General features: G+C 64.2%; 101 protein-coding genes and 3 tRNA genes (1 of these 104 only partly in view). 71 read left to right on the top strand and 33 right to left on the bottom strand.

Going from position 1 to position 114,315, the window contains the following annotated elements:
- The first annotated feature begins 368 nt into the window (after positions 1–368).
- The 5 genes from RAD10_RS29305 to RAD10_RS29325 all read left to right on the top strand — a co-directional run bounded on the left by RAD10_RS29305 (position 369) and on the right by RAD10_RS29325 (position 4,190).
- Positions 369–605: a hypothetical protein gene (locus RAD10_RS29305; RefSeq protein ID WP_461620233.1), complete on the top strand. Its 237-nt coding sequence runs from the start codon at positions 369–371 to the stop codon at positions 603–605.
- A 347-nt stretch (positions 606–952) separates the two neighbouring features.
- Positions 953–1,492 (top strand): TRAP transporter small permease subunit, encoded by a 540-nt coding sequence (locus tag RAD10_RS29310; RefSeq protein WP_461620234.1) that lies wholly within the window; start codon positions 953–955, stop codon positions 1,490–1,492.
- The gene (locus RAD10_RS29315) at positions 1,489–3,096 is read left to right on the top strand and encodes a TRAP transporter large permease (RefSeq protein WP_461620235.1); all 1,608 of its coding nucleotides are present in this window, start codon (positions 1,489–1,491) and stop codon (positions 3,094–3,096) included. Before RAD10_RS29310 ends, RAD10_RS29315 begins: the two co-directional genes overlap by 4 nt.
- A gap of 236 nt (positions 3,097–3,332) precedes the next feature.
- Positions 3,333–3,494: a hypothetical protein gene (locus RAD10_RS29320; protein WP_461620236.1), complete on the top strand. Its 162-nt coding sequence runs from the start codon at positions 3,333–3,335 to the stop codon at positions 3,492–3,494.
- Positions 3,495–3,656: 162 nt separating this feature from the next.
- Positions 3,657–4,190, top strand: a complete 534-nt coding sequence (locus RAD10_RS29325; RefSeq protein WP_461620237.1) for an REP-associated tyrosine transposase — start codon at positions 3,657–3,659, stop codon at positions 4,188–4,190.
- A gap of 203 nt (positions 4,191–4,393) precedes the next feature.
- Here the strand turns inward: RAD10_RS29325 and RAD10_RS29330 are convergent, their stop codons facing one another.
- Entirely contained in the window at positions 4,394–5,371 is a 978-nt protein-coding gene (locus tag RAD10_RS29330) for a GlxA family transcriptional regulator (protein WP_091965266.1), read from the bottom strand.
- 153 nt (positions 5,372–5,524) lie between these two features.
- On the opposite strand from RAD10_RS29330, the gene RAD10_RS29335 reads away from it, so the two are divergent.
- The 4 genes from RAD10_RS29335 (at position 5,525) to RAD10_RS29350 (ending at position 9,348) form a co-directional block, all read left to right on the top strand.
- Positions 5,525–5,782 (top strand): tautomerase family protein, encoded by a 258-nt coding sequence (locus RAD10_RS29335; protein WP_461620238.1) that lies wholly within the window; start codon positions 5,525–5,527, stop codon positions 5,780–5,782.
- 181 nt (positions 5,783–5,963) lie between these two features.
- Entirely contained in the window at positions 5,964–7,373 is a 1,410-nt protein-coding gene (locus tag RAD10_RS29340) for an NfeD family protein (protein WP_461620239.1), read from the top strand.
- Positions 7,370–8,131 carry a slipin family protein gene (locus RAD10_RS29345; RefSeq protein ID WP_018320108.1) on the top strand — a complete coding sequence of 254 codons (762 nt, stop codon included), beginning with the start codon at positions 7,370–7,372 and terminating at the stop codon, positions 8,129–8,131. Before RAD10_RS29340 ends, RAD10_RS29345 begins: the two co-directional genes overlap by 4 nt.
- A gap of 80 nt (positions 8,132–8,211) precedes the next feature.
- Positions 8,212–9,348, top strand: a complete 1,137-nt coding sequence (locus RAD10_RS29350) for an asparaginase (RefSeq protein WP_461620240.1) — start codon at positions 8,212–8,214, stop codon at positions 9,346–9,348.
- A 153-nt stretch (positions 9,349–9,501) separates the two neighbouring features.
- Here RAD10_RS29350 and glnA read toward each other — a convergent pair whose 3' ends face one another.
- Complete coding sequence (gene glnA / locus RAD10_RS29355; RefSeq protein WP_018320110.1) at positions 9,502–10,911, bottom strand: type I glutamate--ammonia ligase; 1,410 nt, start codon at positions 10,909–10,911, stop codon at positions 9,502–9,504.
- A 151-nt stretch (positions 10,912–11,062) separates the two neighbouring features.
- Positions 11,063–11,401, bottom strand: a complete 339-nt coding sequence (locus RAD10_RS29360) for a P-II family nitrogen regulator (RefSeq protein ID WP_007603495.1) — start codon at positions 11,399–11,401, stop codon at positions 11,063–11,065.
- A gap of 382 nt (positions 11,402–11,783) precedes the next feature.
- On the opposite strand from RAD10_RS29360, the gene RAD10_RS29365 reads away from it, so the two are divergent.
- Complete coding sequence (locus RAD10_RS29365; protein ID WP_461620241.1) at positions 11,784–13,283, top strand: NAD(P)H-hydrate dehydratase; 1,500 nt, start codon at positions 11,784–11,786, stop codon at positions 13,281–13,283.
- 27 nt (positions 13,284–13,310) lie between these two features.
- On the opposite strand, the gene RAD10_RS29370 is transcribed toward RAD10_RS29365, so the two are convergent.
- Positions 13,311–14,639, bottom strand: coding sequence for a multicopper oxidase family protein (locus RAD10_RS29370; RefSeq protein ID WP_461620242.1), 1,329 nt, complete (start codon positions 14,637–14,639; stop codon positions 13,311–13,313).
- Positions 14,640–14,793: 154 nt separating this feature from the next.
- Here RAD10_RS29370 and RAD10_RS29375 point away from each other — a divergent pair.
- The 3 genes from RAD10_RS29375 (at position 14,794) to RAD10_RS29385 (ending at position 17,355) form a co-directional block, all read left to right on the top strand.
- Positions 14,794–14,878 (top strand) — tRNA-Leu (locus RAD10_RS29375).
- A gap of 173 nt (positions 14,879–15,051) precedes the next feature.
- Entirely contained in the window at positions 15,052–16,413 is a 1,362-nt protein-coding gene (gene tig, locus RAD10_RS29380) for a trigger factor (RefSeq protein WP_461620243.1), read from the top strand.
- Between the two features lie 306 nt (positions 16,414–16,719).
- Complete coding sequence (locus tag RAD10_RS29385) at positions 16,720–17,355, top strand: ATP-dependent Clp protease proteolytic subunit (RefSeq protein ID WP_091965273.1); 636 nt, start codon at positions 16,720–16,722, stop codon at positions 17,353–17,355.
- An 86-nt stretch (positions 17,356–17,441) separates the two neighbouring features.
- On the opposite strand, the gene RAD10_RS29390 is transcribed toward RAD10_RS29385, so the two are convergent.
- Positions 17,442–17,648: a hypothetical protein gene (locus RAD10_RS29390; protein WP_129590989.1), complete on the bottom strand. Its 207-nt coding sequence runs from the start codon at positions 17,646–17,648 to the stop codon at positions 17,442–17,444.
- 178 nt (positions 17,649–17,826) lie between these two features.
- Between RAD10_RS29390 and clpX the strand changes: the two genes are divergently transcribed.
- From clpX to RAD10_RS29405, 3 genes are all read left to right on the top strand, one after another.
- Positions 17,827–19,098 carry an ATP-dependent Clp protease ATP-binding subunit ClpX gene (clpX, locus tag RAD10_RS29395; protein ID WP_018320118.1) on the top strand — a complete coding sequence of 424 codons (1,272 nt, stop codon included), beginning with the start codon at positions 17,827–17,829 and terminating at the stop codon, positions 19,096–19,098.
- 325 nt (positions 19,099–19,423) lie between these two features.
- Positions 19,424–21,847, top strand: coding sequence for an endopeptidase La (gene lon, locus RAD10_RS29400; protein WP_091965275.1), 2,424 nt, complete (start codon positions 19,424–19,426; stop codon positions 21,845–21,847).
- 72 nt (positions 21,848–21,919) lie between these two features.
- Positions 21,920–22,324, top strand: a complete 405-nt coding sequence (locus RAD10_RS29405) for a GFA family protein (RefSeq protein ID WP_461620244.1) — start codon at positions 21,920–21,922, stop codon at positions 22,322–22,324.
- A gap of 153 nt (positions 22,325–22,477) precedes the next feature.
- Here the strand turns inward: RAD10_RS29405 and RAD10_RS29410 are convergent.
- The 3 genes from RAD10_RS29410 to RAD10_RS29420 all read right to left on the bottom strand — a co-directional run bounded on the left by RAD10_RS29410 (position 22,478) and on the right by RAD10_RS29420 (position 25,459).
- A tRNA-Val gene (locus tag RAD10_RS29410) sits at positions 22,478–22,554 on the bottom strand.
- 118 nt (positions 22,555–22,672) lie between these two features.
- Positions 22,673–23,035, bottom strand: coding sequence for a hypothetical protein (locus tag RAD10_RS29415; protein WP_092257364.1), 363 nt, complete (start codon positions 23,033–23,035; stop codon positions 22,673–22,675).
- Between the two features lie 582 nt (positions 23,036–23,617).
- The gene (locus RAD10_RS29420; RefSeq protein WP_461620245.1) at positions 23,618–25,459 is read right to left on the bottom strand and encodes a caspase family protein; all 1,842 of its coding nucleotides are present in this window, start codon (positions 25,457–25,459) and stop codon (positions 23,618–23,620) included.
- A 373-nt stretch (positions 25,460–25,832) separates the two neighbouring features.
- Here RAD10_RS29420 and RAD10_RS29425 point away from each other — a divergent pair, with 373 nt between their 5' ends.
- The gene (locus tag RAD10_RS29425; protein WP_461620352.1) at positions 25,833–26,693 is read left to right on the top strand and encodes a class I SAM-dependent methyltransferase; all 861 of its coding nucleotides are present in this window, start codon (positions 25,833–25,835) and stop codon (positions 26,691–26,693) included.
- 141 nt (positions 26,694–26,834) lie between these two features.
- Positions 26,835–28,382 carry a hypothetical protein gene (locus RAD10_RS29430; protein ID WP_461620246.1) on the top strand — a complete coding sequence of 516 codons (1,548 nt, stop codon included), beginning with the start codon at positions 26,835–26,837 and terminating at the stop codon, positions 28,380–28,382.
- Positions 28,383–28,388: 6 nt separating this feature from the next.
- Here RAD10_RS29430 and RAD10_RS29435 read toward each other — a convergent pair whose 3' ends face one another.
- From RAD10_RS29435 to RAD10_RS29460, 6 genes are all read right to left on the bottom strand, one after another.
- Positions 28,389–29,351: a cation diffusion facilitator family transporter gene (locus RAD10_RS29435; RefSeq protein ID WP_461620247.1), complete on the bottom strand. Its 963-nt coding sequence runs from the start codon at positions 29,349–29,351 to the stop codon at positions 28,389–28,391.
- Between the two features lie 2 nt (positions 29,352–29,353).
- Positions 29,354–32,572, bottom strand: a complete 3,219-nt coding sequence (locus RAD10_RS29440) for an efflux RND transporter permease subunit (RefSeq protein ID WP_461620248.1) — start codon at positions 32,570–32,572, stop codon at positions 29,354–29,356.
- Positions 32,565–33,539 (bottom strand): divalent metal ion exporter adaptor subunit IhpB, encoded by a 975-nt coding sequence (gene ihpB, locus RAD10_RS29445; RefSeq protein ID WP_091965280.1) that lies wholly within the window; start codon positions 33,537–33,539, stop codon positions 32,565–32,567. Before ihpB ends, RAD10_RS29440 begins: the two co-directional genes overlap by 8 nt.
- Positions 33,536–34,810, bottom strand: a complete 1,275-nt coding sequence (gene ihpA, locus RAD10_RS29450) for a divalent metal ion exporter subunit IhpA (protein WP_461620249.1) — start codon at positions 34,808–34,810, stop codon at positions 33,536–33,538. The genes ihpB and ihpA overlap by 4 nt, the downstream gene beginning before the upstream one ends.
- A gap of 54 nt (positions 34,811–34,864) precedes the next feature.
- Complete coding sequence (locus RAD10_RS29455; RefSeq protein WP_461620250.1) at positions 34,865–35,227, bottom strand: hypothetical protein; 363 nt, start codon at positions 35,225–35,227, stop codon at positions 34,865–34,867.
- 121 nt (positions 35,228–35,348) lie between these two features.
- Positions 35,349–35,582 carry a hypothetical protein gene (locus tag RAD10_RS29460; RefSeq protein WP_461620251.1) on the bottom strand — a complete coding sequence of 78 codons (234 nt, stop codon included), beginning with the start codon at positions 35,580–35,582 and terminating at the stop codon, positions 35,349–35,351.
- 348 nt (positions 35,583–35,930) lie between these two features.
- Here RAD10_RS29460 and RAD10_RS29465 point away from each other — a divergent pair, with 348 nt between their 5' ends.
- Positions 35,931–36,818, top strand: a complete 888-nt coding sequence (locus RAD10_RS29465; RefSeq protein WP_461620252.1) for a hypothetical protein — start codon at positions 35,931–35,933, stop codon at positions 36,816–36,818.
- 50 nt (positions 36,819–36,868) lie between these two features.
- On the opposite strand, the gene pepT is transcribed toward RAD10_RS29465, so the two are convergent.
- The 6 genes from pepT to RAD10_RS29495 form a co-directional block, all read right to left on the bottom strand.
- A complete protein-coding gene (gene pepT, locus RAD10_RS29470; RefSeq protein ID WP_461620253.1) occupies positions 36,869–38,119 on the bottom strand; it encodes a peptidase T in 1,251 nt (416 codons plus the stop codon).
- 102 nt (positions 38,120–38,221) lie between these two features.
- Positions 38,222–38,551, bottom strand: coding sequence for an HU family DNA-binding protein (locus RAD10_RS29475; RefSeq protein WP_091965285.1), 330 nt, complete (start codon positions 38,549–38,551; stop codon positions 38,222–38,224).
- A 203-nt stretch (positions 38,552–38,754) separates the two neighbouring features.
- Positions 38,755–38,831, bottom strand: a tRNA-Asp gene (locus tag RAD10_RS29480).
- A gap of 160 nt (positions 38,832–38,991) precedes the next feature.
- A complete protein-coding gene (locus RAD10_RS29485; protein ID WP_018320134.1) occupies positions 38,992–39,195 on the bottom strand; it encodes a hypothetical protein in 204 nt (67 codons plus the stop codon).
- A gap of 142 nt (positions 39,196–39,337) precedes the next feature.
- Positions 39,338–40,633 carry a spinster family MFS transporter gene (locus tag RAD10_RS29490; RefSeq protein ID WP_461620254.1) on the bottom strand — a complete coding sequence of 432 codons (1,296 nt, stop codon included), beginning with the start codon at positions 40,631–40,633 and terminating at the stop codon, positions 39,338–39,340.
- 62 nt (positions 40,634–40,695) lie between these two features.
- On the bottom strand, positions 40,696–41,886 hold the full coding sequence (locus RAD10_RS29495) for a Rieske 2Fe-2S domain-containing protein (RefSeq protein ID WP_461620255.1): 1,191 nt from the start codon (positions 41,884–41,886) through the stop codon (positions 40,696–40,698).
- A gap of 242 nt (positions 41,887–42,128) precedes the next feature.
- Between RAD10_RS29495 and RAD10_RS29500 the strand changes: the two genes are divergently transcribed.
- The 23 genes from RAD10_RS29500 to RAD10_RS29610 all read left to right on the top strand — a co-directional run bounded on the left by RAD10_RS29500 (position 42,129) and on the right by RAD10_RS29610 (position 64,948).
- Complete coding sequence (locus RAD10_RS29500; RefSeq protein WP_461620256.1) at positions 42,129–42,641, top strand: MarR family winged helix-turn-helix transcriptional regulator; 513 nt, start codon at positions 42,129–42,131, stop codon at positions 42,639–42,641.
- 176 nt (positions 42,642–42,817) lie between these two features.
- Positions 42,818–45,073 (top strand): TonB-dependent siderophore receptor, encoded by a 2,256-nt coding sequence (locus RAD10_RS29505; RefSeq protein WP_461620353.1) that lies wholly within the window; start codon positions 42,818–42,820, stop codon positions 45,071–45,073.
- A gap of 688 nt (positions 45,074–45,761) precedes the next feature.
- The gene (locus RAD10_RS29510) at positions 45,762–46,127 is read left to right on the top strand and encodes an NADH-quinone oxidoreductase subunit A (protein ID WP_018320139.1); all 366 of its coding nucleotides are present in this window, start codon (positions 45,762–45,764) and stop codon (positions 46,125–46,127) included.
- Complete coding sequence (locus RAD10_RS29515; protein ID WP_026202310.1) at positions 46,118–46,705, top strand: NuoB/complex I 20 kDa subunit family protein; 588 nt, start codon at positions 46,118–46,120, stop codon at positions 46,703–46,705. Before RAD10_RS29510 ends, RAD10_RS29515 begins: the two co-directional genes overlap by 10 nt.
- 11 nt (positions 46,706–46,716) lie before the next feature.
- Complete coding sequence (locus tag RAD10_RS29520; protein ID WP_018320141.1) at positions 46,717–47,331, top strand: NADH-quinone oxidoreductase subunit C; 615 nt, start codon at positions 46,717–46,719, stop codon at positions 47,329–47,331.
- Positions 47,332–47,333: 2 nt separating this feature from the next.
- Entirely contained in the window at positions 47,334–48,530 is a 1,197-nt protein-coding gene (locus RAD10_RS29525) for an NADH-quinone oxidoreductase subunit D (RefSeq protein ID WP_461620257.1), read from the top strand.
- Entirely contained in the window at positions 48,530–49,510 is a 981-nt protein-coding gene (locus RAD10_RS29530; RefSeq protein ID WP_461620354.1) for an FkbM family methyltransferase, read from the top strand. The genes RAD10_RS29525 and RAD10_RS29530 overlap by 1 nt, the downstream gene beginning before the upstream one ends.
- Before the next feature lie 12 nt (positions 49,511–49,522).
- Positions 49,523–50,134, top strand: a complete 612-nt coding sequence (gene nuoE / locus RAD10_RS29535; RefSeq protein ID WP_018320144.1) for an NADH-quinone oxidoreductase subunit NuoE — start codon at positions 49,523–49,525, stop codon at positions 50,132–50,134.
- The gene (locus RAD10_RS29540) at positions 50,134–50,340 is read left to right on the top strand and encodes a hypothetical protein (RefSeq protein WP_461620258.1); all 207 of its coding nucleotides are present in this window, start codon (positions 50,134–50,136) and stop codon (positions 50,338–50,340) included. Before nuoE ends, RAD10_RS29540 begins: the two co-directional genes overlap by 1 nt.
- 15 nt (positions 50,341–50,355) lie before the next feature.
- Positions 50,356–51,681, top strand: coding sequence for an NADH-quinone oxidoreductase subunit NuoF (gene nuoF / locus RAD10_RS29545; protein WP_028141460.1), 1,326 nt, complete (start codon positions 50,356–50,358; stop codon positions 51,679–51,681).
- A gap of 5 nt (positions 51,682–51,686) precedes the next feature.
- Positions 51,687–53,762, top strand: coding sequence for an NADH-quinone oxidoreductase subunit NuoG (gene nuoG / locus RAD10_RS29550; RefSeq protein ID WP_461620259.1), 2,076 nt, complete (start codon positions 51,687–51,689; stop codon positions 53,760–53,762).
- A gap of 10 nt (positions 53,763–53,772) precedes the next feature.
- Entirely contained in the window at positions 53,773–54,840 is a 1,068-nt protein-coding gene (gene nuoH / locus RAD10_RS29555; RefSeq protein WP_038948735.1) for an NADH-quinone oxidoreductase subunit NuoH, read from the top strand.
- A 14-nt stretch (positions 54,841–54,854) separates the two neighbouring features.
- Positions 54,855–55,343 carry an NADH-quinone oxidoreductase subunit NuoI gene (nuoI, locus tag RAD10_RS29560; protein WP_026232873.1) on the top strand — a complete coding sequence of 163 codons (489 nt, stop codon included), beginning with the start codon at positions 54,855–54,857 and terminating at the stop codon, positions 55,341–55,343.
- A 9-nt stretch (positions 55,344–55,352) separates the two neighbouring features.
- Complete coding sequence (locus tag RAD10_RS29565; protein ID WP_461620260.1) at positions 55,353–55,991, top strand: NADH-quinone oxidoreductase subunit J; 639 nt, start codon at positions 55,353–55,355, stop codon at positions 55,989–55,991.
- Positions 55,988–56,296 carry an NADH-quinone oxidoreductase subunit NuoK gene (gene nuoK / locus RAD10_RS29570; RefSeq protein WP_008547737.1) on the top strand — a complete coding sequence of 103 codons (309 nt, stop codon included), beginning with the start codon at positions 55,988–55,990 and terminating at the stop codon, positions 56,294–56,296. Before RAD10_RS29565 ends, nuoK begins: the two co-directional genes overlap by 4 nt.
- 8 nt (positions 56,297–56,304) lie before the next feature.
- The gene (gene nuoL, locus RAD10_RS29575) at positions 56,305–58,404 is read left to right on the top strand and encodes an NADH-quinone oxidoreductase subunit L (protein ID WP_461620261.1); all 2,100 of its coding nucleotides are present in this window, start codon (positions 56,305–56,307) and stop codon (positions 58,402–58,404) included.
- Positions 58,405–59,913 (top strand): NADH-quinone oxidoreductase subunit M, encoded by a 1,509-nt coding sequence (locus tag RAD10_RS29580; RefSeq protein WP_461620262.1) that lies wholly within the window; start codon positions 58,405–58,407, stop codon positions 59,911–59,913.
- A 22-nt stretch (positions 59,914–59,935) separates the two neighbouring features.
- Positions 59,936–61,372: an NADH-quinone oxidoreductase subunit NuoN gene (gene nuoN / locus RAD10_RS29585; RefSeq protein WP_028141465.1), complete on the top strand. Its 1,437-nt coding sequence runs from the start codon at positions 59,936–59,938 to the stop codon at positions 61,370–61,372.
- Position 61,373: 1 nt separating this feature from the next.
- Positions 61,374–62,180: a biotin--[acetyl-CoA-carboxylase] ligase gene (locus tag RAD10_RS29590; RefSeq protein ID WP_461620263.1), complete on the top strand. Its 807-nt coding sequence runs from the start codon at positions 61,374–61,376 to the stop codon at positions 62,178–62,180.
- Complete coding sequence (locus RAD10_RS29595; protein ID WP_461620264.1) at positions 62,180–63,850, top strand: ribonuclease J; 1,671 nt, start codon at positions 62,180–62,182, stop codon at positions 63,848–63,850. The genes RAD10_RS29590 and RAD10_RS29595 overlap by 1 nt, the downstream gene beginning before the upstream one ends.
- Positions 63,851–63,863: 13 nt before the next feature.
- Positions 63,864–64,268 (top strand): methylmalonyl-CoA epimerase, encoded by a 405-nt coding sequence (mce, locus tag RAD10_RS29600; RefSeq protein WP_461620265.1) that lies wholly within the window; start codon positions 63,864–63,866, stop codon positions 64,266–64,268.
- 9 nt (positions 64,269–64,277) lie between these two features.
- Positions 64,278–64,553 carry a DUF1467 family protein gene (locus RAD10_RS29605; protein ID WP_018320157.1) on the top strand — a complete coding sequence of 92 codons (276 nt, stop codon included), beginning with the start codon at positions 64,278–64,280 and terminating at the stop codon, positions 64,551–64,553.
- Positions 64,554–64,600: 47 nt separating this feature from the next.
- On the top strand, positions 64,601–64,948 hold the full coding sequence (locus RAD10_RS29610; protein ID WP_461620266.1) for a hypothetical protein: 348 nt from the start codon (positions 64,601–64,603) through the stop codon (positions 64,946–64,948).
- A 90-nt stretch (positions 64,949–65,038) separates the two neighbouring features.
- On the opposite strand, the gene RAD10_RS29615 is transcribed toward RAD10_RS29610, so the two are convergent.
- Both RAD10_RS29615 and RAD10_RS29620 read right to left on the bottom strand, forming a co-directional pair.
- Positions 65,039–65,302: a GlsB/YeaQ/YmgE family stress response membrane protein gene (locus tag RAD10_RS29615; RefSeq protein WP_018320158.1), complete on the bottom strand. Its 264-nt coding sequence runs from the start codon at positions 65,300–65,302 to the stop codon at positions 65,039–65,041.
- A 32-nt stretch (positions 65,303–65,334) separates the two neighbouring features.
- Positions 65,335–65,784, bottom strand: a complete 450-nt coding sequence (locus tag RAD10_RS29620; protein ID WP_461620267.1) for a YidB family protein — start codon at positions 65,782–65,784, stop codon at positions 65,335–65,337.
- 273 nt (positions 65,785–66,057) lie between these two features.
- On the opposite strand from RAD10_RS29620, the gene mtnK reads away from it, so the two are divergent.
- On the top strand, positions 66,058–67,347 hold the full coding sequence (mtnK, locus tag RAD10_RS29625) for an S-methyl-5-thioribose kinase (RefSeq protein WP_461620268.1): 1,290 nt from the start codon (positions 66,058–66,060) through the stop codon (positions 67,345–67,347).
- A gap of 140 nt (positions 67,348–67,487) precedes the next feature.
- Here mtnK and RAD10_RS29630 read toward each other — a convergent pair whose 3' ends face one another.
- Positions 67,488–68,372: a hypothetical protein gene (locus RAD10_RS29630; protein WP_461620269.1), complete on the bottom strand. Its 885-nt coding sequence runs from the start codon at positions 68,370–68,372 to the stop codon at positions 67,488–67,490.
- 271 nt (positions 68,373–68,643) lie between these two features.
- Between RAD10_RS29630 and RAD10_RS29635 the strand changes: the two genes are divergently transcribed.
- The 5 genes from RAD10_RS29635 to RAD10_RS29655 are packed head-to-tail and all read left to right on the top strand — an operon-like array spanning position 68,644 to position 74,048.
- Positions 68,644–70,233 (top strand): ABC transporter substrate-binding protein, encoded by a 1,590-nt coding sequence (locus tag RAD10_RS29635; RefSeq protein WP_461620270.1) that lies wholly within the window; start codon positions 68,644–68,646, stop codon positions 70,231–70,233.
- A 60-nt stretch (positions 70,234–70,293) separates the two neighbouring features.
- The gene (locus tag RAD10_RS29640; RefSeq protein ID WP_461620355.1) at positions 70,294–71,217 is read left to right on the top strand and encodes an ABC transporter permease; all 924 of its coding nucleotides are present in this window, start codon (positions 70,294–70,296) and stop codon (positions 71,215–71,217) included.
- Entirely contained in the window at positions 71,214–72,035 is an 822-nt protein-coding gene (locus RAD10_RS29645; RefSeq protein WP_018320167.1) for an ABC transporter permease, read from the top strand. Before RAD10_RS29640 ends, RAD10_RS29645 begins: the two co-directional genes overlap by 4 nt.
- Complete coding sequence (locus tag RAD10_RS29650; RefSeq protein ID WP_461620271.1) at positions 72,032–73,012, top strand: ABC transporter ATP-binding protein; 981 nt, start codon at positions 72,032–72,034, stop codon at positions 73,010–73,012. The genes RAD10_RS29645 and RAD10_RS29650 overlap by 4 nt, the downstream gene beginning before the upstream one ends.
- Positions 73,005–74,048 (top strand): ABC transporter ATP-binding protein, encoded by a 1,044-nt coding sequence (locus RAD10_RS29655; RefSeq protein ID WP_461620272.1) that lies wholly within the window; start codon positions 73,005–73,007, stop codon positions 74,046–74,048. The genes RAD10_RS29650 and RAD10_RS29655 overlap by 8 nt, the downstream gene beginning before the upstream one ends.
- 272 nt (positions 74,049–74,320) lie before the next feature.
- Here the strand turns inward: RAD10_RS29655 and RAD10_RS29660 are convergent, their stop codons facing one another.
- From RAD10_RS29660 to RAD10_RS29675, 4 genes are all read right to left on the bottom strand, one after another.
- Positions 74,321–75,349: an ABC transporter permease gene (locus RAD10_RS29660; RefSeq protein ID WP_461620273.1), complete on the bottom strand. Its 1,029-nt coding sequence runs from the start codon at positions 75,347–75,349 to the stop codon at positions 74,321–74,323.
- A 12-nt stretch (positions 75,350–75,361) separates the two neighbouring features.
- On the bottom strand, positions 75,362–76,864 hold the full coding sequence (locus RAD10_RS29665; protein WP_461620274.1) for a sugar ABC transporter ATP-binding protein: 1,503 nt from the start codon (positions 76,862–76,864) through the stop codon (positions 75,362–75,364).
- A gap of 6 nt (positions 76,865–76,870) precedes the next feature.
- Positions 76,871–77,893: a sugar ABC transporter substrate-binding protein gene (locus RAD10_RS29670; protein WP_018320172.1), complete on the bottom strand. Its 1,023-nt coding sequence runs from the start codon at positions 77,891–77,893 to the stop codon at positions 76,871–76,873.
- Positions 77,894–78,029: 136 nt separating this feature from the next.
- The gene (locus RAD10_RS29675; protein ID WP_461620275.1) at positions 78,030–78,434 is read right to left on the bottom strand and encodes a globin; all 405 of its coding nucleotides are present in this window, start codon (positions 78,432–78,434) and stop codon (positions 78,030–78,032) included.
- A 469-nt stretch (positions 78,435–78,903) separates the two neighbouring features.
- Here RAD10_RS29675 and RAD10_RS29680 point away from each other — a divergent pair, with 469 nt between their 5' ends.
- The 11 genes from RAD10_RS29680 to RAD10_RS29730 all read left to right on the top strand — a co-directional run bounded on the left by RAD10_RS29680 (position 78,904) and on the right by RAD10_RS29730 (position 90,516).
- Positions 78,904–79,290 (top strand): DUF2946 domain-containing protein, encoded by a 387-nt coding sequence (locus RAD10_RS29680; protein ID WP_461620276.1) that lies wholly within the window; start codon positions 78,904–78,906, stop codon positions 79,288–79,290.
- A 94-nt stretch (positions 79,291–79,384) separates the two neighbouring features.
- Positions 79,385–81,811 (top strand): TonB-dependent receptor family protein, encoded by a 2,427-nt coding sequence (locus RAD10_RS29685; protein WP_461620277.1) that lies wholly within the window; start codon positions 79,385–79,387, stop codon positions 81,809–81,811.
- A 26-nt stretch (positions 81,812–81,837) separates the two neighbouring features.
- A complete protein-coding gene (locus RAD10_RS29690; RefSeq protein WP_461620278.1) occupies positions 81,838–83,049 on the top strand; it encodes a sialidase family protein in 1,212 nt (403 codons plus the stop codon).
- Positions 83,046–83,543: a TlpA family protein disulfide reductase gene (locus tag RAD10_RS29695; RefSeq protein ID WP_461620279.1), complete on the top strand. Its 498-nt coding sequence runs from the start codon at positions 83,046–83,048 to the stop codon at positions 83,541–83,543. Before RAD10_RS29690 ends, RAD10_RS29695 begins: the two co-directional genes overlap by 4 nt.
- Before the next feature lie 29 nt (positions 83,544–83,572).
- A complete protein-coding gene (locus RAD10_RS29700; protein WP_461620280.1) occupies positions 83,573–84,109 on the top strand; it encodes a copper chaperone PCu(A)C in 537 nt (178 codons plus the stop codon).
- A 29-nt stretch (positions 84,110–84,138) separates the two neighbouring features.
- A complete protein-coding gene (locus tag RAD10_RS29705) occupies positions 84,139–84,669 on the top strand; it encodes a YcnI family copper-binding membrane protein (protein ID WP_461620281.1) in 531 nt (176 codons plus the stop codon).
- Positions 84,669–86,231 carry a copper resistance CopC/CopD family protein gene (locus RAD10_RS29710; RefSeq protein WP_461620282.1) on the top strand — a complete coding sequence of 521 codons (1,563 nt, stop codon included), beginning with the start codon at positions 84,669–84,671 and terminating at the stop codon, positions 86,229–86,231. The genes RAD10_RS29705 and RAD10_RS29710 overlap by 1 nt, the downstream gene beginning before the upstream one ends.
- Before the next feature lie 144 nt (positions 86,232–86,375).
- Positions 86,376–87,695, top strand: coding sequence for a proline--tRNA ligase (gene proS, locus RAD10_RS29715; protein WP_104461511.1), 1,320 nt, complete (start codon positions 86,376–86,378; stop codon positions 87,693–87,695).
- A gap of 90 nt (positions 87,696–87,785) precedes the next feature.
- Positions 87,786–89,066, top strand: coding sequence for a lipoprotein-releasing ABC transporter permease subunit (locus RAD10_RS29720; protein WP_018320183.1), 1,281 nt, complete (start codon positions 87,786–87,788; stop codon positions 89,064–89,066).
- A 7-nt stretch (positions 89,067–89,073) separates the two neighbouring features.
- On the top strand, positions 89,074–89,778 hold the full coding sequence (locus RAD10_RS29725) for an ABC transporter ATP-binding protein (protein ID WP_018320184.1): 705 nt from the start codon (positions 89,074–89,076) through the stop codon (positions 89,776–89,778).
- A 96-nt stretch (positions 89,779–89,874) separates the two neighbouring features.
- The gene (locus RAD10_RS29730; protein WP_461620283.1) at positions 89,875–90,516 is read left to right on the top strand and encodes a glutathione S-transferase family protein; all 642 of its coding nucleotides are present in this window, start codon (positions 89,875–89,877) and stop codon (positions 90,514–90,516) included.
- A gap of 226 nt (positions 90,517–90,742) precedes the next feature.
- On the opposite strand, the gene RAD10_RS29735 is transcribed toward RAD10_RS29730, so the two are convergent.
- Positions 90,743–91,822, bottom strand: a complete 1,080-nt coding sequence (locus RAD10_RS29735; protein ID WP_461620284.1) for a zinc-binding dehydrogenase — start codon at positions 91,820–91,822, stop codon at positions 90,743–90,745.
- Between the two features lie 111 nt (positions 91,823–91,933).
- Between RAD10_RS29735 and RAD10_RS29740 the strand changes: the two genes are divergently transcribed.
- Positions 91,934–92,713 (top strand): helix-turn-helix transcriptional regulator, encoded by a 780-nt coding sequence (locus RAD10_RS29740; RefSeq protein ID WP_461620285.1) that lies wholly within the window; start codon positions 91,934–91,936, stop codon positions 92,711–92,713.
- A 49-nt stretch (positions 92,714–92,762) separates the two neighbouring features.
- Here the strand turns inward: RAD10_RS29740 and RAD10_RS29745 are convergent, their stop codons facing one another.
- Positions 92,763–94,070 (bottom strand): COG3904 family protein, encoded by a 1,308-nt coding sequence (locus tag RAD10_RS29745; protein ID WP_461620286.1) that lies wholly within the window; start codon positions 94,068–94,070, stop codon positions 92,763–92,765.
- A gap of 299 nt (positions 94,071–94,369) precedes the next feature.
- On the opposite strand from RAD10_RS29745, the gene RAD10_RS29750 reads away from it, so the two are divergent.
- On the top strand, positions 94,370–97,522 hold the full coding sequence (locus RAD10_RS29750; RefSeq protein ID WP_461620287.1) for a GAF domain-containing hybrid sensor histidine kinase/response regulator: 3,153 nt from the start codon (positions 94,370–94,372) through the stop codon (positions 97,520–97,522).
- Positions 97,523–97,653: 131 nt separating this feature from the next.
- Here the strand turns inward: RAD10_RS29750 and RAD10_RS29755 are convergent, their stop codons facing one another.
- Positions 97,654–98,562 carry a LysR substrate-binding domain-containing protein gene (locus RAD10_RS29755; RefSeq protein ID WP_461620288.1) on the bottom strand — a complete coding sequence of 303 codons (909 nt, stop codon included), beginning with the start codon at positions 98,560–98,562 and terminating at the stop codon, positions 97,654–97,656.
- A 109-nt stretch (positions 98,563–98,671) separates the two neighbouring features.
- Here RAD10_RS29755 and RAD10_RS29760 point away from each other — a divergent pair, with 109 nt between their 5' ends.
- The 3 genes from RAD10_RS29760 to map all read left to right on the top strand — a co-directional run bounded on the left by RAD10_RS29760 (position 98,672) and on the right by map (position 101,892).
- A complete protein-coding gene (locus tag RAD10_RS29760) occupies positions 98,672–100,048 on the top strand; it encodes an FAD-binding oxidoreductase (RefSeq protein WP_461620289.1) in 1,377 nt (458 codons plus the stop codon).
- A gap of 62 nt (positions 100,049–100,110) precedes the next feature.
- Positions 100,111–101,010, top strand: a complete 900-nt coding sequence (locus RAD10_RS29765) for a GNAT family N-acetyltransferase (protein ID WP_461620290.1) — start codon at positions 100,111–100,113, stop codon at positions 101,008–101,010.
- A gap of 132 nt (positions 101,011–101,142) precedes the next feature.
- Positions 101,143–101,892, top strand: a complete 750-nt coding sequence (gene map / locus RAD10_RS29770; protein WP_461620291.1) for a type I methionyl aminopeptidase — start codon at positions 101,143–101,145, stop codon at positions 101,890–101,892.
- Positions 101,893–101,915: 23 nt separating this feature from the next.
- On the opposite strand, the gene pdxR is transcribed toward map, so the two are convergent.
- Positions 101,916–103,325: a MocR-like pyridoxine biosynthesis transcription factor PdxR gene (gene pdxR / locus RAD10_RS29775; RefSeq protein WP_461620292.1), complete on the bottom strand. Its 1,410-nt coding sequence runs from the start codon at positions 103,323–103,325 to the stop codon at positions 101,916–101,918.
- Between the two features lie 108 nt (positions 103,326–103,433).
- Here pdxR and RAD10_RS29780 point away from each other — a divergent pair, with 108 nt between their 5' ends.
- Positions 103,434–103,895: a carboxymuconolactone decarboxylase family protein gene (locus RAD10_RS29780; RefSeq protein WP_461620293.1), complete on the top strand. Its 462-nt coding sequence runs from the start codon at positions 103,434–103,436 to the stop codon at positions 103,893–103,895.
- Between the two features lie 44 nt (positions 103,896–103,939).
- Positions 103,940–104,578, top strand: coding sequence for an HD domain-containing protein (locus RAD10_RS29785; RefSeq protein ID WP_461620294.1), 639 nt, complete (start codon positions 103,940–103,942; stop codon positions 104,576–104,578).
- 59 nt (positions 104,579–104,637) lie between these two features.
- On the opposite strand, the gene RAD10_RS29790 is transcribed toward RAD10_RS29785, so the two are convergent.
- Together RAD10_RS29790 and RAD10_RS29795 are read right to left on the bottom strand one after the other, a co-directional pair.
- Positions 104,638–104,904, bottom strand: coding sequence for a DUF3551 domain-containing protein (locus tag RAD10_RS29790; protein ID WP_461620295.1), 267 nt, complete (start codon positions 104,902–104,904; stop codon positions 104,638–104,640).
- Between the two features lies 1 nt (position 104,905).
- Positions 104,906–105,223 (bottom strand): DUF3551 domain-containing protein, encoded by a 318-nt coding sequence (locus RAD10_RS29795; protein ID WP_461620296.1) that lies wholly within the window; start codon positions 105,221–105,223, stop codon positions 104,906–104,908.
- 253 nt (positions 105,224–105,476) lie between these two features.
- Between RAD10_RS29795 and RAD10_RS29800 the strand changes: the two genes are divergently transcribed.
- The 5 genes from RAD10_RS29800 to RAD10_RS29820 form a co-directional block, all read left to right on the top strand.
- Positions 105,477–106,199, top strand: coding sequence for an outer membrane protein (locus RAD10_RS29800; RefSeq protein WP_461620297.1), 723 nt, complete (start codon positions 105,477–105,479; stop codon positions 106,197–106,199).
- Positions 106,200–106,685: 486 nt separating this feature from the next.
- A complete protein-coding gene (dnaE, locus tag RAD10_RS29805; protein WP_461620298.1) occupies positions 106,686–110,189 on the top strand; it encodes a DNA polymerase III subunit alpha in 3,504 nt (1,167 codons plus the stop codon).
- Between the two features lie 130 nt (positions 110,190–110,319).
- Positions 110,320–111,063 (top strand): carbonic anhydrase, encoded by a 744-nt coding sequence (locus RAD10_RS29810; RefSeq protein WP_461620299.1) that lies wholly within the window; start codon positions 110,320–110,322, stop codon positions 111,061–111,063.
- 376 nt (positions 111,064–111,439) lie between these two features.
- Entirely contained in the window at positions 111,440–113,983 is a 2,544-nt protein-coding gene (locus tag RAD10_RS29815; RefSeq protein WP_461620300.1) for a caspase family protein, read from the top strand.
- 233 nt (positions 113,984–114,216) lie between these two features.
- A protein-coding gene (locus tag RAD10_RS29820) for a 30S ribosomal protein S2 (protein WP_018320203.1) crosses the window boundary here: on the top strand, positions 114,217–114,315 show its 5' portion. Its footprint extends 897 nt past the window's final position; only the first 99 of its 996 coding nucleotides appear in the window; its start codon is at positions 114,217–114,219; its stop codon lies beyond the right edge, outside the window.

Genomic DNA, 114,315 nt, shown 5'->3' on the forward strand with positions numbered 1-114,315 from the left:
GAAACCGCTGTGACCGCGCCGTGTCGTATCGCGTCGCCTGAGGACTCACGGTTGCCCGCCCTGTCATCATGCTGAGCCGCGCCGGCGCTACCGCGTCCACCGCCACCCGGCCCGCATCTCGTGACGATCGCGAAGCGCCCCTTTGGTAAGGCCGGGATGAGGCGTCTATGTCACAAATCCGAAATTCGGGAAAGTGGAATATTTTTGCCGGAGGGGCTTGACCGGGTGTTTTGCCCGACGCCTCGCGGGCGTGACCCTGGGACGCATTGCGTTATCCCAATGCCGGGAGCCGTTTTATCGGGAAGACTTGTTTGATGAGTTTGGCCGATACAACTAAAGTTCTGTCCCACGATCGGAGGATGACCTGCATGAGCAGACCTGTGAAGACTGAAAGCGAACTGATCGCCATGGCCAAGGCCGAGTTGAAGGTTCATGCCGACTGTCCCGATGGAATGACAATTTCGATCCTCCGCGACGGTCAATCCTGGGAGTTTCGAGCCAGCGCAGACCGGGCCACCTCGGATCGGCCCGGCTACCCTGAATGCGTCGCCATGCTTGTCCAGATCGGCGATCACCTCTGCAAGCAGTACGACGTGGAGGGTTAGGCGCACCTCGGCCACACACGCGTGGCGATAGCCGAGGACAATCCGTCCGAAAGCCGGATTGCCAGCTGCCCGTGCAGGTCAACCAGATGAGGCACAGTGACCCATTTTTGAGATCGCTGCGGCAAACTGTCCATTTTCCTATTGACCACGAAATTGCTGACGGTAAAGGTGCCGTGCTTCACGCGCGGCCGAGATCCGAACATGTCTCGGCGAAAACCGACAACAAGAACGGGCGGAAGCATCAGGAGGGTGAACTAGCTCCCGCGCAGACGTGGACGGTCGCTGACACAGCGCCATGGTCCTGCTCGTTCGGGGGGTAGCACTCAGCGAGCGGGGAAAAGGCATCGATGCGCCCATTGTTGGCGGTGAGTACAGCTATCGACTGGCTGAACGAAAAGGTCGGCAACGTCTGCAATATTCTGGTGCTCGCGGCCTGCGTGGTCAGCGCTGCAAATGCGATGATCCGGTATGCCTTCAGCTACAGCTCCAACAGCTGGCTCGAGACGCAGTGGTATATGTTCGCCGTCGTCGTGATGTTCGGCTCGTCCTATACCTTCAAGCGCAACGAGCATGTGCGCGTCGAAATCCTCTACCTCATGCTGTCCGAACGCGGCCAGCTGTGGCTCGATCTGATCGGGACATTGGTTTTCCTCGTCCCGGCGTGCCTGCTCCTCAGCTACCTCTCATGGGCGATGTTCTACAACTCGTTCATCATCGGCGAAATGTCCAACAATGCCGGCGGCCTTCTCCGGTGGCCGATCAAGTTCGTCCTGCCGGCGGGATTCTTCATGCTGGCTTTGCAAGGCGTCTCGGAGGCCATCAAACGCATTGCGGCCTTGCGTGGTGAAGTCACGATCGATGCGAAATACGAGCGGCCGACCCAATGATCACGATTGAAATGATGCCGCCGCTGATGTTCGGCGGGCTGGTCCTGGCCATGCTGATCGGATTTCCGGTCGCCTTCACGCTGGCCGCACTCGGGCTTTCGTTCGGATTTCTCGCGATCCACGAAGGATTTTTCGGGTTCAGTTTCCTCCAGGCGATCCCGGAGCGCATCTACGGCAGCGTTCTCGCCAACGAGCTGTTGCTGGCCATTCCGTTCTTCACGTTCATGGGCTCGATCCTCGAACGATGCGGCCTCGCAGAGGATATGCTGGATTCAATGGGGCAGTTGTTCGGCCCCGTTCGCGGCGGTCTCGGCTATTCCGTGATCATCGTCGGCTTCATCCTCGGTGCCATCACGGGCACCGTGGCGGCGCAGGTCATCGCGATGGCGCTGATCTCGATGCCGGTGATGATCCGCTACGGCTACAACATGCGCTACATCACCGGCGTGCTCGCGGCTTCCGGCACCATTACCCAGCTGGTGCCTCCCTCGCTGGTTCTGATCGTGCTCGCGGACCAGCTCGGGAAGTCGGTCGGCGATATGTATCTGGGCGCCTGGGGCCCATCGATCCTCCAGATCGCACTCTTCGCCGGCTACACGTTTGCGCTGAGCGTGATCAAGCCGGGCCACGTTCCGGCCGTGCCCAAGGAAGCAAGGACGCTCACGGGCTGGGCGCTCTGGCGCAAATGCCTTTTGGGCATCATCCCGTCCGCCGTTCTGATCTTCGTGGTGCTCGGCACGATGATGCTTGGCCTTGCCACCCCGACCGAGGCAGGCGCGATGGGCGCCGTCGGCGCGATCGTCCTCGCCGTCATCCATCACAAGGGTTTCAGCTCGGCCGGGCACAAGATATTGCTCGTCGGCGTTGCGGCCGCCGGTGTCGGTACCATCATCGGGATCTATTTCACGCCGAATCTGGTGTTCAAGATCGCCTTCGCGATTGCCTATCTGGCCGTCGCCTGGGTCTGCATCGAGGCGATCAGGATTCCGGACCTGCGCTTGCTGGTCAAGCAGGGCTACGAGACCACGATGCGCATCACCTGCATGGTGACGTTCATCCTGATCGGATCGACCTGCTTCTCGATCGTCTTTCTCGGTTGCAACGGTGGTGTCTGGCTGGAGCACATGCTGACATCGCTGCCGGGCGGGGTCTGGGGATTCCTGATCTTCATGAACCTGTTCATCTTCTTCATCGCCTTCTTCCTCGACTTCTTCGAGATCGCCTTCATCATCATCCCGATGATCGCGCCGATCGCGCAGAAGCTGCTCACCCCTGTGGTGGGGGCGGATGCCGCCTTGATCTGGTTCGGTGTCATGCTCTGCGTCAACATGCAGACCTCCTTCCTGCATCCTCCCTTCGGCTTTGCCTTGTTCTACCTGCGAGGCGTGGCGCCGAAGGAGGTCAAGAGTTCGGACATCTATTGGGGCGCGATGCCCTGGATTGGCCTGCAGGCGATCATGGTTGCGGTCGTCATCGCATTTCCGATCACGGTCACCGGGCTGCTGGACGCGCCCATCAAGGTGGATCTGGACAAGATCAAGATCGAAATTCCCGACATCGAGCTACCGCCGCCGGTGCTTGATTTCGGCCAGCCGAAGAATTGAGGAAAGATCTCTGCCCGGAGATTGATCCGAAAATATTGGAGGGCGCAGGTCATCGGCGAACGCTGCCCTTGCACAGGGAAGCCGCGGATCTCGATTGCGGCGTCGCAACTGATCAGCAGGCTGGCGGAGTAGACGGTCGCCTCGCGCTGTGGCTAAGTCCAGGCCCAGAGTAGCGAAAGGGGAGCCCGATGCCGTATTTCCCATCTGGACAAGACCGAGACTTCCGCATCTGCAAGGTGCTTGCCGACCTGTTTTGCGCAATCTTGCTCGGGACCTTTTCCATCGTCTTCTTCGGCTGGGTCGGCGGCATTGTCGCGTTCGTTATCCTCGAAGCGTGCCTGATCGGGCTCGATTGGCTGATCCCGAGCGCGGACGACGCGGCTGGCGTTGTTCGCTAAGGGCAGCTCAATGGCCGAATCTCTCCCGCGACGGAATGGCCTCGCGATGAAGCGTAGCGCCACCGTCACGGTCCTTCTCCTGCTCGCATTCGCTCAGAGCGGGCCGTAGGGCGGATTAGCCGAAGGCGTAATCCGCCATCTTGTCTTGATGGGGCAGCTTCAATGCCAAACTATCGCCGTGCATTTGTTCCGGGTGGTTGCTGGTTCTTCACGGTCAATCTTCTCGACCGCAAGCAGAGGCTGCTCGTCGAGCACATCGCAGCGCTGCGCGCGGCTGTTGCAGCGACGCGTCGGGACTGTGCTTTCGCGATCGATGCGTTTGTCGTTCTTCCGGACCACCTTCATGCAGTCTGGACGCTTCCGGACGGCGATGCCGATTTTTCCATGCGGTGGAGATTGATCAAGACGCGCTTCGCGAAGACCTTGCCGAAGACGGAGCCTTTGACCGCGGTACAGATCGCAGGACGGGAGCGTGGCATATGGCAGAACCGATTCTGGGAGCACCTCATCCGCGACGAAACCGACTACGCACGCCATGTCGAGTATTGTTACATCAATCCCGTGAAGCATGGTTATGTGACCCGCGTGTTGGACTGGCCGCATTCGTCGTTCCACCGAGATGTCGAGGCGGGCCTGTTTCCTGAGGATTGGGCAGGAGATAGCAGCACGGACGGTGACTTTGGCGAACGTGCGTGAGCGTCACCAGCAGTCGGCGGATTACGCCTTCGGCTAATCCGCCCTACGAGGACTGGCGCCATGCACTCAAGTTGCATTCCAAATTTCGGGCGGAGTAACCAATCAGTAGGAATTGCTCCGCCCTGATTTTTGCGGCTCTGATTTGTTCTTTGAGAACAAAGTGGAGTCGGATGCGGAACGAAAGCGGATGGCTCGAAGGCGCCTCACATCGTCCGCTCCATCCGTCGCGCGCGATAGGCCTGCGGTGACATCAAGGTGAGCTTGCGGAACGCCTTGCGAAAGCTGCTCTCGTCCTCATAGCCGGTCGTGCGCGCTATCGCCTTGATCGGCTGCGTCGTCGTCTCCAGCAGCGTGCGCGCGTGCTCGACGCGGCGGCGCATGATGAAGGCCTGCGGCGGCTCGTGCGTGAGCTCCCGAAATTTCCGGTTCAGCGTGCGCTCGCTCAGACCGAGTGCGCCGGCAAGGCGCTTGACCGTCATCGCGCTCTTGCCCGTGCGGCGAACCAGGAGATCGGCCCGGGTCAGCAGCGGGTCCTGCGAGAGCAGATAGCCGACCGGCATGAAGATCGATTGAGTGCGCTGCGCGGTATCGATGACGGCGTAGTCCGCGCATAATCTTGCGGTCTCCTTGCCCTCGACCATCTCGATCAGCCTGAGCAGGAGGTCGACCCATGACATCGGGCCGGCTGCGCAGACGATGCGGTCCGCGACGGTGACGACGGCATCCGGGGCAAGGTCGATGCAGGGATGACGCTGCCGCAGCTCGCCCTGCAGCCACCAGGTGATGGTGGCGCGGCGGTTGTCGAGCAGACCGGCGCCTGCCAGCAGGAACACGCCGCTGCAGAACGCGCCAATCAGGCGGCCGTTCGCGTGCTGCTGCCGGAGCCAGGCGCCGGCGCGGTCATATTGCGGCTGCAGGCGCTCGGCGGTGACATGATCGACGAGATTGCCGGGGACGAGGATCGCGTCGAAGCGAGTGCGTTGCCCGATCCCGCCATCGACCGCGACCATCCGGCCGCCGCCGGCGCACACGGGCTTGCCGTCGAGCGAAAGCGTCTGCCAGCTGAAGTCGGATTTTGCGCCGCTCTGCTGCATGACGTGATTGGCGAGCGACAGGATGTCGGCGACGCCGGCGATCGCCGAATGCATGCAGCCTTCCAGTGCCAGAATTGCGAGCTTCATGGGACCCCCCGGCGTTGATGCCGCGATCCTATCCGATCGGGTCCGCGGGCGCGTGGCGGAAATTGCCTGATCTCTGTCTTATCCGCCACTGCCTTGCGGAGCGTGTCCGGTCCAATCTGCCGCCGTCGTTACCCGACATGATTGGAGAGAGACATGCCTTACGTCACCATTTCCACCGTCCGCGGCATTCTGGATGCCGCGCAGAAGAAGACGCTGCTCGAACGCGTCACCGACCTCCTGGTCGAGGTCGAAGGGCAGGGCAGCCCGGATTTCCGCCGCAACGTCTGGGTCAGGATCGAGGAGCAGGAGCCCTCGCACTGGTCGCTCGGCGGCATGCAGCCGACAGCTGAGATCATCGCGAGCACGTTCGGCGCGATCGGCACGGACGGGGTGCGGATCGCGCGGCGCTAGCAGCACGGAATGCGTGGGCGGATCAGCTCAAGGCATGGTCCGCCCGCCACCGCCCCTTGCTCAACCGATCTACGGGGCGGTTTCCATTGCATCGCACAATCAGGACAGGGGCCTGCACCAGCACACGGCTGCATTGAGGTTCGAGAGGCGAACACCATATGCTCTGCAAGGGAGCCCTGCCGTGCAGACCATGAAGGCGGCCCTCGTTGCGGCGATTGGCGTCGTTGCTTTGATCTGCTGCCTCCTTCCCAGCTCAGCGGAGGAGAACAGCCGCCTTGCACTGATTGTGTCGATCGAAGGGGCCATTGGCCCTGCGTCGGCCAGTTATGTGAAGGAGGCCTTGGCCAAGGCAAGCGAACGGCGCGCCGAGGTCGTGCTTCTGAGAATCAACACGCCCGGCGGTCTCAATTCCAGCATGCGCGAGATCATTGCGGATGTGCTGGCCTCGCCCGTGCCTGTCGTCGGCTACGTCGCTCCCTCCGGCGCCCACGCGGCGAGCGCGGGGACCTATATCCTTTATGCGACCCACATCGCGGCGATGGCGCCGGGCACCAATATCGGTGCGGCAACGCCGGTGCAGATTGGCGGACCGCTGCCGGGGCTGCCGAGCGGTACACCGGACAAGGGCGGCAAGGACAAGAAGGACGGGGACCAGCAGAGCGAGCCCAAGGATCAGTTCAAGGATGCGATGACGGCAAAGGTGACCAATGACGCGGTTGCCTTCATCCGCAGCCTTGCGGAGCTGCGTGGCCGCAATGCGGACTGGGCGGAGAAGGCGGTCCGTGAGGCCGCCACTCTCTCTGCCAACGGCGCGCTGCAGTCCCATGCCATCGAACTCGTCGCGCGCGATCAGGCTGAGTTGCTGAGGCAGCTCGATGGCCGCGAGGTCGAGGTTGCAGGCGGCAAGATGCAACGTCTCGCGACCAAGGATGCGGTCGTCGAGGCCATCGACCCCGGATGGATATCCCGCTTCCTGGCGGTCATCACCGATCCAAATGTGGCGTTCATTCTCCTGATGGTCGGCATCTACGGCCTGATCTTCGAATTCATGTCTCCCGGAGCCGTCGCTCCCGGCGTGGTCGGCGCGATCTGCCTGCTGATCGGTCTCTATGCGCTCAATTTGCTGCCGATCAACTATGCCGGCCTTGCCCTGATGCTGGTCGGCATCGTGCTTCTCACCGTCGAAGCCTTCAATCCGACCGTGGTGATCGGTCTCGGGGGGATCATCGCTTTTGTGCTGGGAGCGCTGATGCTCTTCAGGGGCGAGGCGCCCGGCTACCACCTGTCGTGGTGGGTGATCGGCATCACGGCGGCCGTGTTCGCCGGCTTTGCTCTGGTCGTGCTTGGTTCGCTTCGGCGTGCCGCCCGGGCTCCGGAACGGGTCGGCGCGCAGGCGATGCGAGGCTTGCCCGCCGAGGTTCTCGACTGGAGTGGGAGCGAAGGTCACGTCTTCGCCCATGGCGAACGCTGGCAGGCGCGTGGCGCCGAAACGTTCAAGCCCGGAGAGACGGTCGAAGTTGCGAACGTCGTCGACCTGACGCTGCTGATACGGCGCGCACCGGCCAGGACCGGTGAGGGAGGTACATCATGATGCTGGAATATCTGACTTATGCGGCGCTTCTGCTGCTTGTCATCATGTTTCTATCCCAGGCTATTCGAATCCTGCGCGAATACGAGCGTGGCGTCATCTTCACGCTCGGCCGTTTTACCGGCGTGAAGGGCCCGGGCCTCATCATCCTCATTCCGGTCGTGCAGCAACTCGTGAAGGTCGACCTCCGGGTGATGGTGCAGGTCGTGCCGCCGCAGGACGTGATTTCGCGGGACAACGTGTCCGTCAAGGTCAACGCCGTTCTGTACTTCCGCATCGTCGACCCCGAACGTGCCATCATCAAGGTCGGCGATTACATGGCCGCCACCAGCCAGCTCGCGCAGACCACGTTGCGCTCGGTGCTCGGCAAGCACGAGCTCGACGAGATGCTGGCCGAGCGCGACAGGTTGAACGCCGATATCCAGGAGATCCTCGACAAGCAGACCGACGTCTGGGGCATCAAGGTGACCGGCATCGAGATCAAGGACGTCGATATCAACGAAACCATGGTGCGCGCGATTGCCAAACAGGCCGAGGCGGAACGGTTGCGGCGCGCCAAGGTGATCAATGCAATGGGCGAGCAGCAGGCTGCCGAAAAGCTCGTCGAGGCCGGCCGGATTCTCGCGCAGGAGCCTCAGGCGATGCAGCTGCGTTACTTCGCGGCCCTGCACGATATCGCGGGCGAACGGTCATCGACCGTGGTCTTTCCGCTGCCGACGGGCTTGCTCGACCATTTTATGCCGCGGCGGGACAATCCTTAGCCATAAGCATTGGGAGGACCATCTTCGGCCTCAATGGGCGCGTCGAATATCGATCCCAACTTGAACGGGAGGAGAATTCGATGACGAAGCATGTCGCCAGATCCGCAATCCACCACCGAAATCGGCCGTCGATCCTTGCCGTTCCGCTGATCGCCCTCGCACTTTGGTCGTGGGGGATCGTCGCGGCGCAGGCCGCGGAATCGGGCAAGGACGCGATGGCTGCCGGCCTGCCGCGCATTCTCGTGCTTGCGACCGGCGGCACCATCGCAGGCCAGGCCGACGCGCGTGCGACCGGCGCCTACAAATCCGGCCAGATCACGGGCGAGCAGCTGATGCAATCGGTGCCGGGCCTGGACAAGCTCGCGAAGCTGAACGCCGAGCAGATCTCGTCGATCGGATCCCAGGACATGAACGACAAGGTCTGGTTTGCGCTGGCCCGTCGTATCCAGGAGGCCTTCGACAAGAACGAGGCCGATGCGGTCGTCATCACCCATGGCACCGATACGCTGGAGGAGACCGCGTTCTTTCTCGACAACGTGGTGCGCGGCGACAAGCCGGTGGTGATCGTCGGCTCGATGCGACCCGCGACGGCCGTCAGCGCCGACGGCCCCGGCAATCTCTACGAGGCGGTGCAGGTGGCGGCAGACCCGCGCTCGCGTGGGCGCGGCGTGATGGCGGTGCTGAACGACAAGATTCAGGGCGCGCGCTCGGTCACCAAGACCAACACCACCAGCATCGAGACGTTCAGCTCGGCCAATGACGGGCCGGTCGGCTATGTCGACACCGCCGGCGGCATTCGCTTCATGGCGCAGGCTCAAAGTCTCAAGCGCGCGACCTATCAGCTTCCGGCCGGCGAGCAATTGCCGCGCGTTGCGATCGTGTACTCGCACGCCAACATGGACGCCGTTCCGATCGAGGATGCCATTGCGCACGGCGCCAAGGGCATCGTGCTGGCCGGCGTCGGCGACGGCAACACCTCGAAGGCGGCGCTCGATGCGCTCGAAGCGGCGGCGAAGAAGGGCGTCATCGTGGTTCGCTCGACGCGGGTTCGATCGGGCTTCGTGACGCGGAACGTCGAGGTCGACGACGACAAGAACGGGTTCGTCGTGTCCGAGGACCTCAATCCGCAGAAGGCGCGGGTGCTCACGCAATTGCTGATCGCGGGTGGCGTGACGGGGGCGGCCGAGTTGCAGAAGGCTTTTACGGCGACCTGGTAGCGGGCCGAGCAGGATGGGTAGAGCGCAGCGAAACCCATCGATTTTCCACGCGGCGAGATGATGGGTTTCGCAAGGGCTCTACCCATCCTACGCCTCAAAAACAAAAAGGCGCCCCGGAGGGCGCCTTTCGCGTTTCGTGTCTTTCCGGGCCGTTTAGCCCGAATAGTACATCTCGAACTCGACCGGGTGCGGGGTCATTTCGAAGCGGGCGACTTCGGTCATCTTCAGCTCGATATAGGCGTCGATGAAGTCGTCGTCGAACACGCCGCCGGCCTTGAGGAAGCCGCGGTCCTTGTCGAGGTTTTCCAGCGCCTCGCGGAGCGAGCCGCACACCGTCGGGATCTGCTTCAGCTCTTCCTTCGGCAGGTCGTAGAGGTCCTTGTCCATCGCCGGACCCGGATCGATCTTGTTCTTGATGCCGTCGAGGCCGGCCATCAGCATCGCGGCGAAGCCGAGATACGGGTTGGCCATCGGATCGGGGAAGCGCACCTCGACGCGCTTGGCCTTCGGCGAAGCGGTGTAGGGGATACGGCACGAGGCCGAGCGGTTGCGCGCGGAGTAGGCGAGCAGCACGGGGGCCTCATAGCCCGGGACCAGACGCTTGTAGGAGTTGGTCGACGGATTGGTGAAGGCGTTGATCGCCTTGGCGTGCTTGATGATGCCGCCGATGTAATGCAGGCAGGTCTCCGAGAGGTCGGCGTATTTGTTGCCGGCGAACACCGGCTTGCCGTCCTTCCAGATCGACTGGTGCACGTGCATGCCCGAGCCGTTGTCGCCGAAGATCGGCTTCGGCATGAAGGTGGCGGTCTTGCCGTAGATGTGCGCGACCTGGTGGATGCAGTACTTGTAGATCTGCATGTGGTCGGCCATCAGCGTCAGCGTGTCGAACTTCATGCCGAGCTCGTGCTGGGCGGAAGCGACCTCGTGGTGATGCTTCTCGACCTTGACGCCCATCTTGGCCATGGCGCCCAGCATCTCCGAGCGCATGTCCTGCACCGAGTCCTGCGGCGGGACCGGGAAGTAGCCGCCCTTGGTGCGGATGCGGTGGCCGAGATTGCCGCCTTCATATTCGGTGTCGGAATTGGTCGGCAGCTCGGAGGAGTCGAGCCGGAAACCGGTCTTGTAGGGCTCGGCCGAATAGCGCACGTCGTCGAACACGAAGAACTCGGCCTCGGGGCCGACGAACACGCTGTCGCCCACGCCCATCGACTTCACCATGGCTTCCGCTTTCTTGGCGATGCCGCGGGGGTCGCGGTTGTAGGGCTCGCCGGTGGTCGGCTCGAGCACGTCGCAGGTGATGACCATGGTGGTCTCGGCGAAGAACGGGTCGATCGTCGCGGTGACCGGATCGGGCATCAGGCACATGTCGGACTCGTTGATCGCCTTCCAGCCGGCGATCGAGGAGCCGTCGAACATCGTTCCTTCGGCGAAGATGTCATCGTCGATCATGCTGACGTCGAACGTCACATGCTGCCACTTGCCGCGCGGATCGGTGAAGCGCAGGTCGACGTACTTGACGTCGTTGTCCTTGATCGATTTCAGGACGTCTTTGGCGGTCTTCATGCATACCCCTTTTGGCTCTGCGGGTCGGTTTCCAGATGAGCAAAATTATTCTCGCTCGGGCGAGTTTTGCGCGACCGCACAAACGAAATCAGGCCGCCGAAGCAGCCTTCTTTCTAGTCGGAGTGTCGCAAAATTCGGGATAGCACCCGGCTCAGATAGCGTCCAGCCCGGATTCGCCGGTTCGGATGCGGATCGCCTCTTCGATGTTGGAGACGAAGATCTTACCATCGCCAATGCGACCGGTTTGCGCGGCGCGGCGGATCGCGTCGATGGCGCGCTCGACCAGATCGTCGCCGATCACGATCTCGATCTTCACCTTGGGCAGGAAGTCGACGATGTATTCTGCGCCGCGGTAGAGCTCGGCGTGCCCCTTCTGCCGGCCAAAGCCCTTGGCTTCGGTGACGGTGATGCCCTGAAGGCCGACTTCCTGAAGCGCTTCCTTCACCTCGTCGAGCTTGAATGGCTTGATGATGGCTTCGATTTTCTTCACTGCGCGACTCCCGGCCTTTCGATCAAATAGCAACGTCTTCGTCAGGATGCGCTTTTCTTAACGCACGATCTTGTCTTCGCTATGCCGGGATCCCTGACCAGTCCGGCAACAACGGCCGGCCACACTCTGATAAATGCCAGTGAGCACGACGAACCGAAGCGGCTTCCTCGAAAGCAGGGTCTATGCCAAGTTGCAAATGCCCTGATTATTGGAGCGTTATCAGCCTTTTAACGAGCATCCCTGAGTAGTGGTGCCGACCTGCACAAAATACCGAAGACTACGAAATAGGCAAACGGTTCAATATGTGTGCAGATCGACGTTCCCCAGGGTGGGGCGGCACGGAACGTGCCTGTTGAAAAGGCGTTTGGACCAGGGAAGTGGCATGGAAGTTCTGACCACCGCTGAAATGCAGCGCGCCGACCAGCTCACCATCGCGGCCGGCACGCCCGGTTTCAAGTTGATGCTGAGCGCGGGCCAGGCGGTCACCGAGGCCGCCCAGGCGCTGGTGGAGGAGGGGCCAATCCTGATCGTGGCCGGCCCCGGCAACAATGGCGGTGACGGTTTTGTCGCAGCCGCCGAGCTCGCCGCGCAGGGGCGGGAGGTCTCGGTCATCCTGATGTGCGAGCGCGACCAGCTCCAGGGCGACGCGGCCTCCGCCGCGCGGGGCTGGAAGCACCCGGTGCTCCCGTTCAATCCACAGGCGATCGGACGGCCGGCGCTGATCATCGATGCGCTGTTCGGCGCAGGCCTCAGCCGTCCCGTCGATGGCGAGGCGCGCGCGATGATCGAGGCGATCAACGCCAACGGCGCCGCGGTGCTCGCGGTCGACCTGCCGAGCGGCATCAACGGCACCAGCGCGGCGGTGATGGGCGCGGCGGTGAACGCCACCGAGACCGTCACCTTCTTCCGCAAGAAGCCGGCGCATCTCTTGCTGCCCGGCCGGATGCATTGCGGCCGCGTGCGTGTCGCCGACATCGGCATCGACGCGCAGGTGCTCGACGAGATCGCGCCGCAGACGTTCGAGGACGATCCGGATGTCTGGGGCGCCGCTTTTCCGGTGCCGCGTATCGACGGCCACAAATACGCGCGGGGGCATGTGCTGGCGGTCTCCGGCGATGCGGCGGCGACCGGCGCTGCGCGGCTCGCCGCGCGCGGGGCGCTGCGCGCCGGGGCGGGCCTTGTGACGCTGGCGAGCCCGCGCGATGCGCTCGCGGTCAATGCGGCCGCGCTCACGGCGGTCATGGTTCGCCCCGTCGACACCGTCGTCGAGTTCGGCGAGCTGCTCGGCGACAAGCGCTACAACACCTGCATGATCGGCCCCGGCGCGGGCATCGGAGAGCACACCTGCGATCTCGTTCACACCGCGCTCAGTGCGCAGCGTCATCTGGTGCTCGATGCCGATGCGCTGACGAGCTTTGCCGCAACCCCCGAGCGCCTGTTCGAATCGATCAAGTCATCAAAGGACAATGCGGTGGTGCTGACCCCGCACGAGGGCGAGTTTCCGCGTCTGTTCTCCGATCTCAGCAACAAATTTCCGGGCCGCTCCAAGCTGGAGCGCGTGCGCGATGCCGCCGAGCGCTCCGGCGCCGTCGTGCTCCTGAAGGGCCCGGACACCACCATCGCCGCCCCCGACGGCCGCGCCATCATCGCCGCCAACGCGCCGCCCTGGCTCGCCACCGCCGGCGCCGGCGACGTGCTCGCCGGCATCATCGCAGGGCTGCTGGCCCAAGGCGTGCCGGCGTTCGAGGCCGCCAGCATCGGCGTGTGGATGCATGGCGAGGCGGGACGCGAAGCCGGGCCGGGCCTGATCGCGGAGGATCTCACCGAGACGCTGCCGGCCGTGCACCGGCGGATCTATGATGCGCTGGGGGTGGAGTACTGAGCTGCGCTCTACCCATCCTACAAAAACTCACTCCACCCCATACCAGCGCACCAGCCGCGGGGCGGCCCAGTCGGTCGCGACGGATTCGATCAGCCATTGTCCGGATGCGGTCGCCGCGAAGGCGATGCGCTGGGTCTGGCCGGGCTCGATCGCGAGCGTGTCGAGCCAGTACGGCTTCCAGCCGTCGTCGAGCTTGTCGAGCAGGCGGAAGTGGTGGCCGTGGAGGTGGAAGACGGTCGCGACCGTGCCGGGGTTCTTGAGGGCCAGCACGACGGTGCGGCCGGGCTTGGCGCGGAAGGCCGGGGCGGAGGATCTGGAGAAGTCGGCACACCGTGCCCATCCAGCGTCGGCTGCGCCGAGCGCGACATCGAACCGCAGGGCGCCTCGGAGATCGAGCTTGTCGGGCAGGTCGTTGGAAGGGAGCGGCTGCGGCGGCAACAGCGGCGCGCGGCGCTCCAGCCTGCCGGAGACCGCAAGCGAGCCGATCTGGTACGCCTCCTTGCCGTCATGGAGCAGAATTGGGGCCGAGCTGGCCGCATCCACAATGGCATCGGCACGCCCGCCCGGGGCCAGGACCAGAGCGCCGTTGCGCGCCGGGAACGGTTCGGCTGGTTGTCCGTCCAGGGCCATCACCCGGACGCCAGGGTTTTCCAATTTGATCGCCAGAACAGTGCGTTGGGAGCCGTTGATAAAGCGCAGCCGCAAACGCTCACCAGCTGCAGCTGAGAGTTCAAATGAAGTCTGTCCGTTAAGCGTATAGAGCGGCGTCGCGTCCTTTGCGGCACGTCCCGGGGGGAGTGCGGTGCCGTCCGGCCGCAGCCGCCACTCCTCGATCAGCAGGACCTCGTCGCGATCGACCGCGCCAGCGTTTGCCTCCTGCGCGATGACCGGAAGCGGGCGCGCGGGCTGCGTGAGGACGTCCTCGAAGAGGCGGAAGTCGGCCAGCAGGGTTCCCGCGCTTGGTACTGAAATAATTGAGGTTTCGGTCGCGCCCGGCGGAGCGGGCGCGCGCCCGCGCAGCGGGTCGGCCGCGGCCGGGCCATTGAGGCCGTACCAGGCTGGGGCAAGTGGGACAGGCAGGTCGTTGCGAAACACCACCTCGCAGCGGTCGCCTCGCTTGAGACGGACGTTTCCGATGTGGCTTACGGCGGCCAGCTCCCAGATTGGTGTAGCTGGCTGACCCGGCCTGAGAGCCAGGGTTTGCGGCCTTGCCTGAAGGGAAAGCTGGGCGGTCAGGGCCGGCGCGGCACCGCTGGCGACCAGCCCGGCCGCCGAGGCTCCAAGCCCGGTGCCAAGCCCGGCGGCGAGGCCGGCCAAAAGCTCGCGTCGGGTCGGGTCGAAGAACCGCGTTTTCATGGGCCGATCCGGACCACGCCACGCTGGATAAGTCCAGCCATCGTGCCTACGTAGAGCCTGCCTCCATCGGGCCATTTTTTTGCTGCGAACAGTCAGGCACATGTTATAAGCCCGGCCGCCCGCGGCATCGCGGCCGGTCTAGATGCAAATTTAAGCGGGCGTGGCGGAACTGGTAGACGCGCTGGATTTAGGTTCCAGTGACGAAAGTTGTGGGGGTTCGAGTCCCTCCGCCCGCACCAAGCGCTTATCGCGTTTGCACGGATTACGAGACCTGCTTTCGCGCGGATGTTGGTCCGCCGGGAGCCGGTTTGATGAAGCACCGGCGTTGAGGCGTTTGCCTCGCGCCGGATCGATTGATGACAGCGTCCCGACGCATGCGCGCCGGGACCGAACGGGAAGAAGATTGGACGCCATGCAGGTCACAGAAACCCTCTCGGAAGGTTTGAAGCACGAGTTCAAGATCAGCGTTCCCGCGTCTGATCTCGACGCCAAGGCCGGCGCCAAGCTCGTCGACCTCAAGGACAAGGTCCGCATCAACGGCTTCCGTCCCGGCAAGGTGCCGGTCACTCACCTGAAGAAGGTCTACGGCCGCTCGGTGATGGCCGAGACCATCGACCAGACCATCCGCGACACCAACACGCAGCTGTTCTCCGAGCGCGGCTTCCGCCTTGCGACCGAGCCGAAGATCACCATGCCGAGCGAGCAGGCCGAGGTCGAAGAGCTCCTGAGCGGCAAGACCGATCTGACCTACACGGTCGCGATCGAGGTGGTGCCGGCGATCGCGCTCGCCGACTTCAAAACCTTCCAGGTCGAGAAGCCCGTGGCCGACGTCACCGATTCCGACGTCGACGAGGCGATCAAGCGCATCGCCGATACCAACCGCGGCTATGCCGCGAAGGCGGAGGGCGCCAAGGCCGAGTCCGGCGACCGCGTCACCATCAACTTCAAGGGCTCCATCAACGGCGAAGTCTTCGAGGGCGGCACCGGCGAAGGCATCCAGGTCGTGATCGGCTCCAACACCTTCATCCCCGGCTTCGAGGAGCAGCTGATCGGTATCGGCGCCGGCGAGACCCGCACGCTGAAAGTGTCGTTCCCGAAGAACTACATGAACGACAAGCTCGCCGGCCAGCCGGCCGAGTTCGAGACCACCGCGACCTCGATCGAGGCGCCGCAGGACATCGCGATCGACGACGAGTTCGCCAAGACGCTTGGCCTCGAATCGCTGGACAAGCTCAAGGAAGCCGCGCGCGAGCGTCTGAACGTCGAATTCGCCGGCGCGACGCGCCAGCGCGTCAAGCGCGCGCTGCTCGACCGCCTCGACGAAGCCCATCGCTTCGAGGCGCCGCCCTCGCTGGTCGACGAGGAGTTCAGTCTGATGTGGAACTCGGTCAAGGCCGAGATGGACTCCGCCGGCAAGACCTTTGCCGACGAGGACACCACTGAGGACGCCGCCAAGGAAGAGTACCGCAAGATCGCCGACCGCCGCGTGCGGCTCGGTCTCGTGCTCTCCGAGATCGGCGAGAAGAACAAGATCACCGTGACCGACGACGAGGTCGGCCGCGCCGTGATCGAGCGCGCCCGCTCGATGCCCGGCCGCGAGAAGGAAGTCTGGGACTATTACCGCAGCAACGCCCAGGCGTTGGCCCAGCTCCGTGCACCGATCTATGAGGACAAGGTCGTCGACTTCATCCTCGAGCTCGCCAACGTGACCGAGAAGAAGGTCTCGCGCGAGGACCTCTACAAGGACGACGAAGCCGAAAAGACCGCTGCCTGAGGCCCGTTCCGATGCCATCGGAATGGGGCTCTGAGGCAGCCATCCATTAAGGATGATCAGCGAAGAGGCCCAGCTAGCCAGATGGCCGGCTGGGCCTCTTTGTGCGAATCAGCTTCAACTGCCCGACGGATTAAGCCTTAATGCGCTCCGCACTTGTCAGAAGCGAATTGGGCTATATCTGTCGGTACGCCTTTCTATCTCTACCAAGTTCCTGCATCACAGGACGTCCGTCGGCCTTCAGCAGATCCAGCCCAAACTGGCAGTCAAGACTGGCGATGTCCGCCTCTTAAAAACCCTAGGTGACTCATGCGCGATCCGGTTGAAACCTACATGAACCTCGTGCCCATGGTGGTCGAGCAGACGAACCGTGGCGAGCGCGCCTACGACATCTTCTCGCGCCTCTTGAAGGAGCGCATCATCTTCCTGACCGGCCCGGTCGAGGACGGCATGTCGACGCTGGTCGTCGCACAGTTGTTGTTCCTCGAGGCGGAAAATCCGAAGAAGGAAATCTCGATGTACATCAACTCGCCGGGCGGCGTGGTGACGTCGGGCCTTGCGATCTACGACACCATGCAGTTCATCCGCCCGCCGGTCTCGACGCTGTGCACGGGGCAGGCGGCCTCGATGGGCTCGCTGCTGCTCGCCGCCGGCGAGAAGGACATGCGCTTCTCGCTGCCGAACGCGCGCATCATGGTGCATCAACCCTCCGGCGGCTTCCAGGGCCAGGCCACCGACATCATGCTGCACGCGCAGGAAATCCTGAACCTGAAGAAGCGGCTCAACGAGATCTACGTCAAGCACACCGGCCAGACTTACAAGTCGATCGAGGACGCGCTGGAGCGCGACAAGTTCCTGACCGCGAACGACGCCAAGGAGTTTGGCCTGGTCGACAGGGTCATCGACAAGCGCGCCGAGGAACCGGCGGCGGCGAAGACCCCGTAGCACTACTGGGGCTGCGGCGATCCCTTGTTAGGCCCTTGGGTAGCTCCTTGGGATCGCCTGCTACCATCAATCAGGTGGCGTTCACGCTATGGACGCGTGCGCGCGTCGCAAAACGGTGTTTTGCGCCCTGCGACAAGCAGAAGGTTCCGCTTTCGTGCTTGTTTTTCGTGGCAATCCAGCAACGCCGGGGTGATTTCGATCACTTCGCCCGTGCCAAGACCGGAAATCACGGTATTGTCACGGGTAGCCGGCGAGCCCCGATTAGCGAATTCTTGATAGTCGGGTGACAGCATGGTTGGCTACGAATGATCGGCTATGATCGCGGAGAATCGAGTGACCGTGATTCGCACGGGATGTAACGCGTAGGGTCTTTTTTGGTACGGAATTTGCTCTACTTAAGCTTCATGCCGACCATCGTGTCGGAATGGAGCGATCGAGCGGAACGGGATCGAACCGCGGACGGAGACATGAATGAGTAAGGTCGGCACGAGCGACTCCAAGAACACGCTATATTGCTCGTTCTGCGGCAAGAGCCAGCACGAAGTCCGCAAACTGATCGCGGGTCCCACGGTCTTCATCTGCGACGAGTGCGTCGAGCTCTGCATGGACATCATCCGCGAGGAAAACAAATCCTCGCTGGTCAAGTCGCGCGACGGCATTCCGACGCCGAAGGAAATCTGCAAGGTCCTGGACGACTACGTGATCGGCCAGAGCCATGCGAAGAAGGTCCTGTCGGTCGCGGTGCACAATCACTACAAGCGCCTCAACCACCAGACCAAGCACAACGACGTCGAGCTCGCGAAGTCGAACATCCTGCTGATCGGTCCCACCGGCTCGGGCAAGACGCTGCTCGCGCAGACGCTCGCCCGCATCCTGGACGTGCCGTTCACCATGGCCGATGCGACGACGCTGACCGAGGCCGGCTATGTCGGCGAGGACGTCGAGAACATCATCCTGAAGCTGCTCCAGGCCGCCGACTACAACGTCGAGCGCGCCCAGCGCGGCATCGTCTACATCGACGAAATCGACAAGATCAGCCGCAAGTCCGACAACCCCTCGATCACGCGCGACGTGTCGGGTGAGGGCGTGCAGCAGGCGCTGCTCAAGATCATGGAAGGCACGGTGGCTTCGGTCCCGCCGCAGGGCGGCCGCAAGCATCCGCAGCAGGAGTTCCTGCAGGTGGACACCACCAACATCCTGTTCATCTGCGGCGGCGCCTTCGCCGGCCTCGAGAAGATCATCTCGGCGCGCGGACGGTCGACCTCGATCGGCTTCGCGGCCCAGGTGATGGCGCCGGAAGACCGCCGGACCGGCGAGATCTTCCGTCACGTCGAGCCTGAGGACCTCCTGAAGTACGGCCTCATCCCCGAGTTCGTCGGCCGTCTGCCGGTCGTGGCGACGCTCGAGGACCTCGATGAGACCTCGCTGAAGAAGATCCTCACCGAGCCGAAGAACGCGCTGGTGAAACAGTACCAGCGGCTGTTCGAGATGGAGAACATCGAACTGACCTTCGCCGACGAGGCGCTTGGCGCGGTCGCCCGCAAGGCGATCGAGCGCAAGACCGGCGCGCGCGGGCTGCGTTCGATCCTCGAGGCGATCCTGCTCGAGACCATGTTCGATCTGCCGGGCCTGGAAGGTGTGGAAGAGGTCGTGATTTCGCGCGAAGTCGTGGAAGGAACGGCGCGTCCGCTCTACATCTACGCCGATCGGTCCGATCGCGCCGTCGAGAACGCCAGCGCCTGATCTTTCGGCGCTGGAACGCTCCAATTGTATCCTCAAAGTGGGCTGCGGAAGTGTATCTCCGCAGCCGATGTTGCGTCGCTTACCGCGTTGCGTAAGCGCCTGATGGCGCGCGTTTTTCAATGACTTGACACCCCCCGGGTCGATAGCCACCTAATGTCGGCGGCGAGCGAAAATTCTCTTCCAGATTCGCCTCAGTTCCGATCCGGCGAGCCGGTCCAACGCGAAAACGGACCGATCGGTTTTGCGGATCACCTCGGCACCTTGTGGCGGTTGCGCATGAGCATGGCGGGCTGCGTGCAAGGGGGCAAAGCAAAAGGAAAAGGCCATGACTAATCCAAAACCCCGGCCAACCATCGTTCATGGCGAAACGCACGCCTATCCCGTGCTGCCGCTGCGCGACATCGTCGTCTTCCCGCACATGATCGTTCCGCTCTTCGTCGGTCGCGAGAAGTCGATCCGCGCGCTCGAAGAGGTGATGAAGAACGACGCGCTGATCATGCTCGCGACGCAGAAGAACGCGTCCGACGATGATCCGGCGCCCGACTCCATTTACGAGACCGGTACGCTTGCCAGCGTGCTGCAGCTCTTGAAGCTTCCCGACGGCACCGTGAAGGTGCTGGTCGAAGGGCTCGAGCGTGCGCGCGTGCAGAAATACACCGATCGCGCCGACTATTACGAAGCGACCGCCATTGCGCTGGCCGACACCGATGCGAAGTCGGTCGAGGCGGAAGCGCTGTCGCGCTCGGTCGTGTCCGACTTCGAGAGCTATGTGAAGCTCAACAAGAAGATCTCGGCCGAGGTCGTCGGCGTCGTGCAGGCGATCACGGATTTCGCCAAGCTCGCCGATACCGTTGCCTCGCATCTCGCCGTCAAGATCGCGGATCGCCAGGGTATCCTGGAGACGCTGTCCGTCACCACGCGCCTGGAGAAGGTGCTGGGCCTGATGGAGAGCGAGATCTCGGTGCTGCAGGTCGAGAAGCGGATTCGTTCTCGTGTCAAACGACAAATGGAGAAGACCCAGCGCGAGTACTATCTCAACGAGCAGATGAAGGCGATCCAGAAGGAGCTCGGCGACGACGACGGTCGCGACGAGCTCGCCGATCTCGAAGAGAAGATCGCCAAGACCAAGCTCTCCAAGGAAGCGCGAGAGAAGGCGCAGCATGAATTGAAGAAGCTGCGCCAGATGTCGCCGATGTCCGCGGAAGCGACCGTCGTGCGCAACTATCTGGATTGGCTGTTGTCGATCCCGTGGAACAAGAAGTCCAAGGTGAAGAAGGATCTGGAAGCGGCGCAAGCCATCCTGGACTCCGATCACTACGGGCTGGAGAAGGTCAAGGAACGTATCGTCGAGTATCTCGCGGTGCAGTCACGCGCCAACAAGCTCACGGGCCCGATCCTGTGCCTGGTCGGTCCTCCCGGCGTCGGCAAGACCTCGCTCGGCAAGTCGATCGCGAAGGCGACGGGGCGTGAATTCGTGCGCGTCTCGCTCGGCGGCGTGCGCGACGAGGCCGAGATCCGCGGTCACCGCCGCACCTATATCGGCTCGATGCCCGGCAAGATCATCCAGTCGATGCGGAAGGCGAAGTCGTCCAATCCGCTGTTCCTGCTGGACGAGATCGACAAGATGGGCGCCGATTTCCGCGGCGATCCGTCCTCGGCTCTGCTCGAGGTCCTCGACCCCGAGCAGAACGGGACCTTCAACGACCACTATCTCGAGGTCGACTACGATCTGTCCAACGTGATGTTCATCACGACCGCGAATACGCTCAATATTCCCGGGCCGCTGATGGACCGCATGGAGATCATCCGGATTGCGGGCTACACCGAGAACGAGAAGGTCGAGATCGCGCGCAAGCATCTGATCCCGAACGCGGTGTCCAAGCACGGCCTGGACTCCAAGGAGTTCTCGATCGACGACGACGCGCTGCTGCTTTTGATCCGCCGCTACACCCGCGAAGCGGGCGTGCGCAATCTGGAGCGTGAGCTCTCCACACTCGCCCGCAAGGCGGTGAAGGAGCTGATGATCTCCAAGAAGAAGTCGGTCAAGGTCACCGAGAAGACTCTGGAAGAGTTGCTCGGCGTGCCGAAGTACCGCTTCGGCGAGATCGAGAGCGAGCCGCAGGTCGGTATCGTCACCGGCCTTGCCTGGACCGATGTCGGCGGTGAACTGCTCACCATCGAAGGCGTCATGATGCCCGGCAAGGGCAAGATGACGGTCACGGGCAATCTGCGCGACGTGATGAAGGAGTCGATCTCGGCGGCGGCGTCCTACGTCCGCTCGCGGGCGATCAACTACGGCATCGAGCCGCCGATGTTCGACCGCCGCGACATCCACGTGCACGTGCCTGAGGGCGCGACGCCGAAGGACGGCCCGTCCGCGGGCGTCGCCATGGCCACCGCGATCATCTCGGTCATGACCGGCATCCCGGTCCGCCACGATGTCGCGATGACCGGCGAGATCACGCTGCGCGGCCGCGTGCTGCCGATCGGCGGCCTGAAGGAGAAGCTGCTGGCTGCGGCCCGCGGCGGCATCAAGACGGTGCTGATCCCCGAGGACAACGCCAAGGATCTCACGGAGATTTCCGATGCGATCAAGGGCGGCATGGAGATCATCCCGGTCTCGCGCCTCGACGACGTCGTCGCCAAGGCGCTGGTGAAGAAGCCTGTGCCGATCGTCTGGGAAGAGGACACCAAGGTGACGGTGAAGCCGGACGGCGATGAAGCCGCCGGCGGCCTGACCGCTCACTGAGGCTCAGTGAAAAGATGATAGAACGGCGCCTTCGGGCGCCGTTTTTGTTTTGCGGGCAGGGGGAGGAGGCCGATGCAGATCGACGGGCAATGCCATTGCGGGACAATCACCTTCGAGGCCGAGGTCGATCCGGAGGAGGTCTCGGTCTGTCACTGCACCGATTGCCAGACGCTGACCGGCTCGCCGTTCCGGGTGACGGCCGTCTGTGCCGGCGCTGATGTCCGCCTGACCGGCGGTACGCCCAAAGTCTACGGCAAGCGCGGTGACAACGGCCGGATGCGCTTCCAGCACTTCTGCGCCGATTGCGGTTCCCCGCTGTTCACCAGCGGCGAGGGCGACCAGGCCGACGATTGGGGCATCCGCTGGGGCTCTATCCGCCAGCGCGACAAATTGCGCCCCGCCAGGCAGATCTGGTGCCAGTCGGCGGCGGTGTGGATCGACGCGGTGCCGCTGCTGCCGGGGAGGCCGCAGGATTGAGGTTGGTTTGCGACAGGCCCGCCTTCGCCCGTTGGGCTTCGGCGCGGCAGCCTGCGCTCGCTTCGCGCCACGAGCACTAACGCTGGCTTGCCGAGTTGCTGGTTTGCCGAGTTGCCGGCTTGCCGAGCCGTAGCTCGCGAAGCGAGCGAAGGCTGGTGGGCGGTCACGGATTCGAACCGCGGACCCTCTCGGTGTAAACGAGATGCTCTAACCAGCTGAGCTAACCGCCCCACGGCGCCTCTTTAGCGCCTCGGCGGGTGTCGGAGCAAGGGCCGAGCGCGCCCGAGGAGGCGGCGATCGTGCTCGCCGCCGCTGCGCAACGCCTCGGCCTGGAACCCCGCCTGATTGTCAGGCTGTCTTGGTGAACATCGTCAGGACACCGTCGGCGATATTGATCGCGACGACTTGTGACGAGCTCAAGCCCTTGGCCTTGAGCACGGAGGCCGCCTGCGGTGTGGCGTCGATGGACTGCCGGAGCGACTGGATGTCCTTGTCGCTTGTGTGCGCCACGAGTTCATCGACCTTCGCGCGCACGGCCGGCTGCAATTCCTTGACGTCGACGACCTGGATGCTGCGGATCTCCGTGCTGGACTGAGTGGACGGCTGTTCCGCGCCGGGTTGCGACGATGCGCCCTGTGCCTGCACGAGAGCCGGTGTTCCGAGGGAGAGAGCCGCAACGATGACGGACGCGGTGAATCTGCGCATGGGCATGCCTTTTCCAGTTTGAGGAACGGCGAAAGCTATCGACGAAATCTGGTTGGCATCTGATTCCGATGTGGCCGTTCGGTGAAACCAATGCGGCCGCAATGCGCACGGATGAGACCGGCTGCGTCGGGTCCGGTGATGTCTACGGCAAGGGGGTAGCTTAATTGGTTAGGACATCTCGTTTACACCGAGAGGGTCCGCGGTTCGAATCCGTGACCGCCCACCAACCTTTGCTCGAAAGCGAGGCAACACTTCAACGTCGACGCCAAAAGGTCGAACAGCAATCAAACCACTCGACGAGGACAGGTGTTCCAGTTTGCAAGACTCGCCTTCGCCGCGCTGCGCCCGCGGCGTTCACTTCGACAGGCACGATGCGACCGGGAGCGACGTGCACCGCAGGCATATCCACCTGCGCAACAGGCGGTGGCCCAATGAAATGCACGCGGGGGGGCGGCCTTGAGCGAGATCGGCAACGATTAGAGAGGGAGCGGAATGCTGGCACCAGGAAAGTGAAGAACAGCCAACTCTGGGGCCGAACGGGCCGGCACCAAAATTCGACCCGGCTAAACTCCTGAAGCTGCCGAAGAGTTAGGGACACATTTCCCTGTATCCGACCGATCCCGCACCCGACGAGCTCCCACTCTCGACCCGGCATCCCGATTTGACCGGACGACAGCCTGCGTTGCCGCATATAAGCTGCCCGCTTGCCTGAGGCTTGGATGGTTTGGCTTCCGTTTGCTTGCGCTCAGTATCCCGCTTCTTGGCGTCCTCGCGCGTCGCAACCGGTTTCTTGTCCTGCACCTTCTCGCATTCATTGTCGTCATTGACGCGGTAGCCGGCGCGGCAGGCGATCTTGGTGCATGTGTCGCCGTCTGCCTTGAAGCCGCGATCGCAGATCAGCGGGCAGACGCGGCCGGGCTTGGCCTTGATCGCGTCCAGCGCATCGAAGCTCGCGAGCTTGGCATCGAATTTGGTGCCGGCATATTTGTTGAACAGCGCCAGCGAACGTTGTGACGAGGCATTCCAATCGCCGTCTGCGGAAGCTGTCAGACAGCCGACACGGCGGAGCTCCGACTGCACCAGCTTTGTCGTTTCCTGCGGCGACATCGCCGGAAGAGTCGAAGAGGGCGCAACCGCTGCCACTTTCTGCTCCGTGTTGGCGGAGGCCTGTTTCTCGGCGGCCTGCTTGGCGGCGAGCTCAGCTGCGGCCTTGTCGCTCGCGAGTTTCTCGGCCAGCGCCTTCTCGGCAGCCTGCTTCTCGGCCATTGCCTTCGCGACTGCCGCCTCGGCTTCTTTCCGGCGTTGCTCGGCTGCGGCCGCCTTGGCTTCCTCGACCTGCTTGGCCTTCTCGGCGGCGAGACGCTTGTCCTCGGCCGCCTTGGCCGCGGCCGCCGCCTTCTCCTGCTCGGCCTTGGTGGCGCGCTCGGCTGCGAGCCGGGCCTTCTCCTCTTCCGCCTGCCGGGCCTTGTCTGCCGTGGTCGCACGGGTTTCCTCGGCGGCGATCTTGTTCAACTGGCCTTTGGCGAGATCGGTATAGAAGCCGCTCGGAAAGCGGTTGAGGAAGGCGGTCCATCCGTCGCGTGTCCCAAGCTGAAGCGCCAATTCGTAGTCGCGCCGGATCTCACTGTCGGGGTTGGCCTGGGGGCCGGCGACGACCGGTTTCGTCGCAACCAGCGGCACGTCGTCGCCGCCCAGCGAGCCATAGACATAAGGCTCCTGCTTGTAACCGGTGTTCTTGAGGACGTCGTCACGGACGAAGCCGAACGCCTTGCGCAGGTCGAGCCCCGGCGTCGGCAGGCGTTCGACCAGCGCTGCGGCAAACGGGCTGTTCTTGGAGTTGCCGTCCGAGGCCGTCGAGCCCGCCTTCGCCGCGAAGGCGACCATGGTGTTCGGGCTGGTCGGCTCGACCTTAGCGAGACCGCGGCCGATGGCGCGCGCGGCGATCGTGCGTTTCATGGTCTTGGCAAAGGGATTGTCGCGGCAGGCATCGAGGATGACGAGGCGAAGCTGCTTGGCCGGCTCGACCGCGAACAGCGCGCGGTCCAGCGGCAGCGTCTCGTCGAGGACGTCGCTGTCGGTCTCGAGCGTGGCATCGGTGGGGATCAGATAGTTGGTGCCGTCAAGCTCGATGCCGTGGCCGGCATAATAGACGACGGCGACGTCGGCCTCACGCGCTTTGCCACCGAAGTCGCGCAGCGCCCGCCGCATCTCGGCGGCATTGAGATCGAGCTTGATGTCGACGAGGTCGAACCCCGCCTTCTTCAACATGCCGCCGACCGCCGAGGCGTCGTTCACCGGGTTGGTCAGCCGAGGCGCGCTCTTGTAGGCGGAGTTGCCCATCACCAGGGCGACGCGCTTTTCCGCGTGCGCCGGGCCGCAGCCGAGGCACAAGACCGTCAATAAAAATAGAAAAAACCGAAACACGCCCATTGCAGCCCCAAATCGCAATGCGACCAGAATAGTCCAGAGCATGCCATCAAGGCAAAGCCCCCTATGTGACCAACGTCACAGGCGTCCGGGCCAGCCCGCGCCATGATCGACTTGCAAGTCACAACGGAGGGTTGGTCCAATGTGTGCGCTGCTTGATTTCATTTATCGCTATTGCTGCCGGGCGTGCCTGCGCGAAGCGCGACGCATCAGCCAGGGCCGTTCGACCATCGCAATCTCGTAATTCCGGGCCCGGCGCGCGACCCGCCTTGACTCCTTGAAGGGGTGCGCCCGCCATCCCGACGTGGTATCGCCCCTGTGCGGTTGCAAAACCGCGACGGGATGGGCATCGCGAATGGGAATGACCGGGGACACCATGCAGCAGCCAAGCGGCCACGAGCAAAACGCCGACCAGATCGCCTATTGGAACGGCCCGAGCGGCCAGCGCTGGGCCGATCGCCACGCGGCGCAGGAGAGCCTGCTCGGACCGATTGCCGACGCCCTGATCGACCGCGCCAAGCCGAGGCCCGGGGAGCGCGTTCTCGATGTCGGCTGCGGCTCCGGTGCGACGACGTTCGCGTTCGCCAAGGCGGTGGCGCCCGATGGGTTCGCGCTCGGCCTCGATGTGTCCGAACCGATGCTGTCTCAGGCGCGCGCGTTCGCGCCAAAAGGCCTGCCGCTCGATTTCGTGCTGGCGGATGCGACGGTGCATCCGTTCGAGCCGGCGAGCTTCGATCTGCTGGCCTCGCGCTTCGGCGTGATGTTCTTCGCCGATCCCATTGCCTCCTTCACCAACCTGCGGCGCGCGCTGAAGCCGACCGGGCGGCTTGCCTTTGCCTGCTGGCGCGAGCCGAAGGAAAATCCGTGGATGATGGCGCCGCTGATGGCGGTCTACAAGCATGTGCCGAAGATGCCGCCGGTCGGGCCGGAGGAGCCGGGCCCGTTCGCGTTCGCCTCGGAGGAGCGTGTGATGCGCATCCTGAAGGGGGCGGGCTTCGTCGACATGGCGATGGAGCCGCATAATCTGGCGATGGATGTCGCGATCGGCGGCGGCCTCGATGCCGCGGTTGACGGCGCCTTGCAGATCGGGCCCGCCAGCCGCGCGCTGCAGGGACACCCGCCGGAGACGTACGCGGCCGCAAAGGCCTCGATCCGCGAGATGCTGGCGCCGTTCCAGAAGGGGCAGAGCGTCGCGTTGCAGGGCGCGATCTGGATCGTGACCGCGAAGGCGACATAGTCGCCCCCGAACTCCCGGTTGCGAGCATTGAAGATGAATCCAGCACTGAACCAGCGCACTGGTCTTTGGTCCGCCTTGCCCCGGTGGGCAGTCTCTATGGCGTGGTTCTGGGTCTGGGTTTGCGCAATCGGCCTGGTCTTGATGGTTCATCTTGCTTTCCTGATGAACTGGCCGGATCACTTCATCCATGAGGACAGCGCGGCCTATATCATACAGGCCGAATCCATCCTGAGAGGACAATATCTCGAGGATATGATGAAGCGGCCGTACGGCGTGGCCGCCTTCCTTGTGCTGCTGTCAAAACTGTTCGGCCCGCACATCCTCGTCTTCGTCATCGCGCAGCACCTGATGAGCGTCGGCACTGCGCTTTTCGTTGCAGGGATCGTGCGTTTTGCCGGCGCGCCGCGTTTCTTCGCGCTCGTGGCCTTTTGTCTGGCGGCGTTGCACGGCCGCATCGTCCACTACGACAACACGATTGGTGCGGAGACGATCTCCAACTTCCTGGTCAGTCTTGCGGCCTTCATCGCCGCGGGCGCCGCCTTGAGGAAATGGCCGGCGTTGCCGGCCGCAGCGGCCGTGGGCTTGACGCTCGGCGCCGTGATGACATGCCGGTCGGCGGCGATAGGACAGGCCGCGGTCATTCTGTTGTGGCTGGTGGTGGTGCTGGACGCAGGGCTCCTGCGCCGGCTTGGTGTGCTTGCACTGGCAGGCTTTTTCACCTCGGCCGTCTACCTGACGCCGGCGGCGATCAACTTGGCGATCGGCAAACGCCCCGCCGGCAACGAGATCGTGGCCGCGATGGCCTTCGTGGTCGGCTATTCCGGCGATTTCGAGCACGGCGTTCATCTCGACCGGAAGGCGCAGGCGCGGGGATACGTCGAGCAGATGCGGGCTGCGGACACTCCTCAGGGATGGCCCGACACCGGTGTCTATCAGTGGCCGTTCGGCGCGATACACCGGCTGGCGAAGCCCGGCGACAGCGAAGTGGATCTCGAGCGGGTCGTGCGTGACATCTTCATCGAAACGCTGACGACGCCGTCGACGCTCTATCGACACCTCACGAAGCACTTTCTCCGGGAAATGTACTTCCTGCTGTTCGACGCAAATTCGGTTGCGCGGCGGACGCCCAATCCGCAGGGCTACGAATATTTCATGGACCGCGACAGGTTCCCGTTCTTTGACAGCCCGACCGGGCTCAAACCCGGACAGTTGGTTCACGACTACTACAAACCCTGGTGGCCACTGTCGCGGCTGCTCTCCGCGGATCGGCTTCAGCTCACCCTGAACCGCCTTTTTGCGCGTGGCTACGCGCCAAACTCGGAACTGGTCGCGCTGTGCTGCGGGGTGCAGGTTTCGACTGAATACGACGATTTCCCGGGTCCGATCTGGTGGCTGTCCTCGGCGACACTCGGCCTCGCTCTCGTGCTTCTGATTGGCGTCCCTGCGAGCCATGCGGGTTTGGTGCGGTGGCCGACCGGCCGCCTCGTCGCCGGCGGCAGCTTGATGATCCTGCTGGCGTTGGCCAGCGCCGCATTTCCGACCTTCCTCGTTTATGGGCTCAATCGCTACGCGTACTACGTCATTCCCTTCCTCGCCGGCTCGAGCGCGATCCTGGGGAGTGTGCTGTTCGATTGGCTCGGGGCCAGAGCCAGGGCCAGGGCCGACCGGGCCGAGCGCGGCGAGGCATAGACGCGGTCACACCACATCATCCGGCGCCAGCGCGCAGCCATTGTCCGGATGGGTCTCGACCTGAAGCGTGGTGTGGCCGATGCGATGGGTCGTCTTCAGGAGCTGCGCCGTTTCCATCAGGAAGGCATCGCCGGCCCCAGTGGGCATGACGAGGTGGCAGGTCAGCGCCGTCTCGGTGGTCGAAATCGGCCAGACATGGAGATCGTGGATCGCCGTGACGCCGGGACGCGCGAGCAAGAACGACCTGATCGCGGCGAGGTCGGTGCCCTTGGGCGCTGCCGCCATCGACATGTCGACAGAGCCGCGCAACAGGCTGGTCGTGCTCCACAGGATAGTGGCGCAGATGACGAGGCTGGTGAGGGGGTCGAGCCAGAGCCAGCCGGTCCATATGATCAGGGCCGCCGAGACCACGACGCCGAGCGAGACCGCAGCGTCGGCGGCCATGTGCAGATAGGCGCCTTCGATATTGATGTCGTCCTTGCGCCCGCTCGCAAACAGCATGGCGGTAAAACCGTTGATGAGGATGCCGATGCCGGCGACCACCATCACGGTGACGCCCGCGACCGGCTCCGGCTCGCGCAGCCGCAGGATCGCCTCCCAGCCGATTGCGCCGGTCGCGACCAGCAGGAACACCGCATTGGCCAGCGCCGCCAGAATGGTGGAGGCGCGAAAACCGTAGGTGAAGCGGCCGCTAGGCGCCCGCCGCGCCGCGATCGAGGCGCCCCAGGCCACGACCAGACCGAGCACGTCGGACAGATTATGACCGGCGTCCGCGAGCAGGGCGGTGGAGTTGCCGAGATAGCCGTAGACCGTCTCGGCCACCACCAGCGCGGTGTTGAGCGAAATGCCGATCGCGAACGCCTTGCCGAAATTCGCGGGGGCATGGACATGGCCGTGACCGTGGTCGTGACCATGTCCATGGTCGCCATGATCATGGTGGTGATGACCGTGATGGTCGTGGCTGCCCAATCCTAGCGCTCCCCGGAAGCCGCCAAATCAGGCGCCATTGTAGGCGTTTCGTTTGCGACGTCACGGCGGAACAGCACGTAGAGCGCCGGCAGCACCAGCAATGTCAGCACCGTCGAGGAAATGATGCCGCCGATCACCACGGTCGCCAGGGGACGCTGCACCTCGGCGCCGGCACCAGTCGCGAGCGCCATCGGCACGAAGCCGAGCGAGGCGACCAGCGCCGTCATCAGCACCGGGCGCAGCCGCGTCAGCGCGCCCTCGCGCACGGCGTCCGCGATGGGCCGCCCCTCGCTGCGCAGCCGTTCGATGAAGGCGATGATGACGAGGCCGTTGAGGACGGCGACGCCCGACAGCGCGATGAAGCCGACACCGGCGCTGATGGACAGGGGAATGCCGCGCAGCAGCAGCGCGGCGACGCCGCCGGTCAACGCCAGCGGCACGCCGGAAAATACCAGCGCCGCGTCAGCCGCCGATCCCATGCCCATGAACAGCAGCAGGAACACCAGCAGAAGCGCCACCGGCACCACGATCATCAGCCGTTTTGTCGCGGAGACCAACTGCTCGAACTGTCCGCCCCAGCCGATCCAGTAGCCGGGTGGCAGCTTGACCTTCTCGGCGACCGCCGTCTCGGCTTCGGCCACGAAGGAGCCGAGGTCGCGCGCGCGGACATTGGCGGTGACGACGATGCGTCGCTTGCCGTTTTCGCGGCTGATCTGGTTCGGGCCGGGCGTGGCATCTACGGTTGCGACCGACGACAGCGGCACATAGCGCATCTGGGTGAGCGGGGAGGCGGACAGCGCGGTGCGAACGGCCGTGCCGGTTGCTGCGTCCTCGCCGGGCGGCAGCGGGATCGGGATCGCACGGATCGCCTCGAGATTGCCGCGTAGATGCTCCGGCAGGCGAACCACGATATCGAAACGGCGATCGCCCTCGAACAGCTTGCCGGCCGACTTGCCGCCGACGGCGATCTCGACGATGCCCTGCACCTCACCGACGCTGAGGCCGTAGCGGGCGAGCGCCTGGCGATCGAGGCGGACGGTGAGGATCGGAAGCCCTGCGACCTGCTCGATCTTGACGTCGCTGGCGCCGCGGATGCCGCGGATCGCGGCCTCGACCTGCTTGGCGGCGCCTTGCAGGATGTCGAGGTCATCGCCGAAGATCTTGACGCCGACGTCGCTGCGCACCCCCGAGATCAGCTCGTTGACGCGGAACTGGATCGGCTGGGAGATCTCGTAGGCGCTGCCGGGAATGTCGTCGGCGGCCTTGTCGATCGCTTCGATCACCTCCGATTTCGATTTGCCCGGGTCGGGCCATTCCGCGCGCGGCTTCAGCATGATGTAGCCGTCGGTCTGCGCCGGCGACATTGGGTCGGTGGCGATCTCGGCGGTGCCGATGCGGGTGAAGAACTCCTTCACCTCCGGAATCTGCGTGATGCGCTTTTCCAGTGCCTTCTGCAGGTCGAGGGATTGCGTCAGACTGGTGCCGGGAATCCGGATCGAGGCCAGCGCGACGTCGCCTTCGTCCAGGCTCGGAATGAACTCGCCGCCCATCCGCGAAGCGGCGATGCCGCTTGCGACCACGATGAATGCGGCCATGACGGCGACCGCGAGCCGGTTGTCGATGGCAAAGCGGAGCAGGGGGAGGTAGGCGCGCTTGGCCATGCGCATGAACAGGTTTTCGTGCTCGGACACCTTGCCGGTGACGAAGATGGCGACGGCCGCCGGCACGAAGGTGATGGAGAACAGCACCGCGGCGCCCAGCGCCATCAGCACGGTCAGCGCCATCGGCGTGAACATCTTGCCCTCGACGCCCGTCAGCGTCAGCACGGGCAGATAGACCACGGCGATGATCAGCGTTCCGAACAGGCTCGGCTTGATCACCTCGCTCGACCCGCGCAGGATCGCGCGCAGCCGCTCAGAGGTCGTGAGCAGGCCGCCTTTCTCGCGCTGGGCCGCGGCCAGCATGCGCAGGCAATTCTCGACGATGATCACGGCACCGTCGACGATGATGCCAAAGTCGATCGCGCCGAGGCTCATCAGGTTAGCGCTGACCTTCGTCTCGACCATGCCGGTGATCGTCATCGCCATGGACAGCGGAATGACGCAGGCCACCACGAGGGCGGCGCGGATGTTGCCGAGGATCAGGAACAGCACGGCCACCACCAGGGCCGCGCCTTCGAGGAGGTTGTTCCTGACCGTGCGGATGGTGGCTTCGACCAGATCGGTGCGGTCGTAGACGGTTCGCGTCACGACGCCGTCGGGCAGCGATTTGGCGATGTCCTCGAGCCGGGCTGCGACGCGGCGGGCCACCGTGCGGCTGTTCTCGCCGATCAGCAGCATGGCGGTGCCGAGCACGGTCTCCTCGCCATCGCGCGTCGCGGCGCCCGTGCGCAGATCGCGGCCTTCCGTGACGGTCGCGACGTCCCTGATCCGGACAGGATTGCCGCCGCGCGAGCCGATGACGATGTCCTGGATCTCGCTGATATTGCCGACCTGGCCCGGCGAGCGAACCAGATATTGCTCGCCGTTGCGCTCGATATAGCCGGCGCCGACATTGGCGTTGTTGGCGGCGAGCGCCGTCATGACGTCGCGAAAGCCGAGCCGGTAGGCCATCAGCTTGCCGGGGTCCGGCAGCACGTGGAATTGCCGCTCGAAGCCGCCGATGGTGTTGACCTCGATCACCCCAGGCACGTTGCGAAGCTGCGGCTTGATGATCCAGTCCTGCATGGTGCGCAAATCGGTCAGCGAATAGTCGTGACCGCCTTGCGTCTTCGCGCCCGTCCTGGCTTCGACGGTGTACATGAAGATCTCGCCGAGCCCGGTCGAGACCGGGCCCATCGCGACCTCGACGCCAGCCGGAAGCTGGTCCTTCACCTGCTGGATGCGTTCGCCGACGAGCTGGCGGGCGAAAAAGATGTCGGTGCCGTCCTTGAAGACGACCGTCACCTGGCTGAGGCCGTAGCGCGACAGCGAGCGGGTATAGTCGAGCTTGGGCAGTCCGCCCATCGCGGTCTCGACGGGGAAGGTGATGCGCTGCTCGGTTTCGAGTGGCGAATAGCCGGGCGCGCGGGTGTTGATCTGGACCTGGATGTTGGTGATGTCTGGCACCGCGTCGATCGGAAGGCGCTGGAAATTCCAGGCCCCGAAAGCGATGGCGCCGAGCGCAAGCAGGAGGACCAGCCAGCGCTGATGCAGCGAGACGGCGATCAGGCGCTCAATCATGTTCGGCCTCGCCCTTGCCCATCTCCGCCTTCACGACGAAGCTGTTCTCGGCGACGTAGTGCTCGCCGGCCGACAGGCCGGCCTTGATCTCGACATGGCGCGGATCGGAATCGCCAAGTTCGACCGGGCGTGCCTCGATCTTGTCGCCGTCCTCGCGGACGAACACGATGGTCCGGTTCTCCAGCGTCTGGATCGCGCTGCGGCGCACGGCGACCGCGACGTTGCGTGCGGCGAGGATCAGCCGTGCCGTGACGAACAGGCCCGGACGCAGGCGGCCGTCCGGATTTTGCAGCACCACGCGTGCAAGCGCTGTCTGGGTCTCGCTCGAGCCGATCGGCGCCATGTAGGAGATCGTGCCCTTGATCTCGCCCCGGCCATCGTCGGGATCGATCAGCACCTCGTCGTTGAGGTGGACACGCCGGAGGTCCTGCCGGTAGATCGACAGGTCGACCCAGATGGTCGAGAGGTCGGCGACGACGAAGGCCGGCTTCTGTTCGGAGGCGTATTCGCCGAGCGAGATCTGCCGCTCGATGATGGTTCCGGCTATGGGCGCTTTCAGCTCGTAGACGGTGAGGCTCTGGTTGCTCTCGATCGCGGCGAGCAGATCGTCCTTGCCGACCTTGTCGCCGATGCGCTTCTGGATCGATTTGGCGAGGCCCGGAAAGCGCGGCGTCACCTGCACCACGGCTTCCTGGTTGGCACGCAGAATGCCGTTGAAGGCGAGCGTGTCGGTCAGGGTCGCGCTCGCGGCCTCGGCGAGCGTGACGCCCGCGGCCGCCAGCTTGACGTCGGAGATGCGGATACGGTCGGCGCCGTGCTCATCCTGCTCGACATGGTCGTTTGGCTTCTTTTCGGAATGCTCAGTGTGCTCGGTATGCGCGGGCGTGGCCGGCGCGAGCAGGGAGTAGCCGTAAGCCCCGAGCGCGGCGGCAACGATGGCGACGAGAATGGTGGAGGAGGTCTTCATCGTGCGCTCTCCCGCGCCAGCGTGAAGGGATTGCCGACGAGGCCTTCGATGGTCGCAACGCCTGCGTGGAAATTCTGAAGCGCCTCCTGCTCGCGCAGGCGCGCCTGGGTGACGCTCGCCTGGGCGTCGAGCACCTCGAGCAGGGTGAAGCGGCCCTGGCCGTAGCCTTGCGAGATCGCCTCGGACGCCTCGACGGCCTTGGGAATGGCGGTCTCGCGCAGCACGGCGAGCTCGCGCAGCGAGCCTTGCAGCGAGTCATAGGCGCGGCCGGCAATCACGATCAAGGCGTTGCGGTTGGCCTCGCGCTCGGCCTTGGTCTTGGCGAGGCTCTCCTGCGCCGAGAGGATGTTGCCCTGGTTCTGGTCGAACACGGGGATCGGCACCGAGAGGGAGAGCCGCACCGCATCGTCATTAGTCTCGTTGAAGTGGCGCCAGCCGGCCGCGATCCGCACGTCCGGATAGGGCTTGAGCCGGGCTAGCAGCAGCTCGGCATTGCGCTGGGCGAAGACGGCGGTCCAGCGCACCAGCTGCGGATTGGCATCGATGGCGGCGACCACCGACTGGAAGGTCGGCGGCTTGCCCATGGTGTCGAGCCGGCCGGAGACCTCGCCGAATTTCGCTGCGGGATCGCCCATCAGCACCGCAAGCTCGCGCCGGGCGCTGGCCAGCGTTGCCTTGAAGCGCTCGCGATCGGCCTTCACCAGGGCGGAGGCGACTTCGGCGCGGCCGGTCTCGGCCGGCGAGGAGGCGCCGGCCTCGACGCGGCGGCGCAAGAGCGGCGTCAAGCGGTCGATCGCCGCAATCTGTTCGTCGAGGATCTGGATGCGCCGCTGCGCGCCGAGCACGCTGAGGAAGGCGATCGCGGTCTCCGACAGCACCTCCAGCCTGATCGCCTTGCGCTGGATCGCGGCGACCTCGATGCCGGCCGCGCCGGCGGCGATCCGGGCGTCGCGCTTGCCGAACAGCTCGAAGGCCTGGCTGATCTGGAGCGTGGTCTCGGCCGATCGGGTCCCGCGGTATTTGCCGGAGCCGAATGAATCGTCCTGCTCGTACGACAGTTCCGGATTGAGCAGGGCGCCCGCCTGGATGCGCTGGCCCGTGGCGATGCCGACGTCGCGCTCCGCCGCCGTCAGCCGCGGGCTCGCGGCCAGCGCGCGCGACAGCGCGCTCCGCATCGTCAAAGTCTGGGCGTGCGACGGCGCAATCGCCGATCCTGCAATCAGACACGCCACCGCGCACGCCAGGCGCGCGGCCATTCTCCTGCGAAACATAAAACCGACCTGTGAAGGATGAACCTAATGGGCGCGGACGCCCGACCAATCCGTTCAGGCAATATGTTTGGGAGGCGGGGAATCGGTATCGGGGGTAATTCCGGCGAGCCGGGGCGCATGCTGCGGGCTCGATGCGGCTGCAGGCGCGACCGATGTGGCCGCAGGCGCCGGCTGTGTCACCGTCAGCGAGAAGCAGCCATGGCAATGATGTCCGCCGACGGCCTTGTGGTCACTATGGCCCGTGGGGCCATCAAGGACCGCGGCGATCTCCGAGCCACCGCCGGGCGTGGTGACGTCGATGTCGTGCGAGCCATGCAGCGCGCTCGCGAGCAGGTAGACGACCGCGATCAGCACAGACAGCAGCCCGCGCCAGTTGCGCTGGCGGCAAGTTCCTGAGGGCTGGCGGTTCGTGGGCACGACGTCACTCTGGTTGCGGTCTATGCCCGGCCTAGCATGGGGGCGGGAACAGTGTCGACCCGCAACATTGTTACGTCCCTTGAAGAATTGCCGCAGTGCTGGCCGCAAATGCCAACGCGTCTCATTGACGCGTGATCAGGCCGAGTTGAGCGTCGGCTGCCACTTCGCATGCCACCTCTGGAACATCGCCGGTGTCGCCGGCTTCGGCCGAGACGATTGCGCAACGGCCGGCTTCCATCGCCCGCTCCAGCCATTTGATGGCTTCATCGATCCATCTGTCGTGCTGCTCGGGATCGGCGATCGCCTTTTCCCGAAATGCATCTGCCTGATGAAGGCACGCCGTTCTGCGGTCCACGCGGCTCTCCCCGATCCGGAGGTTCCGCCCCGGTGGCATCCTTCATGATCGGAGAGCCGGCGTCGTTAACATAGGACAGGAAGCGCAAAAGGAAGGCCCCAGCCCGGGGCTGACCGGCTGAGGCCTTCGTGCTCACATCTTCATCCTTGGGACTTGAACAGACAATGCACATCGGGCCGGTTCGTTCCGCACCTCGATGCCGAATTAGGAACGTTCCTCATTCCTCCCGATTAGCGATCAGGAATGTTGAGGAGGATGGGACTATGGACGGACTGATTTATCTGATCGGCCTGATCGTCGTGATCATGGCGATCCTGTCGTTCTTCGGCCTGCGCTGAGAGAACGGCAATGGAAACGCTCGTACGGGAAGACATGATGGAGGGCGGCGGGGCGGCGTCCGACAACCGCCGGACCATCCAGTGGAGCTCGGTGTTCGCAGGCACTCTCGCCGCCGGTGCAATGTCGTTCATCCTGATCGGCTTTGGCGTCGCGGTCGGCCTAGGTGTCAGTTCAGCCTCGCCGACATGGCGCGATGCTTCGGCGGCGCTGGCGCTGCTGTCCGGGCTGTACCTGATCATCCAGGCGATCATCAGCTTCGGGTTCGGCGGCTATATCGCCGGCCGGACGACGCGACCGGCGCCCGCGCTGGTGACGATCGAAGACGATGGCGAACGACGGGACGGCCTGCACGGGCTGACCTCCTGGGCCCTGGCCGTGCTGGCTGGCGCGGCTCTGCTCGCGCTGCTCGGCGCTGCCGCGATCGACCGTTCGCCGATGCGCAGCTCGGCAAGCAATGCGTCCGCGGCCGAGCCGCTGCTCAGCTATGAGCTCGACAAGCTGTTCCGCGCGCCGCGTCGCGCCCCAAACATCGATCTGAGGGAGGCACGCGCTGAGGCGGGACGGATTCTGATGACGTCGTCCAGCCATAGCGGAATCAGTACCGATGACCGAGCCTATCTGGTGCAGCAGGTTGCTGGTCTGACGGGGCTGCAGGCCCCCGACGCCGAACGGCGGGTCGATGCGCTGATCGCGGACTCCAAGACCGCCATCAACCGTGCGCGGCGCAACTCGATCATCGTGGCGTTCTCGGTCGCGGCCGCGACCCTGATCGGCGCCGCGGTGGCGTGGGCTGCGGCAGTGGCCGGCGGGCGGCATCGCGATGGCGAACCATTGCCGAACTGGATGGCGAGTTCAAACCGCTTCCATCGCAATCCGCGCGCAATGCCGGTGCCGTAAGCTCTGAAACAAATGGCCGGGCGTAAGCCCGGCCATAACGGACGGAAGCCTCAGGCCTTCTCCTCCCAGATCATCGCGAGATGCACGATGGTCTGCACTGCCTTTTCCATGTCCTGCCGGCTGACCCATTCGAGCCGCGAATGAAACGCGTGCTCGCCGGCGAAGATGTTGGGGCAGGGCAGGCCCATGAAGGACAGGCGCGAGCCGTCGGTGCCGCCGCGGATCGCGGTGCGCATCGGGCGCAAGCCGGCGCGGCGGATCGCTTCGATGGCGTATTCGAGCACGTGCGGGTGACGGTCGATCACCTGCTTCATGTTGCGGTACTGCTCCCGCACCTCGAACGTGTAGGTCGAGCGCGGATAGTCCTTCATCACGTCCTTGACGATGGTCTCGAGCAGGACCTCCTTCTCCTTCAGCCCTTCCTCGGTGAAGTCGCGCACGATGAACGAGAGCCTCGCCTGCTCCAGCGCACCCTCGATGCCGATCGGATGCAGAAAGCCCTGCTTGCCCGAGGTCGTCTCCGGCGAGCAGCCTTCCTTCGGCAGCCGCTCGACGATGGCGGCCGCGATCTTGATCGCATGCTCCATCTTGCCCTTGGCGTAGCCGGGATGGGCGCTGACGCCGTTGATGGTGATGGTGGCGCCGTCGGCCGAGAAGGTCTCGTCCTCGACGCAACCGGCGCTTTCGCCGTCCATGGTGTAGCCGAAATCGGCACCCAGCTTCTTGATGTCGACATTGTCGACGCCGCGGCCGATCTCTTCGTCCGGCGTGAACAGGATCTTGATGGTGCCGTGCTTCACATCGGGATTGTTGATGAAGAAGTGCGCGGCATCCATGATCTCGGCAACGCCCGCCTTGTTGTCGGCGCCCAGCAGCGTCGTGCCGTCGGTGGTGATGATGTCGTTGCCGATCTGGTTCTTCAGCGCGGGATGCTCATTGAAGCGGATCACCTGGCTGGCATCGCCCGGCAGGGTGATGTCGCCGCCGCGATAGTTCTTCAGAACTTGCGGCTTCACGTCCTTGCCGGTGACGTCGGGCGAAGTGTCCATGTGCGAGCAGAAGCAGATCACCGGCACCTTCTTGTCCGTGGTGGCCGGGATCGTTCCGTAGACGTAGCCGTAATCGTCGAGATGCGCGTCCGCGACGCCCATGGCCTTCAGCTCCGCGGCGAGCACGCGGCCGAGATCCTTCTGCTTCTCGGTCGAGGGCGAGTGAGGGGATTCCGGATCGGACTGGGTGTCGATGGTGACGTAGCGCAGGAAGCGCTCGGTCACGGTATGCGAAAAGGTGAGGGAGGACATTTCTGTTCAAACCGCCGGGTCAGGGGAAGAGAGGCGGTATACCAGAAAGCGGGCCGCGTTGCGGCCGGAACGAGATGAGATCAGGCTTAATGAAACCTTGGCTCAGATCGCCTCTTTCAGTTCCTTGACCGGGCGGAAAGTGACCTTCTTGCTGGCCTTGATGTGGATCGGCTCGCCGGTGGCGGGATTGCGGCCGGTTCGGGCGGCGCGCTTGCGGACCTGGAGGATGCCGAGCCCGACGATGCGGACCCGGTCGCCCTTCCGAAGGTGCTTGGCGATCAAATCGACCATGTCGGTCAGGACCGCCTCGGCGTGCTTTTTCGACAGGTCCTGGCTCTCGGCGATATCGGCGGCGAGGTGCTTGAGCGTGATGGTGGCGGGAGCGGCTGCCTTCTTCGCCGAATCCTTCTTGGCCGTATCCTTTTTAGCCATGACTGGCCTCCTCGGTTGTCCAATGACAGGGTATCCCTGGAAAAGCCGAGAATGCGTGGGGATCCCTCTAAGTCCTTTGAGACGTAGACGATTCGGGCGCGGGCTGACTATGCCGAGAGTTCCCGCCAGCGGCAGGCAATCGCCGGCGCAGATGCGGCCGAAGTCGAGGAGTTCAAGCTAAGACTATGAAGGGGTTGCCAAAATGGCGCGAGAGACGGGGCTCGAACCCGCGACCTCCGGCGTGACAGGCCGGCGCTCTAACCAACTGAGCTACTCCCGCGTGGTTCGCTCGATGCGCGCGGAACGAGGGGGGAATTAAAGGCGGGGCTGAGTGAAGTCAAGGACGTTGCGCTGGCACGGTGCATCTCGGCTAAGCATTGCTCTGGAAAACGAAAAAGGCCGCCCGGAGGCGGCCATCGGTCAGCCCGGAACGGGACGTTTCAGCGAATCTCGGACGTGCCCGCGCTCGTCACCACCACCGGCTTGCCGGCCTTGATGACGTGGGTGGACTGGGCGGTCTGGCTGTAATCGGCATTGGTGCGGGCTGCGATCCCGAAGGCCGCCACTGTGATGCCAGCCACCAGCGCCACCACCACGATCTTCAGGTGGGTCGCACGATCAGCAGAGTGAATTGAGTGGTTCATCTGAGCCTCCCGACGGGCTTTGCCGCCGTCTGTAGGCTCATGTCTTAAGGACCATCTGTTTCCGGATGGTTTCGCGGGTTCCGCAAAATGGTTTCATCATTACGCCCGCTTGGTTGCGCTAGGCTGGCGGCCGGAACGGCCTTCAGGCCGCCGCCCGGCCGATATCGTTCCGGATCGCCCGGGCGGCCCAGATGAACAAGAGGGCGCCGAGCGTGGTCGTGACCGCCGCCGAGAGCAGGGAATAGCGCACGGCCTCTGCGCCATAACTGCCCTTCAGCGCGTCATTGACCATGCCGACCGCGAGCGGGCCGACACCCTGGCCGAAGCAGGTGGCGGTGAGCGCAATCAGCGCGGAGGCGAGCGCGCGCATGCTGGGCTTGGCCACCGTCTGCGCGATCGCGAAGATCGGGCCGAGATGGAAGCCGACCAGGAACGAGGTCAGCGCCAGCATGGCGACCATCATCGCGAAATCCTGCGTCAGCATGCACAGCGCGAACACCGGCCCGGCGAGCCCCGAGGTGATCGCGGGCGCCCACAGCTTCCAGCGGTCGTCGCGGCGGCTGACTTGCGCCACGACGAAGCCGCCGAGCAGGGTGCCGGCCATGCCGGCGAGCCCCTTGAAGGTGCCGGCATAGGTGCCGATCTCGGCGCTCGACAGATGATGCACGCGGGCCAGGAACGGCGGGATCCAGGCCGCGGTCGCGTAGTTGGTGTAGGTGGTGAGGCAGAAGCCGATCAGGACGACGATGAAGCTGCGCTGCGAGGCGAGAAAGCGCAGCGTCGGCCCGAGCGGCTCGGGCACGAAACTCTCCTGCATCGCGCCGCGCTTCGGCTCGGAGATCGTCAGCCACAGCACCAACGCGAGCAGGATGCCGGGCAGGCCGGCGACATAGAACGCCATCCGCCAGCCATAGTGCTGGTTGACGTAGCCGCCGATGAAATAGCCGAGGAAGACGCCGAGATAGGTGCCGATGGCGTAGATGCCGAGCGCGCGCGGGCGCTCGTTCTTGGCGAAGAGATCGGCGACGATCGATTGCGAGGCCGGTGAGCCCGCGGACTCGCCGATGCCGACGCCGATGCGCGCCAGCGCCAGCGAGGTCACGCTGGTGGCCGCGCCGCACAGCGCCGTCATCGCGCTCCAGAATGCAAACGCGACAGCCACGATGTTGCGGCGGTTGAGCCGGTCGGCAACGCGCGCGATGGGAATGCCGAGCAGGGAATAGAACAGCGCAAAGCCGAAGCCGGCGAGCAGGCCCATCATGGTGTCGCTGAGGGCAAACTCCTTCTTGATCGGCTCGATCAGGACGTTGAAGATCGTGCGGTCGAGGAAGTTCAGCGCGTAGATGATCGTGAGCAGCCCCAGCACGTAATAGCGCCGCGCCGCGGGCTTTGCCGCGGCAGCCGTTTGCACCGACATCTGTGACGTCACATCGACCATCGCTTCCCCCAATTTGTGTTTATTGTCGTTATCGGTCCAGCCCGGAAGTAGGGTCTGGCAGATCAGCCTTCGCGGATGTAATTCCCCGCTTCGAATTCGACCGGCGGCGCGCCGGCATCGAACGAAACGCCGATCGGGTCGCGGCCTGCGGCGAGCGCATCGAGCTGGTCGCTCAGCATGCGCCGGATCATGAGGATGCCGCGGTCGCTCTGGCCGAAATGCTCCTCGGAGTGAACCGTCACCTCGCCCTGGCCGACCTGGGCCTCATAGTCCCCCGGGAATTGCTGGTGCTCGGCTTCCGTCATGTCCCACCAGAACTTGCCGTTGAACTTCGAGCGCATGCGGCTGATGTCGCCGGAGTCCTTGACGCGGCCGGCGACATAGATCCGGAAGGAGCCGTCGTCGATCGGAAGCACCCAGCCGATCGACTCGACGCGCGCGAACTGCGCGACGCGCGGGTTCGGCACGACGCGTAAGGTCGGCAGCGCAGCCTCGCTGACGCGATAGAACACCTTGCCGTCGTCCTGCTTGCGCTCGGAGCGCACGAGGACGCCGCGCGGCGATTTCTCGAACTTCACCTCCGGGATCGACGCCATCATGTTGGTGAATTGCGGGCCCGAGAACGAGCCGTGCAGCACCGGCACGTGATAGGGATCCACCACGTTCTCGAAATGCTGCAGCCAATTGCAGGGGATGATGGCGGGACCGCCGCCGCCGATCGAGGAATCATCGGCCTCGACCATCTCGCCGTCGTCCATTGTCTGCAGGCACTCGTAAGCCGGCAGCACCGGGCGTTTCTCGGCCGGGCCCATATAGGCGAAGATCAGTCCGTAGCGCTCCTCGACCGGATACCAGGGCTGGCGCACCTTGTCCTTGAACTGACCGCCATCGGGCTCGCAGGGCTGCTCCAGGCAATGACCCTCGGTGTCGAACTTCCAGCCGTGATAGCAGCAGCGGATGCCGTCCTCCTCGACCTTGCCGTAATACAGCGTCGTGCCGCGGTGGCAGCAGCGGGCATGCAACAGGCCGGCACGGCCATGCTTGTCGCGGAACAGCACGAGATCCTCGCCGAGCGCGCGCACCTTCTTCGGTGTGTCGGTGGCGTCGCTGACGAGACCGACCGGATGCCAGTAGCGGCGCAGCAGCTCGCCCATCGGCGTGCCGCGCGCGACAGAGGTCAGCTCGGTGCGGGTATGCGCCGGCTTCATCGCATAGGCCGTGCCGAGGTCACGATCCCGCTGGGTGATGGTCATGCTGGTCCTCCCGCTTTGGCCGTGATGGCCGGGCCTTTTCGGCACCTTGGATCCAGTGAAAGATAATTCGATGACAATGTCAACGATCTTCCAAAATGCCTCTTAGTCGCATTTGATGAGGCGGCCGGCCGGGCTTGGCAGGCTCGGACTTGGCAGGCTCGGACTTGGCAGGCTCAGAGTTGCAGGCCCAGACTTGCAGGCTCGGACTTGGCAGGCTCGGGCTTTCTTGGCAGAGGTGGATCATGAGCCAGATCGAGAGCAGGGGCGGGGCGACGTCGCCCGCAGACGAGAACGACCCGTCAGCCCCGATCACCGTGATGCTGTCGTCGCGACTGATGGTGCTTGCCAATCTGCTCAAGCGTGGCGCGATCCTGCGCTACAAGCGCCTCACCGGATTGTCCTCGGTCGAGTTCGGTCTCGTCGCCTCGCTCGGCCGCCGGCCGCCGATGAGCGTGGCGCGGCTTGCCGAAGCCGTCGGCCAGGACAAGGGACAGATCAGCCGCGCGCTGGCCAATCTGCTCTCGCGCAAGCTGATCGCGAAATCGGCTAATCCGAAAGATAGCCGCGAAGTGCTGATCTCGCTGACCCCGGCGGGTCTCACCGCGCATGATGCGATCGTCGAAGGCGCGCAGGAGCGCAATCGGCGCCTGCTGGAACAGCTGAGCGAGTCCGAGTTCCACACGCTGCTGGGGCAGGTCGACCAGCTCACGGCGATCGCCGCCGAGATGCTCGAGAGCGAGAAGAACGCGCGCTGATCTTCCAGCAATCTCTGGAAACGCTGGATCACTTCTAAGAGTCTTTCTAAGAAGCTTTCAATTAGGGAATTCTCGCGCGCTCCCATAAGCGTCGCCTCCAAGCGCATGCCGTCCGGGGACAGGCGGCATGAGCATCGAACATGCAGCTTTGGGGTGGCGCGTTGAACAGTCTTGGAATGCTGCGGTCGGCCGTGTTGGCGACGGCGTCCGCTTGGGTTTTGATGCCGCAGGCATCGCTTGCACAATCGTCCGCGCAGAGTGGCGCAGCGAGCCTGCCGCCGGTGACGGTCACCGCGCCGGAAGTGCGCCGCCGCGCGGCCACGACCCCTCAGCGCCGTGCGCCGCGGTCGTCGGAGCAGACCGCCAACAGGAACAGGCCGCAGCTGCAGCGCAACGTCGGCTTCGTCGAGACGCCGCGCGGCCCAGTGAACGGCTACGTCGCGGGCCGCAGCTCGTCCGGCACCAAGACCAACACGCCGATTATCGAGACGCCGCAGTCGGTGTCCGTCATCGGCGCCGAGCAGATCCGCGACCAGAAGCCGAACAAGCTCGATGAGGTCCTGCGCTACACCGCCGGCGTGCGGGCGGGAACGTTTGGCACGGACACCCGCAACGACTGGTGGCTGATCCGCGGCTTCAAGTCCGAGGACATCGGACTGTTCCTCGACGGCATGCAGCTGTTCTACACCTCCTATGCAAGCTGGAAGCTCCAGACGCCGAACATGGAGCGGGTCGAGGTGCTGCGCGGTCCGTCCGCGGTGCTCTACGGTGGATCGAGCCCCAGCGGCATCGTCAACGTCATCAGCAAGTTGCCGCCCGCCGAGCCGATCCGCTATGTCGAGACCGGCGTCAACAATTTCGGCAACGCCTATGTCAGCTTCGATTTCGGCGGGCCGGTCGCGACCAGCCCCGAGAATGGCAAGCTGTTCGCCCGCGTGGTCGGCCAGGTCCAGAACGGCGGCACGCAGGTCAACTTCACGCCTGACAACAACTACTTCATCGCGCCATCGTTCACCTGGAAGCCGGACGCCGACACGAGCTTCACGGTGCTGGCCTCGGCCTCGAAGCAGGACACCCGCGGCATCAACTTCCTGCCTTACCAGGGCACGGTGACCAACGCGCCGTTCGGCAAAATTCCGACCAGCTTTTTCGTCGGCGATCCAAGCGTCGACAAGTTCACGCGCGAGCAGGAGATGCTCGGCTATCAGTTCGCGCGCAATCTCACCGACGACCTGACGTTCCGTCAGAACGCCCGCTTTGCGCATGTCGACATCACCTACCGCGGCTATGTCGGCAACGATTGGGCCAACATCAACTCGGCCACGCTCAATCGGTACAATTGGTATGCAAAGAACACTGCCAATCAGGCCAATCTCGACAACCAGCTCGAGTATCGCTTCAACACGGGTCCGGTCAGGCACACGATGCTGTTCGGCGTCGACCTGAAGGGATACCAGATCGACGACTACCAGGCCTTCGGGGGCGGGGTGCCCGCGATCAACGTCTTCAATCCCGCCTATGGGGCGGCCGAGGTCGCACTGCCGGCCGCTCCGTTCCGGAACTTCCTGATCACTCAGAAGCAGGCCGGCACTTATCTTCAGGACCAGATGAAGCTCGGCAATTTCACGCTGGTGCTGAGTGGCCGCAATGACTGGGTCGAGACGACGCAGGAAACGCGTGACACCGGCGCCACGGTCGGGAGCCGCAACGACAGCAGGTTCAGCGGCCGCGCCGGGCTGATCTATAATTTCGACAGTGGCATCGCGCCCTACGTCTCCTATTCGACGAGCTACAATCCGATCATCGGCCTCAACGCCCAGAACCAGCTGTTTCTGCCCGAGACCGGCAAGCAGGCCGAAATCGGCGTGAAGGTCGCGCCAAAAGGCTTCGACGGTTATTTCACGATCTCGGCTTTCGACCTGGTCCGCCAGAATGTCGCGACGACATTGCCGGGCAGCGTTCCGATCCTGCAGAACCAGACCGGCGAGGTGACCTCGCGCGGTATCGAGCTCGAAGCAGTGGCCAACGCCACGAAGGAGCTGAAGTTCATCGGCTCCTTCACGGCCTATCATCTCTTCAACAGCAAGGATCTCGACCCGACGCTGGTCGGCAAGACGCCGACCAACACGCCTGAGCTTCTGGTCTCGGGCTGGGCCGACTACACCTTCAAGGACGGACCGCTGGAAGGATTTGGTTTCGGCGGTGGCGTTCGCTACATCGGCGCGTCCTGGGCCGACACTACCAATACCCTCGAGGTTCCCGCGGTGGTGCTCGGCGATCTCGCGGTCCACTACGAGTGGCAGAACTGGCGGACGGCGCTCAACGTGATCAACGTGACCGACAAGATGTATGTCGCGAGTTGCGCGTCGACCACGTCCTGCTTCTACGGCGACCGCCGGCGCGTCACCGCCAGCGTCTCCTACAAATGGTGAGGACGGGTGAGGGCGGCGACATCTGATGCCGCCGATCCTCCACCCCGAGATAGATGAGCCCCCGGGCTATGCCCCCCAGCCCGAAGCTCATCCGGGCGCGGCGCGCGCGACGGCCCTGCACGTCGCCGCCGCCGCGCTCGCGACCGGTCGGGCTGCAATATATCGCAAGCCCGAGTTGTCTTCGCAGCAGGCAGCCCCGGTTCCGCCGCGATGCATGGCCCGTCTGATCGCTTGCGCCTGTGGATAGGTGTCTTTGCTGCACCTGTCCTGCGTCACCGCCACGACCATCGCCGGCCTTCCGGCCGCGCTGCTCCGGGACGCTCGGCATTATGTCGCCGGGGTGACAGTCAGTCGGGGGCCTGACGGCGGCCGCAGCTCGGTTTGGGTGCGCTGCCGCACCAAAAAACCAGGCGCTTTTCTCGGGCAATGCATGGCATAAAGCTGCATTGGCCCGTGCGGCCGCAATCTCAGAACGGCTGCCCTGCAAAACGGTGGCCGCCCTTGCTGGCCTTGGCGATCTGCTCCATACCAGCGCGGGGTGATTCCGGGATTTTCACCGTTCTGGGGGCGGCAAAGGGCCTAAAAAGAGCGTGTCTTGCGCCCATTGGTGCACTGCGCTAAGGCTCAGAATAATTCCAAATCGGACGAATCCGTGGCTGTCCCGAGGCTGCGGGAAAAAGGGCTCGCCATGAGCGGCATTCTGCAGAACTATCTTCCACTCGTCGTCTTTATAGGGGTAGCGGGCCTCATTGGCCTTGTGCTGCTGATCGCGCCCTTCGTCGTGGCGTTCCAGCAGCCGGACCCGGAAAAGCTGTCGGCGTATGAGTGCGGTTTCAACGCCTTCGACGACGCGCGCATGAAGTTCGACGTCCGCTTCTATCTGGTCGCCATTCTCTTCATCATCTTCGATCTCGAGGTGGCGTTCCTGTTTCCCTGGGCGGTGGCGTTCGGCAAGCTTGGCGCGACCGGCTTCTGGTCCATGGTGGTGTTCCTCGCCGTGTTGACGGTCGGGTTCGCCTATGAATGGAAGAAGGGAGCACTCGAATGGGATTGAACCCCGTGTCGTCCACAGGTCCGGCTATCGCGCCGGCCCCCAAAGGCATCCTGGATCCGTCGACCGGCCGGCCGGTCGGGGCCAATGATCCGTTCTTCCTCGAGGTCAATTCCGAGCTGTCCGACAAGGGCTTCTTCGTGGCCGCGACCGACGACCTCATCACCTGGGCGCGCACCGGCTCCTTGATGTGGATGACCTTCGGTCTCGCCTGCTGCGCGGTCGAGATGATGCAGGTGTCGATGCCGCGCTACGACGTCGAGCGCTTCGGCTTCGCGCCGCGTGCCTCGCCGCGCCAGTCCGACGTGATGATCGTCGCTGGCACCTTGACCAACAAGATGGCCCCGGCGCTGCGCAAGGTCTACGACCAGATGCCCGAGCCGCGCTACGTCATCTCGATGGGCTCCTGCGCCAACGGCGGCGGCTATTATCACTATTCCTACTCGGTCGTGCGCGGCTGCGACCGCATCGTGCCGATCGACATCTACGTGCCGGGCTGCCCGCCCACGGCGGAAGCGCTGCTTTACGGCGTGCTGCTGCTGCAGAAGAAGATCCGGCGCACCGGCACCATCGAACGCTAAGGTTTTACGTCATGGACGACGCCAAGCTCGACGCCCTGGGGCAGACGATCGTTAGCGCGCTTCCGGGCGCCGCCATCGGTCATTCGGTGGCCTTCAACCAGCTCACGGTTGATGTCGAGGCCAGCAAGATCGTCGAGGTGGTCAAGTACCTCCGCGACGACCCGAGCTGCCGCTTCATCAACTTCACCGACATCACGGCCGCGGACTATCCGTCGCGCGAGAAGCGCTTCGACGTGATCTATCACTTTCTGTCACCGACCCTGAACGCGCGGATCCGGCTCAAGGCGCAGGCCGACGAGACCACCCAGGTGCCGTCGCTGATCGAATTGTTCCCCGGCGCCGACTGGTTCGAGCGCGAGGCCTACGACCTCTACGGCGTGTTCTTCGTCGGCCATCCCGACATGCGCCGCATCCTCACCGATTACGGGTTCGAGGGCCATCCGCTGCGCAAGGACTTCCCGACCACGGGTTTCGTCGAGGTTCGCTACGACGACCAGGAGAAGCGGGTGGTGTACGAGCCCGTCCGGCTCAACCAGGAATTCCGCAAGTTCGACTTTTTGTCTCCATGGGAGGGGGCCGATTATCCGGTCCTTCCGGGAGATGAAAAAGCGGGACCGAAGGTCTGATCATGAACGAGCAACCTGAAAATCTTCGCAACTTCACGATTAACTTCGGGCCGCAGCATCCGGCGGCCCACGGTGTGTTGCGTCTTGTGTTGGAGCTTGACGGCGAAGTCGTCGCCCGCGTCGATCCGCATATCGGCCTGCTTCATCGCGGCACCGAGAAGCTGATCGAGCAGAAGACCTATCTCCAGGCGATCCCTTATTTCGACCGCCTCGACTACGTCGCGCCGATGAACCAGGAGCACGCCTTCTGCATGGCGGCTGAAAAGCTGCTCGGCATCGAGGTGCCGCGCCGCGGCCAGCTCATTCGCGTGCTCTATTGCGAGATCGGCCGCATCCTGTCGCATCTGCTCAACGTCACCACACAGGCGATGGACGTCGGCGCGCTGACTCCGCCGCTGTGGGGCTTCGAAGAGCGCGAGAAGCTGATGGTGTTCTACGAGCGCGCCTCGGGCAGCCGTATGCATGCGGCTTACTTCCGCGTCGGCGGCGTGCATCAGGACCTGCCACAGAAGCTGGTCGACGACATCGAGGCCTGGTGCGATCCGTTCCTGAAGGTCGTGGACGACCTCGACCGCCTGCTGACCGCCAACCGCATCTTCAAGCAGCGCAACGTCGATATCGGTGTGGTGCCCCTGAAGGAAGCCTGGGAGTGGGGCTTCTCGGGCGTGATGGTGCGCGGCTCGGGCGCGGCCTGGGACCTGCGCAAGTCGCAGCCCTATGAATGCTATGCCGAGATGGATTTCGACATTCCGATCGGCAAGAACGGCGACTGCTACGACCGCTACCTGATCCGCATGGAAGAGATGCGGCAGTCCATCCGCATCATGAAGCAGTGCATCGAGAAGCTGAACGCGCCCGACGGGAAGGGCCCCGTCGTCGTCGCCGACAACAAGGTCGCGCCGCCGCGCCGTGGCGAGATGAAGCGCTCGATGGAAGCCTTGATCCACCACTTCAAGCTCTACACCGAGGGCGTCCACGTGCCGGCCGGCGAAGTCTATGCCGCGGTCGAGGCGCCCAAGGGCGAGTTCGGCGTCTATCTGATCTCCGACGGCACCAACAAGCCGTACAAGTGCAAGATCCGCGCGCCGGGCTTTGCGCATCTGCAGGCGATGGATCACATCTGCCGCGGCCATCTGCTCGCCGACGTCTCGGCGATCCTCGGCTCGCTCGACATCGTGTTCGGAGAGGTCGACCGGTGATGGGGCAGCAGGCGCCAATCCAGTTTGACCGCGCCTCGGGGGCCCTTGAAGGGGCCAACCTGTGGGAGCGGACGGCTGCCTTGGCGCTGGTGACGGGATCGAAGATCTCCTCGCACTTCTCGCACATGGGCTACATCGCCTGCGCGAATTTGCTGCGGAAGACGCTGCCCGAGCGCAACATCGCGATCAGGCTCAATCCCGACGCCGTGTTCGAATTCCCTTACGGCGACGGCTATTGGAGCAAGCTGCTCAACCGCTCCTACAACTATGAAGACGAGCTCGAGCTCTTGTTCGCCGACTCCGTCGACGTCGACTACACGCTGCTCGATTGCGGTGCCAATTACGGCTATTGGTCGGTGCTGGTCTCGAGCAAGCCGTTCGGCTCGCACAAGGCGATCGCGATCGAGCCGTCGGGGCAGAACTACCCGAAGCTCGCCAACAACGCGCGCGTCAACGGCAATCGTTTCGAGACCATGAAATGCGCGATCGGCGCCAGCCGCGGCACCGCGCGCCTCTCAGGCACCAAGCACGAGGCCTTCAGCATCGCCGGCGATCCCTCCGCGGGCGGTGAGGACGTGCCGGTCATCGCTCTCGACAATCTGATCGAGGACGGCAAGGTGGCAAGCGCCGGCAAGTACCTGATCAAGCTCGACGTCGAGGGCGTCGAGATCGAGGCGATCAAGGGCGGCGCCCGTCTGCTCCAGGCCGACAGCGTCATCATGTGCGAGGAGCACGGCAGCGACCGCTCTCATGCGGTGTCGCGCTTCATCCTCGAGCAGACCCCGCTGAAGCTGATCGTGTTCGATCCGCGCAGCAACCGGATGGAGACCGTGACCGAGCTGTCGATCCTCGACCGCATCAAGGTCTCGACCCACGTCGGCTACAACGTTTTCGGCACCGCAAGCGCGTTCTGGCAGGACAGGATCGATGCCCTGAATGCCAAGATCTTGAACGCCAAGTCAGCGCGCCGCATGCAGTGAGAGATTGAAGAGATGTCCGTTCGCCGATTAGCACCGAAGGAAGTCCAGCCCGCGAGCTTTGCGTTCACGGAGGAGAACCTCGCGTTCGCCAAGCAGCAGATCGCGAAATATCCGGCGGGACGCCAGGCCTCCGCCGTCATCGCCATCCTGTGGCGTGCCCAGGAACAGCACGACGGCTGGGTCTCGGAAGCCGCGATCCGCGTCATCGCCGACATGCTCGACATGCCCTACATCCGCGTGCTTGAGGTCGCGACCTTCTACACGATGTTCCAGCTCGCCCCCGTCGGCAAGAAGGCCCACGTCCAGGTCTGCGGCACCACGCCGTGCCGCCTGCGCGGCGCCGAGGATCTGATCCACGTCTGCGAGCACCGCATCCATCACGAGCCCTTCCATCTCTCCAAGGACGGCAATTTCAGCTGGGAGGAGGTCGAGTGCCTCGGTGCCTGCGTGAACGCGCCGATGGTGCTGATCGGCAAGGACACTTATGAGGACCTGACCAAGGAAAGCTTCGGCAAGGTGCTCGACGGTTTCGCTTCGGGCAATCCGCCCAAACCCGGTCCGCAGAACGGCCGCCAGTTCTCGGCGCCGATCACCGGGCCGACCACGCTGAAGGAGAGCACCTGATGCGTGGTCTCTCGCAGCCTTCCGTGCAGGGGAGCGGTGCCATGAAAAAGTGGGGCTTCATCGCGTTACACGCCGCCGTGGCGGCCACTTTCATTTTCCTGCTGCAGCGTTTCAGCCTGAACGCGTCGCTGGAATCCAGTCTGCTTTGGGCGCTGACCTTCGCCGTCTGCGCCGCCGGACTTGCCTACAAGCAGACCATTCGTTGATCGGAAAGCACTGATATGCTCGAGGACAAGGACCGCATCTTCAAGAACCTCTACGGCCTCCATGATTGGGGGCTCGAGGGTGCGCGGCGCCGCGGCGCCTGGGATGGCACCAAGAACATCATCGACAAGGGCCGCGACTGGATCATCAACGAGATGAAGGCGTCGGGCCTGCGCGGCCGCGGCGGCGCCGGCTTTCCGACCGGTCTGAAATGGTCGTTCATGCCAAAGGAATCGACCGACGGCCGGCCGAGCTATCTCGTCGTCAACGCCGACGAATCCGAGCCCGGCACCTGCAAGGATCGCGAGATCATGCGGCACGATCCGCATCTCCTGATCGAGGGCTGCCTGATCGCGAGCTGCGCGATGAACGCGCATGCCTGCTACATCTATGTCCGCGGCGAGTTCATCCGCGAGCGCGAGCATCTCCAGGCCGCGATTGACCAGGCCTATGAGGCCAAGCTGGTCGGCAAGGATAACGTCAACGGCTGGCCGTTCGACATCTACGTCGCCCACGGCGCTGGCGCCTATATCTGCGGCGAGGAAACCGCGCTGCTCGAAAGCCTCGAAGGCAAGAAGGGCCAGCCGCGGCTGAAGCCGCCGTTCCCGGCCAATGTCGGCCTGTTCGGCTGCCCGACCACTGTCAACAACGTCGAGTCGATCGCGGTGGCGCCCGACATCCTGCGCCGTGGCGCGGCTTGGTTCGCCGGCATCGGCCGTCCGAACAATGTCGGCACCAAGCTCTTCTGCATCTCCGGCCATGTCGAGCGGCCCTGCAACGTCGAAGAGGCCATGGGCATTCCGTTCCGTGAGCTGATCGACAAGCATTGCGGCGGCATCCGCGGCGGCTGGGACAACCTCAAGGCCGTGATCCCCGGCGGCTCGTCGGTGCGCATGGTGCCGGCCGAGCAGATCATCGACACGCCGATGGATTTCGACAGTCTGAGCAAGCTGCGCTCGGGCCTCGGCACCGCGGCCGTGATCGTGATGGACAAGTCGACTGACCTGATCCGCGCCATCGCCCGCATCTCCTATTTCTACAAGCACGAGAGCTGCGGCCAGTGCACGCCGTGCCGCGAGGGTACGGGCTGGATGTGGCGCGTGCTCACCCGCATGGCCGAAGGCCGCGCCCACAAGCGCGAGATCGACATGCTGCTCGAGGTGACGAAGCAGGTCGAAGGCCACACCATCTGCGCACTCGGCGATGCTGCGGCATGGCCGATCCAGGGCCTGATCGCGCATTTCCGTCATGAGATCGAAGCGCGCATCGACCAATATTCGCACAGGGCCGACATTGACGATATCGGCGTCCGCGATCCCGTGAACATGGTCGCGGCGGAGTAGAGAGAATGACCAAGCTCATCATCGACGGCAAAGAGATCGATGTCCCCGCCGAGTACACGCTGCTTCAGGCGTGCGAGGCGGCCGGCGCCGAGATTCCGCGCTTCTGCTATCACGAGCGGCTGTCGATCGCCGGCAATTGCCGGATGTGCCTCGTCGAAGTGAAGGGCGGCCCGAAGCCGGTCGCGAGCTGCGCCTGGGGCGTGCGCGACTGCCGTCCGGGCCCCAAGGGCGAGCCGCCGGAGATCTCGACTCGTTCGCCGATGGTGAAGAAGGCACGCGAAGGCGTGATGGAATTCCTTCTGATCAACCATCCGCTGGACTGCCCGATCTGCGACCAGGGCGGCGAGTGCGACCTGCAGGACCAGGCGATGGGCTATGGTGTCGACACCAGCCGCTTCGCCGAGAACAAGCGCGCGGTCGAGGACAAATATCTCGGCGCGCTGGTCAAGACCTCGATGAACCGCTGCATCCAGTGCACGCGCTGCGTCCGCTTCTCGGCGGAAGTCGCCGGCGCGCCCGAGATGGGCGCCACGGGGCGCGGCGAGGACATGGAGATCACGACCTACCTCGAACACGCGCTGACCTCGGAATTGCAGGGCAATCTGGTCGACATCTGCCCGGTCGGCGCGCTGACCTCAAAACCCTATGCGTTTGCCGCGCGTCCCTGGGAGCTCGGCAAGACCCAGTCGATCGACGTCATGGACGGCGTGGGATCTGCGATCCGCGTCGACACCCGCGGCCGCGAGGTCATGCGCGTGCTGCCGCGCATCAACGAGGCCGTCAACGAGGAGTGGATCTCCGACAAGACCCGCCACGTCGTCGACGGCCTGCGCACCCAGCGTCTCGACCGGCCCTATATCCGCGAAGCCGGCAAGCTGCGCGCGGCGAGCTGGACCGAAGCATTTGCCGCGATCGCTGCGAAAGCGGCGCGCACCGACGGCAAGCGCATCGGCGCGATCGCCGGCGACCTCGCCGGCGTCGAGGAGATGTTCGCGCTGAAGGATCTGCTCGCCAAGTTCGGCTCGACCAATATGGCGGTGCAGGGCGGCGACGCCTTCGACCCCGCGCTCGGTCGCGGCTCCTACATCTTCAATCCGACGCTGGTGGGTGTGGAGCAGGCCGATGCGCTGCTCATCATCGGCGCCAACCCGCGGAAAGAGGCGGCCGTGTTCAACGCCCGCATCCGCAAGCGCTGGCGTGCCGGCGGCTTCAAGGTCGGCGTGATCGGTGCCAAGGTCGATCTGACCTACGACTACGATCACCTCGGCGCGGGCACCGAGACGCTCGGTGAGCTCGCGGCCGGCAAGCACTCCTTCATGGACGTGCTGAAGAACGCCAAGAATCCGATCATCCTGGTCGGTGCGGGCGCGGCCTCGCGTCACGACGGCGCCGCCATTCTCGCGAGCGCCGCCAAGCTCGCGCTCGATGTCGGTGCGGTCAAGGACGGCTGGAACGGCCTTGGCGTGCTGCACGAGAGCGCTTCGCGCGTCGGTGCGCTCGATATCGGCTTCTCCGCAACCGGCGGGGGCCTGAACGCCGCGCAGATGACGACGTTCGGCACGCTGGACTTGCTGTTCCTGTTAGGGGCCGACGAGATCAACGCGCCTGATGGTACCTTCGTCGTCTATATCGGCACCCATGGTGACCGCGGCGCGCATCGCGCCGACGTGATCCTGCCGGCGGCCGCCTATACCGAGAAGTCCGCGATCTACGTCAACACCGAAGGCCGCGTGCAGATGACGGGCCGCGCCGCGTTCCCGCCGGGCGAAGCTCGCGAGGACTGGGCGATCGTCCGCGCGCTGTCGGAGGCACTCGGCAAGAAGCTCGGCTATGACTCGCTTGCCGCCCTGCGCCAGGCGATCTTCAAGGCCGTGCCGCATCTGATCCGCCTCGATCAGATCGAGGCCGGCTCGGCCGACCAGATCAAGAAGCTGGCGGGGAAGGGCGGTTCGCCCGAGAAGGCGCCGTTCAAGCCGCTGGTCGAGGACTTCTATTTGACCAACCCAATCGCGCGTGCGTCCGCCGTGATGGCGGAATGCTCGCGCCTCGCCTCCGGGCACATGCTGACCGCAGCGGAGTGAGCGTGATCTGATGGAATTCTTCGAAAGCGCATTCTGGACCGGGTTCCTCTGGCCGCTGATCATCATGGTCGCGGAGAGCGTGCTGGTGCTCGTCGTCCTGCTCGTGGCGATCGCCTACATCCTGCTCGCCGACCGCAAGATCTGGGCGGCGGTGCAGATCCGGCGCGGCCCGAACGTGGTCGGCCCCTGGGGCCTGCTGCAGTCCTTCGCCGACTTGCTGAAGTTCGTGCTGAAGGAGCCGATCATCCCGGCCGGCGCCAACAAGGGCGTGTTCCTGCTGGCGCCATTGGTCTCATGCGTGCTCGCGCTCGCGGCCTGGGCGGTGATCCCGACCAATCTCGGCTGGGTGATCTCCGACATCAATGTCGGCATCCTCTTCATCTTCGCGATCTCGTCGCTGTCGATCTACGGCATCATCATGGCCGGCTGGTCGTCGAACTCGAAGTACCCGTTCCTGGCCGCGCTGCGCTCGGCGGCGCAGATGGTGTCTTATGAAGTCTCGATCGGCTTCGTCATCATCACGGTGCTGCTCTGCGCCGGCACGCTGAACCTGTCGGCCGTGGTCGAGGCCCAGCATGTCCGAGGCCTTGCCAGCCTGATCGGGCTGCCGCAGCTCACCATCCTGAACTGGTATGTGTGGCCGCTGTTCCCGATGTTCGTGATCTTCTACGTCTCGGCGCTGGCGGAAACCAACCGTCCGCCCTTCGACCTCGTGGAAGCCGAATCCGAGCTCGTCGCCGGCTTCATGGTCGAATACGGCTCGACCCCGTATCTGCTGTTCATGCTCGGCGAGTACGTCGCGATCGTCACGATGTGCGCGATGGCAACGATCCTGTTCCTCGGAGGCTGGCTGCCGCCGGTCGATCTGCCGCCCTTCAACTGGGTGCCGGGGATCATCTGGTTCTCGCTCAAAGTCTTCTTCATGTTCTTCCTGTTCGCGATGGCAAAGGCGATCGTGCCGCGCTACCGCTACGACCAACTGATGCGCCTCGGCTGGAAGGTGTTCCTGCCGCTGTCGCTGGCGATGGTGGTCGTGGTGGCTGGCGTGCTGCATTTCGCCGGCATCGCGCCGAAGTGAGGGCCGTCATGGGTATCAACATCAACGCCACTGCACGCTCGCTTCTGCTGTCGGAATTCGTCTCGGCGTTCTTCCTCGCCATGCGCTATTTCTTCCAGCCGAAGCCGACCCTGAACTATCCGTTCGAGAAGGGCCCGATCTCGCCGCGCTTCCGCGGTGAGCATGCGCTGCGCCGCTATCCCAACGGCGAAGAGCGTTGCATCGCCTGCAAGCTCTGCGAAGCGGTCTGTCCCGCGCAGGCCATCACCATCGAGGCCGGCCCCCGCCGCAACGACGGCACCCGCCGCACCGTGCGCTACGACATCGACATGGTGAAGTGCATCTATTGCGGCCTCTGCCAGGAGGCCTGTCCGGTCGACGCCATCGTCGAAGGTCCGAACTTCGAGTTCGCGACCGAGACCCGCGAGGAACTGTTCTATGACAAGGCCAAGCTGCTCGCCAACGGCGACCGCTGGGAACGCGAGATCGCGAAAGCGATCGAGCTCGACGCGCCGTACCGGTGAGGTGAGGGCATGATCCTTCCCGCGCTGTTCTTCTATCTCTTCGCCGGCGTCTGCGTCGCCTCGGCCGTGATGGTGATTGTCTCGCGCAATCCCGTGCACTCCGTGCTGTACCTGATCCTGGCCTTCGTCAACGCCTCCGGCCTGTTCGTGCTGATGGGCGCCGAGTTCCTGGCGATGATCCTGATCGTCGTCTATGTCGGCGCGGTCGCGGTGCTGTTCCTGTTCGTGATCATGATGCTCGACGTGGACTTCACCGAGCTGCGCGAGGGCTTCATCGAGTACCTGCCGGTGGGCCTCGTGATCGGCGGCATCTTCCTGTTCGAGCTGCTGCTCACCGTCGGCTTCTGGGTCATCAATCCCGGCGTCGCCAAGACGATCACGGCGGCGATCCCGACAAACGTCTCCAATACCGAGGCGCTCGGGCTCGTGCTCTATACGAAGTACATCCACTACTTCCAGCTCTCGGGCATGGTGCTGCTGGTCGCCATGATCGGCGCCATCGTGCTGACGCTGCGGCACAAGGCGAGCGTGAAGCGGCAGGACATCAACGTTCAGAACGCGCGCACGCCCGACATGGCGATGGCGATGCGCAAGGTGGCGCCGGGGCAGGGGCTCCAGGACTCTGACGCGGCGGAGTGGGTGAAATGACGATCGGGCTCGGACACTATCTGGCGGTCGGCGCGATCCTGTTCACGCTCGGCATCCTCGGCATCTTCCTGAACCGCAAGAACATCATCGTCATCCTGATGTCGATCGAGCTGATCCTGCTCTCGGTCAACATCAACCTCGTCGCGTTCTCGACCTTCCTCGGCGACATCGTCGGCCAGGTCTTCGCGCTTCTGGTGCTGACCGTCGCTGCCGCTGAAGCCGCGATCGGTCTCGCCATCCTGGTGGTCTATTTCCGCAACCGCGGCTCGATCGCGGTTGAGGACGTCAATCTGATGAAGGGCTGAGCTCAGTCATGGTTCAGGCAATTGTCTTTCTGCCTCTGCTGGGCGCCATTCTGGCCGGGCTGATCGCGCTGTTCGGCGCGCATGCCCGCAACCCCTCGGGCGACGAGGTCGAGCATCACGGCGACCACGGTCACGGTGCGCACGCCCATGCGTCCGATACGATCAACGAGGATGCGTCCGTCATCCACGAGAGCCATCACGACGACGCCCACGATGATCACGGCCACGGTCCGGTCGAGCCGGCGGCGGCAGGCTCGCGCGGTGCCGAGCTGATCACCACCGCGTTGCTGTTCGTCTCGGCCGCGCTGTCCTGGATGACGCTGGTCGATGTCGGCTTCATGCACCACGACGTCAGGGTTCAGCTGCTGCCGTGGATCTTCTCCGGCGATCTTCAGGTCTGGTGGACCTTGCGCGTCGACACGCTCACCGCCGTGATGCTGGTGGTGGTGACGACCGTGTCCTCGCTCGTGCACCTCTATTCCATCGGCTACATGGACGAGGATCCGAATCGGCCCCGCTTCTTCGGCTATCTCAGCCTGTTCACCTTCGCCATGCTGATGCTGGTGACGGCGGACAATTTGGTGCAGCTGTTCTTCGGCTGGGAAGGCGTGGGTCTGGCCAGCTATCTGCTGATCGGCTTCTGGTACCAGAAGCCGTCGGCGAATGCGGCCGCGATCAAGGCCTTCGTGGTCAACCGCGTCGGCGACTTTGGTTTCGCGCTCGGCATCTTCGCGATCTTCATGCTGACCAGCTCGACCGATTTCGAGACGATCTTCCATGCCGCGCCGGGCCTCACCGGCAAGACCATCAACTTCCTCGGCTGGCATGCCGATGCGCTGACCCTGACCTGCCTGTTGCTGTTCATGGGCGCGATGGGCAAGTCGGCGCAGTTCCTGCTGCACACCTGGTTGCCTGACGCGATGGAAGGCCCGACGCCTGTGTCGGCGCTGATCCACGCCGCGACCATGGTCACCGCGGGCGTGTTCATGGTGGCGCGCCTGTCGCCGCTGTTCGAACTCGCCCCGAATGCGCAGGCCGTCGTGATGTTCTTCGGCGCGACCACCGCGTTCTTCGCCGCGACCATCGGCCTCGTCCAGAACGACATCAAGCGCATCGTCGCCTATTCGACCTGTTCGCAGCTCGGCTACATGTTCGTGGCGATGGGAGCCGGGGCCTATTCGGTCGGCATGTTCCATCTGTTCACGCATGCCTTCTTCAAGGCGCTGCTGTTCCTGGGCTCCGGCTCGGTGATCTACGCGATGCACCACGAGCAGGACATCCGCAACATGGGCGGGCTCTGGAAGAAGATCCCCTACACCTATGCGGTGATGGTGGTCGGCACGCTGGCGCTCACCGGATTCCCGCTCACCGCCGGCTACTTCTCCAAGGACGCGATCATCGAGTCCGCCTACGCCTCGCACATTCCGTTTGCGATGTACGGCTTCCTGATGACGGTCGTCGCCGCCGGCCTGACCTCGTTCTACTCCTGGCGCCTGATCTTCAAGACCTTCCACGGCGAGCCGCATGACGAGCATCACTACGAGGCCGCGCATGAGGCTCCGATCTGGATGCTGATCCCGATCGGCGTGCTCGCAGTCGGCTCGATCGTCGCCGGTTTCCCGTTCAAGGAGCTGTTCGCCGGTCACGGCATCGAGGAGTTCTTCCGCGAATCCGTGAAGATGAACCCGCACATCATCGAGGAGATGCACCACATCCCCGAGACCATCGCCTTCCTGCCGACGGTGATGATGGTGCTGGGCTTCCTCGTCTCGTACCTGTTCTACATCCGCCGGCCGTACATCCCTGTGCAGCTCGCTAAAGAGCAGCCGATGCTGTATCAGTTCCTGCTCAACAAATGGTACTTCGACGAGCTCTACGACATCATCTTTGTCCGTCCGGCGAAGTGGATCGGCTATCAGCTCTGGAAGAAGGGCGATGGCTTCATCATCGACGGCCTCGGTCCCGACGGCGTCTCGGCCCGCGTCCTGGACGTCACCCGCAACGTCGTGAAGATCCAGACCGGCTATCTCTATCACTACGCATTCGCCATGCTGATCGGCGCCGCCGGCTTGATCACCTGGTTCATGTTCGGCTTTGGAGGCCAGTAAATGACAACCTGGCCCATCCTATCGGTCACGACGTTCCTGCCGCTGGTCGGCGCGCTGATCGTCTATCTCAGCCGCGGCGATGACGAGGCGGCCAAGCGCAACTCGCGCTGGATCGCGCTCTGGACCACGCTGATCACCTTCGCGGTGTCGGTGATCCTGGTCATGCGCTTCGACCCCAGCAATCCCGACTTCCAGTTCGTCGAGAAGGCGAACTGGCTCGCCACAGGGATCACCTACCACATGGGCGTCGACGGCATTTCGCTGCCGCTGGTGATCCTCACCACCGCCGTAATGCCGTTCTGCATCATCGCGAGCTGGAAGGCGATCACCAACCGCGTCCGCGAATACATGATGGCGTTCCTGATCCTGGAAACGCTGATGATCGGCACCTTCTCGGCGCTCGATCTCGTGCTGTTCTATCTGTTCTTCGAAGGCGGCCTGATCCCGATGTTCCTGATCATCGGCGTCTGGGGCGGTCCGCGCCGGGTCTACGCGTCGTTCAAGTTCTTCCTCTACACGCTGCTCGGCTCGGTCCTGATGCTGCTCGCCATCATGGCGCTGTACTGGAATGGCGGCACCACCGACATTCCGACCCTGATGCACACCGCCGTGCCGCGGTCGCTGCAGACCTGGGCCTGGCTCGCCTTCTTCGCTTCCTTCGCGGTGAAGATGCCGATGTGGCCGGTGCACACCTGGCTCCCCGACGCCCACGTCGAGGCGCCGACGGCGGGCTCGGTGGTCCTGGCCGCGATCCTGCTGAAGATGGGCGGCTACGGCTTCCTGCGGTTCTCGCTGCCGATGTTCCCGCTGGCCTCGCACGACTTCGCGCCACTGATCTTCACGCTCTCGGCCATCGCCATCATCTACACCTCGCTGGTGGCCTTGATGCAGGAGGACATGAAGAAGCTGATCGCGTACTCCTCGGTCGCTCACATGGGCTTCGTCACCATGGGCATCTTCGCCGGCACCATGCAGGGCGTCGCCGGCGGCGTGTTCCAGATGATCTCGCACGGCATCGTCTCCGGCGCGCTGTTCCTCTGCGTCGGCGTCGTCTACGACCGCCTGCACACCCGCGAGATCGCGGCCTATGGCGGCCTCGTCAACCGGATGCCGCTCTACGCGCTGACCTTCATGATCTTCACCATGGCCAATGTCGGTCTGCCCGGCACCAGCGGCTTCGTCGGCGAGTTCATGACGCTGCTCGGCACCTTCAAGGTCTCGATCCCGACCGCGTTCTTCGCCACCTTCGGCGTGATCTTCTCGGCGTGCTACGCGCTGTGGCTCTACCGCAAGGTCGTGTTCGGGGCGCTGGTCAAGCCGTCGCTGGCGAGCATGAAGGATCTCACCTTCCGGGAGTGCCTGACGCTGTTCCCGATGATCGCGCTGACGATCCTGTTCGGCGTCTATCCGAAGCCGGTGCTCGACATGTCGGCCGCTTCGGTCCAGCAACTCGTCAACAACTACAACACCGCTGTGACGGCCGTGAAGGCCGCCGCACTGCTCCAGTGATCGGGCAGGTCAGGATATCGCCATGAGCTTTGAGACTGCAGGTTATCAACTGGCGCCGGTGCTGCCCGAGATCGTGCTCGCGATCGGCGCCATGGCTCTGCTGATGCTGGGCGCCTATCGCGGGCAGGGGACGACCGGTGCCGTCACCTCGCTGGCGGTCGTGCTCCTGGTCGTGGTCGGCGTGCTCGAATACATGCTGCCCGCGGGCAAGCAGGTGACCTTCGGCGGCAGCTTCATCGTCGACGACTTCGCCCGCTTCATGAAGATCCTGGCCCTGATCGGCTCGGCGGTGACGCTGGTGCTGTCGACCGAGTTCCTGTCCGACCCCTCGCGCCGGATCTTCGAATACGCCATCCTGGTGCTGCTCTCGACGCTCGGCATGATGGTGCTGATCTCGGCCGGCGACCTGATCTCGCTCTATCTCGGCCTCGAATTGATGTCGCTGGCGCTCTATGTCGTGGCGGCCTCCAACCGCGACAACGCCAAGTCGACCGAAGCCGGCCTGAAGTATTTCGTGCTCGGCGCACTGTCCTCGGGCATGCTGCTGTACGGCGCCTCGCTGATCTACGGCTTCACCGGCACGGTCAGCTTCACCGGTATCGCGGCGGCCGCGACGGTCTCGAATGTCGGCCTCGTGTTCGGTCTGGTCTTCCTGCTCGTCGGCCTCTGCTTCAAGGTTTCGGCCGTGCCGTTCCACATGTGGACGCCTGATGTGTATGAGGGCGCGCCGACCCCGGTCACCGCCTTCTTCGCGTCGGCGCCCAAGGTCGCCGCGCTCGCCGTGTTCACCCGCGTCACGCTCACCGCCTTCCCCGGCATCGTCTCGCAGTGGCAGCAGATCCTGGTGTTCGTGGCGATCGCCTCGATGGCGCTCGGCTCCTTCGCCGCGATCGGCCAGAGCAACATCAAGCGCCTGATGGCCTATTCCTCGATCGGCCACATGGGTTTCGCGCTGGTCGGCCTTGCCTCCGGCACGGTCGAAGGCGCGCAGGGCGTCTTGATGTACATCGTGATCTATGTCGCGATGACGCTTGGCTCGTTCTCGATCATCCTCGCCATGCGCCGCAACGGCCAGGCGGTCGAGCAGATCAGCGATTTCGCCGGCCTGTCGCGGACCAATCCGCTGCTCGCCTTCATGTTCGCGATGCTGCTGTTCTCGCTCGCGGGCATTCCGCCGCTCGCGGGCTTCTTCGCCAAATGGTACGTCTTCGTCGCCGCCATCAAGGCGAACCTGTTCACGCTCGCGGTCGTCGGCGTGCTGACCAGCGTGGTCGGCGCCTACTATTACCTCGCCATCGTCAAGACGATGTATTTCGACGAGCCGGCCGGCCAGGTCGATCCGGTGCGCGTCGAGGTGAAGACGGTGCTGGCAGTCTTTGGCCTGTTCAACATCCTGTTCGCGCTGTTCGCAGGTCCCGTGGTGAGCGTCGCCTCCGCCGCGGCAAAGTCGCTGTTCTAGGATGGGTTTCGCGCTCGGTCCTCGCGCACAGGCCGCGGGCTACAGGCTCGCGGCGTTCGAACAGACCGGCTCGACCAATACCGAGGCGATCGAGCAAGCGAGGCGCGGCGAGCGCGGCCCAATGTGGTTCGTCACGTCGGAGCAGACCGCCGGCCGCGGCCGCCGTCAGCGCGCCTGGATCGCGCCGCGCGGCAATCTCGCCGCCAGCATCCTCGAAGTCATGGACGTCGCTCCCGCCGTCGCCGCCACGCTCGGCTTTGCCGCGGGGCTGGCGGAGGAGGCCGCGCTGGAGAAGGTCAGCCTCGAGGCCGCACTCCGCCTCGGACCTGATCGTCCGCGCTACGCCCTGAAGTGGCCGAACGACGTTTTGGCCGGTGGCAAGAAGCTCGTCGGCATTGGCCTCGAAGCCGAAGCCATTGGCGATCGCCTGGCCGTCGTCGTCGGCATCGGCACCAATGTCGTTGCAGCGCCCGAGGGCACGCCGACGCCCGCGGTGTCGCTGGCCGCGCTCGGGGTGCAGATCAGTGCGGAGGAGCTGTTCTCGGCGCTCTCCGACGCCTGGGTCGAGTTCCGCGGCATCTGGGACAATGGACGCGGCTTTGCCGAGATCCGCAAGCTGTGGCTGGAGCGCGCCGCCGGCCTCGGCGAGCGGGTCGCAATCCACACGGGAGCGATGACGCTGGAAGGCATTTTTGACACGATCGACGACACCGGCTGCCTGATCGTCCGCACCGCGGAGGGCCGCCGTGTGCCGGTGGCCGCGGGCGAGGTGTTCTTCGGCTTGGCCGCGTCCGTAGGAGCTGCGTGATGGCCAAGCCCGACGAACTGGTGTTTGCGCCGCTCGGCGGCGTCGGCGAGATCGGCATGAACCTGTCGATCTACGGCCTCGGCAACCGCCAGCAGCGCGCCTGGATGGCGGTCGACCTCGGCGTCTCCTTCGGCGACGAAGAGCACCTGCCGGGCATCGACCTGATCATGCCCGACATCAGCTTCCTGGAGAAGGAACGCAAGAACCTGATGGGCCTGGTGCTGACCCATGCCCATGAGGACCATTTCGGCGCCATCATCGATCTCTGGCCGAAGCTGAAATGCCCGATCTACGCGACGCAGTTCAGTGCCGCGCTGTTCGAGGCCAAATGCGCCGCCGAGCGCAACGCGCCGAAGATCCCCGTGACGGTGGTGCCGTCCGGCGGCCGCGTCGATGTCGGCCCGTTCAACGTCGAGTTCATCCCCGTCGCCCACTCCATTCCTGAAGCGCATGCGCTGGCGATCCACACCGAAGCCGGCACGGTGCTGCACACCGGCGACTGGAAGATCGACCCGACCCCGACGCTTGGCGCGCCCACCGACGAGAAGCGGCTGCGCGAGCTCGGCGAGGAAGGCGTGCTCGCCTTGATCGGCGATTCCACCAACGCGGTGCGCGATGGCCGTTCGCCCTCGGAAGCCGAGGTCGCGAGGACCATCATCGACCTCGTGAAATCAGCCAAGGGCCGCGTCGCGGTGACGACCTTCGCTTCCAACGTCGCGCGCATCAAGGCTGTGGCCGCCGCAGCCAAGGCTGCCGACCGCGAGGTCGTCGTGGTCGGCCGTGCCATGGAACGCGTGGTGCAGGTCGCGCGCGAATGCGGTTATCTCGACGGCGTGCAGAATTTCCGCTCACCCGAGGTCTACGGTCATCTGCCGCAGGATAAGGTGCTGGCGCTGTGCACCGGCAGCCAGGGCGAGCCGCGCGCGGCGCTGGCGCGCATCGCCAATGACGACCATCCCGAGATCACGCTGAACCGCGGCGACAGCGTCATCTTCTCCTCGCGCACCATCCCGGGCAACGAGAAGGCGGTCGGCTCGATCATCAACAATCTCGTGCTGCAGGGCGTCGAGATCATCACCGATCGCGATCATCTGGTCCACGTCTCCGGCCATCCCCGCCGCGACGAGTTGCGCGACATGATTGGTTGGGTGAAGCCGCAGCTCCTGATCCCCGTCCACGGCGAGGCGCTGCATCTGAACGAGCACGCCAAGCTGGCGCGCGCCGCCGGCGTGCCGCGCGTGCTGGTGGTCCGCAATGGCGACCTGATCAAGCTCGGCCCGGGCGATCCCGGCATCATTGGCGAAGTGCCTTCCGGCCGCCTCTACAAGGACGGCACGATCCTGGAGGACTCCAAGTCCCGCGCCGTGGTCGAGCGGCGGCGCATGGCGTTTTCCGGCTGCGCCTTCGTCGCCATCGCCATGACCGAGCAGGGCGAGCTGGCCGACGATCCCGAGGTCGATCTCGTGGGCATCCCCGAGAAGAACAGGGCAGGCGAGCCCTTCGACGACCTCGTCTTCGATGCCGTGGTCTCCACCATCGAGGGCCTGCCGAAGGCGCGCCGCCGCGACGCCGACGCATTGGGCGAGTCGGTGCGACGTGCTGTCCGGGCCGTGATCAACGAACATTGGGGCAAAAAGCCCCCCTGTCTGGTACACGTACTGACAGTGTAAGGGGAGAAGACACATGCTGGGCCGGCTCAACCATGTCGCGATCGCGACCAAGGACGCCGTCAAGGCTGCCAGGATCTATGGCGCCGCGTTCGGCGCCGAGATTTCGGAGGCTGTCGCGCTGCCAGAGCACGGCGTGACCACCGTGTTCGCGACGCTGCCCAACACCAAGATCGAATTCATCGAGCCGCTCGGCGAGACCTCGCCGATCGCAAAATTCCTGGAGCGCAATGCCGACGGCGGCATCCACCACGTCTGCTACGAGGTCGTCGACATCATCGCCTCGCGCGATACGCTGGTGAAGGAGGGGGCGCGGGTGCTCGGCGACGGCGTGCCGAAGATCGGCGCCCATGGCAAGCCGGTGCTGTTCCTGCACCCGAAGGATTTTTCCGGCGCGCTGGTCGAGATCGAGCAGGCATAGGGCCGAACCATGGCCATCCAGATCTCAACCGCGATCGCAATCTACTTCGTCATCTGGTGGGTCGCGCTGTTCCTGACGCTGCCGTTCGGCGTGCGCAGCCAGCACGAGGATGGCGTCGGTGCGCCCGGCACCGACCCAGGCGCGCCGATCCTGACGCGGATGGGCCGCAAGCTGATCTGGACCACCATCATCTCGGCGATCATCTACGGCCTCGGCATGGTCGCCTATCACGCCGGCTATCTCTCGATCGAGCGCTTGTCGAAATTGATGGGAATGCCTTTCTAGACGTTCTTGCTAGACGTTTTTGCCGACGACATTGTTTGGGGGAACGAATGACTTTTCAGAGGATCGTCATTGCACTTCTGGTGCTGATCGTCGCCGGCATTGGAACCATCGGCTATTTCGAATGGCGGATGGCCGCGCAGGTGCGCACGCTGAAAGCGTTCGTCGAGGGCTATGTCTTCAACGAAGCCGTGATGGCCTGCGAGCAGGCCAAGAGCTCGACACCGTTCAAATGGAACGGGGGCAAGAGCACCTCGGTGATCGGCCTGAACTCCGCCAAGCTGGACAAATACACGGTCAGCGCCAGCTACACGCTGGTGGCGGACAGCGTCTATTGTGACTACGATCCGATCAAAAGAAAGGCCGAGATCGGCTCCAGCTTTTTGGAGCGGGAGTAACGATCCTGCGCAGGCAGGCATGAGCGCGCCGCAACCTGCTCGCTGCGGCGCGACTTCGCGCTCGCCCGATCAGCCGCTCACGCGCGGAATCTAGATCGCTCGGCGTTGTCGGCCGGCGAAGAGCCCGTAGACGAACAGCACGATGATCGCGCCGACGACCGCACCGATCAGTCCCGCACCTTCTTCGGCACGATACCAGCCGAGCGCCTGCCCGAGGTAAGTCGCAACGAAGGCGCCGACGATCCCGAGGATGGTCGTCAGGATGAAGCCGGACGGCTCGTTGTCGCCAGGCATGATGAACTTGGCGATCACGCCGGCGACGAAGCCGATGATGATTGTCCAGAGAAGACCCATTTCCACACCTCTTCCAGGTTAAGCGGCAACAGCTATGCCTCAGGCAGACGTCCATCCGGCGTGTATTTGTCGACCGCCGAGGGCAATTCCCGCGATAGCCTTGTGAGGATCTCGTCTTGCGAGAGCCCCGTCTGCTGTTCGAGCTTCTCCAGAACGTCGGTGCCGATCGCATTCCTCAGCTCAGGCGACGAGATCTCCTTGTTGGGCCCGGGCTTGACCCATGAATCGGCGACGTCACCCTGGCCGTTCTGGTTGAACCGCTCCAGGAGCTCGCCAAGGCCGCCATTGAGCAGACCCCCGATCCCGCCTGCGCCGAGCATGCCGCCCAGATTGCCGAGCGCTCCCCCGGGCGGCTGCTGACCGCCCGCGGACGAGCCGCCGGTCGCACCTTTCAGCAGCTCAGCCAGCTTGTCGCGGTTCTGATAGCCGGCCATGGCCAGCATCGCTAGAAGGGCAGTCATGGAAGGCATCCCGCGGCTCATCGGTAACTCCTTTAAAATCTCAGAAACGCAAAACTGTCTCAGCCCGCTTGTGTTCCAAAAATCGACAAATCGCCGGCTCGCGACCGCGCGCCCCGGCCTGGTCGTCCGACACTAAGGACTTTGCATGCAACTGGTCCCGACGTGCGCCAGCGACACAGGTGGCGGACCGCCTTGATTGCGTTTACGATCCGACCAAAAGAATGGCCGGGATCGCCCAAGCTTCCCAGAAGCGGGAGTTGCGACCAGGCCATGCCAAGCATGGGTGGGATCGTCATGACCGGGGACCGGGCGGGGGACTATCGAATTCTGCATGAAGCGGCGCTGCGGGATTATCTGGCAGGCCTTCCTGATATCGCCGCACTCCTGGGCGGCGAGCCGGCCTCCTGGGAGATCACCGAGGTCGGCGACGGCAATCTCAATCTCGTCTTCATCATGAAGGGCGCGGGCGGCGGCGTCGCCGTCAAGCAGGCGCTGCCTTATGTCCGCCTCGTCGGCGAGAGCTGGCCGCTGCCGCTGTCGCGGGCCCATTACGAATATCTGGCTCTGTCCCGGCAAGCCCAGCTCGCGCCCGGCCTCGTGCCGGCTTTGCTGCATCACAACGAGGCCCTGGCGCTGACGGTGATGGAGCTGCTCGAACCCCACATCATCATGCGCAAGGGGCTGGTTGCGGGAACGCAATATCCAGGCTTCGTCGGTGACATCACCACCTTCATGGCGCGAACGCTGTTCTTCACCTCCGACCTCGCGCTGTCCGCGGCCGAGAAGAAGGAGGGCATCGCCGCGTTCGCCGGCAACCACGCGCTCTGCAAGATCACCGAGGATCTGATCTTCACCGATCCCTACCGCATCGCCGAACAGAACCGCTGGACTGCGCCGCATCTCGATGCGCTCGCGGCCAGCCTGCGTGATGACATGGAGCTGCATGTTGCGATCTCCCGGCTGAAGCTGAAATTCATGGCAAGCCCCGAGGCGCTGCTCCATGGTGACCTCCACACCGGCTCGATCATGGTGACGGACAAACAGACGCGGGTGATCGATCCGGAATTTGCATTCTATGGTCCGATGGGGTTCGACGTCGGCGCCGTGCTGGCCAACCTCTTGATGGCCTATTTCGCCTCCGCCGGCCACGAGCGTGCGACGGGCGAGCGGACCGCATTCGAGGCCTGGGTGCTGGAGACGGTCGAAAAGGTCTGGAGCGAGTTCGCCCGAAAATTCCTCGACCTCTGGCGGGAGAAAGGCACCGGCGACGCCTATCCGGTCTCACTCTTTGCCGGCGCGCAGGGCGCCGCGCGTTTGGAGGCCGAGCGCCAAGCGTACATGCAGCGCCTGTTCGCCGACACGGTCGGCTTCGCGGCCGCAAAGACCATCCGCCGTATCTTCGGCCTCGCCCACAACATCGATTTCGAGCTGATCGAGGACCCGAAGAAGCGCGCCGTCAGCGAAGCCCGCGCGGTGCGGCTCGCACGGGCGATGATGGTGGAGACGGGGACGTTTCGGACGATCGCCGACGTTACGGGTGCTGCGCGAAAACTGCGGGACTGGATGCCGGAATTGTCCGGCTAACGAACGCGTCTTGCAAGGAGCGCACTCCATGCTCTGTCATTGCGAGGAGCCCTTGCGACGAAGCAATCCAGACTGCCGACGCGGAGGCATTCTGGATTGCTTTGCTGCGCTCGCAATGACGAGGGGAGAGATGGATGCCCTCAATACATCCGCATCGGTAGCGGCGCGCCTTCGGGGCCGACCAGCAGACCCCAGGTCTCGTTGGCCGCGACTTCGAACTCCCGCTTCTGCGCCGCGCTGCCTTTGAGCTTGAGGGTGACCTTGTACGTGCCCGGCGGCAGATCGATCTTCTGGCTATCAGGCAACTCATCCGCGGCGGCGTCAAAATCGATCAGCTCCTCTCCGGCGTGAGCCGCCAGTCTGATGGTTCGCTCGTTGACGGTGATGTCCGCCGCATTATCCGTCTTGTTGCCGAGCAACAACATCACTTGTCCCGGCGCCGGCCGGATTTTGGCCGTGGCGGCCAACGGCTTGCGCAGCGCAAGGTCGGCGATCGTTTTGTTGTCCTGACGGACAAGCCGGAGCAGCGCCGGCCCATCTGACGTCGTAAAGGCGACGACGGCCCTGTCTGGCTCGACGACCGCACCGTCGTTCTCGGTCCAGCCGCGCTTTTCGAGTGCAGCGCGATAGAAGCCGAGCACGGCCTCGAGACCGAGCGGCGTCTCGACGTGAGCCGACCTCATGAAGGGCGAATTCTTCGCGGTCATCAGGGCCCAATGGTCGACCAGCGGCAGGCCCATGTCGTCGGACATTTTGGCCTCGAATGTCCGGCTCGTGGCTTGTGTCAGAAGCCCGACAGTGTCGCAGAGCAGGCGCTCGCCAAGATAGACCGGGGCGCAACGGTCCCTGGTCGCCCACCATGTATCGTCGACAAATCCGTTTGACCGCTTGGTGTGGGACCAATTGATTTGAATGTTTTTCGTCGGGCCGTCGCGGGCAGGGTCCGGCGTGACGGGGATCGCCATCGCCGCTGTCGCGGCGACCAGACTGCCGGCGAGCAGGATACCTAGCGTTCGGCGGGGCATTTTTTGCGCGAGATCCCTTGGGGGCCAGATGACGATCCTGAGCTTGGTCGCGTCGATCACGAAAAATGTTCACTATCCCTGGTCGCCCGATGACGCACCGCGTCAATCGACGGCTTGCATCGCCGGGCGGATGCAACCTTACTTCCGGGTCCTCCATCGAAGAGCCGCCGTCCGGAACTGACATTGGTCTCCATCAAAAACGAAGCTTGCATTCGACGGGCTACGAATGATCAAATCCCTGATCGGAATACCTGCGCTGGTGGGGACACACATGATGTTCAGGATGATGGCGATCGTCGCGGGCTTGGGACTGGCGCTCGCCGGATCTGCGGAGGCCCAGACGCCGCGCAAGGGCGGAACCATCCGCATGACGGCGCCCTATGGCTCGAGTTTCACCAGCCTCGACATTCACACCACGCAGCGCGCCCAGGACGAGATCTACGCCAAGGCCCTGCATCGTTCGCTCTACATCTGGAATTCCGCGGAAGGAAAGCCGGTCCTGGAGCTTGCCAAGGAGGACGTCGTATCTGGCGGGGGCCTCGTTCACACCTTCAAGCTGCGCGATGACGCCTATTTCCACAATGGCCGCAAAATGACGGCCGACGACGTCATCTGGTCCTATACCCGCATCATGGACGGCAGCAAGGCCTATCCCGGCGCCCGGTATGTCCGCGTGATCGAGGGCGCGGCTGCGGTCGAGAAGGGACAGGCCAAGGAAATCTCCGGGCTGAAGAAGATCGACGATTTCACCGTTGAGATGAAGCTGACCGAGAAGGTCGATCCCGGCTTCTACTTCTTCACCGCGCTGACCTCGATCTATCCCGCCGACGAGGGTGCCAAGGAGAGTTTTATCCAGAAGCCGATCGGTCTCGGGCCCTTCAAATTCGTCGAGCATGTGCCGGGATCGCGCATCGTTCTGGAACGGTGGGACCGGTTCTACAAGCCCGGCAAGCCCTACGCCGACAAGATCGTCGTGTCGATCATGGGCGAGGCCGCGGCCCGCGATGTCGCCTTCCGCAACAAGGAGGTCGACACCTCGGTGCTCGGGCCCGCGCAATATGTGGCCTACCAGTCCGACGCCAACCTCAAGGGCACCATCGTCGAGGTCGCCGAGGTCTTCACGCGCTACATGGGCATGAATCCATCATTCAAGCCGTTTGCCGACAAGCGCGTGAGACAGGCGATCAACTACGCGATCGATACCGACCTGATCATCAACAAACTGGTCAAGGGCAAGGCCTATCGCGCCACCAGCTGGCTGCCGCTGACCTCGCCCGCTTACGACAAGGCGATGAAGCCGTACGCTTACGATCCCGCGAAGGCCAAGCAGTTGCTTAACGAGGCCGGCTATCCCAACGGCTTCGAGTTCGAATGGACCACCAGCCAGAACGAGAGCTGGGGCTTGCCGATCGTCTCGGCCGTGATTCCGATGCTGGACAAGGTCGGCATCAAGGCGAAGGTCAAGCAGGTCGAGACCGCGGTGCTGGCGGAGGTGGTTCGCACCGGCGACTACCAGGCCTTCATCTATTCGCAGGCGAGCGGTCCGGATCCGCAGGCGGCCCTCAAATGCTTCCACTCGTCGACGCCGCAGCCAGCCTGCAACTACATGATCTTCAAGAACGCCGATTTCGACAAGCTCGTCGACGAGGCCGGGCAGGCCGACGACCCAGCAAAGCGCGCCCAATTGCTGCAAAAGGCCAATGCGCTGCTCTATGAGGAGGCACCGGTCTGGTTCTTCAACTACAACAAGGCGGTCATGGCCGTGCAGCCATGGCTCAAGGGGATTCAGCTCAACGCGACGGAGCTGACCCATCAGAACGTCGAAGACCTCTGGGTCGACGAGACCTCGCCCGCGAAGTGACATGCGCTCTCGCGCTCCCTCCGTCGCCACAGACGATGGAGGGAGAGAGGAAAAGTGCCGATGCTCTCCTTCCTGTTCCGTCGCCTGCTGCAGACCATTCCGACCGTGCTTGCCGTCGTGCTGCTGGTCTTCGTGCTGTTCAGCGTGGTTCCCGGCAGCATCGTCTCCTCCATGAGCGACGACAGCGATCCGCAGGTCGAGCTGCGCATGAAGAAGCAGCTCGGCCTCGACGATCCCGTTTACGTGCGTTTCGGCGTCTACATTGCCAAGCTCGCGACCGGTGATTTCGGCACCTCGTTCCGGACCCATGAGCCTGTCACGACCATGATCGCCAAGCGGGCTTGGCCGACCCTGCAACTGATCTTCGCAGCCATGGCATTCTCGGTCGTGATCGGTGTGCCGCTTGGCTTCATCGCAGCACTTCGACCGGGCGGAATCGTCGATACGCTTGCCATGGTCGTCGCGGTATCGGGCCTTTCCATCGCGAAATTCTGGCTCGGACTGGTTCTGATGTACCTGTTCGCGTTGAAGCTCGGCTGGCTGCCGAGTTTCGGCTATGGCGACGGCGGACTGAAATATCTGCTTCTGCCGGCGGTGACCCTCGGCGTCTCGCCGATGGCGCTGTTTGCGCGGACGACGCGCGCCGCGGTCCTCGAGATCATGACCGCCGATTTCGTCCGCACCGCGCGCTCCAAGGGCATGAGCGAGACGCGGGTGGTGAAGTGGCATGTTATGCGCAACGCCCTCGTCATCATTCTCACCACCGTCGGCCTGCAATTCGGCGCGCTGATGGGGCAGGCGGTCGTGGTCGAGAAGCTGTTCTCGTGGCCGGGGATCGGCTCATTGCTGGTCGACAGTGTCTTGCAGCGCGACATTCCGGCGGTCCAGGGCTCCATTCTCGTGGTGGTGCTGGCCTTTCTGGCGATCAATCTGCTGATCGACGTGCTCTACGGCGTGATCGATCCCAGGATCAGATACGCATGAAGCTCCGCGCCAATCTCGTCATCGGTGGGGTGTTGTTCGCGCTGGCGATCCTGGTCGGTTTGCTCGCGCCCTGGCTGGCGCACACCGATCCCGTCATGGACGCCAATTTGATGAATGCGGAGGAGCCCCCGAGCTGGACTTGGTGGTTCGGGACCGACGACCAGGGGCGCGACATCTATTCTCGCGTCGTGTATGGCGCGCGGGTCTCGCTGACGGTCGGTATCATCTCTCAGCTCATCAACAGCGTCATCGGCGTGGCCTTGGGGCTGAGCGCCGGCTATTTTGGCGGCTGGTGGGACGATGTCGTCAACGCCCTGACCAATCTCATGCTCGCGATCCCCTCGCTGATCTTCGCGCTGGCGATCATGGCGGTGCTCGGCCCCGGCCTGACCAGCCTGTTGATCGCACTCGGGCTGACCAACTGGTCCTTTACGTGCCGGATCGCGCGGGCCTCGGCGCTGTCGCTGAGGAGCCAGGGCTATGTGCAGGCTGCGACCGTGCTCGGCTACGGCGATCTGCGCATCATGATCACGCAGCTGCTGCCGAACATGCTGGGCCCCATCATCGTCATCGGCACGCTGGGCATGGGCAGCGCGGTCTTGTCCGAAGCCGCATTGTCGTTCCTCGGCCTCGGCGTCCGACCGCCGTTTCCCAGCTGGGGCAGCATGCTGTCTGAAGCCCGTGAGCAGATCACGACGGCGCCGTGGCTCTCGGTGTTTCCGGGGCTTGCCATCTTCCTGACGGTGCTTGGCCTCAACCTGCTCGGCGATGGCCTGCGCGACATTCTCGATCCCCAATCGCGGAGCCGGCGGACATGACCGGCGCGCCGCTGATCGAGGTTGAGGATTTGCGCATCGATCTCGACGACGGATCGAGGCGCGTCGCGGCGGCCGAGGGCGTTTCGTTCCGCATCTCACGCGGCGAGACGTTCGGCCTCGTCGGCGAGTCCGGTTGCGGCAAGAGCATCACGGCGCTCGCCTTGATCGGGCTGTTGCGGCCGCCGCTCTCGATCGGCGGCGGCGTCATCCGGTTCGAGGGACAGGAGATCCAGCACCTCTCCGCCGCCAGGCAGCGGGAGTTGCGCGGCAACCGCATTGCCATGATCTTCCAGGAGCCGATGACGGCGCTGAACCCGGTCTCGCCCGTGGGCCGGCAGATCGCCGAGATGTTCGTGCTGCACAAGGGCAAGAGCTGGCGGGAAGCGAGCCGGCTGGCGGTGGAGGCGCTGGCGAGCGTCCGCGTTCCCGCGCCTGAGCGCCGCGTCAACGATTACCCGCATCAGCTCTCCGGCGGCATGCGCCAGCGCGTGATGATCGCCATCGCGCTCGCCTGCGGTCCGGATCTCCTGATCGCCGACGAGCCGACCACGGCGCTCGACGTGACCGTGCAGGCCGAGATCATCGAGCTGATGCGGAATTTGTGCGCCGAGCGTGGAACGGCCATCCTGATGATCAGCCATGATCTCGGCCTGGTCGCGAACGTCTGCCGCCGCGTCGCCGTGATGTATGCCGGCCGCATCGTCGAGGAGCGCGGTTCGGCCGATATCTTCCGCTCGCCCTCGCACCCCTATACGCAAGGCCTGGTCGCCTCGCTGCCGCGGCTCGGCAGCCGCGCTGCGCTCGGCCGCACCAGGCTCAAGGAGATCGCGGGCGTCGTCCCGGCCATCACGAATTTCCCTGAGGGGTGCCGGTTCAATCCGCGCTGCGCGCAGGCGACCGATATTTGCCGGACCATCGCGCCGGAGACGGATCTGCTGGCGGCGGGCGGTCTGGTCAGGTGTCATCACCATGCATGAGCCGCAAAACATGCTGGGTGACCGAAGACCGGACGATGACCTCATCCTCAGCGTCGAGGATCTCGCGGTTCACTTTCCGCTCGGCGGCGGCCTGCTGGGCCGCGGCAAGCGGATGCTCCGGGCCGTCGATGGCGTCGATCTCAAGCTGAAACGCGGCGAATGCCTCGGCCTCGTCGGCGAGTCCGGCTCCGGCAAGTCGACGGTCGCATTGTCGATCCTGGGCCTGCTGACGCCGACGCGGGGCCGCATCGTGCTGGACGGGCAGGTCGTGAGGAGCAGGCAATCCGGCGATCGGAAGGCGTTGGCGCGCACCGTGCAGATGGTGTTTCAGGATCCTTACGCCTCGCTCAATCCGCGTCAGACCGTTCGTCGCACGCTGGAAGATCCCCTGCGGGTGCACGGCGTCACCGCGAAAAGCGAGATCGAGGATCGCGTCGCGACCATGCTGCGGCATGTCGGCTTGCGGCCCGAACAGTCAGGCCGCTACCCGCATGAATTCTCCGGCGGTCAGCGCCAGCGCATCGGCATTGCCCGCGCGCTGATCCTCAACCCCAAAATCGTCATCTGCGACGAGCCCGTGTCGGCGCTCGACGTTTCGATCCGCGCCCAGATCATCAACCTGCTGCTGGAACTGAAGGACACGCTCGGCCTGTCCTACATCATGATCAGCCACGACCTCGGCGTCGTCGAGCACATGAGCGACCGCGTCGCGGTGATGTATCTCGGCCGCATCGTCGAGAACGGCCACTGGCGCGAGATTTTCGAACGCCCGGCGCACCCCTATACGCAAGCCCTGATCGCCGCCATCCCCGATCCCTTGCACCATGCCCCGCTGGCGACCACAGGCGGTGATCTTCCCAATCCGCTCAATCCGCCAAATGGATGCGCCTTCAGCCCAAGATGCCGTCATGCGGAGGCGGTGTGCCGGCACGAGCCCGGGCCGTCGCTGGAGACGCGAGCCGATGGACATGCCGTGAGGTGCTGGCGGGCCGATGAGATCGGCGCAGCGAGCCTCGCTCCATCACCGTCACCCTGAGGTGGCCGCTTCTTCAGCGGCCCTCGAAGGGCGACGGCCCAGCTGGCAGCGTGGCCGTTCATCCTTCGAGGCTCCGCATGCGATGCTTTCGCATCGCCTGCTCCGCACCTTAGGGATGACGGGGTCATTGTTGCTTCTGCTTCTGTTTTGCCCGACGGGTCAAATTCCGGTGCGGTGGGCTCACGCACTTGCGGCTTCGATAAGCAGCTGAATTTCCTTACAGTTTCTACTGTGCATGGGGTTGTTTTCGCAGTTTTTGTTTTGAGGGCTGTCTAGTCCGCCGCCTTTTCCCTCAGCCGCTGCGCATAGACGTTGATGACCAGCGCCGCCAGCAGGATCAGGCCGCGGATCAGGATCTTCAGGAAGCTGTCGATGTTGACGTGGTCGAGGCCGTTATTGAGAACGCCGAGAACGAAAAGGCCGACGATGGTGTTGCCGATGCCGCCGCGGCCGCCGAACAGGCTGGTGCCGCCGACCACGACGGCGGCGATGGAGTCGAGCAGATAGGTGTCGAACTCGTTCTGCTGCGCGCTGCCGAAATGGGCGACGCCGAGCATGCCGCCGATGCCCGAGCACACCGCCGAGATCACCATGACGGCGCCGAGGATGAGCTTGACGTTGAGGCCGGAATATTCGGCTGCCTCGCGGTTGCCACCGACCATGTAGACGTAGCGGCCGAAGCGCGTGTAGGTCAGCACCAGATGGCCGCCGAGCAGCATCAGCGCGGCGATGATGACGAGCCAGGGGATGCCGCCGATCGAGCCTGAGCCGAGCGTGGTGATCAGGCTCGGCACCTTGTAGGCGATCTGGCCGCGCACCAGCAGCGCCGAGATGCCGGCCGCGATCTGCATCATCGCCAGCGTCATGATGAAGGAGGGGATGCCGATCACGGTCAGCCCCAGCGCATTGACGAGGCCGAGTAGCGCGCAGAGCAGGATCGACAGGATGATCGCGACCGCGCCGGGCAGAGGGATGTTGGCGATGTTGACGTAGGATTCCTGCACCGTGAAGTAGGCGACCGCGATGCCCGTGACGTTGGCGATGCTGGCGATCGAGAGGTCGATCTCGGCGCAGAGGATCACGAAGGTGAGGCCGACCGCGATGATGCCCGTGACCGACACTTGCGTGAGGATGTTGCCGAGATTGTCGAGCGTCGCGAAGGACGGGCTGGCAAAGGCGAAGAAGCCGGACAGGAAGATCAGGGTGAGGAACGGCGCGATGTTGCGCATCTGCGAGCGCAGGAAGGGCGCGAGCCCGCGCGCCCGCTGCCCCGCCGCCAAAGCCGTCTCACTGCTCGCCATTGTGCTTCTCCGTCACGCCGCTTCCAGCAGGCGGTCCTTGCTGACCGGCTCGTTCCTGAATTCCCGCACCAGTGCGCCGCGCTTGAGCACGAGGATGCGGTCGGCCAGCGACAGCACTGTTTCCGGCTCGGTCGACAGCACGATGATCGCAAGCCCCTTGGCGCGGAGGTCGCGGACGATGTTGATGACGTCGTTCTTGGCGCCGACGTCCATGCCGCGGGTCGGCTCGCACAGCACCAGGAGCTTCGGCGGATAGGTCAGCCATTTTGCCAGCGCCACCTTCTGCTGGTTGCCGCCGGAGAGCATGCCGAGATCGAGGCCGACCACCGGCGGCCGGATCTGCAATTGCTCGACCTGGCGCTGGGCGATATCGCGCTCTTGCGCCGGCTTGAGCAGCAAAGACGAGATGCGGTCCAAAATGCTGATCGAGATGTTCTTGTAGACCGGCTCCTGGTGAAACAGCATGTCGCGGCGGCTCTCGGGCACCAGCGCCACGCCGGCGCGTCGCGCCGCTGCCGTGCTGGCAAAGGTTTTTGGCTTACCCTCGACGAGAAGCGCGCCGCTATCAGGCTTCAGCTTGCCGAACAGGATTCGCGAGAGCTCCTGCTGGCCGCAGCCCATGAAGCCGTAGATGCCGAGCACCTCGCCGGCGCGGGCCTCGAAGGAAATGTCCTTCAGGCTGCGCGCCAGCGATAGCTGGTCCACTTTCAGGACCACCGAACTGTCGCTCGGCTGCGGCAGCATCAGGTCGTCGGTGTAGCTGTGCTCGAGCGCCTCGCCGCCGCGGCCGATCATGGCCTCGATCAGCGCGCCCTTGCTGGTGGCGGCGCTTGCGGTCTCGGCGACCTTCCGCCCGTTGCGGAACACAGTCACCGTGTCGGACACGCGCAGAATGTCCTCGATGAAATGCGAGATGAAGACGATGCTGGTGCCTTCTTCACGTAGCCGCCGCAGCGTCGCGAACAGGCGCTCGACCTCGGGCGGGGAGAGGGCTGAGGTCGGCTCGTCCAGGATGACCATGCGGGCGCCGGAGAACAGCACGCGCGCGATCTCGATCAGCTGCTGCAGCCCGATGGGCAAATCACCCAGCCTGCTCATCGGATCAACGTCGATGCCGAAGCGGGCAAGCTGCTCGCCGGCCTCGCGCGCCATGCGCCGCCACTGCACGAGGCCAAGGCCGTTGGTTGGCTGGTTGCCCAGGAAGACGTTCTCGGCGACCGTGAGATCAGGCGCGACGCTGAGCTCCTGATGCACCATGGCAATGCCGGCGGCGTGCGCATCGCGCGCCGAGCGGAAATGCGTCTCCTTCCCGTCGATCAGGAAGCGGCCGGAGAATTCGGTGTGCACGCCGGCGATGATCTTCATCAGCGTGCTTTTTCCAGCCCCGTTCTCGCCGACGAGACCGTGGATCTCGCCGGGATGGAGTGCGAAGTCGACACCACGAAGCGCTTCGACGCCGCCGAAGCTCTTCGTGATGCCCTGCAGTTCAAGGATGGGCGAACGCACCTCGGGCATGGAGGCTCAGATCAGGAAGTGATCCTGCATCCACTGCATCCCGGCAGCGTTGGCCTTGGTCACGACCGGGCCGTCGGTGACGACGTTCTTGGGAATGCCCTGGCCGCTCTTCTCGCCGCCGACGACCGCAGAGACGCCCGCGATGATCGCGCCGCCATGGATGCGGCAGGACGGATTGCGGACGGTCGCGAACATGCGGCCTTCGCTCACCGCCTGGATCGCCGGCGGCATGGCATCGACGCCGCCGATCAGGATGTTGGTGCGGCCCCGCGCCTTCATGATGTTGGCAGCGGCGAGTGCCATGTCGTCATTGTGGAAGAACGCCGCGTCGATCTGCGGATACTTGGTCAGATATGTTTCCCAGAGGCGCGCGGTCTTGGAGACGTCCCAGTCGGCCGGCTGGGTGTCCAGCACCTCGATCCCGGGGAATTGCTTCACCGTGTTGGTGAAGCCCTTTGCGCGCCCTTGCGCGCCGGTGTGGCCGAGCGCGCCCTGCGTCATGATGATCTTGCCCTTGCCGCCCATCGCGTTGCACAGCGCCTGGGTCACCGAGGCGCCCATGAACTCGTTGTCGGGGGCGAGGAAGGAGTGGACGTTGATCTGGTCGAGCGGCGCGATCAGCGTGTCCATGTCGATCACGGGCGTGCCGGCGTCGATCATCTTCTGCACGGGCTGGGTGAGGGTGCCGATGCCGAAGGCCTGGATCGCGACGAAGTCCCATTTCTGCGAGGCCATGTTGTCGATCGCCGCGCGCTGCTTCACGGCGTCGAGCTGGCCGTCGAACCAGGTGACTTCGACGTTGAACAGCTTGCCCCAGAATTCGGCGGCTTGCTTTCCTTGCGCGCACCATGTGGCCTGCAGGCCCGCATTGGAGAACGCCGCCTTCAGCGGCTTCTCGCTTCGCCCGACCTCGGCGGCCAATGCGGGGTTTATGCCCATGCTGCCGAGGAGGGCAGCTCCGGCGCCGGCGGTCGCAGCCGCCTGAAGAAGATCGCGCCTCGTCGTCGAGAAATCTTTCGTCCCGGACATCGCTCGCTCCCATAAATTTTATCGTCGGCGCGTCATTGGTTGCGCAACCGATGTCGAAAGTGTCTCACAAGAGTTGATGCCACTCAATCTGCAATCACACGCCATCGCAGTACGCCGCGTGGTGCAGCGCAAAGCGTCAGGCCGTCGTGCCGGTGAGTGCGTCGATGTCGACGAGCAATGTGTCCCAGGCTCGCGCGATCTCGATCGACCATTCATCGCCGAGCAGATCGCGCAGCGTATCCCTGATGATGGTGAAGAAGGCGGCGAACAGCTGGCGCGACGTGCCATAGGCGTCGTGCGAGGCAACCTCGCAGGCAATCAGCCGGAAATGCCCACGACGCATCCCGGCGAAATCGAGAATCGCCTCGATCGTCAGCGCGAGCATCGATCCCTTCACGAGGTCGCCGCCCTCCGAGCGGAACATCGCCTGTGTTTCGGGATGCTCGTCGAACAGGCGCTGGTAGACGATGGGCGTGAGATCCGCGCAGCGCGAGGCCGCGAGTTCAAAGCTGAGTTCGACCGGATTGGAGGACATATTCATCGGCGAAAGTGCCATGCGGACAAAAAAAGAGCGGGGCCCTGGCCCCGCTCAAAAATTGTGTCGACCCTATTATCCCCGATTCTAAGATTTGCTCTTGATTGACGGGGCGACGCTGCGTTTTGCGCGTCAGGGGCTCCTCCCGAGACTTGGACCACCAGACTTCGACCTCACGGCCAGCCTGAGCAAGGGGGATGCTAGATCAACTTTTCTCACTTGTCATCATTTTCGGCAACGAATGTTCAAAATTCGAGCAATAGACGAAATGATCGGGCTTTTGGCCCCGCAAGTATATGACAAATATAAGAAATCTGTGGATGTCGGGCCGTTTGATTTGGCTCAAATGCCGGACCCCGAGCCCATGGTGAGGTCGTCCGACCACGCTTTTCCGACAAATTTGCGCTGGGCCAAGAAGGCGGCGGAACTGATCTCGACTTAGGCCCGGTGCGGTGTTTAGTTGGCAGACGAACGAATGGTTCGGCGGATGCGCGCGCGGCTACAGAAATTTCTACCCCTGGTCCTGCTCGCCCTGGTGATGCAGGTGCTGGCGCCGATCGCCGCGTGCTGGGCGACCGGCCGGGCCGTGGCCGATCCGCTGTCCGCCGGCGTCATCTGCCACAGCGCGAGCGAGCAGGGCGGCCTCGACGATCGGACGGGCACCCCGACCGCGCATGCGGGCGCGTGCGCCCTGTGTTGCTTGGCCCAAGCGGGCGCGTCGCTCGATTCGCCGGCGCACGCGGCACTCTCGATTCCCTTCCGCCATGCCGCGCGCGTGGTGTGGCAGCCGGCGGATGCGTCCGCCATCGCCGCTCCCAGGGGTTCGAGCGCTCAGGCCCGCGCCCCACCTCAATTTTCCTGACGTCACGACAAACCGAACCGTTGGCGCGCGCCGTTGCTGTGCCGACGGCGTGCTCAATGGACCGGCCGTGGTGCCGGATGTCAGGAATTAAGAGATGTTACGCATTCGTGCGATCGGGCGTGCGGGCTTGCCCGTGCTTTTCGGGCTGGTGTCCCCGATCGGTTCAGACGCGCTTGCCCAGGCTGCCCCGGAAGCGATTCCCGCAGTGACGGTCGAGGCGCCCAGGACGGCCCGTCCCAAGCCAATCACCCGGCCAGCGCGGCTGCGTTCCGCTTCGGCGGCGCGCGCAGCGAGGCCGGTCGCGCCGATCGCGACCGATGGCGCCCAGGGGCAGAACAACACGATGTCCGCCGGCGCAGTGCGGGCCGGTCTCAATCAGGCGCCGGTCGGCCAGACCGCGACGACCATCGATCGTAGCCAGTTCGACAATCGCCCGTCGTTTTCGGTCGCCGACGTCTTGCGGGACAGCCCGGGCATTTCGATCAAGCAGGGTAATGGCCCGCGCGATTTCGGCATCTCGATTCGCGGATCCAACGCCCGGAACGGTTTCGCTATCCGCAATCTCGTGATCTTCGAGGACGGCTTCCCCGTGACGCAGCCGGACGGCCTGTCGCGCAGCGACTTGATCGACCCCCACGCCTATGGCGCGATCGACGTGATCCGCGGCCCCTCGTCGGCGCTCTACGGCAACTACGCGACCGGCGGCGCGCTCAATTTTCGCACACGGCCCGGCGGAACGATCGACGGCGTCGAATACGGCGTGGACGGCGGCAGCTACGGCTACCTCAACAATTACCTGGCGGCCGGCAAGAAGGTCGGGAATTTCGAGGGCTCGCTGTTCGTGAGCGACACAAGAGGCGACGGCTATATCGGCAATAGCTGGTTCAATACGCAGACCGTCAACTTCCTCGGCACACTCAAGGCGACGCCGGACGACCGCTTCACGGTCAAGATCATCAACAACGATCTCAGTGCGCGGCTGCCGCTTCGGCAGTCGCTGAACCAATTCTACACCAATCCTTTCCAGCAGGGGTGTACGACCGGTACGACGGCGGCGGCCGGATGTCCCACCGTGTCTCTTTTCAACAACGGCTTCAACGCAAGAACAGGCGTCGCTGCCGACAGAGACACCGAGACGGCGACGCAAGCAGGTCTCGGGCGCACCGATCGACGAACCATTGTCGGAGCACGATGGGAGCACGACTTCGACAACACGATGACTTGGCGGAACCAGTTCGTCTTCGACGACAGGAACATCAGCCAGCCGACCGGCGCGGCCAGCTCTATCGGCGATTTCCCCTCGTACAACTATATGAGCGACATCACGAAGCGCGGTGAAATCTTCGGCATGGAATCCACCACATTGGTCGGCGCCTGGTACAATACACTCGTGGCGTCGAGCGATACGCGCAACGTCATGCCGGGCGGAAACGCCACGTTGGGACTGATCTCGGCCAACACCTTCAGCGATACATCCAACTACGGGATACGGGCGAGGGAGGAGCTGAAGCTCACTCCTGACTTGACCGCGATAGCCGGAATTGGGTGGGAAACCACCGTTCTGAAGGGCGTCAATACCCTCTACAAATACAACACGTTCAACGTTCCGGTCGCGACGATACCGACGCCCACCACCGTCGATCGCAGGATCGAGAATACGGCTCCCGAATTGGCACTGCTCTACAGACTCAATCAAGAATGGCAGTTTCGCGGACGGGTAGCGGCCGGATATGGAACGCCGCAGGTGTCGAATCTGTTTGTTCTACCGAACGGTGATTTCGGCAACAACACTCAGCTCCAGACGCAAACCAACGTCGGATATGATCTCGGCTTCGATTGGACGCCAAGCAATGCGGTCAAGCTGAGTGCAACGGCATTCTACGAGTTCTTCCGGAATGAGCTGGTCAGTCAGGCCGCCAGCAATCCGAGCGCGAGCAACGCGACCTATATGTTCAACGCGCCGCGATCGGAGCACCGCGGCATCGAACTTGCCGCCGACTGGAAGTTCCATCCGGGCTGGCGGTTCATGGTCGCCTACACCTATCTCGACGAGGTCTACACCGAATATGTCGAGAACATCACCAATGGCGCCGTGTTCAGCTTCAACCGTGCCGGCAACAAAATTCCCGGTATCTCGCCCAACGAGCTGACGGCTCGAATTGGCTATGACGAGTTCGCCGGGCCGCTGGCAGGCCTCGGGGGCTTCGTCGAGGTCCAGTGGAAGGACTCTTTCTACATGGACAACGCGAATCTGCTGAAAGCGCCGGGCTACGAGCTGGTCAATGTGAACGTCCACTACAAGACCGACCTGGTGTCCGACACCTTCAGATCCCTGAACTTGTTTCTCGAAGTCAGGAATGTGTTCGACCGTACCTACGTCGCTTCGGCAAACAACATCTCCAATACGGTTACGGGTGCCGGCCTTCAAAATTCTGCGAGCGTGCTGGCAAACACGACGGGGTCGATCTATGCGGGCTCGCCGCGCACGTTCGTTGCAGGTATGAAGGTGGCCTTCAAATGATCCGGGCTCTCGAAGGGAATAGGGCCATGATCCGAACTGGCTTGCTCGCGATAGCCGCTCTCGCATGCCTGCAAGGTGCGGCGCTGGGGCAGATGCACGGCAAGCACGCGTCCGAAGCCGCGTGCGAGGAGCCGACGCTGCGCTGTGCGACCAAGGCGACGCCTGCCTTCGGTCCTGACGGCACGCTGTGGCTGATCTGGATGGCGGGAGGGCAGGTCTCGGTCGCAAGTTCGCAGGATGCGGGCCGAAGTTTCTCGACGCCCACCCAGGTCACGACGACGCGGCTGAACCTCGATTGGGGGCCGGATGCGCGGCCGAAGATCGTGGTCGACCGCAAGGGGGGCATCGCGCTCGCGTTCTCGACCTTCAGGGACGAGGCCTTCAACGGTCAGGTGCTCACCACGCGCTCGGCCGACGGCGGGAAAAGCTTCGCGGAGCTGAAGCCGATCACCGCCAGCAACGAGAGCCAACGTTTCGAGGCGCTGGCGCTCGATCGGGATGGAACAGTATTTGCGGCGTGGCTGGACAAGCGCAATCGCATTTTTGCGAAGGAAGCGGGACAGAAGTACGAGGGAGCCGGGCTGTTCTTCACTTCGTCCAGCGACGGCGGCACCACCTACGCAGAAGCGAAGCTGGCGCGTGAGGGCACCTGCGAATGCTGCCGGTTGGGGCTGGCATTCGCTGCGTCCGGGCGGCCGGTCGTGATCTTCAGGAACATTTTTGAGGGCGGCGTGCGCGACCACGCGGTGATGACCTTCACGGACGTCGCGACGCCAGGCGAAGTCCGCCGGGTCAGCAACGACGACTGGCAGATCAACGCCTGTCCGCACCACGGGCCGAGCCTCACCGTTGCCCCGAACGGAACCTATCACGTCGCCTGGTACACCAACGGGAAGGCGCGGAAGGGATTGTTCTACGCCCACTCGCGCGACGAAGGCCGCACGTTCTCTTCGCCGATGGCGTTGGGGCGGCCGGATCGCAATCCGACGCGCCCCTTCGTGCTCGCGGGTGCGGCGGGGACGGTAATGGTCTGGAAGGAGTTCGATGGCGAAAAGACCTCGGTCCAGATGACGATCTCCCGCGACGATGGCGAGACGTGGTCGGCGCCGAAGGTGATATCGAGCACGACCGACACGTCCGATCACCCCTTGCTGGTCTCCAACGGCAAGCAGACCTACCTGTCGTGGATGACGAAGGCGGATGGCTATCGGCTCACGGCTATCGAGGACCAACCATGAGATTTCGATTTGCAGGCATTGCGAGTCTTGCGGTTCTGATCGCATCGGCGGCTGCGTTCGGCGCATCTCCAGCTCTCAAGCCATTCGAACGCGGCACCTGGCAAAGCGTTCTTAGGGGGCACGCCGGCCGCCCCGTGCTCGTGCATTTCTGGGGTGTGACCTGTGGTCCCTGCAAGGTCGAGCTGCCGCTGCTCGGGCAGTTTGCCAAGGATCATCCTGACGTCGACGTCGTCACGGTCAGCGCCGATCTCGTGCCGAACCTGCCGGCCGCCACGCAATCGATGCTCGACAAGGCGGGTCTGGCGTCGACCGAAAATTTCATCTTCAACGACGGCTTTGTCGAGCGCTTGCGGTTCGAGATCGATCCGGCCTGGCAGGGCGACATCCCCAGGACAATGCTGATCTCCCGGGAAGGAACCATCACGACGATCGAAGGCTCGGCTGAAATTGCCGATCTCGAAAAATGGTCGGCGCAACAACGCTCCAAACACTGAAGTTAAAAGACTGCAAAGGGAATACCGATATGAAGACAATCTCCAAAAACCTGCTGCTCGCTGCGTTCGCTCTCGCGATCTCCTCAGCACCGGCGCTCGCCGACGACGTCAAGGCCGGCGATCTCGTCGTCTCGCAGGCCTGGAGCCGGGCGACGCCGGGCGGCGCCAAGGTCGCCGGCGGCTATCTGACCATCGAGAATAAGGGCACTGCGGCCGACAGACTGGTCAGTGTGTCCGCCGACATCGCGGGCAAGGCCGAGATCCACGAGATGGCGATGGACAATGGCGTGATGAAGATGCGCCCGCTCGACAAGGGGCTCGCCATCGATCCCGGCAAGACGGTGAAGCTCGCGCCCGGCGGCAATCATTTGATGCTCCAGGAGCTGAAAGGCGCGTTCAAGCAGGGCGACAAGGTGCCGGTGACGCTGCAATTCGAGAAGGCCGGCAAGGTCGCGGTGTCCCTCGATGTCCAGGGCGTCGGCGCGCAGGCGCCTGGCGATGCCGGGCATTCAGGTCATATGGACATGAAGAAAATGCCGGATCACTCGGGAATGAAGATGAAATGAGACTGATCTGGACTCTCGGGAGACCTGATATGTCGAAGCAATCCTGCCTGATCCTGGTTGCCGCGCTCGCCGCCTCGCCGGCAGCGGCGCACGTGTCGATCGAGACCAAGCAAGCCACGGTCGGTACGTCCTACAAGGCCGTCTTCACCGTGCCGCATGGCTGCGCGGGCTCGCCGACGGTGAAGATCCGGGTGCAGATTCCGGAAGGGGTGATCGCGGTGAAGCCGATGCCGAAGGCCGGCTGGACCATCGATGTCGTCGAGGGCAAATATGCCGGGGAATACGACTATCACGGCAACAAGCTCTCCTCCGGCGTCAAGGAGGTGGCGTGGTCCGGCGGCAAGCTGCCGGACAAGAACTATGACGAATTCGTTCTCAGCACGTTCTTGACCGACAGCCTGAAGCCGAACACGGTTCTGTACTTCCCCGTCGTTCAGGAATGCGAGGTCGGCGTCAGCCGCTGGATCGAAATTCCGGCGGCGGGGGCAGGGCATTCACATGAGGGCAAGTCCGAAGGCAAGTCGCCGGCGCCGGGCGTGAAACTGTTGCCAAAACCCTGATGCGCCTCTTAGCCGCGCTTGCGACGCTGCTCCTCATTGCCGGCTTCGCAAGCGATGCGTCGGCGCATGCGGCGCTGGTCTCGGTCGAGCCGGCGAGCGGCAGCATGCTCGCGAGCGCGCCCAAGGCGGTGGAGCTGCGTTTCAACGAGGCAGTGACGCCGGGCGCGATCCGGCTGATCGATGGTAGTGGCAGGGCGCGGGATGATGCGCGCGTCAGCGCGTCGGGCGAGACGATTTTGGTCGCGATGCCGGCGGATCTGCCTGAGGGGACCGCGGTCGTCAGCTATCGCGTGATCTCGCAGGATGGCCATCCTGTCGCCGGCTCGGTGATCTTCTCGATCGGCATGCCGACCGCGACGAAGCCTGCCGCCGTTGAGGATAACGGGTTGAACGCGCTGATCTGGCTGGCGCGCGTCGGCCTTTACGTCGGGCTGTTCATCGGCGTCGGCGGCGTGTTCTTCGCGCGCTGGGTTGCGTGGTCGGTGACGGGCATGGCTCTCCCGCGCATGGCGCTCGCCCTCGGTCTCCCGAGCGCGGTGGCGTCCGTCGGCGCGTTGGGCCTCGATCTCCTCGGGCTGCCACTGGCAGCCCTTGCGACCGGTGCTCCCTGGAAAGTCGCGCTCGCGACCAGCGCCGGCCCTGCGCTGCTGGTTGCCCTGTTTGCGATGCTACTCGCGTTGATGGCGCTGCGCAGTGCGTGGTACGCGCGTGCTCTTGCGATCATGGCGTTGGTCGGCGTCGGTCTGTCGCTCGCCATGACCGGGCACGCCGCAACGGCACCGCCGGAGGCGTTGACCCGGCCTGCAATCTTTCTCCACGGCCTCGGTGTCACCATTTGGATCGGTGCTCTCGCGCCGCTCGTGGCGCTGGTGTCGCGGCCGACCACGGCGACGCTCCCGATTGTGAACCGCTTTTCCCGCATTGCTGCGCTCGCGGTCGGCGTGCTGGCCTTGACCGGCCTCGCACTCGCGATCGTGCAGCTCGAAAAGCCTGGAGCGCTGGTCGAGACTCGCTACGGGCTGATCCTCTCGGTCAAGCTCGTTCTGGTCACGGGATTGCTGGCGCTGGCCGCGCTCAATCGGTTCCGGCTGACTCCGGCTCTGGCCCGGAACGAGCCAGGGACGCCCGCGCTCAAGCGCTCGATCGTGCTGGAAGGTACGATTGCTCTCGCCATCCTGGCGGTGGTCGCCGGCTGGCGCTTCACACCGCCGCCGCGGACGATCGTGCCGGAGACGCCTTTGGCAATCCACATCCACAGCGACAAGGCGATGTTCCAGGTCCTAGTCTCGCCAGGCAAGGCGGGGGCCAATGATGTCGTGCTCCAGCTCATGACCGGCGAGGGGACGCCGCTGGCGGCCAAGGAGGCGACGTTGACCCTGAGCCTGCCAGAGCGCGGCATCGAGCCGATGGAGCGAAGGGCCTCGCTCGGGCCCGACGGTTTTTGGCATGTGCGCAAAGTCGAGCTGCCCTTTGCCGGCCGCTGGCACGTGCGGATCGACGCACTTGTGACCGACTTCGAGCAGATCACGCTCGAAGATGAACTCGACGTCACGCCGCCGTGAGACGCAGCTCGGGCCGAACCTGAAGTCCGACGGAAAAATGACAGGAATTCCGCTGCGTTAGCGGCTTTTCCTCATTCCCGGTCTTGTGTTTTCGCTCTCAATCCGGTTTCACTGCAACCCATCACTGATTCCCAGAGTATTACCATGCGGTTGTCGCGGTTCTTTCTGCCCATCCTGAAGGAAAATCCGAAAGAGGCGGAGATCGTCTCGCATCGGCTGATGCTGCGCGCCGGCATGATCCGGCAGGAGGCGGCCGGTATCTATGCCTGGCTGCCGCTCGGCTTTCGCGTGCTGAAGAAGATCGAGCAGATCGTGCGCGAGGAGCAGGACCGCTCCGGCGCGCTGGAACTGTTGATGCCGACGCTCCAGCTTGCCGACCTCTGGCGCGAGAGCGGCCGCTACGACGCCTACGGTCCGGAGATGCTGCGCATCGCCGACCGCCACAAGCGCGAGCTCTTGTACGGGCCGACCAACGAGGAAATGATCACCGAGATCTTCCGCGCCTATGTGAAGTCCTACAAGAACCTGCCGCTGAATCTCTATCATATCCAATGGAAATTCCGCGACGAGCAGCGTCCGCGTTTCGGCGTGATGCGCGGCCGCGAGTTCCTGATGAAGGACGCCTATTCCTTCGATCTCAACGAAACCGCGGCGCGCGTCGCCTACAACAAGATGTTCGTGGCGTATTTGCGGACCTTTGCGCGGATGGGGCTGAAGGCGATCCCGATGCGCGCGGAGACCGGCCCGATTGGCGGCGACCTCAGCCACGAGTTCATCGTGCTTGCCGAAACCGGCGAATCCGGCGTCTTCATCAATCGCGACGTGCTGGACCTGCCGGTGCCGGGCGAGGACGTCGATTACGACAGCGACCTGACGCCGATCATCAAGCAATGGACCTCGGTCTACGCCGCCACGGAAGACGTCCACGACGCGGCACGGTTCGAGCAGGAAGTGCCCGCGGACAAGCGGGTGAACACCCGCGGCATCGAGGTCGGGCAGATCTTCTATTTCGGCACCAAATATTCCGACGCGATGAAGGCCCTGGTGGCGGGCCCCGACGGCGTCGACGTGCCGATCCATGGCGGTTCCTACGGCGTCGGCGTCTCGCGCCTGCTCGGCGCGATCATCGAAGCCTGCCATGACGATGCCGGCATCAAATGGCCGGAGGCGGTTGCGCCGTTCCGCGTGTCGATTCTCAACCTCAAGCAGGGCGATGCCGCCGTCGATGCCGCCTGCGAGAAGCTTTATGCCGAGCTCACGGCCAAGGGCGTCGACGTGCTCTATGACGACACCGACCAGCGCGCCGGCGCCAAATTCGCCGCCGCCGACCTGATCGGCATCCCCTGGCAGATCATGATCGGACCGAAGGGGCTCGCCGACGGCAAGGTCGAGATCAAGCGGCGAGCCGACGGCTCCCGCGAGACCATGTCGCCTGCGGACGCGGTCGCAAGACTTGTGGGCTGATAAGCTTGGTCGGCTGAATATTGTTCATCGCCCGATATCGCGGCCGCCAATCCGGCCACAATTGACCCCGAATCATGGGATTATCGAGCGATGGATGAGACCATGACCGAAACCGTGCAAACCGCGCCTTTTGCGCCATTCGAGTGGATGCTGTCGGCACGCTATTTGCGGGCGCGCCGCAAGGAGGGATTCATCTCGGTCATCGCCGGGTTCTCCTTCCTCGGCATTATGCTTGGCGTGGCGACGCTGATCATCGTCATGGCCGTGATGAACGGTTTCCGCAAAGAGTTGCTCGACAAGATCCTGGGGCTGAACGGGCACATCCTGGTGCAGCCGCTGGAATCGCCGCTGACCGACTGGAAGGACGTCGCCGACCGCCTCAGCCAGGTCAAAGGCATCCGGCTCGCCGCGCCCGTGGTGGACGGCCAGGCGCTGGCGTCCTCGCCATGGAACGCCTCGGGCGTGCTGGTGCGTGGCATCCGCTCCGACGACCTCAACAACCTCACCTCGATCGCCAAGAACATCAAGCAGGGCTCGCTCGAGGGCTTTGACGACGGGCAGGGCGTCGCGATCGGCCGGCGCCTCGCCGACCAGCTGTCGCTGCATGCCGGCGACAGCATCACGCTGGTGGCGCCGAAGGGCGCGGTCACGCCGATGGGCACGACACCGCGGATCAAGCCGTACAAGATCGTCGCCGTGTTCGAGATCGGCATGTCCGAATACGATCTCGGCTTCGTGTTCATGCCGCTCGCGGAAGCGCAGGCCTATTTCAATCGCAGCAACGACGTCACCTCGATCGAGGTGTTCACCACCAATCCCGATCAGATCGTCGCCTTCCGCCAGGCCGTGACGGAGGCCGCGGGCAGGCCGGTGTTCCTGGTGGACTGGCGGCAGCGCAATTCGACCTTCTTCAACGCGCTCCAGGTCGAGCGCAACGTGATGTTCCTGATCCTGACCATGATTGTGCTGGTCGCGGCCCTGAACATCGTGTCCGGCCTGATCATGCTGGTGAAGGACAAGGGCAGCGACATCGCGATCCTGCGCACGATGGGGGCCTCGCAGGGCTCGATCATGCGCATCTTCCTGATCACGGGCGCCTCGATCGGCGTGGTCGGCACGCTGGTCGGCTTTGTCGTCGGCCTCGTGATCTGCCTCAACATCGAATCCATCCGGCAATTCCTGTCATGGCTGACCAGCACCGAGCTGTTCTCGCCAGAACTCTATTTCCTGTCGAAACTGCCCGCCGAGATCGACGTCGGCGAGACCACGGCCGTCGTCATCATGGCGCTGACGCTGTCGTTCCTGGCGACGCTGTATCCGTCGTGGCGCGCCGCGCGCCTCGATCCTGTCGAAGCGCTGCGGTACGAGTGAGGGGTTGATGGAGCAGCAGCAGGGGGCGGAAGACGTACCGGTCATTTATCTCCACGAGATAAAGCGGCAGTACTTGCAGGGCGAGGTGCCGCTGACGATCCTGGACGGCGCCAAGCTCGCGCTGTGGGCCGGACAGTCGGTGGCGCTGGTGGCGCCGTCGGGCTCGGGGAAATCGACGCTGCTGCACATCGCGGGGCTATTGGAAGCACCCGATTCCGGCGAGGTCTATGTCTCGGGCGCGCCGACCTCGCAGCTGCCCGACATCGAGCGCACCCAGCTGCGCCGCACCGATATCGGCTTCGTCTACCAGTCGCACCGGCTATTGCCGGAGTTCTCGGCGCTCGAGAACGTCATGATGCCGCAGATGATCCGCGGCCTCAAAAAGTCCGAGAGCGTCAAGCGCGCCAAGGAGATCCTCGGCTATCTCGGCCTCGGCGACCGCATCACCCATCGCCCGGCCGAGCTGTCCGGCGGTGAGCAGCAGCGCGTCGCGATCGCGCGCGCGGTGGCCAACGCGCCGCGGGTGTTGTTCGCGGACGAGCCGACCGGCAACCTCGATCCGCACACGGCCGATCACGTGTTCCAGGCCCTGATGCAGCTGGTCAAGGCGACCAAGGTCTCGATGCTGATCGCGACCCACAACATGGAGCTCGCCGGCCGCATGGACCGGCGGGTGTCGCTGTCGAACGGCCAGGTGGTCGAGCTCGAGTAACAAGCCGTGAGCGCAAGATGCGCCGTCGATAGCCCGTTGCGCGACCGGCTTACCTCTGCGAGCTAGTACATCGAGCCCAATCAGGAACGCTCAACCATGCTCACCGTCTATGGCGAAGGTCGCGGCTTCCGTGTTGTCTGGCTGCTCGAGGAACTAGGATTGGCCTATCGGCTGCACCCGGTCGATCTGCTCGCAGCCGAGATTGATCGCGATTTCCTCGCGATCAATCCCGCCGGCTTCATTCCGGCACTGCAGGACGGCGAGACGATCATGGTCGAATCGATCGCGATTCTTGAGTACCTGCTCGCCCGTCACGGCTCTGGTTCGCTAACCGTCGCCCCGGACGATCCCGCCTTCGCTTCCTATCTGCAATTTCTTCACTTGGGCGAGGCCGGGCTCGCCGGGCCGATGAACGCCGTCATCGTCGGTCGCCAACTGGCGCCCGAAGCCGAGCGAGATGTCCGGGTTACCCGCTGGGCACTCCAGACCTTCGAGAGTCGGCTGGGGTTGGTTATCCGCCGCCTCGCGGATTGCCCCTATCTTGCCGGCGACCGATTCACGGCCGCCGATATCTCGGTGAGCTACGCCCTCCTACTCGGCCTGCGAACCGGCAACTATGTCCCCGGTTCTACCGAGCGGGACTATCTCGCCCGCACGACGGCACGCCCTGCCTACGTCCGAGCGATGGAAAGCTGCCAGGCCACCAGGGCTTGGGCGGCGAGATCACCGGGATTGTAGCGCTCGCTTGAAGGGCGGCTCACGACCCTAACAAAAATGCGAAAACAACCCCATGCACAGTAGCCAAGTGCCTGGCCGGGCTGACGAAAAAAATCGGCGACGGCGCTCTGCCGCGCTCCTAAAGCGCGATGCGATTAGGATGAACCGTCATCGCGCTTTAGGTTGTTGTTTAAGCATGATCTTTTCGGAAAACCGCTGCGCACTTTCCCGGATCATGCTTTAGGGCTCAGGGCCTAATCACCGTCATTTTGAACGGTCCGCCATTGGCCGCGGCGTGCGCCACCGCCTCGTTGGCGTGGTCGAGGTCGAAGGCCGTCGTCTCATATTCCTCCAGCTTGAGCTGCCCCGCGCGCACCAGCGCGATCAGACGGCTCGCGGCATCCGGCGGGTACATCCAGACGCCGTGGATGCTGATGCAGTTGCGCATGATCCAGGGGTAGGGAAGTTCGAGGCCCGCGCCGCCGGCCATGCCGACGCCGCCCATCAGCACGACGCGCCCATAGGGACGCACCGTCATGATCGCCGCACGCACGACGTCGGCGCTCACGGAGGGCGGCATGATGTCGAACACGCAATCGATCGGACCGGGCGCTGCGCGCTTCATCGCCTCGCGGTCGTGATCTTCATTGCCAGTAAGCTTGACCGGTTGCACGCGGCTGCCGAAGCGGCGGACGAGGTCGGCGAGGATCTTCTCGTTGCGACCCGGCGTGACCACGCTGGCTGCGCCCATCGCCAGCGCAACCGAGACGGCCGCGCTGCCGAAATTGCCGGTGGCCCCGCTCACCAGCACGGTCTCTCCGGGCTGGAGGTTTGCGGCAAGAAAGCCGCCATAGGGCACCAGCAGCGTCCCTAGCGCGCACCATCGCGTCGCGTCCTCGGACGTGATCGCGCCGAGCCGCTTCACATTCTCGGTCGGCAGGCGCATCTGCTCGGCAAAGGAGCCGTGGCGAAAATGCTGTTGCAGCCGCATGCCGCCGGGGCCGGCGGCGGTGAGCCCCTGGAGGGCGATATCGGGCGCTACGACATCATCGCGCGAGCGCACCGTCGGGTCGCAAAACACCCAGTCGCCAACGCTGAGCTTGGTGGCATCCGGACCGATCGCGCGCACCCGGCCGATGCCGCCGGGACCGGGGATAACAGGCAGATCGAGCGCGTAATTGCGTGTCCCGTCAAAAACCTCGTTCATGTAGGACAGCACGCGCGTGGCGACGATGTCGACGATCACCTCGCCGGTGCCGAGCACCGGATCGGGGACGGTCTCGATCGCCAGCGGAGAACCGAAGGATTTAAGTACGGCAGCTTTCATGGATGTTCACCTCAACGTCGGGGTGAATCCCATATGCGCCGCCTTGGAGGGGACAAGAAGGCCTGGTATTATCCTAGTATTCCAAAGACCCTCCATGTTGGGAGCGACATCATGGCCGATCCGCGCCGCGTTGAATTCGGCGACTTCCTGAGGTCTCGCCGCGAAAAGCTGTCGCCGAAGACGGTTGGCCTTCCGGTCGGCCGGCGCCGGCGCACCGCGGGGCTGCGCCGCGAGGAGGTCGCGCAGCTCGCCGGCATCGGCGTCGACTGGTACATCCGCCTCGAACAGGGCCGCACCGTCAGCCCGTCGGTGACCACCGTCGATGCGCTGGCCCGCGCACTCCGCCTCAGCAAGACCGAGCACGCGCATTTGAAGGCGCTGGCGCGCGACGGCGCCAGGGGGGCGTTCACGCGCGAGATCGTGCCGCCGCCGATCCAGCGGCTGGTCGAGAGCCTGCCGCATCCGGCGTATATCACCGGGCGGCGCTGGGACGTGCTGGCCTGGAACGCGGCGGCCGAGGAGGTCTTTGCCTTCGGTCAGTTGCCAGAGCAGGATCGCAATACGCTGCTGCTGGTGATGACCAACAAGCAGACGCGAAAATTCTACGGCGCGAGCTGGACCGACGTCGCCAGAAGCATGGTCGCGATGTTTCGCGCCAATCACGACGTCTGGGCCGGCGATCCCGCTTTTACGGAGCTGCTGACGCGGCTGCGCCAGGGCAGTCCGGAATTCGTCAAATGGTGGGAAGCCCACGACATCCGCAACACCGCCTCGGGCCTCAAGACCATGAACCATCCGACCAGGGGCGTGCTCCGGTTCGAGCACACCAGCTTCCAGGCCAACGACGATCCCGCGCTAAAGCTGGTGATCTACACGCCGGTCGAGGGCTGAGGGAGGGGGCAGGCTTCAGCTCTTGAAGACTGGTTTGCAAGACTGCGCGCTACGGCGCGGGTGTGGCCGCAGGCGTTGCGCTGACGTTCGGCAGGGTACCACCTGCTGTCCATGGACTGTCCGTCCAGGGTGTCGGCTGCAGAGAATTCGTCGTCCAGGGTTTTGCCGGGCCTGTCGCCACTGAGGTGCACGACGTCCCGAGCTGCGTCCACACCGACGCCAAACCGGTCGTGTCGATGTTGAAGCTTGTGATATCAGCCCGTCCCTCTGGTTCCGGCGTGGTTTCCCGGACCTGCAGGGAGTGCGAGGCCAGCACTGCCTTGACCATGTCGGGGTCGACGGCGCCGTTCCAGACCTCGTACTTCCCGAACCGCACCGGAGGCCCTCCGGCCTCCTTGCTCATGTCGGCGCTGGCCGCGATCAGGATCGTTTTCTTGCCGGCAGCCGATGCGTCGATCTCGCCGGCGAACATCAGCGGCACGCGCTTCTTGTTTTCGCAATAGAGGCGCCATTCCATGGTCCGGAACGAGGCATCGCTCTCCTTCTTCACCGCGGCGATCTTGCTGATGAACGGTCGCGCTCCCTTTTCCAGCCGCCACATCGTCTCGGCCAGCGGTCGCGTGTCGATCCCGAACCGGTAGAGCTCGGGCCGCGTCAGCACGTGCAGGCTTTCAAACTTCACTGTGCTGATCAGTGCATCGAGCTCGCGGCTGATTCCCATCGCCGCAATGAACGCGGCGCGGTCGCGGTCGGCGCCGGCGATCCGGCGCCGCCGCGCTTCCGCGACCACTTCCGGAGGCGGATTGCCTCGAAACCGGAGGATGAGCCTGGAGTTATGGACCGCCAGCGCGGCATCGGGCGCAACCTCGCGAGAGGTCGCTCCGAGAAACAGGTAACCGCATGCCGAGTTGCACATCGCATGATAGGTGCTGAGTTCGGCCTCGACCTCGCCGGTTGCGTTCTTCATCTTCAGGCATGCGGCGTCGATCTGCGTGCCCGCGGCGCACGCCGTCGCGATCGTCCGGCCCACCCGGGCGATAGCGTTGCGGCTGCGCAGCAGCCGGGCGATCACATAGGACTGCTCAACGTTTCCACCGGGCGAATGGAGGTAGATCGGGCGCTGCAGGTCCTTGACGCCGGCGAGGAAGCGGCGAATGCGGGACGCTGCGTCCTGATCGATCTGGCCCTCGATCGCGATCCAGCGGTCGCAGCCCGGCCCGCACGCGTCGGGCGCGCCTTTGGCAAGATAGATCGTCAGCCTGGAGGCAAAGCCGGGTTTCTCGGCCGGCGGTGCTTCTGCGCGCAATGCACCAGGACACGAGAGGAAGAAAAGGACAAGCAGGACTCGGACGAACATCAATTGTGAGACCGCGAGGTGAATATCAATTGCCGACGCTACACGACGGTCGATGTCTTCACAACTTGCAGTGGCGCATTGCTTTGCGGTTGTTTGCCGAGGTCAGGATGGGCCTCCTGCTTTTCCCGAGATGGCCCGGCTCGTTAGCCGCGACCCGGCGCTTGGTCCAGGTCTTCCGGAACCTTAACCCATTCATGAGGTTATCAGGCGGCGCAGGTTCTCTCGCTGGCTCGCGAGCTGATGCCGCAAGATTGCCGAAACGATATTCGGTGAAGCGAACAAAGTGACGGGGGAGTCACATGACAACGGCGGCCGGGGAGAACTCGACCGATCGCAATGCCGTCTTGGCTTCCCTTGGGGACCACATCCGGGAGATCGCCAACCCTGACGATCTCGCTTATGCCGCGGCAGAGTTGCTCGGCCGCAGCCTGAAGGTCAGCCGGGCGGGCTACGGCACTGTCGATACGTCGGCCGAGACCATCACCATCGCTCGCGACTGGAACGCGCCGGGCATTTCGAGCCTGGCGGGAGTGCTGCACTTCCGCGACTATGGCGACTACATCGAAGATCTGAAGCGAGGCGAGACCGTCATCTGTGCCGACGCGGAGAAAGATCCTCGCGTTGGCGACCGCGCTCGCGCGCTCGAAGCGATATCCGCTCGTGCGCTCGTCAACATGCCGATCTCCGAGCCCGACGGGGTCGTTGCGCTCCTGTACCTCAACAATGCAACACCGCGGGAATGGAGCCCCGAGGAGCTCGAGCTCATCCATGATGTCGCCGAGCGCACGCGCACTGCCGTCGAACGGCGGCGCGCCGAGGCAGCAGTGCGGGAGAACGAGAGCCGTCTGCTGTTCCTAGATGCACTCAGCAGGGAGACGGCCAAGACTCGCGATGCCGATGGCGTGATGGCGGTGACGACGAGGATGGTCGGCGAACATCTCCGAGTGTCGAACTGTGCCTATGCCGACATGGATCCCGATCAGGACGGCTTCACCATACGCGGGGATTGGGCGGCCCCCGGTGCGATGCATATCCTCGGCCATTACAGTCTGGCTGACTTCGGTGAAAAGGCCGTGCGAGAGCTCGGTGCCGGCAGGCCTCTCATCATCAACGACAATATGAAGGAGATCGCGCCGGAGGAAGCGGCGACCTTCCAGAATATCGGGATAGGTTCGACGATTTGCATGCCCTTGGTCAAAGAAGGGCAGCTCACGGCGTTGATGGCCATACACCACCGCAACCCGCATCAATGGACGCCGCGCGAGCTTGCGTTGCTCACTGAGGTCACGGAGAGATCGTGGGCCCACATCGAGCGCGTTCGGTCGGAGCAGGCAGCACGTGATGCTGCCGAACGCCTGAGCCTTGCGAACAAGGCGGCAGGAATTGGTACCTGGGACTATGATCCGGTCAACAACGTTCTTGGATGGGATAAGCGCTGCAAGGAGGTGTTCGGTTTATCACCCCGCGCCGAAGTGAGCTATGAAGGCGCGTTCCTGAAGGGTATCCATCCGGACGACAGGCAGCGAGTTCACAAGGCCGTATCAGCAGCCCTGATGCCGGACTCCCCGAAAAGCTACAACATTGAATTCCGGACCATCGGCATCGAGGATGGTGTCGAACGCTGGATTGCGGCGACGGGGCAGGCCATCTTTTCCAATCGGCAGGCCGTCCGGTTCATCGGGACGGTTCTGGACATCTCGGCGCAGAAGAAGACCGAGCGCCAACTTCGAATCCTGAATGATACGGGCGCATCGGTCGCCCGCGAGCGCGACCTCGAGAAGATCGTGCAGATCGTGACAGATGCCGGCGTCGAGCTGACGGGCGCCCAGTTCGGGGCCTTCTTTTACAACGTTCTGGCGCCGGACGGCGGCAGCTACATGCTCTATTCGTTGTCCGGAGTGCCGCGATCCGCCTTCGAAAGTTTTCCCATGCCGCGCAACACCGCGGTGTTCGAGCCGACGTTCAAGGGCACGGGCGTCGTGAGGTCTGACGACATCCTGCGGGACCCGCGCTATGGCAAGAACACACCACGTCGAGGCATGCCAGAGGGACACCTTCCAGTCCGATCCTACCTCGCGGTCCCCGTCATCTCGCGAACGAGCGAGGTCCTCGGCGGACTGTTCTTTGGCCATGCAGAGACCGGCAAATTTCACGTCGAGCACGAGACGGCGTTGCTCGGGATCGCCGGTCATGCCGCTAGCGCCATCGACAACGCTCGGCTCCTGACCAAGCTCGAGGCGCTTAATACCGAACTGGAGAAGCGTGTCGCCGACGAGATCGCCGAACGCATGAAAGCCGAAGAGCAATTACGGCAATCCCAGAAGATGGAAGCCGTGGGTCAATTGACCGGAGGTATCGCCCACGACTTCAACAATATGTTGGCCGTCATTCTCGGCAGTTTGAATCTCGCCAAACGACGGCTCGGCAACGGAGAGGTCAGTATCGACCGCTTCATAGAGGGCGCGATCGATGGCGCAAATCGCGCTGCCACCTTGACGCAGAGGCTGCTCGCGTTCTCGCGCCAGCAGCCCCTGGCGCCGGAGGTCGTGGACATCAACAGGATGATTGGAGGGATGAGCGAACTGCTCGAGCGGTCGCTCGGAGAGCTTATCCGGCTCGAGACGGTCCTTGCGGCCGGGCTTTGGCGCGTCAAGGCAGATCCGGCCCAGCTGGAAAGCGCCGTCATCAATCTTGCAGTCAATGCGCGTGACGCCATGCCGAAGGGCGGCCGACTGACGATCGAAACCAGCAACGCCTCGATCGACCGCAAACTTGCTCGCGAATATGCGCTGTCACCCGGACAGTATGTTCTCGTTGCCATGACGGACAACGGCACGGGAATTCCGGCGGATGCGCTGGGAAAAGTTTTCGACCCCTTCTTCACGACCAAGGTCGTGGGTAAGGGCACCGGTCTCGGCCTCAGTCAGGTCTACGGCTTCGTGCGGCAGTCGGGTGGTCACGTCAAAATCTATTCGGAGGTCGACGTCGGCACGACGGTGAAGATCTATCTTCCACGCTTCGCGGGCCAAGAGGAGGCGGCCGCAACTTCGTCGCAAAGCGTGACACATCCCGGTGCAAGCCTTCAGAGCGAGACCATCCTCGTTGTCGAGGACGATGAGCGGGTTCGCGGCATCTCATCCGAAAGCCTGCGTGAGCTTGGCTATACCGTCGTCGAAGCCGCGAGTGCCAAGGAGGCGATCAGGACGATCGAAAACGGTCTCATTCCGGATCTGCTATTTACCGACGTCGTCATGCCCGACATGACGGGCGCTGAACTTGCGGCCGAGCTGTCGAAACGATACCCGGATCTGAAGGTGCTGTTCACCACTGGCTACACGCGCAACGCAATCGTTCACAACGGCATGCTAGATGCCGGCAAGCATCTGCTGTCCAAACCCTTTGCGATCGAAGATCTGGCCGCCAAAGTCCGTACCTTGCTGGACGAGATTTGATCCGGCTATTCGGTCCGGCAAATCCAGCCGGTCCAGCCCACCGGTATCCATTCAAGCCCAGATGCTTTGGTTCGCAGCCGATTGGCGAAACTGTGAGCCCGCCTGCGGCATCATAGCCCTAATTGAGCGGATCAAGGGTCTGATCGCAGCCACTCCGAAAAGGCGCGGATGGTTCTCGCGCGCGGATGGCCTGCCTTACTGACCACATGGAAGCCGTAGCCAGGCAAGCTCAACTTGAACGCCTTCACGAGCGTACCGGCGGCGAGGTCGTGTGCCGTGAGCACATCACTGAACACTCCTATTCCTTGTCCTGCGATCACCGCCTCGATGGCGTGCAATTCCTCGCGGAAACTCAGATGCTGCATGTCCTTGAACGGGGGTACCTCACGCCATCTGCGCTGAGCCGCGGCGAGCCATCGCTGCCAGGTGGGCGGCTCACGATCGGCGGGCGACCAGTAGGAGTGGATCAGGACGTGATTTGCGAGGTCGAGCGGTCGCATCAAGCGCCCCGCTGCAAGCAGGCGCGGACTGCAGACGGCCCAGAATGTATCGGTGAAGAGATCTTCGACGATGCCGTCTGTCGGTCGTACTCGGCTGGTCGCGTAGCGAATGGCGACGTCGCCGTCTCCGGCCTGCAGGTCGAGCACCGTGTCAGTGCCGATGACCTCCAGCGGCACGTCGGGATGCAACTTGCGCCACAGGGGCAGGCGAGGCACGAGCCAGCGGCTGGCGAATGCGTTGGTCGTCGTCACCCGGAGAGGCTGTTGGGCGCCTTCCTGCTTGACGCTCGCAATGGCCGCGGCAAACACCTCGAGCCCGCCGCGTATGGCGGGGAAAAGCCGCGCTCCGGCATCGGTCAGCGAGAGCGGCCGTGGTCTGCGGCGAAACAGAGCGCGACCGCAATAAAGCTCGAGCAACCCGATCTGGTGGCTGATCGCCGTTGGCGTCACGCCGAGTTCTGCCGCTGCCTTCTTGAAGCTCAGGTGGCGGGCGGCGGCTTCAAAAGCGCGAAGCTCGATCAGGGGCGGGAGCTTGTGCATGCCCGCCCAGTCTAGGTGAAACTAATTCATCGTCACCTGAATTCTTCGGATTTGCGCGGAGATGGTGCGCGGTCGAGGATATGGCGGGTCAAGCTGAGGAGATCAGGTCATGTCGTCCATCGCATCTGTCGCCAGCGCTGCCGCCGATCTTGGCGCCTCCTTCGGAGGACAACTGCTCAAACCGGCGGACGAGGGCTATGAGGAAGCGCGAAAGGTCCATAACGGGCTGGTCGACAAGCGGCCGGCATTGATCGCCAGGTGCAGCAGCGTGGCCGACGTCGTCGACGCCGTCGCTCTTGCGACCAGGCTCGGCCTCGAGGTCGCCGTTCGCGGCGGTGGCCACAATGTAGCAGGACGCGCAACCATCGACGGCGGGATCATGATCGACCTCTCGCCCATGAAGGGCGTCCGGGTCGACCCGGTCGGCAAGTCCGTCTGGGCGCAGGGCGGGGCGACCTGGGGCGAGCTCAATCGCGAAACGCAACTTCACGGACTTGCGGTCACGGGCGGCGTGGTCTCGACCACCGGGATTGCCGGCCTGACCCTCGGCGGAGGACTGGGCTGGCTGATGGGCAAGTACGGTCTGGCACTGGATAATCTGCGGGCCGTCGAACTCGTCACCGCTGATGGCAAGGTTTTGCGCGCCAGCAGGCAAGAGGAGCCCGATCTGTTCTGGGCCCTCCGCGGCGGCGGCGGAAACTTCGGGATCGCCACCAGTCTCGAATACGATCTTCATACCGTCGGACCGATCATTACCGGCGGTCCGATCGTCCATCCCATCGAACGCTCCCGTGAGGTGCTCGAATTCTTCCGGACCAGCACGCGGTCGCTCGCGGACGAGCACATGCTGTTCGCATCCCTGACGCATGCGCCGGACGGCTCCGGCACGGAGGTCGCGGTCCTGGTCACCAGCCACTGCGGTCCGCTGGCGGATGCCGAACGAGCGGTGCGGCCGCTGAAACAGTTCGGGACTCCGATCCTGGATGCAGTGGGGCCGATTCCCTATTGCGACCTCAACCGCATGCTCGACGCCAACTACCCGAAAGGCGCCTTCAACTATTGGAAATCGAACTTCCTCGCGGAGCTCAGTGATGGCGCGATTGCGACCATGATCGAATGTTTCGCGCGCTGCCCGACTCCCATGGGGCAGTTTCTGGTCGAACACGTCCACGGCGCGGCGGCCCGCGTCGATACCGTGGATACGGCATTTCCGCATCGCCAGGAGGGCTATAATTTCCTGATTCTCGCGCAGTGGATGCAGGCCAGCGATACCAGCCGTTGCATGTCCTGGGCGCGCGACACCTACGAAAGGATGCGGCCCTTCTTCGCCTCCGGCCGCTATGTCAATTATCTTGACGATGACGAGACGGGCGATCCTGTCGCGGCCGCCTATGGACCGAACTACCGGCGCCTGCAGCGGATCAAGGCGAAATACGACCCGACCAACTTCTTCCGCATGAACCAGAACATCCGGCCCCTGGCCTGATTGCCGGTTGAGGATTTCGTCGCTCCCATGGGCCGTGCTGATCTCTTCGGGAGAATTCGAGAATGGCTGTCGTATGCCGACCCGCTTGTAGCGAAGATTTGGCGAGAGCCGACGAGATCGTGGTCGCCAGCATCAACGAACTCACGGAACGGCGGGGGTTCGGCAAGATGGCGTCCTCCCGCCCGCAGCATTTTCAAGCCTTTTCGCTTGCGGATGATCCTGAAGGTCTATGGGTTGCCGATGACGACGGAGACATTGTCGGCTTCGCGTGGAGTTGGGTGTGTGGCGAGCTTTGGTTCTTGGCGCAGCTGTTCGTGACGCCTGATCGCCAGAGCGACGGCATTGGCAATCAATTGCTCGGCAAGTCATTCGCTCACGCGGCAACGCGCGGAGCATCCGTCAAAGCGTTGATCACCTTCACCTTCAATAACGTGTCGCAAGGCCTCTACATCCGTCACGAACTATTCCCGCGCTGTCCGATCTACATGGTCAGCGTGCCCAGTGACCGCCTGGTGTCACGGTTGGCCGAGCCGCTGCTGCGTCTTGAGCCACTTGCCGCCGCAACGGCCCGGTTCGAGGACCTGGTGCCCATTGATGTCAGCGCTCTCGGCGTTGCCAGAGCGAAGCATCACCGATATCTCCTGGGCGACAGCACGACGAACGGGTTCACCATTCACGCCGGCCGCGAGTGCGTCGGGTACGTCTATATTTCGGATGGGCACATTGGCCCGCTCGCGGTCCGCCGGCCGGATCTGGTTGGCCCCGCCCTTGCGGCTGCGCTGTCGCTCGCGGCGCGGGGCGATGTTCCAACCATCTCGGCCTTCGTGCCGGGTACGAGCGAGCCGGCGCTCAAGGTGGCGACCGACCACGGCATGCATCTGACGTTGCCGATGCTGCTGATGTCCAATCGACCGTTCGGAGATTGGGTTAGTTACCTCCCGCGTAATCCGGGCTTCATGTAGACTTGGCAGGACTTGCGATCCCGCGTTGGCGGAACTCTGACTCGGCTGCGCGAACGATTCTGGCGTACATACTGCGTTTGCAAGCCGACCTCGCAGGGGCTATGTCCGGGCTTCCCGGACAAGAGCCCTGACATGACAATCTCCGATGACAACGACCTGACGCGCCTGAAAGAGATCGGTCGCATCGTCGCCAATACGCTGGAGGCGATGGGGAAGGCGATTGAGCCGGGCATGAGCACCTCGGAGCTCGACCAGATCGGACGAAAGTTGCTGGAGGCCGCCGGCGCGCGTTCGGCCCCGGAGCTGGCCTATGATTTTCCCGGGGCGACCTGCATCAGCGTCAACGAGGAGATCGCTCACGGCATCCCGGGCGAGCGGCGGATCGCGCGCGGCGACCTCGTGAACATCGACGTGTCAGCCGAGAAGAACGGCTTCTTTGCCGATACGGGTGCTTCCTTCGCCGTTCCCCCCGTAAACCGCGCGATCGAACGTCTTTGCCGGGATGGCCGGCGGGCGATGTGGACAGGCCTGCAGCAGGTCGCCGCGGGCAAGCCGATTGCCGGGATCGGCCAGGCGATCGGGACCTTTGCGCGGAAGAAAGGCTACAGCCTGGTCAGGAATCTGGCCAGTCACGGCGTCGGCCTGTCGCTCCATGAGGAGCCGACGGAGATTGCAACCTGGCCCGACCGCTCCGAACGCCGCATCATGAACGATGGCCTCGTGTTCACCGTCGAGCCGTTCCTCTCCATGGGCGCCGAGTGGGCGGAGAATGGCGATGCCCCATGGACGCTCTACAGCAGCCCCGAGGCGCCGACCGTTCAATACGAGCACACCGTGATCGCCACCCGCAACGGACCTTTGATCGTGACGCTGGCCGGCTGAAAGCCACCGAGGTCGGAGTCGGATCACGTCAGGCGGTCGATGATCTGAAGGAGCCGGTCGCAGGACGCGTCGATCCTTTTGAGTGGAGACGTCGCGACGCCCAGCAACAGTCCCGGACGCGCCGAAGCCTTCGAGGCATACCAGAGCGAGAGCGGCGTGGGCGCCAGTCCGAACGATGCAGCTTGCCTGGCGATGGCAAGATCAGGCGCTCCGTCCGGCAAGCGCAGGACCGCGGCCAGTCCTGCAATCGCAACGTTCGTGGTGCGCGTTCGAAGCTGCTTCAGCAATGCATCGCCTTGCGCGGTGTAGGCGCGCTTGGTGCGTCGCAGATGCCGCAGATAATGGCCCTCGCGGATGAAGTCTGCCGTGGCGAGCTGCACCGCGGGTCCGGGTGCCGGCGCGAGGCACGCTGCGGTCTCGGCGAATCGCGACGCCAGAGCGGCCGGTGCAACGACAAAGCCGAGCCGTAGGGCAGGCGTTACGGTCTTGCTGAAGGAGCCAATGTGAATGACGCGGCCGGCGCGATCGAGCGAGGCGAGCGCCGGCGTGGCCCGGCCCTTGAGCTGAAGTTCGCTGAGATAGTCATCCTCGATCACCCACGCGTTGTTTTGGGTCGCCCAGTCGAGCAGGCGCGATCGACGTGCCAGTGACAGCGCGGATCCGAGCGGCGCCTGCTGCCCCGGTGTCACGACAACCAGCGCGGCGTCGGGCGCTTGTTGCAGGCCGTCATCGACATCGATCCCATCTGCGTCAACCGTGATTGGCACGATCGACAATCGCGCAAGTTCGAGGCCGTGCCGGGTGAAGGGAAAGCCGGGATCCTCCATCCAGACTTTCTTCCTTTGCCCGAGGTCGAGGACACGGAGCGCCAGGCCGAGGCCGCCGCTGAAGCCGCTGGTGATGATGATCTGGGACGGTGCGCATTCGATTCCGCGCGCCAGCGCAAGGTAGGCCGCGATCTCGCGGCGCAAGCCCAGCTCGCCGCGCGGGTCAGGGTAGATCGCAGGTGCGCTCATCTCGACGCGAATCGCCCGTGCGCGCGTTCGCGCGAGCAGCGTCGCAGGAAAGGTCTCCTGCGAAGGAACGCCCATCTGGAAGATCGCCGGCCCCGCCGTGAGCTCCTGGTACATCTCCATGAACGAGCCGGGGTCCGGCGCCATGTCCCGCCGCACGGGAATGGACGGACGGTCGGCGACATGCGTGCCTGTCGCGCGGGCCGCGATGATCAGTTGGGCCGATGAGAGCTTTTCATAAGCTGAGCGCACGGTGCCGCGCGCGACGCCAAGCTGGGCCGCCAAATCCTGCCATGAGGGCAGGCGCGCGCCCGGGGCGAGCACGCCGCGCTCGATGGCGGCCCTGATCCCCCTGTGGATTTGCTCCGCCAGCGGCGTCTTCGCCGACCGGTCGAGCTTCAGCCGCAGCGATCTGGTCATGATCCTTGGTACACGATTTTCCCGCGTTCTTGGTCCTTTTTTATAGACCACGGCAGGGGCATCTGAGCGAGGAAAGAGGGGCTCCCTCGATCATCAAGGAGAAAGCGGATGAGTGAACGTCTCAACTACAACCAGATTGCACCGGCAGGCGCGAAGGCACTGGGCGGCGTCTATGGCTACGTGATGCAGAGCGGGCTTCCCGCGACGCTGGTGATCCTCGCTTACCTGCGCGTCTCGCAGATCAACAATTGCGCCTACTGCCTCGACATGCACACGCGGGATCTGCTGAAGAGCGGTGTGAAGGTCGAAAAGCTCGCGCTGCTGCAGGCTTGGGCCGAGGCCGGCGATCTCTTCGACGACCGCGAGCGCGCGGCCCTCGCCTGGGCCGAGACTGTCACCCGCGTCGCCGAGACCAACGTGCCCGATGAAGCCTATCAAGCCGCCCGCAAGGTCTTCAGCGAGCGCGAGCTTGTCGATCTCACGATCGCAATCAGCCTGATGAACGCGTACAATCGCATGTCGATCAGCTTCCGAAATACTCCGCAGGCCGCGCTCGAGAAGGCGGCCTGACGGATCGCGCGACATCAGCCGAAATGCAAAGCAGGAGCTTGAAGATGATGAGTGTGATTTCCGGCGTCGTAATCCCCGACAGCAAGCTGGCGCGCGAGGCGGCTGAACTGGTGCGCAGCTACGAAGACGACATGCTTTTCAACCATTCCGTACGGGTCTATGTCTTCGGCGCCATGAAGGGGTTGCGTCAGCAGCTGAAATTCGATCCCGAACTTCTCTATGTCGCGGCGTTGTTTCACGATCTCGGCCTCGTCGACCATTACCACACGCAGACAAAGCGATTTGAGGTTGACGGAGCCGACGCTGCGCGTGAGTTCTTGCGGGCGCGCGGCATCGCCGAGCCGCAAGCCGATCTGGTGTGGGAGGCAATCGCGCTGCACACCACGCCCGGCATTCCGCAATTCATGCGGCCGGAAATCGCGCTCACCAACGCGGGTGTTCTGGTGGACGTCGTGGGCATTGGGTATGACGACTACACGCCGGAGCAGCGCGACCAGGTGATCTCGGCGTTTCCGCGCGGTGACTTCAAGAACGAGTTCCTGAAGGTGCAGACCTGCTCGGCGCTGAAGAAGCCGCAGACGACGTTCGGGACGGTCAATTTCGACTACATCGAGGATCACGATCCCAGCTTCCGCAAGCCGAATGCGTGCACGCGCATCCGCAGCACGCCCTGGCAGAGCTGAGCCGATGACGGCATTCGCCGCACGCCTACGCCGCCCTATCTCCGACGGAAACTGAACGGTTAGGATCCGGGGCGAGGCGGCGCGCTCGAGCGGCGAGGGCGCGTTGGTTTCTTCAGCGGAAAATACGGGTTCACCACGCAACTCGCCGAACGTCCGACGGCGAGATATCGGCACTGCTCAAGCGAGCCGTAGCGGCAGTCGAAATAGCCGACCGGGCCGTAGATCTGCATGCACACGGGATAGCTCGGATCGTAGGTCTGCCCGCGTGCAGATCCGCCCACGAGAAGCAGGCCGATCACGATCAGTGCGAGGCGAGCGTGGCGCATCTCAGCGCAGGAAGTAGCCTGGTGAATAGCCGGGCGTCTGCGCGCGCGGACGATTCTGATAGGCGTAGGGGTCGTCGCTTTGGCCGGCGAAATACGGATTGGCGATGCAGGTCAGCGCGCGTCCCGATGCGCTTGCCTGACACTGCGCGTAGGTGTCGAACCTGCAATTGCTCAGGCCTGGCCATTCATCGCCGGTTAGGCAGAATGGATGATGCGTTCCGAACGCGCGTGCGGGTGTTGTTGCGCTCGACACGAGTGCAAATGTGGCGAGTGCGAGCGAAAGTGTGGCGACAATGGGGAGGGCAATTCGTCTGCGCATCTTCAATTCTCCATCACGCGAATGTGCGCGCGACGTTGTTACGCGCGCATGCAATTTATCTCGTATCGCCGACAATGGAACTACAGAAAACACTTATTTCAAAGGGTTTCCAGAACGCGCTGATAAATCTTCATTAATGAAGCGCGGGCCTTTGGAGCGAACTGTTGCGTCGAGGTTACAGCAATTCCGTCGATCACTGTTATCACCACGCTGCGGCCAGGGGGCCTAACGACGAAACTGGAACGGGACTCAAATGAAGAAGAATTTGTTGCTTGCCGCTGTGAGCCTTGTCGCGCTGAGCGCGACTGCGCCGGCGCTGGCTGCCGACCTCGCAGCTCGGCCGTACACCAAGGCGCCGCCGGCGGCGATCGCCGCGGTCTATGACTGGAGCGGCTTCTATATTGGCGTCAACGGCGGCGGCGGTTCGGCGGACACGTCGTGGAACCTGGTTGGCTTCGGTGCGGAAGGCTCGCACAACTCGACCGGCGGCACGGTCGGTGGTCAGGTCGGTTACCGCTGGCAGTCCGGCCAGTTCGTGTTCGGCCTCGAAGGCCAGGGCAACTGGGCCGACTTCTCGGGTGACAACATCAGCGGCATCACCGGATTCCGGAATCGTACGCGCGTCGACTCGTTCGGTCTGATCACCGGCCAGGTTGGCTACGCCTGGAACAACGTCCTGCTCTACGCAAAGGGCGGTGCGGCTGTCGTCAGCAACAAGTACGACGTCTACAGCACTGTCACGGGTGCAAACCTCGACCGGGCTGACGAGACCCGCTGGGGTGCCACGGTTGGCGCGGGCCTGGAGTACGGGTTCGCTCCGAACTGGACGGTCGGCGTCGAGTACAATCACATCTTCCTCGGCGACCACGACATCACCTTTGCCAGCGGCGCTGTCGAGCGCGTCAAGCAGGACGTCGACATGGGTCTCGTCCGCCTGAACTACAAGTTCGGCGGCCCGATCCTCGGCCGTTACTGAGACTGATCGCTCGTCATCGAGCGTCGTCGAAAAGCCCCGGCTTAGGCCGGGGCTTTTTTATTGCGTGAATTCAGCGAGTTAACCATTGCTCCTGGAGGTCGTCCGCCATGCTTGACTCTTGAGAACGAAATGAGAACAATGTTCTTCATACGTTCCAACAAGGGAGCAAGCCATGTTCAGGGTTTTCGTGGAAGAGGCCGCCGCACTGGCGTCGATCACGCTGTTCGTCGGGATGATCGCGATCTGGGCGCAGGTCATACCGCAGCTCTAGGGGCAGCGGTTTTGTAAACCGCTGCTCCCCTTTACCGGTGCCCCCTGGGGAAAAGCAGGACGACGCGGCCAATTGGCCGCTCCGGCGTGGACTCTGAAGCGGCGACACCTCACCATTGCGAGGCGAGTCGGCAAACGAAGGCAAACGGCGAGTGCATGATGCCTTGAGGAGCCGGCGACCGCTCCATTCCATCTGCAAGAGGCCGTCACGCGACCATGCCGAGCGCCGGATTTGTCCACCTTCACGTTCACTCGGCCTATTCGCTGCTCAAGGGCTCGATCAAGATCGCCAAGCTCGCCGAGCTTGCCAAGAAGGACCACCAGCCGGCGCTGGCGCTGACCGACACCGACAATCTGTTCGGTGCGCTGGAGTTTTCGGACAAGATGGCGGGCTCCGGTATCCAGCCGATTGTCGGCTGCGAGCTGGCGATCGATTTCGGCGACCAGGACCCGAATGCGCGCAACGCGATGGGGCCGTCGCGCGTGGTGCTGCTGGCCGCGCAGGAGCGCGGCTATCGCAGCCTGATGCGGCTCAACTCGCGCGCCTTCCTCGAATCGCCGGATAGCCACGCTCCGTTCGTCAAGTTCGACTGGTTCGAGGGCGAGACCGACGGGCTGATCGCACTGACGGGCGGACCCGACGGGCCGATCTCGCTGGCGCTTGCCGGTGGTCATGCCGAGCTTGCCGCCCTGCGCTGCGAGCGTCTGGCCGGCCTGTTCGGCGACCGCCTCTACATCGAATTGCAACGCCACAACATCGAGAAGGAGCGGCGCGTCGAAAGCGGCCTGATCGACATGGCCTACGCCAAGGGACTGCCGCTGGTTGCGACCAACGAGCCGTATTTCGCTGCGACCGACGATTACGAAGCGCATGACGCGCTGCTGTGCATCGCCGGTGGGCGACTGATCGCCGAGACCGAGCGCGAGCAGCTGACGCCGGATCATCGCTTCAAGACACGCGCCGAGATGGCGGTGCTGTTCGCCGACATTCCGGAGGCGCTGGCCTCGACGGTGGAGATCGCCGAGCGCTGCTCGTTCCGCCCGATGACGCGCAAGCCGATCCTGCCGTTCTTCACGGTCGGCGCTGCGTCGAGCTCGGATGCCGCCGCGGTCGAGGCGGCCGAACTGAAGCGCCAGGCGGAGGAGGGGCTCGCCAATCGCCTGCGGGTCCACGGCCTGTCGCAGGGCATGACGGACGAGGATTACAGCAAGCGCCTGGCGTTCGAGCTCGACGTCATCATGCGCATGAAATACGCGGGCTACTTCCTGATCGTGTCCGACTTCATCAAATGGGCGAAGGGCCAGGGCATTCCGGTCGGGCCGGGCCGCGGTTCCGGCGCAGGCTCGCTGGTGGCGTGGGCGCTGACCATCACCGACCTCGACCCGATCAAGTTCGGTCTGCTGTTCGAGCGCTTCCTCAATCCCGAACGTGTCTCGATGCCGGACTTCGACATCGACTTCTGCCAGGACCGCCGCGGCGAGGTGATCAGGTACGTCCAGGAGCGCTACGGCCGCGACCAGGTCGCGCAGATCATCACCTTCGGAACGCTGCAGGCGCGCGGCGTGCTGCGCGACGTCGGCCGCGTGCTGCAGATGCCCTATGGCCAGGTCGACAAGCTGACCAAGCTGGTGCCGCAGAATCCGGCCGCGCCCGTTACGCTCGCGGCCGCAATCGAGAGCGAGCCAAAACTCCAGGCCTTCCGCGACGAAGATCCGATCGTGGCGCGCGCCTTCGACATCGCCCAGCGCCTCGAAGGTCTGACCCGCCACGCCTCGACCCATGCCGCCGGCATCGTGATCGGCGATCGTCCCTTGAGCGAGCTCGTGCCGCTCTACCGCGATCCCAAATCCGACATGCCGGTGACCCAGTTCAACATGAAATGGGTCGAGCCGGCGGGCCTCGTCAAATTCGACTTCCTCGGCCTGAAGACGCTGACCGTGCTCGATGTCGCCTGTAAGCTGCTCAAGCCGCGCAACATCGACGTCGATCTTGCCACACTGCCGATCGACGATGCCGAGAGCTACCAGATGCTGGCGCGCGGCGAGGTGGTCGGCGTGTTCCAGGTCGAAAGCCAGGGCATGCGGCGCGCGCTGGTCGACATGCGCCCCGACCGTTTCGAGGACATCATCGCGCTGGTGGCGCTGTATCGCCCGGGTCCGATGGCGAACATCCCGACCTATTGCGCGCGCAAGCACGGCGACGAGGAGCCGGAATATCTGCATCCCGTGCTGGAGCCGATCCTGAAGGAGACCTTCGGCGTCATCATCTACCAGGAACAGGTGATGCAGATCGCCCAGGTGATGTCGGGCTATTCGCTCGGCGACGCCGACCTGCTGCGCCGCGCCATGGGCAAGAAGATCCGCGCCGAGATGGACAAGCAGCGCGACATCTTCGTCGCGGGCGCGGTGAAGAACGGCGTGCCCAAGGCGCAGGCCGAGACCATTTTCGAGCTGCTGGCCAAGTTCGCCGACTACGGCTTCAACAAGAGCCACGCGGCGGCCTATGCGCTGGTGTCCTATCACACCGCCTACATGAAGGCGCATTATCCGGTGGAGTTCATCGCGGCGTCGATGACGCTCGATCTGAACAACACCGACAAGCTCTCGGAATTCCGCTCCGAGGCTCAGCGCCTCGGCATCAAGGTCGTGCCGCCGAACATCAACCGCTCCGGCGCGACCTTCGAGGTCGGCGACAAGGTCATTTACTACGCGCTCGCAGCGTTGAAGGGCGTTGGCATCCAGGCGATCGAGCAGATCATCGAGGAGCGCACCAAGCGCGGGCTGTTCACCTCGCTCGCCGACTTCGCGGCAAGGGTCAATCCGCGCGCGATCAACAAGCGCATCATCGAAAGTCTCGCCGCCGCGGGCGCCTTCGACACGCTGGAGCCGAACCGCGCCCGCGTCTTCGCCGGCGCGGACTCGATCCTGGCCGCCTGCCAGCGCGCGCATCAGGCCGAGACCATCGGCCAGAACGACATGTTCGGGATGTCGGCGGATGCGCCGACCATCATGCTGCCGCAGATCGAGCCCTGGCTGCCGGCCGAAAAGCTCCGCCGCGAATACGACGCCGTCGGCTTCTTCCTGTCGGGCCATCCGCTCGACGATTACGCCACCGTGCTGAAGCGGCTGCGGGTGCAGTCGTGGGCCGAGTTCTCGCGCGCGGTGAAGACCGGTGCCACCGCCGGCAAGGTCGCGGCCACCGTGGTCTCGCGCATGGAGCGGCGCACCAAGACCGGCAACAAGATGGGCATCATGGGGCTCTCCGATCCCACGGGCCACTTCGAGGCGGTGCTGTTCTCCGAAGGCCTCGCGCAATATCGCGACGTGCTGGAGCCGGGCGCTGCCGTGCTGCTGCAGCTCGGCGCCGAGCTGCAGGGCGAGGACGTTCGCGCCCGCGTGCTGCATGCCGAGCCGCTGGATGACGCCGCCGCCAAGACGCAGAAGGGCCTGCGCATTTTCGTGCGCGATACCAAGCCGCTGGACTCGATCGCCAAGCGTTTGGCCGGGCCCGATATGGCCGCGTCGAATGGCGCTGCGCCGAAGGTCGGCAGTCCGGGCATCGCACCGCGCTCCAACGGCGACGGCGAGGTCTCGCTGGTGATGATGCTCGACCTCGAGACCGAGGTGGAGATGAAGCTGCCCGGCCGTTTCAAGGTTTCGCCGCAGATTGCCGGCGCGATCAAGGCGGTCGCGGGCGTGGTGGACGTGCAGCAGCTCTGATACTGTAGGCACCGCCGCAAACCAAAGCTTAACTATTTGGCCCGCGCGCGGTTTCGAAGTCGCTGGCGCACAGCTATTAGTTGTTGTCTCGAGAATCTCGTTGCGCGGGAAAGCCAGGAGAACGACAGCCATGTGCGACAAATGCTCTGAAAATCTGCATCGATCGGTTGCTCCCTCCCGGCGCTCGATGATGCTTCTTGCCGCCTCGGCGCTCGGTGCGGCGGCGTTTGGCGGGACCGCGTTGGCCAAGGAGGCGAAGGCGCCGCCCAAACCGCAGAACGTGCTGTCGCCCGATGGGGCGCTCAAGCGGCTGATGGAGGGCAATTCGCGCTACGTGTCGGGTGTGTCGCGCCGCCACGACTTCACGCATGAGCGCGAAGCGCTGGTCGGCGGTCAGAATCCGTACGCGGCCGTCTTGAGCTGCGCCGATTCGCGCATCGCGCCCGAATATGCCTTCGACAGCGGACGCGGCGATCTGTTCGTGTGCCGCGTCGCCGGAAATTTTGCCGGCGACGAGACGGTCGCGAGCATGGAATACACCGTTGCCGTGCTCGGCACGCCCCTGATCCTGGTGCTCGGCCATGACAATTGCGGCGCGGTCGATGCGACCATCAAGTCGCTCAAGGACGACAAGCCGCTGCCGGGACACATCCCCACGCTGGTCGCCGCGATCGCACCGTCGGTGAAGACGGCGGCCCAGCAGAGCGGAAACGCGCTCGACAACGCCATTCGCCAGAACGTCATCGACAACGTTGCCAAGCTGAAATCGGCCGCCCCGCTTCTCAACGCAGCGGTCGAACAGGGCAAGCTCAAGGTGGTCGGCGGTATCTATCGGTTGCGTACAGGGACCGTCGAGTTGATCGCGCAGGGCTAAAGCCCAGCGTTTGGAGTATTGGGCGCCGTGTGCAGCAGCTCCGACGCCCAGTCCGCGCCATCACGACGCCGCGACGGGCGGCGCGGTCCTCGGCGGGCTGGTCGGGCTTGCAGCCGTTTCCATCGCGACGGCAGGAGAGGCGAATCCCGGGCCGGCCGAACTCGTTGCGCTGGACGAGGCGACCGCGCGAACGAAGCTCGCCGAGCTGCAAGCTGTGGAGTAAGGTGAGGCTGATTTGAGGCTGACCTGAGGCTGACGCCAGCAGCGGCGTGGCCACGCCACTGCCTCAATCCGAGCTTTTCGTTCAATCGCCGTTCAGCCGGCTGCGCGCCTCATGCGTGGTGGCACCTCAACTACAGTAGCGGGCAAGCAAGCCATGCGTGGGACGTTCCGAGTCTTCATTTGCCTTCTCCTGCCGATCGTGGCCCTTGCCGCCGGTACGCCGGGCGCAGCAAACGCGCAGCAACAGGAGAAGCGCATCGCGCTCGTGGTCGGCAACGGCGCCTATGCCAAGTCGCCGCTGGCAACGACCGCGAACGACGCCGGCCTGATCGCGCAGACGCTGCAGGCGGCCGGCTTCGACGTCGTCGGTGCACGCGATCTCGACGGCGACACGCTGCGCAAGAGTTTTCGCGACTTCATCCAGAAGGCCCAGGCCTCGGGGCCGGGCACGGTCGCGATGATCTATCTCGGCGGCTACGGCGTGCAGCTTGCCGGCGAGAACTATTTCATCCCGGTCGATTCCAACATCACCCGCGACACCGACGTTCCGACCGAGGCGTTGCGGATCAGTGATTATGTGCGCCAGCTCGCCTCGATCCCGCTCAAGGCCAACATCGTCGTGCTCGACGCGGCCCGCGCGCAGCCCTTCATCGAGGGCGGCCAGCCGATCGCTAGCGGTCTGGCGCTGGTCGAGCCCGAGCCGAACATGCTGATCGCGTTCAACGCCGCGCCCGGCACGGTCGCGCCGGAGGAGCCGGGGCCCTACGGCATCTACGCCCAGTCGCTGGCCGAGATGATCCGGACCGGCGGCCTGCCGCTGCCAGAGGTGTTCGACCGCGTTCGCCTGCGCGTCAACGAGGCCTCCAAGGGCGCGCAGGTGCCCTGGAACGAGCAGAAGATCTCGGCGCCATTCTCGTTCTTCGAGCGCGGGCCCGACGCGCCGCCCCCGGAGGCCGCGCCCGACCAGGTCGCCGCGATCCGGAGCAAGCCGATCCGCGACCTCGGCGTGCGGGATGCCTATGCCGCCGCGCTCGAGCGCGACACGCTGCCGGCCTATGAGGAGTTTCTCGCCGCCTATCCCGGTGACCCCTTGTCGAAGCGCGTGATGGCGATCGTCGCGGCGCGCCGCGAAGCGATCACCTGGCGACGCACCTACCGGAACGACACGCCGGAAGCCTATTGGTCGTATCTGCGCCGCTATCCGCGCGGGCCGCATGCGGCGGACGCGCGTCGGCGCCTCGCGATCCTCACCGCGCCGGCCGAGCCGCCGCCGAGCTTTGCGATGATCGACTACGACGTGCCGCCACCGCCGCCGGAGGAGGTGGTCTATGTCGACCGTCCGGTGCTGTATTTCAGCGACCCCGATTTCGGCTTCGCGCCGCCACCGCCGCCGCCGGTCTATTATCTGCCGCCGCCGCCGCCGGATTTCGTCGTGTTGCCGCCGCCGCTGCCCGTCGTCGGCCTGTTCGTGCTGCCGCAGCCGGTGTTCGTGCCGATCCCGGTGTTCGTCAGGCCGCCGGTCTATGTCGCGCCGCCGCCGAACAACATCATCTACCAGAACATCCATAATACGACGGTGATCAATACCGTGATCAACCGCCTGCCGGCACCAGCACCGGCTACGGGGGCAGGGGCCGGACCGGGCAATCTGGCGCCAGCGATTGCCGGCCGTGCCAACCCGGCCGGGCCCGCCGTGCCGCAGGCGGTCGTGCAGCGCGCCGCGTTGATCCAGCAGGGCAAGGCGCCGATGCCGCCGAGCGCGACGATCCAGCCGACGGCGAGGCCCGGCGCGGCTCCGGTGACGCCGACGACGGCAGTCGCGCCGGCCGCAGCGCCATCCGCTGCGCCGCAGACGACGCCGACACTTGCTCCGCAGACCAGGCTGCCCCAGGCCAACACGCTGCCGGTTCCTGGTGCCCATGGCGGCCCGCCGCCACCGCCAGCGGGGGCAGGGCCTATGCCGGGCGGAAGGCCCGTGCCACCGACGGCGACCGCACCCGGTGCGACACCGCCGGCTCGTCCGGGAGCGCCAACCACGGCTGCTCCCGGCACAACGGCTGCTCCCGGCACAACACTGCCTGCTCATTCCAATGCGCCAACGGCTGCCGCGCCGGCAACGGCTGCGCCCACCGTGACAAACCCGACGGCTGTGCCCGGCCAGCCCCCCAAGCCACCGGTGGCGCAGACGCCGCCCGGCACCGGGCCTGCGGATCGCGCCAAGTCTGCGACCCGTGAGCCTGCTGGCTCGCCGCCCGCTGCTGGCGCGCCGGCGGCGCCTCCGGCCGCGGCCGGGAGGCCGATCGTGCCGCCGCCTTCGGCGGCACGTGAGCCGATCAGGCCGCAGCATCTGCCAGCGGCGGCCCCGCCGCAGGCGGCCAGACCGGCTGCACCGCCGCCGCGGCCGCAGGCCGTGGCGCGGCCCACGCCACCACCCCCGCCGCGGGTGTCGGCACCGCCGCCGAGGATGGCCGCACCTCCGCCGCCACGCCCGGCTCCTCCGGTTGCGGTCGCGCGGCCGGCTCCTCCGCCCGTGGCGCGGCCCGCTCCACCGCCGCCGGTGGCTCGACCGGCACCCCCACCACCGCCGCGTATGGCCGTTGCGCCACCACCTCCGCCGCGCCCGGCCGCGCCTCCGCCGCGTCCCGCACCTCCGCCGCCGGCGGCCAAGAAGTGCCCGCCGAACCAGCCCAAGTGCTAGTCAAGTGCTAGTCGGGGCGCGAGGGAGCGGCCTGGTCTCCACGGAAAGGGCCCCTCGCGGGCGAAATCGGCCCCCGAAAGGCCCTTATTTCCTTGCTTCTGGCCGAAATGGCGCTATACAGCGCCGCATCTCACACGGAAGCATGGCTCACAAGGCCGTCCGGTGGCAGCCGGGGCGACAACGCTCCGTTTTGCTCACACGCTTCCGGAGGAACCAACCGGAGAATTAGAACGATGGCACTACCCGATTTCACTATGCGTCAGCTGCTCGAAGCCGGCGTGCACTTTGGTCACCAGTCTCACCGCTGGAATCCGAAAATGGCGCCGTTCATT

This window comes from Bradyrhizobium sp. 23AC (assembly GCF_054863025.1).

What these genes read in the sequence shown, in the direction of transcription:
- RAD10_RS29305 (WP_461620233.1), top strand. Translation starts at nt 369, where the DNA reads ATGAGCAGACCTGTGAAGACTGAAAGCGAACTGATCGCCATGGCCAAG.
- RAD10_RS29310 (WP_461620234.1), top strand. Translation starts at nt 953, where the DNA reads ATGCGCCCATTGTTGGCGGTGAGTACAGCTATCGACTGGCTGAACGAA.
- RAD10_RS29315 (WP_461620235.1), top strand. Translation starts at nt 1,489, where the DNA reads ATGATCACGATTGAAATGATGCCGCCGCTGATGTTCGGCGGGCTGGTC.
- RAD10_RS29325 (WP_461620237.1), top strand. Translation starts at nt 3,657, where the DNA reads ATGCCAAACTATCGCCGTGCATTTGTTCCGGGTGGTTGCTGGTTCTTC.
- RAD10_RS29330 (WP_091965266.1), bottom strand. Translation starts at nt 5,371, where the DNA reads ATGAAGCTCGCAATTCTGGCACTGGAAGGCTGCATGCATTCGGCGATC.
- RAD10_RS29335 (WP_461620238.1), top strand. Translation starts at nt 5,525, where the DNA reads ATGCCTTACGTCACCATTTCCACCGTCCGCGGCATTCTGGATGCCGCG.
- RAD10_RS29345 (WP_018320108.1), top strand. Translation starts at nt 7,370, where the DNA reads ATGATGCTGGAATATCTGACTTATGCGGCGCTTCTGCTGCTTGTCATC.
- RAD10_RS29350 (WP_461620240.1), top strand. Translation starts at nt 8,212, where the DNA reads ATGACGAAGCATGTCGCCAGATCCGCAATCCACCACCGAAATCGGCCG.
- glnA (WP_018320110.1), bottom strand. Translation starts at nt 10,911, where the DNA reads ATGAAGACCGCCAAAGACGTCCTGAAATCGATCAAGGACAACGACGTC.
- RAD10_RS29365 (WP_461620241.1), top strand. Translation starts at nt 11,784, where the DNA reads ATGGAAGTTCTGACCACCGCTGAAATGCAGCGCGCCGACCAGCTCACC.
- RAD10_RS29370 (WP_461620242.1), bottom strand. Translation starts at nt 14,639, where the DNA reads ATGAAAACGCGGTTCTTCGACCCGACCCGACGCGAGCTTTTGGCCGGC.
- tig (WP_461620243.1), top strand. Translation starts at nt 15,052, where the DNA reads ATGCAGGTCACAGAAACCCTCTCGGAAGGTTTGAAGCACGAGTTCAAG.
- RAD10_RS29385 (WP_091965273.1), top strand. Translation starts at nt 16,720, where the DNA reads ATGCGCGATCCGGTTGAAACCTACATGAACCTCGTGCCCATGGTGGTC.
- RAD10_RS29390 (WP_129590989.1), bottom strand. Translation starts at nt 17,648, where the DNA reads ATGCTGTCACCCGACTATCAAGAATTCGCTAATCGGGGCTCGCCGGCT.
- clpX (WP_018320118.1), top strand. Translation starts at nt 17,827, where the DNA reads ATGAGTAAGGTCGGCACGAGCGACTCCAAGAACACGCTATATTGCTCG.
- lon (WP_091965275.1), top strand. Translation starts at nt 19,424, where the DNA reads ATGACTAATCCAAAACCCCGGCCAACCATCGTTCATGGCGAAACGCAC.
- RAD10_RS29405 (WP_461620244.1), top strand. Translation starts at nt 21,920, where the DNA reads ATGCAGATCGACGGGCAATGCCATTGCGGGACAATCACCTTCGAGGCC.
- RAD10_RS29415 (WP_092257364.1), bottom strand. Translation starts at nt 23,035, where the DNA reads ATGCCCATGCGCAGATTCACCGCGTCCGTCATCGTTGCGGCTCTCTCC.
- RAD10_RS29420 (WP_461620245.1), bottom strand. Translation starts at nt 25,459, where the DNA reads ATGGGCGTGTTTCGGTTTTTTCTATTTTTATTGACGGTCTTGTGCCTC.
- RAD10_RS29425 (WP_461620352.1), top strand. Translation starts at nt 25,833, where the DNA reads ATGCAGCAGCCAAGCGGCCACGAGCAAAACGCCGACCAGATCGCCTAT.
- RAD10_RS29430 (WP_461620246.1), top strand. Translation starts at nt 26,835, where the DNA reads ATGGTTCATCTTGCTTTCCTGATGAACTGGCCGGATCACTTCATCCAT.
- RAD10_RS29440 (WP_461620248.1), bottom strand. Translation starts at nt 32,572, where the DNA reads ATGATTGAGCGCCTGATCGCCGTCTCGCTGCATCAGCGCTGGCTGGTC.
- ihpB (WP_091965280.1), bottom strand. Translation starts at nt 33,539, where the DNA reads ATGAAGACCTCCTCCACCATTCTCGTCGCCATCGTTGCCGCCGCGCTC.
- ihpA (WP_461620249.1), bottom strand. Translation starts at nt 34,810, where the DNA reads ATGTTTCGCAGGAGAATGGCCGCGCGCCTGGCGTGCGCGGTGGCGTGT.
- RAD10_RS29465 (WP_461620252.1), top strand. Translation starts at nt 35,931, where the DNA reads ATGGAAACGCTCGTACGGGAAGACATGATGGAGGGCGGCGGGGCGGCG.
- pepT (WP_461620253.1), bottom strand. Translation starts at nt 38,119, where the DNA reads ATGTCCTCCCTCACCTTTTCGCATACCGTGACCGAGCGCTTCCTGCGC.
- RAD10_RS29475 (WP_091965285.1), bottom strand. Translation starts at nt 38,551, where the DNA reads ATGGCTAAAAAGGATACGGCCAAGAAGGATTCGGCGAAGAAGGCAGCC.
- RAD10_RS29485 (WP_018320134.1), bottom strand. Translation starts at nt 39,195, where the DNA reads ATGAACCACTCAATTCACTCTGCTGATCGTGCGACCCACCTGAAGATC.
- RAD10_RS29490 (WP_461620254.1), bottom strand. Translation starts at nt 40,633, where the DNA reads ATGGTCGATGTGACGTCACAGATGTCGGTGCAAACGGCTGCCGCGGCA.
- RAD10_RS29495 (WP_461620255.1), bottom strand. Translation starts at nt 41,886, where the DNA reads ATGACCATCACCCAGCGGGATCGTGACCTCGGCACGGCCTATGCGATG.
- RAD10_RS29500 (WP_461620256.1), top strand. Translation starts at nt 42,129, where the DNA reads ATGAGCCAGATCGAGAGCAGGGGCGGGGCGACGTCGCCCGCAGACGAG.
- RAD10_RS29505 (WP_461620353.1), top strand. Translation starts at nt 42,818, where the DNA reads ATGCTGCGGTCGGCCGTGTTGGCGACGGCGTCCGCTTGGGTTTTGATG.
- RAD10_RS29510 (WP_018320139.1), top strand. Translation starts at nt 45,762, where the DNA reads ATGAGCGGCATTCTGCAGAACTATCTTCCACTCGTCGTCTTTATAGGG.
- RAD10_RS29515 (WP_026202310.1), top strand. Translation starts at nt 46,118, where the DNA reads ATGGGATTGAACCCCGTGTCGTCCACAGGTCCGGCTATCGCGCCGGCC.
- RAD10_RS29520 (WP_018320141.1), top strand. Translation starts at nt 46,717, where the DNA reads ATGGACGACGCCAAGCTCGACGCCCTGGGGCAGACGATCGTTAGCGCG.
- RAD10_RS29525 (WP_461620257.1), top strand. Translation starts at nt 47,334, where the DNA reads ATGAACGAGCAACCTGAAAATCTTCGCAACTTCACGATTAACTTCGGG.
- RAD10_RS29530 (WP_461620354.1), top strand. Translation starts at nt 48,530, where the DNA reads ATGGGGCAGCAGGCGCCAATCCAGTTTGACCGCGCCTCGGGGGCCCTT.
- nuoE (WP_018320144.1), top strand. Translation starts at nt 49,523, where the DNA reads ATGTCCGTTCGCCGATTAGCACCGAAGGAAGTCCAGCCCGCGAGCTTT.
- RAD10_RS29540 (WP_461620258.1), top strand. Translation starts at nt 50,134, where the DNA reads ATGCGTGGTCTCTCGCAGCCTTCCGTGCAGGGGAGCGGTGCCATGAAA.
- nuoF (WP_028141460.1), top strand. Translation starts at nt 50,356, where the DNA reads ATGCTCGAGGACAAGGACCGCATCTTCAAGAACCTCTACGGCCTCCAT.
- nuoG (WP_461620259.1), top strand. Translation starts at nt 51,687, where the DNA reads ATGACCAAGCTCATCATCGACGGCAAAGAGATCGATGTCCCCGCCGAG.
- nuoH (WP_038948735.1), top strand. Translation starts at nt 53,773, where the DNA reads ATGGAATTCTTCGAAAGCGCATTCTGGACCGGGTTCCTCTGGCCGCTG.
- RAD10_RS29565 (WP_461620260.1), top strand. Translation starts at nt 55,353, where the DNA reads ATGATCCTTCCCGCGCTGTTCTTCTATCTCTTCGCCGGCGTCTGCGTC.
- nuoK (WP_008547737.1), top strand. Translation starts at nt 55,988, where the DNA reads ATGACGATCGGGCTCGGACACTATCTGGCGGTCGGCGCGATCCTGTTC.
- nuoL (WP_461620261.1), top strand. Translation starts at nt 56,305, where the DNA reads ATGGTTCAGGCAATTGTCTTTCTGCCTCTGCTGGGCGCCATTCTGGCC.
- RAD10_RS29580 (WP_461620262.1), top strand. Translation starts at nt 58,405, where the DNA reads ATGACAACCTGGCCCATCCTATCGGTCACGACGTTCCTGCCGCTGGTC.
- nuoN (WP_028141465.1), top strand. Translation starts at nt 59,936, where the DNA reads ATGAGCTTTGAGACTGCAGGTTATCAACTGGCGCCGGTGCTGCCCGAG.
- RAD10_RS29590 (WP_461620263.1), top strand. Translation starts at nt 61,374, where the DNA reads ATGGGTTTCGCGCTCGGTCCTCGCGCACAGGCCGCGGGCTACAGGCTC.
- RAD10_RS29595 (WP_461620264.1), top strand. Translation starts at nt 62,180, where the DNA reads ATGGCCAAGCCCGACGAACTGGTGTTTGCGCCGCTCGGCGGCGTCGGC.
- mce (WP_461620265.1), top strand. Translation starts at nt 63,864, where the DNA reads ATGCTGGGCCGGCTCAACCATGTCGCGATCGCGACCAAGGACGCCGTC.
- RAD10_RS29605 (WP_018320157.1), top strand. Translation starts at nt 64,278, where the DNA reads ATGGCCATCCAGATCTCAACCGCGATCGCAATCTACTTCGTCATCTGG.
- RAD10_RS29610 (WP_461620266.1), top strand. Translation starts at nt 64,601, where the DNA reads ATGACTTTTCAGAGGATCGTCATTGCACTTCTGGTGCTGATCGTCGCC.
- RAD10_RS29615 (WP_018320158.1), bottom strand. Translation starts at nt 65,302, where the DNA reads ATGGGTCTTCTCTGGACAATCATCATCGGCTTCGTCGCCGGCGTGATC.
- RAD10_RS29620 (WP_461620267.1), bottom strand. Translation starts at nt 65,784, where the DNA reads ATGAGCCGCGGGATGCCTTCCATGACTGCCCTTCTAGCGATGCTGGCC.
- mtnK (WP_461620268.1), top strand. Translation starts at nt 66,058, where the DNA reads ATGACCGGGGACCGGGCGGGGGACTATCGAATTCTGCATGAAGCGGCG.
- RAD10_RS29630 (WP_461620269.1), bottom strand. Translation starts at nt 68,372, where the DNA reads ATGCCCCGCCGAACGCTAGGTATCCTGCTCGCCGGCAGTCTGGTCGCC.
- RAD10_RS29635 (WP_461620270.1), top strand. Translation starts at nt 68,644, where the DNA reads ATGATGTTCAGGATGATGGCGATCGTCGCGGGCTTGGGACTGGCGCTC.
- RAD10_RS29640 (WP_461620355.1), top strand. Translation starts at nt 70,294, where the DNA reads ATGCTCTCCTTCCTGTTCCGTCGCCTGCTGCAGACCATTCCGACCGTG.
- RAD10_RS29645 (WP_018320167.1), top strand. Translation starts at nt 71,214, where the DNA reads ATGAAGCTCCGCGCCAATCTCGTCATCGGTGGGGTGTTGTTCGCGCTG.
- RAD10_RS29650 (WP_461620271.1), top strand. Translation starts at nt 72,032, where the DNA reads ATGACCGGCGCGCCGCTGATCGAGGTTGAGGATTTGCGCATCGATCTC.
- RAD10_RS29655 (WP_461620272.1), top strand. Translation starts at nt 73,005, where the DNA reads ATGCATGAGCCGCAAAACATGCTGGGTGACCGAAGACCGGACGATGAC.
- RAD10_RS29660 (WP_461620273.1), bottom strand. Translation starts at nt 75,349, where the DNA reads ATGGCGAGCAGTGAGACGGCTTTGGCGGCGGGGCAGCGGGCGCGCGGG.
- RAD10_RS29665 (WP_461620274.1), bottom strand. Translation starts at nt 76,864, where the DNA reads ATGCCCGAGGTGCGTTCGCCCATCCTTGAACTGCAGGGCATCACGAAG.
- RAD10_RS29670 (WP_018320172.1), bottom strand. Translation starts at nt 77,893, where the DNA reads ATGTCCGGGACGAAAGATTTCTCGACGACGAGGCGCGATCTTCTTCAG.
- RAD10_RS29675 (WP_461620275.1), bottom strand. Translation starts at nt 78,434, where the DNA reads ATGAATATGTCCTCCAATCCGGTCGAACTCAGCTTTGAACTCGCGGCC.
- RAD10_RS29680 (WP_461620276.1), top strand. Translation starts at nt 78,904, where the DNA reads ATGGTTCGGCGGATGCGCGCGCGGCTACAGAAATTTCTACCCCTGGTC.
- RAD10_RS29685 (WP_461620277.1), top strand. Translation starts at nt 79,385, where the DNA reads ATGTTACGCATTCGTGCGATCGGGCGTGCGGGCTTGCCCGTGCTTTTC.
- RAD10_RS29690 (WP_461620278.1), top strand. Translation starts at nt 81,838, where the DNA reads ATGATCCGAACTGGCTTGCTCGCGATAGCCGCTCTCGCATGCCTGCAA.
- RAD10_RS29695 (WP_461620279.1), top strand. Translation starts at nt 83,046, where the DNA reads ATGAGATTTCGATTTGCAGGCATTGCGAGTCTTGCGGTTCTGATCGCA.
- RAD10_RS29700 (WP_461620280.1), top strand. Translation starts at nt 83,573, where the DNA reads ATGAAGACAATCTCCAAAAACCTGCTGCTCGCTGCGTTCGCTCTCGCG.
- RAD10_RS29705 (WP_461620281.1), top strand. Translation starts at nt 84,139, where the DNA reads ATGTCGAAGCAATCCTGCCTGATCCTGGTTGCCGCGCTCGCCGCCTCG.
- RAD10_RS29710 (WP_461620282.1), top strand. Translation starts at nt 84,669, where the DNA reads ATGCGCCTCTTAGCCGCGCTTGCGACGCTGCTCCTCATTGCCGGCTTC.
- proS (WP_104461511.1), top strand. Translation starts at nt 86,376, where the DNA reads ATGCGGTTGTCGCGGTTCTTTCTGCCCATCCTGAAGGAAAATCCGAAA.
- RAD10_RS29720 (WP_018320183.1), top strand. Translation starts at nt 87,786, where the DNA reads ATGGATGAGACCATGACCGAAACCGTGCAAACCGCGCCTTTTGCGCCA.
- RAD10_RS29725 (WP_018320184.1), top strand. Translation starts at nt 89,074, where the DNA reads ATGGAGCAGCAGCAGGGGGCGGAAGACGTACCGGTCATTTATCTCCAC.
- RAD10_RS29730 (WP_461620283.1), top strand. Translation starts at nt 89,875, where the DNA reads ATGCTCACCGTCTATGGCGAAGGTCGCGGCTTCCGTGTTGTCTGGCTG.
- RAD10_RS29735 (WP_461620284.1), bottom strand. Translation starts at nt 91,822, where the DNA reads ATGAAAGCTGCCGTACTTAAATCCTTCGGTTCTCCGCTGGCGATCGAG.
- RAD10_RS29740 (WP_461620285.1), top strand. Translation starts at nt 91,934, where the DNA reads ATGGCCGATCCGCGCCGCGTTGAATTCGGCGACTTCCTGAGGTCTCGC.
- RAD10_RS29745 (WP_461620286.1), bottom strand. Translation starts at nt 94,070, where the DNA reads ATGTTCGTCCGAGTCCTGCTTGTCCTTTTCTTCCTCTCGTGTCCTGGT.
- RAD10_RS29750 (WP_461620287.1), top strand. Translation starts at nt 94,370, where the DNA reads ATGACAACGGCGGCCGGGGAGAACTCGACCGATCGCAATGCCGTCTTG.
- RAD10_RS29755 (WP_461620288.1), bottom strand. Translation starts at nt 98,562, where the DNA reads ATGCACAAGCTCCCGCCCCTGATCGAGCTTCGCGCTTTTGAAGCCGCC.
- RAD10_RS29760 (WP_461620289.1), top strand. Translation starts at nt 98,672, where the DNA reads ATGTCGTCCATCGCATCTGTCGCCAGCGCTGCCGCCGATCTTGGCGCC.
- RAD10_RS29765 (WP_461620290.1), top strand. Translation starts at nt 100,111, where the DNA reads ATGGCTGTCGTATGCCGACCCGCTTGTAGCGAAGATTTGGCGAGAGCC.
- map (WP_461620291.1), top strand. Translation starts at nt 101,143, where the DNA reads ATGACAATCTCCGATGACAACGACCTGACGCGCCTGAAAGAGATCGGT.
- pdxR (WP_461620292.1), bottom strand. Translation starts at nt 103,325, where the DNA reads ATGACCAGATCGCTGCGGCTGAAGCTCGACCGGTCGGCGAAGACGCCG.
- RAD10_RS29780 (WP_461620293.1), top strand. Translation starts at nt 103,434, where the DNA reads ATGAGTGAACGTCTCAACTACAACCAGATTGCACCGGCAGGCGCGAAG.
- RAD10_RS29785 (WP_461620294.1), top strand. Translation starts at nt 103,940, where the DNA reads ATGATGAGTGTGATTTCCGGCGTCGTAATCCCCGACAGCAAGCTGGCG.
- RAD10_RS29790 (WP_461620295.1), bottom strand. Translation starts at nt 104,904, where the DNA reads ATGCGCCACGCTCGCCTCGCACTGATCGTGATCGGCCTGCTTCTCGTG.
- RAD10_RS29795 (WP_461620296.1), bottom strand. Translation starts at nt 105,223, where the DNA reads ATGCGCAGACGAATTGCCCTCCCCATTGTCGCCACACTTTCGCTCGCA.
- RAD10_RS29800 (WP_461620297.1), top strand. Translation starts at nt 105,477, where the DNA reads ATGAAGAAGAATTTGTTGCTTGCCGCTGTGAGCCTTGTCGCGCTGAGC.
- dnaE (WP_461620298.1), top strand. Translation starts at nt 106,686, where the DNA reads ATGCCGAGCGCCGGATTTGTCCACCTTCACGTTCACTCGGCCTATTCG.
- RAD10_RS29810 (WP_461620299.1), top strand. Translation starts at nt 110,320, where the DNA reads ATGTGCGACAAATGCTCTGAAAATCTGCATCGATCGGTTGCTCCCTCC.
- RAD10_RS29815 (WP_461620300.1), top strand. Translation starts at nt 111,440, where the DNA reads ATGCGTGGGACGTTCCGAGTCTTCATTTGCCTTCTCCTGCCGATCGTG.